This window comes from Verrucomicrobium sp. BvORR034, assembly GCF_000739635.1.
Classification (GTDB): domain Bacteria; phylum Verrucomicrobiota; class Verrucomicrobiia; order Verrucomicrobiales; family Verrucomicrobiaceae; genus Verrucomicrobium.
The window spans coordinates 1-115,343 of sequence record NZ_BATQ01000171.1; the positions used below are offsets into that span (position 1 = coordinate 1).

At 61.8% G+C, this 115,343-nt stretch carries 88 protein-coding genes and 1 tRNA gene (1 of these 89 running past the window's edge); 58 read left to right on the top strand and 31 right to left on the bottom strand.

Annotation, left to right across the window (positions count from 1 at the left end; translation table 11 throughout):
• The 4 genes from BV034_RS29840 to BV034_RS36560 form a co-directional block, all read left to right on the top strand.
• Positions 1-483 (top strand): hypothetical protein (locus BV034_RS29840; protein ID WP_265593620.1); only part of this gene is annotated, 483 nt, incomplete at its 5' end.
• A 41-nt stretch (positions 484-524) separates the two neighbouring features.
• A complete protein-coding gene (locus BV034_RS29845) occupies positions 525-1,781 on the top strand; it encodes a hypothetical protein (protein WP_050030601.1) in 1,257 nt (418 codons plus the stop codon).
• A gap of 59 nt (positions 1,782-1,840) precedes the next feature.
• Entirely contained in the window at positions 1,841-2,221 is a 381-nt protein-coding gene (locus BV034_RS29850) for a hypothetical protein (protein ID WP_050030602.1), read from the top strand.
• A gap of 139 nt (positions 2,222-2,360) precedes the next feature.
• Positions 2,361-3,305: a hypothetical protein gene (locus BV034_RS36560; protein WP_265593621.1), complete on the top strand. Its 945-nt coding sequence runs from the start codon at positions 2,361-2,363 to the stop codon at positions 3,303-3,305.
• A 987-nt stretch (positions 3,306-4,292) separates the two neighbouring features.
• Here the strand turns inward: BV034_RS36560 and BV034_RS36565 are convergent.
• Together BV034_RS36565 and BV034_RS29865 are read right to left on the bottom strand one after the other, a co-directional pair.
• Positions 4,293-4,433 (bottom strand): hypothetical protein, encoded by a 141-nt coding sequence (locus tag BV034_RS36565; RefSeq protein WP_265593622.1) that lies wholly within the window; start codon positions 4,431-4,433, stop codon positions 4,293-4,295.
• 278 nt (positions 4,434-4,711) lie between these two features.
• Entirely contained in the window at positions 4,712-5,662 is a 951-nt protein-coding gene (locus BV034_RS29865; RefSeq protein WP_265593638.1) for a glycosyl hydrolase family 18 protein, read from the bottom strand.
• Positions 5,663-5,952: 290 nt separating this feature from the next.
• On the opposite strand from BV034_RS29865, the gene BV034_RS29870 reads away from it, so the two are divergent.
• From BV034_RS29870 to BV034_RS29880, 3 genes are read left to right on the top strand one after another with little or no spacing between them, the layout of a single operon-like run.
• Positions 5,953-8,466 carry a DUF1592 domain-containing protein gene (locus BV034_RS29870; protein ID WP_081888227.1) on the top strand — a complete coding sequence of 838 codons (2,514 nt, stop codon included), beginning with the start codon at positions 5,953-5,955 and terminating at the stop codon, positions 8,464-8,466.
• Positions 8,467-8,515: 49 nt separating this feature from the next.
• A complete protein-coding gene (locus BV034_RS29875; RefSeq protein ID WP_050030607.1) occupies positions 8,516-9,769 on the top strand; it encodes a DUF1552 domain-containing protein in 1,254 nt (417 codons plus the stop codon).
• A gap of 37 nt (positions 9,770-9,806) precedes the next feature.
• Entirely contained in the window at positions 9,807-11,045 is a 1,239-nt protein-coding gene (locus BV034_RS29880; protein ID WP_050030608.1) for a polysaccharide pyruvyl transferase family protein, read from the top strand.
• 524 nt (positions 11,046-11,569) lie between these two features.
• On the opposite strand, the gene BV034_RS29885 is transcribed toward BV034_RS29880, so the two are convergent.
• Together BV034_RS29885 and BV034_RS29890 are read right to left on the bottom strand one after the other, a co-directional pair.
• Entirely contained in the window at positions 11,570-13,237 is a 1,668-nt protein-coding gene (locus BV034_RS29885; protein WP_050030609.1) for a sulfatase-like hydrolase/transferase, read from the bottom strand.
• A 40-nt stretch (positions 13,238-13,277) separates the two neighbouring features.
• Positions 13,278-14,753, bottom strand: a complete 1,476-nt coding sequence (locus tag BV034_RS29890) for a sulfatase-like hydrolase/transferase (protein WP_265593623.1) — start codon at positions 14,751-14,753, stop codon at positions 13,278-13,280.
• A gap of 372 nt (positions 14,754-15,125) precedes the next feature.
• Between BV034_RS29890 and BV034_RS29895 the strand changes: the two genes are divergently transcribed.
• Together BV034_RS29895 and BV034_RS29900 are read left to right on the top strand one after the other, a co-directional pair.
• Positions 15,126-15,890, top strand: a complete 765-nt coding sequence (locus BV034_RS29895) for a hypothetical protein (RefSeq protein WP_265593624.1) — start codon at positions 15,126-15,128, stop codon at positions 15,888-15,890.
• Positions 15,857-16,861, top strand: a complete 1,005-nt coding sequence (locus BV034_RS29900; RefSeq protein ID WP_265593625.1) for an autotransporter-associated beta strand repeat-containing protein — start codon at positions 15,857-15,859, stop codon at positions 16,859-16,861. The genes BV034_RS29895 and BV034_RS29900 overlap by 34 nt, the downstream gene beginning before the upstream one ends.
• 53 nt (positions 16,862-16,914) lie before the next feature.
• Here BV034_RS29900 and BV034_RS29905 read toward each other — a convergent pair whose 3' ends face one another.
• Positions 16,915-17,268, bottom strand: a complete 354-nt coding sequence (locus BV034_RS29905; protein ID WP_050030701.1) for a cupin domain-containing protein — start codon at positions 17,266-17,268, stop codon at positions 16,915-16,917.
• A 67-nt stretch (positions 17,269-17,335) separates the two neighbouring features.
• Here BV034_RS29905 and BV034_RS29910 point away from each other — a divergent pair, with 67 nt between their 5' ends.
• Positions 17,336-18,226: an SDR family NAD(P)-dependent oxidoreductase gene (locus BV034_RS29910; RefSeq protein ID WP_050030613.1), complete on the top strand. Its 891-nt coding sequence runs from the start codon at positions 17,336-17,338 to the stop codon at positions 18,224-18,226.
• Between the two features lie 39 nt (positions 18,227-18,265).
• Positions 18,266-19,930 carry a glycoside hydrolase family 75 protein gene (locus BV034_RS29915; RefSeq protein ID WP_050030614.1) on the top strand — a complete coding sequence of 555 codons (1,665 nt, stop codon included), beginning with the start codon at positions 18,266-18,268 and terminating at the stop codon, positions 19,928-19,930.
• 706 nt (positions 19,931-20,636) lie between these two features.
• Here the strand turns inward: BV034_RS29915 and BV034_RS29920 are convergent.
• From BV034_RS29920 to BV034_RS29945, 6 genes are all read right to left on the bottom strand, one after another.
• Positions 20,637-21,425, bottom strand: coding sequence for a 4'-phosphopantetheinyl transferase superfamily protein (locus BV034_RS29920; protein ID WP_050030615.1), 789 nt, complete (start codon positions 21,423-21,425; stop codon positions 20,637-20,639).
• A 291-nt stretch (positions 21,426-21,716) separates the two neighbouring features.
• Positions 21,717-22,877 carry an ROK family transcriptional regulator gene (locus BV034_RS29925; protein ID WP_081888217.1) on the bottom strand — a complete coding sequence of 387 codons (1,161 nt, stop codon included), beginning with the start codon at positions 22,875-22,877 and terminating at the stop codon, positions 21,717-21,719.
• A gap of 7 nt (positions 22,878-22,884) precedes the next feature.
• Positions 22,885-24,180: an MFS transporter gene (locus BV034_RS29930; protein ID WP_050030617.1), complete on the bottom strand. Its 1,296-nt coding sequence runs from the start codon at positions 24,178-24,180 to the stop codon at positions 22,885-22,887.
• Positions 24,164-24,484, bottom strand: a complete 321-nt coding sequence (locus BV034_RS29935; RefSeq protein ID WP_050030618.1) for a hypothetical protein — start codon at positions 24,482-24,484, stop codon at positions 24,164-24,166. Before BV034_RS29935 ends, BV034_RS29930 begins: the two co-directional genes overlap by 17 nt.
• A 43-nt stretch (positions 24,485-24,527) precedes the next feature.
• Entirely contained in the window at positions 24,528-25,736 is a 1,209-nt protein-coding gene (locus tag BV034_RS29940; protein WP_050030619.1) for a molybdopterin-dependent oxidoreductase, read from the bottom strand.
• A 46-nt stretch (positions 25,737-25,782) separates the two neighbouring features.
• Positions 25,783-26,856: a Gfo/Idh/MocA family oxidoreductase gene (locus BV034_RS29945; protein WP_050030620.1), complete on the bottom strand. Its 1,074-nt coding sequence runs from the start codon at positions 26,854-26,856 to the stop codon at positions 25,783-25,785.
• A 94-nt stretch (positions 26,857-26,950) separates the two neighbouring features.
• Between BV034_RS29945 and BV034_RS29950 the strand changes: the two genes are divergently transcribed.
• Positions 26,951-28,123, top strand: coding sequence for an LLM class flavin-dependent oxidoreductase (locus BV034_RS29950; protein WP_343123302.1), 1,173 nt, complete (start codon positions 26,951-26,953; stop codon positions 28,121-28,123).
• Between the two features lie 730 nt (positions 28,124-28,853).
• Here the strand turns inward: BV034_RS29950 and BV034_RS29955 are convergent.
• The 4 genes from BV034_RS29955 to BV034_RS29970 all read right to left on the bottom strand — a co-directional run bounded on the left by BV034_RS29955 (position 28,854) and on the right by BV034_RS29970 (position 34,590).
• Positions 28,854-30,578, bottom strand: coding sequence for a DUF4407 domain-containing protein (locus BV034_RS29955; protein WP_050030621.1), 1,725 nt, complete (start codon positions 30,576-30,578; stop codon positions 28,854-28,856).
• Positions 30,579-30,751: 173 nt separating this feature from the next.
• Positions 30,752-31,945 (bottom strand): ABC transporter permease, encoded by a 1,194-nt coding sequence (locus BV034_RS29960; protein ID WP_050030622.1) that lies wholly within the window; start codon positions 31,943-31,945, stop codon positions 30,752-30,754.
• On the bottom strand, positions 31,927-32,562 hold the full coding sequence (locus BV034_RS29965) for an ATP-binding cassette domain-containing protein (RefSeq protein WP_050030623.1): 636 nt from the start codon (positions 32,560-32,562) through the stop codon (positions 31,927-31,929). The genes BV034_RS29960 and BV034_RS29965 overlap by 19 nt, the downstream gene beginning before the upstream one ends.
• 33 nt (positions 32,563-32,595) lie before the next feature.
• Positions 32,596-34,590 (bottom strand): ABC-F family ATP-binding cassette domain-containing protein, encoded by a 1,995-nt coding sequence (locus tag BV034_RS29970; protein ID WP_050030624.1) that lies wholly within the window; start codon positions 34,588-34,590, stop codon positions 32,596-32,598.
• A gap of 502 nt (positions 34,591-35,092) precedes the next feature.
• On the opposite strand from BV034_RS29970, the gene BV034_RS29975 reads away from it, so the two are divergent.
• The 4 genes from BV034_RS29975 to BV034_RS29990 all read left to right on the top strand — a co-directional run bounded on the left by BV034_RS29975 (position 35,093) and on the right by BV034_RS29990 (position 39,825).
• Complete coding sequence (locus BV034_RS29975) at positions 35,093-37,153, top strand: SUMF1/EgtB/PvdO family nonheme iron enzyme (RefSeq protein ID WP_050030625.1); 2,061 nt, start codon at positions 35,093-35,095, stop codon at positions 37,151-37,153.
• 164 nt (positions 37,154-37,317) lie between these two features.
• Positions 37,318-37,788 carry an ester cyclase gene (locus BV034_RS29980; protein ID WP_081888218.1) on the top strand — a complete coding sequence of 157 codons (471 nt, stop codon included), beginning with the start codon at positions 37,318-37,320 and terminating at the stop codon, positions 37,786-37,788.
• 122 nt (positions 37,789-37,910) lie between these two features.
• Positions 37,911-38,813: a methylenetetrahydrofolate reductase [NAD(P)H] gene (metF, locus tag BV034_RS29985; RefSeq protein ID WP_038164144.1), complete on the top strand. Its 903-nt coding sequence runs from the start codon at positions 37,911-37,913 to the stop codon at positions 38,811-38,813.
• 109 nt (positions 38,814-38,922) lie between these two features.
• The gene (locus BV034_RS29990) at positions 38,923-39,825 is read left to right on the top strand and encodes an ROK family protein (protein WP_038164142.1); all 903 of its coding nucleotides are present in this window, start codon (positions 38,923-38,925) and stop codon (positions 39,823-39,825) included.
• Between the two features lie 738 nt (positions 39,826-40,563).
• Here BV034_RS29990 and BV034_RS29995 read toward each other — a convergent pair.
• The 5 genes from BV034_RS29995 to recO form a co-directional block, all read right to left on the bottom strand.
• The gene (locus tag BV034_RS29995) at positions 40,564-41,409 is read right to left on the bottom strand and encodes a UDP-2,3-diacylglucosamine diphosphatase (RefSeq protein ID WP_050030627.1); all 846 of its coding nucleotides are present in this window, start codon (positions 41,407-41,409) and stop codon (positions 40,564-40,566) included.
• A gap of 80 nt (positions 41,410-41,489) precedes the next feature.
• A complete protein-coding gene (locus BV034_RS30000; RefSeq protein WP_265593627.1) occupies positions 41,490-42,635 on the bottom strand; it encodes a glycosyltransferase family 1 protein in 1,146 nt (381 codons plus the stop codon).
• Positions 42,636-42,765: 130 nt separating this feature from the next.
• Positions 42,766-43,545, bottom strand: a complete 780-nt coding sequence (locus BV034_RS30005) for a phosphodiester glycosidase family protein (protein ID WP_265593628.1) — start codon at positions 43,543-43,545, stop codon at positions 42,766-42,768.
• A 37-nt stretch (positions 43,546-43,582) separates the two neighbouring features.
• Positions 43,583-44,467, bottom strand: coding sequence for a tetratricopeptide repeat protein (locus BV034_RS30010; protein WP_050030630.1), 885 nt, complete (start codon positions 44,465-44,467; stop codon positions 43,583-43,585).
• A gap of 61 nt (positions 44,468-44,528) precedes the next feature.
• Positions 44,529-45,107, bottom strand: a complete 579-nt coding sequence (recO, locus tag BV034_RS30015) for a DNA repair protein RecO (protein WP_050030631.1) — start codon at positions 45,105-45,107, stop codon at positions 44,529-44,531.
• 161 nt (positions 45,108-45,268) lie between these two features.
• Here recO and BV034_RS30020 point away from each other — a divergent pair, with 161 nt between their 5' ends.
• From BV034_RS30020 to BV034_RS30055, 8 genes are all read left to right on the top strand, one after another.
• Positions 45,269-45,679 carry a cupin domain-containing protein gene (locus tag BV034_RS30020; protein ID WP_265593629.1) on the top strand — a complete coding sequence of 137 codons (411 nt, stop codon included), beginning with the start codon at positions 45,269-45,271 and terminating at the stop codon, positions 45,677-45,679.
• A 70-nt stretch (positions 45,680-45,749) separates the two neighbouring features.
• A protein-coding gene (gene prfB, locus BV034_RS30025; RefSeq protein ID WP_265593639.1) for a peptide chain release factor 2 occupies positions 45,750-46,875 on the top strand; the annotation gives its coding sequence in 2 pieces (ribosomal slippage) (positions 45,750-45,812 and positions 45,814-46,875; 1,125 coding nt in all).
• Positions 46,876-47,025: 150 nt separating this feature from the next.
• On the top strand, positions 47,026-47,655 hold the full coding sequence (locus BV034_RS30030; RefSeq protein WP_050030633.1) for a hypothetical protein: 630 nt from the start codon (positions 47,026-47,028) through the stop codon (positions 47,653-47,655).
• A gap of 332 nt (positions 47,656-47,987) precedes the next feature.
• A complete protein-coding gene (trmD, locus tag BV034_RS30035; protein ID WP_050030634.1) occupies positions 47,988-48,674 on the top strand; it encodes a tRNA (guanosine(37)-N1)-methyltransferase TrmD in 687 nt (228 codons plus the stop codon).
• A 28-nt stretch (positions 48,675-48,702) separates the two neighbouring features.
• Positions 48,703-48,957 (top strand): hypothetical protein, encoded by a 255-nt coding sequence (locus tag BV034_RS30040; protein ID WP_050030635.1) that lies wholly within the window; start codon positions 48,703-48,705, stop codon positions 48,955-48,957.
• A gap of 14 nt (positions 48,958-48,971) precedes the next feature.
• Complete coding sequence (locus BV034_RS30045; protein WP_050030636.1) at positions 48,972-49,352, top strand: VOC family protein; 381 nt, start codon at positions 48,972-48,974, stop codon at positions 49,350-49,352.
• 64 nt (positions 49,353-49,416) lie between these two features.
• On the top strand, positions 49,417-49,974 hold the full coding sequence (locus BV034_RS30050) for a hypothetical protein (RefSeq protein WP_050030637.1): 558 nt from the start codon (positions 49,417-49,419) through the stop codon (positions 49,972-49,974).
• Between the two features lie 76 nt (positions 49,975-50,050).
• Positions 50,051-51,301 carry a glycoside hydrolase family 71/99-like protein gene (locus tag BV034_RS30055; protein ID WP_050030638.1) on the top strand — a complete coding sequence of 417 codons (1,251 nt, stop codon included), beginning with the start codon at positions 50,051-50,053 and terminating at the stop codon, positions 51,299-51,301.
• Between the two features lie 789 nt (positions 51,302-52,090).
• On the opposite strand, the gene BV034_RS30060 is transcribed toward BV034_RS30055, so the two are convergent.
• A tRNA-Tyr gene (locus tag BV034_RS30060) sits at positions 52,091-52,176 on the bottom strand.
• Positions 52,177-52,541: 365 nt separating this feature from the next.
• Between BV034_RS30060 and gltB the strand changes: the two genes are divergently transcribed.
• From gltB to arr, 7 genes are all read left to right on the top strand, one after another.
• The gene (gene gltB / locus BV034_RS30065; protein ID WP_050030639.1) at positions 52,542-57,134 is read left to right on the top strand and encodes a glutamate synthase large subunit; all 4,593 of its coding nucleotides are present in this window, start codon (positions 52,542-52,544) and stop codon (positions 57,132-57,134) included.
• 138 nt (positions 57,135-57,272) lie between these two features.
• The gene (locus BV034_RS30070) at positions 57,273-62,735 is read left to right on the top strand and encodes a tetratricopeptide repeat protein (RefSeq protein WP_050030640.1); all 5,463 of its coding nucleotides are present in this window, start codon (positions 57,273-57,275) and stop codon (positions 62,733-62,735) included.
• A 75-nt stretch (positions 62,736-62,810) separates the two neighbouring features.
• Complete coding sequence (gene glgX / locus BV034_RS30075; protein ID WP_265593630.1) at positions 62,811-64,964, top strand: glycogen debranching protein GlgX; 2,154 nt, start codon at positions 62,811-62,813, stop codon at positions 64,962-64,964.
• A gap of 44 nt (positions 64,965-65,008) precedes the next feature.
• Complete coding sequence (gene pyk / locus BV034_RS30080; RefSeq protein ID WP_063768949.1) at positions 65,009-66,418, top strand: pyruvate kinase; 1,410 nt, start codon at positions 65,009-65,011, stop codon at positions 66,416-66,418.
• Positions 66,419-66,872: 454 nt separating this feature from the next.
• Positions 66,873-68,102, top strand: a complete 1,230-nt coding sequence (locus tag BV034_RS30085) for an alpha/beta fold hydrolase (RefSeq protein WP_050030642.1) — start codon at positions 66,873-66,875, stop codon at positions 68,100-68,102.
• A 147-nt stretch (positions 68,103-68,249) separates the two neighbouring features.
• Entirely contained in the window at positions 68,250-68,957 is a 708-nt protein-coding gene (locus tag BV034_RS30090; protein ID WP_050030643.1) for a hypothetical protein, read from the top strand.
• A gap of 8 nt (positions 68,958-68,965) precedes the next feature.
• Positions 68,966-69,382 (top strand): NAD(+)--rifampin ADP-ribosyltransferase, encoded by a 417-nt coding sequence (gene arr / locus BV034_RS30095; protein WP_050030644.1) that lies wholly within the window; start codon positions 68,966-68,968, stop codon positions 69,380-69,382.
• Between the two features lie 789 nt (positions 69,383-70,171).
• Here the strand turns inward: arr and BV034_RS30100 are convergent.
• Complete coding sequence (locus tag BV034_RS30100; RefSeq protein WP_050030645.1) at positions 70,172-71,659, bottom strand: PLP-dependent aminotransferase family protein; 1,488 nt, start codon at positions 71,657-71,659, stop codon at positions 70,172-70,174.
• Between the two features lie 122 nt (positions 71,660-71,781).
• Here BV034_RS30100 and BV034_RS30105 point away from each other — a divergent pair, with 122 nt between their 5' ends.
• From BV034_RS30105 to BV034_RS36570, 4 genes are all read left to right on the top strand, one after another.
• The gene (locus BV034_RS30105; protein ID WP_050030646.1) at positions 71,782-72,258 is read left to right on the top strand and encodes a carboxymuconolactone decarboxylase family protein; all 477 of its coding nucleotides are present in this window, start codon (positions 71,782-71,784) and stop codon (positions 72,256-72,258) included.
• A 34-nt stretch (positions 72,259-72,292) separates the two neighbouring features.
• Positions 72,293-72,736 (top strand): cupin domain-containing protein, encoded by a 444-nt coding sequence (locus BV034_RS30110; RefSeq protein WP_063768946.1) that lies wholly within the window; start codon positions 72,293-72,295, stop codon positions 72,734-72,736.
• 40 nt (positions 72,737-72,776) lie between these two features.
• Entirely contained in the window at positions 72,777-73,202 is a 426-nt protein-coding gene (locus BV034_RS30115; RefSeq protein ID WP_050030647.1) for a MauE/DoxX family redox-associated membrane protein, read from the top strand.
• Positions 73,203-73,332: 130 nt separating this feature from the next.
• Positions 73,333-73,506, top strand: coding sequence for a hypothetical protein (locus tag BV034_RS36570; RefSeq protein ID WP_265593631.1), 174 nt, complete (start codon positions 73,333-73,335; stop codon positions 73,504-73,506).
• 546 nt (positions 73,507-74,052) lie between these two features.
• Here the strand turns inward: BV034_RS36570 and BV034_RS30120 are convergent.
• Entirely contained in the window at positions 74,053-74,880 is an 828-nt protein-coding gene (locus tag BV034_RS30120) for a TIGR00282 family metallophosphoesterase (RefSeq protein ID WP_050030648.1), read from the bottom strand.
• 79 nt (positions 74,881-74,959) lie between these two features.
• On the opposite strand from BV034_RS30120, the gene BV034_RS30125 reads away from it, so the two are divergent.
• The 11 genes from BV034_RS30125 to BV034_RS30175 all read left to right on the top strand — a co-directional run bounded on the left by BV034_RS30125 (position 74,960) and on the right by BV034_RS30175 (position 89,547).
• The gene (locus BV034_RS30125; protein ID WP_050030649.1) at positions 74,960-76,399 is read left to right on the top strand and encodes an N-acetylmuramoyl-L-alanine amidase; all 1,440 of its coding nucleotides are present in this window, start codon (positions 74,960-74,962) and stop codon (positions 76,397-76,399) included.
• Between the two features lie 2 nt (positions 76,400-76,401).
• A complete protein-coding gene (locus BV034_RS35295) occupies positions 76,402-77,820 on the top strand; it encodes a shikimate kinase (protein WP_050030650.1) in 1,419 nt (472 codons plus the stop codon).
• A gap of 119 nt (positions 77,821-77,939) precedes the next feature.
• A complete protein-coding gene (gene queG / locus BV034_RS30135) occupies positions 77,940-79,007 on the top strand; it encodes a tRNA epoxyqueuosine(34) reductase QueG (protein ID WP_050030651.1) in 1,068 nt (355 codons plus the stop codon).
• 259 nt (positions 79,008-79,266) lie between these two features.
• A complete protein-coding gene (locus tag BV034_RS30140) occupies positions 79,267-80,388 on the top strand; it encodes a DegT/DnrJ/EryC1/StrS family aminotransferase (RefSeq protein ID WP_081888222.1) in 1,122 nt (373 codons plus the stop codon).
• On the top strand, positions 80,385-80,861 hold the full coding sequence (locus tag BV034_RS30145) for a GNAT family N-acetyltransferase (protein WP_050030653.1): 477 nt from the start codon (positions 80,385-80,387) through the stop codon (positions 80,859-80,861). The genes BV034_RS30140 and BV034_RS30145 overlap by 4 nt, the downstream gene beginning before the upstream one ends.
• Before the next feature lie 14 nt (positions 80,862-80,875).
• The gene (locus tag BV034_RS30150) at positions 80,876-81,982 is read left to right on the top strand and encodes a hypothetical protein (protein ID WP_050030654.1); all 1,107 of its coding nucleotides are present in this window, start codon (positions 80,876-80,878) and stop codon (positions 81,980-81,982) included.
• Between the two features lie 1,981 nt (positions 81,983-83,963).
• Entirely contained in the window at positions 83,964-84,617 is a 654-nt protein-coding gene (locus tag BV034_RS30155) for a PIN domain-containing protein (protein WP_265593641.1), read from the top strand.
• Positions 84,618-84,695: 78 nt separating this feature from the next.
• Positions 84,696-85,685 (top strand): PmoA family protein, encoded by a 990-nt coding sequence (locus BV034_RS30160; RefSeq protein ID WP_050030656.1) that lies wholly within the window; start codon positions 84,696-84,698, stop codon positions 85,683-85,685.
• 78 nt (positions 85,686-85,763) lie between these two features.
• Entirely contained in the window at positions 85,764-87,881 is a 2,118-nt protein-coding gene (locus BV034_RS30165; RefSeq protein WP_050030657.1) for a protein kinase, read from the top strand.
• Between the two features lie 250 nt (positions 87,882-88,131).
• Positions 88,132-88,857: a uracil-DNA glycosylase family protein gene (locus BV034_RS30170; protein WP_050030658.1), complete on the top strand. Its 726-nt coding sequence runs from the start codon at positions 88,132-88,134 to the stop codon at positions 88,855-88,857.
• A 102-nt stretch (positions 88,858-88,959) separates the two neighbouring features.
• A complete protein-coding gene (locus BV034_RS30175; RefSeq protein WP_050030659.1) occupies positions 88,960-89,547 on the top strand; it encodes a hypothetical protein in 588 nt (195 codons plus the stop codon).
• A gap of 127 nt (positions 89,548-89,674) precedes the next feature.
• Here BV034_RS30175 and BV034_RS30180 read toward each other — a convergent pair whose 3' ends face one another.
• Genes BV034_RS30180 through BV034_RS30190 form a run of 3 tightly spaced genes read right to left on the bottom strand, consistent with a single transcriptional unit; the run spans position 89,675 to position 92,412 of the window.
• On the bottom strand, positions 89,675-90,340 hold the full coding sequence (locus BV034_RS30180; protein ID WP_265593632.1) for a phytanoyl-CoA dioxygenase family protein: 666 nt from the start codon (positions 90,338-90,340) through the stop codon (positions 89,675-89,677).
• A gap of 21 nt (positions 90,341-90,361) precedes the next feature.
• Entirely contained in the window at positions 90,362-91,780 is a 1,419-nt protein-coding gene (locus tag BV034_RS30185; RefSeq protein WP_050030661.1) for an efflux transporter outer membrane subunit, read from the bottom strand.
• Between the two features lie 47 nt (positions 91,781-91,827).
• Entirely contained in the window at positions 91,828-92,412 is a 585-nt protein-coding gene (locus tag BV034_RS30190; protein WP_050030662.1) for a hypothetical protein, read from the bottom strand.
• A gap of 138 nt (positions 92,413-92,550) precedes the next feature.
• On the opposite strand from BV034_RS30190, the gene BV034_RS30195 reads away from it, so the two are divergent.
• Positions 92,551-93,027 (top strand): hypothetical protein, encoded by a 477-nt coding sequence (locus tag BV034_RS30195; protein ID WP_050030663.1) that lies wholly within the window; start codon positions 92,551-92,553, stop codon positions 93,025-93,027.
• Positions 93,028-93,213: 186 nt separating this feature from the next.
• The gene (locus BV034_RS30200; RefSeq protein ID WP_081888223.1) at positions 93,214-93,711 is read left to right on the top strand and encodes an RNA-binding protein; all 498 of its coding nucleotides are present in this window, start codon (positions 93,214-93,216) and stop codon (positions 93,709-93,711) included.
• A 321-nt stretch (positions 93,712-94,032) separates the two neighbouring features.
• Here the strand turns inward: BV034_RS30200 and BV034_RS30205 are convergent, their stop codons facing one another.
• Positions 94,033-95,205 (bottom strand): serine hydrolase domain-containing protein, encoded by a 1,173-nt coding sequence (locus tag BV034_RS30205; RefSeq protein ID WP_050030665.1) that lies wholly within the window; start codon positions 95,203-95,205, stop codon positions 94,033-94,035.
• 3 nt (positions 95,206-95,208) lie between these two features.
• Positions 95,209-95,679 carry a hypothetical protein gene (locus BV034_RS30210; protein WP_050030666.1) on the bottom strand — a complete coding sequence of 157 codons (471 nt, stop codon included), beginning with the start codon at positions 95,677-95,679 and terminating at the stop codon, positions 95,209-95,211.
• Positions 95,680-95,757: 78 nt separating this feature from the next.
• On the opposite strand from BV034_RS30210, the gene BV034_RS30215 reads away from it, so the two are divergent.
• The 5 genes from BV034_RS30215 (at position 95,758) to BV034_RS30235 (ending at position 102,578) form a co-directional block, all read left to right on the top strand.
• Positions 95,758-96,714, top strand: coding sequence for a sugar phosphate nucleotidyltransferase (locus BV034_RS30215; RefSeq protein ID WP_050030667.1), 957 nt, complete (start codon positions 95,758-95,760; stop codon positions 96,712-96,714).
• 73 nt (positions 96,715-96,787) lie between these two features.
• Positions 96,788-97,780 carry a phosphotransferase gene (locus BV034_RS30220; RefSeq protein ID WP_050030668.1) on the top strand — a complete coding sequence of 331 codons (993 nt, stop codon included), beginning with the start codon at positions 96,788-96,790 and terminating at the stop codon, positions 97,778-97,780.
• A 104-nt stretch (positions 97,781-97,884) separates the two neighbouring features.
• Positions 97,885-99,846: an alpha-1,4-glucan--maltose-1-phosphate maltosyltransferase gene (locus BV034_RS30225; protein ID WP_050030669.1), complete on the top strand. Its 1,962-nt coding sequence runs from the start codon at positions 97,885-97,887 to the stop codon at positions 99,844-99,846.
• 26 nt (positions 99,847-99,872) lie between these two features.
• Positions 99,873-101,123, top strand: coding sequence for a hypothetical protein (locus BV034_RS30230; RefSeq protein ID WP_050030670.1), 1,251 nt, complete (start codon positions 99,873-99,875; stop codon positions 101,121-101,123).
• Positions 101,124-101,222: 99 nt separating this feature from the next.
• Entirely contained in the window at positions 101,223-102,578 is a 1,356-nt protein-coding gene (locus BV034_RS30235) for an MBL fold metallo-hydrolase (RefSeq protein ID WP_050030671.1), read from the top strand.
• A gap of 717 nt (positions 102,579-103,295) precedes the next feature.
• Here the strand turns inward: BV034_RS30235 and BV034_RS30240 are convergent.
• Positions 103,296-105,641: an Amuc_1098 family type IV pilus outer membrane protein gene (locus BV034_RS30240; protein WP_265593633.1), complete on the bottom strand. Its 2,346-nt coding sequence runs from the start codon at positions 105,639-105,641 to the stop codon at positions 103,296-103,298.
• 249 nt (positions 105,642-105,890) lie between these two features.
• Between BV034_RS30240 and BV034_RS30245 the strand changes: the two genes are divergently transcribed.
• Entirely contained in the window at positions 105,891-107,120 is a 1,230-nt protein-coding gene (locus BV034_RS30245) for a hypothetical protein (protein WP_050030673.1), read from the top strand.
• A 5-nt stretch (positions 107,121-107,125) separates the two neighbouring features.
• Here BV034_RS30245 and BV034_RS30250 read toward each other — a convergent pair whose 3' ends face one another.
• Positions 107,126-108,898: a hypothetical protein gene (locus tag BV034_RS30250; protein ID WP_265593634.1), complete on the bottom strand. Its 1,773-nt coding sequence runs from the start codon at positions 108,896-108,898 to the stop codon at positions 107,126-107,128.
• A gap of 177 nt (positions 108,899-109,075) precedes the next feature.
• Here BV034_RS30250 and BV034_RS30255 point away from each other — a divergent pair, with 177 nt between their 5' ends.
• A complete protein-coding gene (locus tag BV034_RS30255; RefSeq protein ID WP_050030675.1) occupies positions 109,076-110,149 on the top strand; it encodes an NAD-dependent epimerase/dehydratase family protein in 1,074 nt (357 codons plus the stop codon).
• A gap of 116 nt (positions 110,150-110,265) precedes the next feature.
• On the opposite strand, the gene BV034_RS30260 is transcribed toward BV034_RS30255, so the two are convergent.
• Positions 110,266-111,324, bottom strand: coding sequence for an NAD-dependent epimerase/dehydratase family protein (locus BV034_RS30260; RefSeq protein WP_050030676.1), 1,059 nt, complete (start codon positions 111,322-111,324; stop codon positions 110,266-110,268).
• Positions 111,325-111,433: 109 nt separating this feature from the next.
• Here BV034_RS30260 and BV034_RS30265 point away from each other — a divergent pair, with 109 nt between their 5' ends.
• The 3 genes from BV034_RS30265 to BV034_RS30275 form a co-directional block, all read left to right on the top strand.
• Complete coding sequence (locus BV034_RS30265; RefSeq protein ID WP_050030677.1) at positions 111,434-112,219, top strand: glycosyltransferase family 2 protein; 786 nt, start codon at positions 111,434-111,436, stop codon at positions 112,217-112,219.
• A gap of 32 nt (positions 112,220-112,251) precedes the next feature.
• The gene (locus tag BV034_RS30270) at positions 112,252-113,187 is read left to right on the top strand and encodes an SGNH/GDSL hydrolase family protein (RefSeq protein ID WP_050030678.1); all 936 of its coding nucleotides are present in this window, start codon (positions 112,252-112,254) and stop codon (positions 113,185-113,187) included.
• A gap of 101 nt (positions 113,188-113,288) precedes the next feature.
• Positions 113,289-115,343, top strand: the 5' portion of a protein-coding gene (locus tag BV034_RS30275) for a PVC-type heme-binding CxxCH protein (RefSeq protein ID WP_050030679.1). It continues 1,383 nt past the right edge of the window; the window shows 2,055 of its 3,438 coding nt (coding positions 1-2,055); it begins with the start codon at positions 113,289-113,291; the stop codon falls past the right edge of the window.

The window sequence follows — 115,343 nt, forward strand, 5'->3', positions numbered from 1 at the left end:
GTGGGCATCTTGGGATTCTCCGCCGGCACCGCCGAGGCGGTCTTTGCGCTGGAGGCTCTGCCTGAGTCCATGCAGGTGGAGCACGTCGTGCTGCTGGGTGCATCCATCAGCCGGGACTACGACATGACGCAGGCGCTCAAGCGCGTGAAGCACCTCTACATCATCACCTCCACGCACGACCGCATGCTCAAGATCCTCATGCCCCTCTCCGGCACAGCGGACCGCAAGTTCCACGATCCCGGTGCCGGCATCAAAGGGTTCGTACTGCCAACCGGAGCCTCGCCCGCCACTCGTCGCCTGTATGCGGAAAAGATCGTCACCATCCACTACAGCAAGGAGTTCCGGAAGGACGAGGACAAGGGCCACCACTTCGACAACGTGAAGGAGGACTTCATTCGCGACCAGGTGGCCCCGCTCTTCATGGGGCATCCTGCGCCCAAACCCGGTGCTCAGAACGCATCCACGCCGCCACCCGCACCTTAACGTTGATCGCGCCTCCCTCCCGCAACTCCTGCCTCATGCTTATGCAGACTTCCCTCCACTCTATTGCGCTTCTGCTGGCCCTTCCCCTGTTGAGCTCCTGCTCCCTGCTCGGCCTGCGTAAACAGGTCGAAGCCCTGGAGGCCCAGGGTGGCGTGACCATTGAGGTGACCAATATGCCCGATGGCACCCGCCCCACCTACGCTTTGGCGTGGCGGATGGAGAACGGATTGCGCAAGGATTCCGCGGGCTTCCAGAAAGTCCGGCCCGACGGCATCGCCTCCTTCAACCTCAACCTCGACAGCACCTATCGCGTCGGGGCTTTCACGGATGAGAACGACAACCATCACTATGATGCCGGCGAACCGCTCGACTTCGTCAAGGACGTGCAACCCCTGTCCCTCAGCGATCCGAAGGCACGGGTGAAAATCTGGAAACTCACCCTGCACCGCAACCATGACCTGGCACCCGGCACGGTCATCGAGATGCCTGTGGAAAACAAGGCGCTCGGAGGCGTCACCCAGGTGGCACTGGGAGATGTTGCCTCATTGGATGAGCCACGTTTCGCCCCGGAGGTGGGCGGCAGCGGCCTCTGGCGGCCGCTCGACTTCCTCAGCACCAACACCCTCGGCCTCTACTTCACCGAGCCCTACGATCCGAGCCGCATCCCGGTGGTGTTTGTTTACGGCATCGGCGGCAGCCCACAGGACTGGCGTTATTTCATCGATCACTTTGACCGCAAACGCTACCAGCTCTGGTTTTACCACTACCCCAGTGGCATGCGGTTGGATCGCGTCTCCAGCGTGCTTGCCACGGGCCTCCGCGCGCTGCGTCAGCGACACCACTTCCCCGTCTGCTACGTGGTGGCGCACAGCATGGGCGGCCTGGTCTCCCGCACCGCCATCACCGAGGCCGTGAAGGATGAAGGCGTGAACTTTATCCCCAAGTTCGTCAGCATCTCCACGCCCTGGGGTGGCCATCAGGCCGCGGAGTCCGGCATCCGTCATCTGAAGAAGCCCGTCCCCTCCTGGCTGGACGTGCGTCCGGGCAGTGACTTCCTCCTGAACATCTACGCCACACCGCTGCCCAAGGGCACCGTGCATCACCTGATCTATGGTTCCATTGAAGGAGGGCCGTTCTACCTGAAGGGAGACAATGACGGCGTGGTCACCGTCGTCAGCGAGACCGACCTCCGGGTGAAAGAAGGCACCACCTCCTTCCGGCACCTGCTTCACGAGCATACCGAGATTCTCCAGAAGCAGGAGACGTTGGAATGGGTCATGGCATTATTGAAAAAATAGTGAATGGTATAAGCGACTCCAGCATCCACGCGCCCCATTCAACCCCAGCCCTCGCAGACATGCCCACCCTGTCCAACAGCTACGATCACTGCCAGCTTCTGAATCTGGGCGTCGGCCCCCAGGGACGCGGCCCCTTCCTCATCCGGCAGCAGGGTTCCGCCCCCGGCAGCACGACGCTGGATCAGATGCGCTACTTCCTGCGCAAGGATGGCACCTGGGTCCTGGGCCTGGCCGTCTATGTTCTGAGCGACGCCGAGCAGGAGGAGAACTTCCTCTATCCCACCAGCGCAGACGCCACCAATCTGCTCAGCTCCCTGACGGGTGATCCCGTGGTGGATGACAAGCTCCCTCCGGACAAAAGCGCAGAGGAACTCATCCTCGCCGCCAAGAAGACCATCACCGGACTCTGGGGCCATCTGAACCGTCTGAACGAGGTTTAGCCCTCTCCAGATCCAAGACGAGAACCCGGGTTCCTGAAATAACCTATACCCTCCTCCTCCTCACCGTTCATGCAAACGGTGAAAGAGGTTGCTTCAGAAATTTTGCAACCATTGCACGGGTGCGGTTTTCAACTCGTACATGAAGACACCACGCATCGTCTCGCTTCTCGCCGCCCTCAGTTTCACCACCGCCGCGTTCTCCCAGAGCCCTGGGCCCGGCCCCGATCAACCACCCGGCCCGCCTCCTCAACCCAGGAATAATGAAGGCCCGCGTGAGCGTGGAGACCAGGGCTCCGGCCCCCGTCACGACCAGGGTTTCCATCGCAACCCGCAGCAGCGCCCCGGTGATTCCCCGGAAAAACGCGAGCACATTGAAGAAGCGCTCAAACACCTCCGTGCCGCCGGTCTTGGCCACATGGCCGAGCGTATCCAGCAAGCCCTGAAGGACAACCCGCAAGGTCCGCAGGACCAGCAGAATCGCCGGGACTTCCGCCGCGGCCCGCGCAACCATGACCGCCGCCGTGAGGCCCCCTGGCAGTCCAATGCTGGCCCGCGCCGCTTCCACCACCCCCACCTTCCTTACGGCCCCGGCTTCGGATTCGGCTCAGGCCGCGACGGCCAGCCCGGCCCCTTCGGCCGGCCAAATTTCCAGGGTCGCGGTGAGCGCCGCCGCCACGGGTTCGAGGCACAACGCGCCGCCCGCCCCGGCAATCCTGGCACTCCCGGTGATGCCGATCTCCGCGCCGAGGTACAGCAGCTCAAGCGCGCCGTGGAAGAACTGCGCCGTGCCCTCCCCAACCGCGACAACCGCGCCGACGGACCTGGCCCCGACCGCCAGCGCCGCCCAGAATTTGACCGCCAGGACCAGCAGCGCCGCGAACAACCCCGTGGCAATGATCGCCGTGATGACGGCCCTCGTGCCGATGGCCCGCGCCATGAAGGCCCCCGCGGTGACGACCGCCGCCCCGAAGGCGCTCCCCAGTTTGGACCTCGCAATGAAGGACCTCGTCACGAAGGTCCCCGCCAGGACGGACCTCGCGGTGACAGCCCTCGTCATGAAGGCCCTCCCGGCGAGCGTCTGTGATTCAGGCATTCAGGACTGAGAAATAACTTCATCTCTTCACCAGACCCAAGGTCGACCAGCCGCGAACCGCGCGCGAGTCCACCTTGGGTTTGTCATTTTCGCGCCTCGTCCTCAGACGAAGCCACAAAGGGCTGTAACCCTCGCGGCCATGGGGCAGCCTTGGGCACGCGGATGTTTCCCACAGGTCAGACCTCGCATACGAGGAAACAAGTGCCTCCTCACGTCGACAACTACGACCGATGCGGCTGGCCAACCGGCAGAAGGCATTCTCAATTTCCCTCCGCATCCGCACACCCCCAGATGGCTCACGCCCCAACACTCACCCACCGGTCTTTGATCACCATCAACCCAGCGCCCCTGTAGTTGTCGACGTGAGGAGAATGAACCAATCGCGCGCGTTTTGGGGTGGCCGCCAAGGAACCACCTGGAGGTGCCCTTCTCAGTTCGAAGTTGATCCCCAGCGGGGATCTCTAACACAGCCCAACGTTGGACGAGCCCTAAGCGAGTCAACGTTGGGTGCCTCCGCAGAGGATGATCAGGTGGGGAGGCCGACAGCATCCGCTTTCTCTCCTCTGCCATCAACGCCTCCACGTCAGGCGGATGCGATGTCATGCACTGCCTGACATTCGCGGCAAGATGCCGCGAACAGCACGCAGGGATGCGTGCGCTCCCCGAGCTTCCCAGGCAAAGGCCACTTTGAGAAACGGCCAGACCACGTTTCACCACCCCAGGTTCCTTGGCAGGCACTAACTGAAGCGTCTGCAGTGTCGCCCTTGTATCATGTCACCAAGCGCCCCGGACGCCCCTGTGGGCTATGCCGACTCAGCAACCATAGCCGTCGCCCTACAACCCGGGGCATCCCCTCCTCCAACTCGGAGGCCTGCCAACATCCTCCCACCCCACATCCCCCAACGTCTGGCGGCGGTGCCGCTGTGGAGTGCGTGCGTGAAGCGCCGCTTTCGTGGATCGTCCGAGTTTTCTAGAACCTCAAAAGCTAAACAGGGTGCCAATCGCCCGCACGATCACCATCCCCCGCCGCCCCGGCGTTTCCTTCATCTCCTGGCCCCATCCGTCCGGCAGGACAAAGCGGCGCTTCACGCCGCACTCCATCCCGACACGTCGGGACACACGGGGCCATGCGTTGGATGCTCAATCAAAGCAGATCATCTACTGGCCAGCCATCTCGAGTGGCCATGCAACTGACATGCCCGGCAGGATGTCGGCAACAGCACGCAGGATTCGCAAGCTTCCCTATCATGACGCTCCAAGGTCAGTGGGGACCGCACGCTTCCAGCGTGCCACCTTCTGCATCCTGCAGAAGGTTCAGGCTCACCGCACCCCAACATTCCCCTGCCACCCCCATCTCCCGCCTCACCCATCACCTCAAGTCTTGCGTCTTGTGTCTTCTAGTCTTGAGTCTTTTTGATCTCTCCATCAATCGCGCGCAACAACGACTCCGGCCCCGGCACATCCAGATCCAGAGACCAGATCATCACACCTGCCAGACCTTTCTCCAGCGCCAGGCGCGTCTTGGCCTGGATCGTGGGAATGCCATTGTACCAGATGGTGCTGCCCACTTGATCCTTTGACGCAGCATCCGGGTGCTGCGCCAGAATCGTCGCATACGGATAGTCGCGTTTCTTGAACGCTTCACCAAAGCCGTAGCCATAGAACGGCACCCCCAGCACGGCCTTGGCAGGCGGCAGCCCGCGCTTCAGCCAGTAGTCCACGCTCTCCCTGGCAAACTCCAGGGACGAATGCTGTCCCGGCCGGTCTGGCGACCAGTAGCCCGCGCCGTCATAGGCCATGATGTGGATGTAGTCCATCTGCGCCAGCACAGCATCCGGCACCCGGTCACCGCCATACCCTTTGGAAAGCGCCGCAGTCAGCAGATAGCCCTTCGCCTTCATGAGCGGAGCCAGTGCGGCAATGAAGGGTCCATAATCCTCGGTGATGGAAGGCCCTTCGATATCCACGTCCAGTCCATCGAATCCGTGGCGCTCCACATAGGCCACCAGGCGTTGCGCGAACGCCTCGCGCTGGCCCTCCCCCAGCAGCCGCCCATAGCGCGCTTTCAGCACCTTGTCTCCGGACGCCGATCCGCCTCCGATGGACACACACACTTTCACACCATGGCGCTTTGCCTCGCGCAGCAGCGCGGCGTTCGCCTCATAAAAGGAAAGCTCTCCCTCATCGTTCACCGGATTCTCAAACGCCACATTCAGATGCGTCACCCGCTCATACGGGATCTGGGTGGCGAAGGTCTTCAGATCGATCCAGTTCGGCACATAGGCCACCACCATCTTCCGCCCCGGGGTCCCGACCTCGCCCATCAAGCCTGGCAGCGCCAATAACATCGCCACCGTCGCCCAAGCACAGCTCAGACAAAGGGATCGGGCACGGGATCGCAGTGATGCAGGGAGACACATCCCCGCAGCATGAGGGAAGCCGCCCGCCTCGACAAGCCTTCTGACCTCCCTCTCGGATTTCACTTCCGCATGAGTTTCCCGACTGCATCCCCTGGAGAAAGCAACTTTCCTCATGCTCATTCCCCGGCCTGCCTCGAATGGTGCAACACCGGGCAAAATCCCTCCGTTCAGGTGACAGCACCGCCGGGCCTGCCCCGTGCATCGCATTCCTCTGTCCCATGTCCTCGCCTCGTTTGCCAGCTCTCTGCCTGCTCGCGCTTGCCCCCGCCACCACTTACGCGGCCCCAGCCCCCATGCCTCCGGCTGCATTCAACACCCAGGTGAGACCCCTGCTCGAAGCCCATTGCACAGACTGCCATGGGGAGGACGTGCAGAAAGGCGGACTCCGGCTCGACAACCTCGCGACAGATTTTCAGGACGAAAAGCTGGCCGCCAAGTGGACCCACATACTGGACAAAATCACCTCAGGCGAGATGCCGCCCAAGAAACAGGAGCGGCCACCCCAGCCCGTCGCGGCCGCGGCCACCACTTACTTGCGGAGCCAGCTCCACGCCGTCTCGCTCACCCGGCAGCAGAAGTACGGTCGTGTCACACTGCGCCGGCTCAACGGTCGGGAGTATGAGAACACCCTCAACGACTTGCTGGGCACGAAGCTGTCCTTGAAGGACATGCTTCCCGAAGACGCCACCACGGCGGGCTTCGACAACGTGAGCAGCGGGCTGGACCTCTCCGCCACGCACTTCCTCCTTTTTCAGGAAGCCGCTGCCAAGGCCGTTGCCGCGGTCATCCCGCCTCATCCACCCATGCCCTTCAGCAACACCCGGACGGGGCTCGAGATGACCCAGAAGGGTCCCAACTTCAAACAAGGCCTGGGCCGCAACTCCAGGCTTCAGGGTGACGCGCTCCTCATCTACAGCAAGCTCCCCCGCTACGGCCTCTGTTCCACCGCCCCCGTCCCGGCCGCGGGACGCTACCGCATCCAGATGAAAGCCTGCGCCGTGGGCGCGGAGGGCAAGCCCATCCCCGTCGGCTTCATGACCGTGATGAACAGCGGTCGCGAAGGCCCCATGTTGCGTGAAGTACGCGACATCCCGCAGGGAGAGCCGCAGGTCATCGCATTCGAGTTTGACCTCGAACGCAACCAGTCCTTCGTCGCCAATCTTCTCACCAGTTGGGACATCCGCGGCTTCAAGAAACCCATCGAAGAATACACCGGTCCCGGCCTGCTGGTGGAGTGGCTCAAGATTGAAGGGCCGCTCGATGCCTTCCCCTCCCCTGCCTACAACACCCTCTTTGCAGGCGTGCTGCTCAAGCCCCGCTCTGTGGCCAAGGCGGAAAGCACCGGTGCCAAAGTGCCCAAGATCCCGGAGAACCGCAGCGAGTTCCAGTGGAACAACGACCCCCTGGTTCCTGTTTCCTCAAACCTCAAGGAGGATGCCACCCGGCTCATCCGTGCGTTCCTCCCCAGGGCTTTCCGCCGCCCCGTGGACGACGCCACCGCCCAGCACTATGTGCAGAAGGTGCGCCGCCGGCTGGATGAGGGCGCGTCCTTCCTCGATGCCATGAGCTACGGGTACAAGCTCATCCTCTCCTCGCCCGACTTCCTCTTCCTGGACAGCGCTCCGGCCGCCGCCCCTGCGCCAGATGGCACCCTGCCCAGCACCCGGCTGGATGACTACGCCCTCGCCGAGCGGCTCTCCTATTTTCTCTGGTCCAGCCTGCCCGATGAAGAGATGCTCACCCTCGCCGCCAGCAGGAAGCTCAGCAACCCCGATGTGCTCCATGCCCAGGTGGAGCGCCTGCTGAACTCGCCCAAGGCCGCACGGTTCACGGAAAACTTCGCCGGCCAGTGGCTGGACCTGCGCAAGATCGACTTCACCATCCCCGATCCCCAGCTCTACAGCGACTTCGACAACCTCCTCCTCTGGGCCATGCCCCTGGAGACCCAGGCGTTCTTTGATGAAGTCCTGCGCCACAATCTGAGCCTGCTCAATTTCGTGGACTCTGACTGGAGCATGCTCAACGAACGTCTCGCCGCGCTCTACGGGATTCCAGGAGTCAACGGCAGCACGCTCCGCAAGGTGAAGCTCCCCGCAGAGAGCCGCCGCGGCGGCGTGATGACCCAGGCTTCCGTGCTCAAGGTCACCGCAGACGGCACCCGCACCTCCCCCATCCTGCGGGGCAAATGGGTGCTGGAGCGCATCATTGGCAAGCCCCCCTCTCCCCCGCCGCCAGACATCCCCGCCATCGAGCCCGACATTCGCGGTGCCACCACCATTCGTCAGCAGCTCGATCTGCACCGGAACTCCACCGCCTGCGCCTCCTGCCATGTGCACATCGATCCACCCGGCTTCGCCCTGGAAAACTACGATCCCATTGGCAACTGGCGCGACTTCTACCGCGTGACCACCCGCACCAAGGCAGGTGCAGTAAACCTGCCCTACACCAGCCGCGCCGTCTATCGAGGTCCCGATGTGGAGAAAGGCAGCGTCACCCATGAAGGGCGGGCTTTCAACGACATCACCGACTACAAGAAGATCCTGCTCGAGGACAAAGACCAACTCGCCCGCAGCCTCACCCAGAAGCTCATCATCTACGCCACCGGGGCCGACATCCAGTTCGCCGACCGCGAAGTCGTTGAAGCCATCATCACCAAGATCCGCCCCACCCACTACGGCCTCCGCGATCTGGTTCATGAAATCACCCAAAGCCGCGTCTTCTTGAACAAGTAGCTCCCGGTTCCCTCTTCCCGCCTCCCTTACCCCTTTTCCCTCTCCCCCTATGCTCGACCGCCGCACCTTCCTCCGCGCCTCGGGAGTCGCCATTGGCCTGCCCTTCCTCGAAGCCATGCTGCCCTCCCGTGCCAGTGCCAGTGCCAGCGCCGCTGCGGCAGGCCAGCCGCAGCGGATGGTCCTGGTGGGCCAGCCGCTCGGCATGTACGGGCCCAACTTCTTTCCGGAAAAGGCGGGCCGGGACTATGTGCCCAGCCGCTATCTCAAGAACATCGAGGCCTGTCGCGAGCAATTCACCGTCTTCTCCGGCATGTCTCACCGCTATGCCGCGGGGCACTTTGCGGAGGTGGGCCTGTTCACCGGCGTGGCCCCGGAGCTCATCCGGGACAAGGACATCAAGAACGGCATCTCGCTGGACCAGGAGGCCGCCTCCCACATCGGCAACCAGACGCGCTTCCGCTCGCTCATCCTCGGTGGCGGCGATGTTTCATGGAACCGCCGCGGCGTCCGCCTCCCGGCCGAGAGCCGTGCCACCCAGGTCTTCCGGAAGCTCTTCATCGCCGGCACACCGGAGGAGGAGACCCGGGAGCTGCAGCGCATCAAGGACGGCCAGAGCATCCTCGATGACGTGGGCGACCAGATCCGCGCCCTCAATCGCAAGGTGGGCCACCCTGACCGGGAGCGATTGGACCTCTTCCTCACCTCCGTGAGAGAGGCAGAACAATCCCTCCAGCAAGATGAGCACTGGAGCACCAGCCCCAAGCCCAAGGTGGAGCTCAAGCAGCCCACCACCGACTTCGGCGGCCCCCAACTGATCGAGCGCTCCCGCCAGTGGTATGACATCGTCCACCTCGCCCTGCAGACCGATTCCACCCGCGTGATCTCCCTATGGCTCGGCACCCAGGAGCGTCCTGAGATCGATGGCGTGAACCTCGGCCACCACGACGCCTCCCACCATGGGCTGGATCCCGCCAAGCTCGAGCAACTGGCCCTCATCGAGGAGGCGGAGATCAAGGTCTTCGGCGAGTTCCTCGCCAAGCTCAAGGCCACCACTGACGGAGATCGATCGCTCTTTGACCGCACCGCCGTGCTCTACGCCAGCAACCTTGGCAACTCCTCGAACCACGACAATAACAACCTCCCCATCCTCCTCGCCGGCGGCTCCTTCAAGCACCAGGGCCACCTCGCCTTCGACACGAAGAACAACACCCTCATGTCGAATCTCTACGTGCGCATGCTCCACCACATGGGCATCGAGACCTCCACCTTCGGCGCGAGCAACGGCATCATCAGCGAGGTGTAGGCTGGACAAGCCCCCCTCCTTCTTCCACAAATAGCACATGAACCGCCGGCGCTTCCTTCACACCACTCTCGCATCCGCCACTCTGCCGTCCTTCGTTTCCGCCCAGGAGACCAAGGCAACAAAGCGCATCCTCCTCCGCTCCTCCTGGCAGACTGTGAACATCGGCGACATCGCCCACACCCCGGGCATGCTGCACCTGCTGGAGAAGCACCTGCCTGACTACGAGGTCACCCTCTGGCCCAGCAGTGTGGAAAACGGTGTGGCCGAGATGCTGACCAAGCGCTTCCCCAAGCTCAAGATCCTCGCCGCCACTGCGGAGGCCAAGAAGGAGGCCTTCGCCACCCACGACTTCCTGCTGCATGGCTCCGGGCCCGGCATTGTCGGGCAGAAATCCATTGTTGAGTGGACGGAAAAGACCGGCAAACCCTACGGCATCGGCGGGGTCACCTGGAGCGGCGGCAAGGACAACGGCGAAGCCATCAAGGTCATCAGCGGCGGCAAGTTCGCCTTCTTTCGCGACTCCGTCTCCCTGGAGCTGGCCAAGTCAAAAGGTGCCACCTGCCCCATCATGGAGTTCGGCCCGGACGCCACCTTCGCCTGTGATCTGGTGAACGATGAACCCGCCGCCGCCTGGCTCAAGGAAGTCGGCCTGGAGGACGGCAAGTTCGTCTGCTGCATCCCCAAACTGCGCAACACTCCCTACTGGGAGATCAAAAAGGGCGTGAAGTTTGACGAGAAGAAAAACGCCCGCAACGAGGAGATGAAAGAGCACGACATCGCCCCGCTGCGCAATGCCGTGATTGCCGTGGTTCAACAGACGTCCATGAAGGTGCTCCTCTGCCCGGAGGACGCCAGCCAGATGAAGCTCAACAAGGAGATGATCTACGACAAGCTTCCGGAAGACGTGAAGAAGAAAGTCGTCTGGCGGCAGGACTACTGGCTCACCGACTTCGCCCAGAGCGTGTACAACCGCAGCGCAGGCCTCTTTGGCAACGAGCAACACAGCCCCATCATGTGCATCGGCCACGGCATTCCCGCCATCGTCTGCCGGTACAAGGAACAGACGAGCAAGGGTTTCATGTGGAAGGACATCGGCCTCAGCGAGTGGTTGTTCGACCACGACTTTGATGAAGCCGAAAAAGGCCTCACCACCGCTGTGCTCGCGATTGTGAACGATCCCGCCACCGCCAAGGCCAAGGCGCTGAAAGGCAAGGCCGTGGCAGATGACCGCATGAAACGCATGATGGATGTGCTGCGGGCCAGCTTGGAAGGGTGAATGGTAAGCGGTTAGGGGTAAGTGGTGGGTGATGTTTAACCACAGAGAGCACAGAGGGTTTTGGAATGGGATTGGTGGGGTGTCGAAGGGCAAGCGACATCGCAAGCAATAGAACACCCCCCTCCTATCACCCCCAAACACCTGCTCCCACTTGTCCCGACGCGTCGGGATGGAGTGCGTGCACGACGCGCCGCTTTCGCGGCTCCCACCCGTTTCCTCGAACTTTGGATAGACGAGCAGGACGAGAGACATCCGCCCCCTCGCAGTCCAAAGCCTCCCTCCCACAACATCCCAGAGTCATTGGGAAGCGCAGTCGGCTCGACTGCCGTTCTCGGCGGCCCGCCGGGAACTCAGCATCGGAGAGACAGAGTTCGCTCAATGTCCAGGTGCCACCTGAACTGAGCTTCGGGCGCCCCCCCTTGCAGCAGTCGAGCCGACTGCTCTCTCCCCCGACCTCACCCCTGCCAACACCTGGCGGCGTCCCGATGCATCACCGCACTTATAGTCGGCTCGACTACTCCCCCTCACCGTACCGAACCAGCCACGCCAGCTTTCACAAACTCCTCCAGGCTCAGGACGCCATCATGATCGGTGTCAAATCGCTCAAACCGTTTCGGTGCCTCCTCAGGATCGCGCTGATTGCGCAGAAACTCTTCCTTGGTAAGTTTCGCATCGCCATCCTTGTCCTTGCCCTTGAACATCTCTTCACGCGTCATCTTCCCGGCTGCGGTGGGGGCTGGCACTTGAGCGGGTTTCGCCTTGCCTTTGATCTGCGGTCGGGGCTCAGGCTGTGACGCCAGCAGGGCCTTCAATCTGCCCAGTACTTCCGGCCGCTCGGGAGCGAGGTTCTTGTGCTCCTGCGGGTCAGCCTCATAGTCAAAAAGCTCGTACACAGCCTTCTCCGGCGCACCACCAATCTTGTTCCACTCCACGAGGCGATAGCGGTCATCACGCACGGCCCTTCCGAGGAGCTCGTTGCGGGGATAGACATGCGTCACGTGATCGCGAAACTTCGAACCCGGATCGTCCAGGAGCGGGACGAAGCTTCTGCCATCAAGCCCCTGCGGCGCAGGCAGTCCGGCCAGGGCGGCAAGCGTGGGATAGATGTCCACCGTCTCCACCAGTGCTGAGGTAACACCGCCCTTTTTGCCGGGCATCGCAATCATCAAAGGAATGCGCGCGGCGAGTTCGAAGTTGGTGTGCTTCCCCCAAATGCCGTGGTCGCCCAGATGGTAGCCATGATCACCCCACACAACCACGATGGTGCTGTCGGCAAGCCCTGAGGCATCCAGTGCCTCCAGCACCCGGCCTACGCAGGCGTCCACATAGCTGGTCGCCGCATAGTAGCCGTGTATGAGGTGCCGTTTCATCTCCGCGTCCAGCACCTGCCCGCCCTGGGGGATTTGTTTGTACTTCCGGAGTTCATCGGTGCCCGGCGCGGCAGCCGTCGGCGAACCTTCCGGCAGAGCATCCGTCTCAAAGAGGGGCAGCTTGGTCGCATCAATGCCATCCCAATATTTCTTCGGCGCCACGAAGGGAAGATGCGGACAGCGAAAACCGGTGGCGAGGAAAAACGGCTTGCCCGCAGACTTGAGAGCCGCCATGCGCTTCACCGCCTCTGCCGCCGTGATCCCGTCGTCATAGGTGTCATCCGGCACGTCCGCACTCTCCGTGGCCGCACCGAACACGCCTGCTCCCCGGGATCCGCCTTCAACCTTCGACGGGCGGTTCTCCTCCCGGGCATAGTAGTCCGCCTTGGGATGGAAGGGCTTCTCAGACCAGGAGGCCGGATCGTCGTGGTTGCCATGGCCCGTGTGCAGGATCTTGCCCACGGCGGAGGTCTGGTAACCGTGGTCGCGGAAGTACTGCGCCAGGGTGACCGCCTCAGGCCGGGCGTCGCGAAAGTTCGTGGAAAGATCATAGATGCCAAGTGTCTGCGGACGCAGCCCGGTCATGAGCGCATTGCGCGATGGCGCACACACGGCCTGGTTGCAATAGGCGCGATCCAGCCGGAGCGACCGCGCCGCCAGCCGGTCCAGGTTCGGAGTTCGGGCATGGACATCCCCATAGCACCCCAGCGCGGGCTTGAGGTCATCGATGGCGATGAAGAGCACATTCGGGCGGGACGGGGCGGCTGCCTGGCCGAGGGTCGCCAGGATCAATGAAACAATCGTGAGCAGAAAAGACCTCATGGGTGGTGGGTAATGACAGTGAAGTTGGTCTGACAACGTCTCAACGGTTCTCCTGTGCGCGAAGCAGGGGAAAGAAGTCGATGTAATGCCCGCCATCGAATCCGGACTGCGTCTTGCGCAGCTCCGCGGCGGCTTTCTTCCGCAGCTCATTCAGCAGGGGCTTGTGCTCCGGGCTGGCGGCCAGGTTGACCAGCTCCTCAGGATCCGTCTTCAGATCATACACCTCCTCTTCGCGATCTTCTCCGGCGTAGGCCACATACTTGTACCGGCCGCTGCGGATCATGGTCCAGTCGTACATGGCATCCAGACCCTTCCCACCTTTCTGGATGAAGCGCCGGGTCCTCTCCATCATTCGTGGGATGTCCCCACCCATGGTGTTCTGCACGTTGGTCAGCAGCATGGCGTCGCGCGGCAGGACTGCCGTCGGAGTTTTGAGCAGGGGCACCAGACTCATGCCGTCCATGGTCTCCAGCGGCTTCAGTCCCGTGATCTCGTGCAAGGTGCGGACCACATCGGTCTGGTTCACCGGCTCGTAGCTGACAGCATTCTCTGCATAGTGGCCGGGCCAGCGGAAGATCAGCGGGCCGCGCAGCGCGGCATCGTACGGCGCATCCTTTTTCCCTATCAGTGCGTGCTGGCCGTAGGCGATGCCTTGATCCGCCGCAAAGACCACCACCGTGTTCTCCAGTTGTCCCGACTCCTCCAGCGTGCGCATGAGACGACCCACGTTCTCGTCGATGGCCATCACACACTCATGGTACTGGCGGATCTGCGACTCCACCCTGTCCCACCGGGGCGTGGGCAGATCACGGATGTAGGCAGGCTTGCCTTCCCGGTGGGTCAGGCTGGTGGGTTGCGGAATGGGCCCTACAGCGGCCAGCGCCCCCTGATGACGTTCCGCCGGCTCGACCGGTTTGTGCACGCCGCAATAACACAGCCACAGCAACCACGGTTTGTCTCCTGCCGCCTTGTCCTTGATGAAATCCACCGCCAGATCGGTGTGGCGGTCCACGCTGTAGCCGCCCAGATCTACGGGTGTAGCCCCGTTGATGCTGACCTTCTGGCCGTGGTAGTAACCTCCAAAGGTCTCCGCGTCGCTCGTCCAGTGAATGGCAGTGTCCCAGTCAAGCCCCACCGCGGGTGGGCGTGGGTTGACGTGCCATTTGCCTATGATGCCCGTGCGGTACCCGTTCTCCCTCAGACGCCGTGGCCACAGCGGATGTTCCTTTTCCTCCTGCGCCAGCGCCGCCGTGTCGAGCTTCGCCCCTGTGAAAGCGCCCCGGGCCGCATGGGGAAGGTTTCCCGTCAGGAAGCTCACGCGGGAAGGGACACAGTAAGCCGCCATGTACACATTGTGAAAGCGCACCCCTTTGGCCGCCAGCGCATCAATGTTCGGCGTCTTCACCCACGGATAGGCGTCGGGGTAGCAACCCACTGTCCGCACACTCTGATCATCGGTGAAGATGTAGAGGACATTGGGCGGCGTACTGGCGGCGCTGACCATGCCTGCGGACATGATTAGAAGGAAGGCTGCCAAGATGGCTTGCATAAGGAAACAGCAGATGAGGGGAAGGTTGCGGTGTGCACAAGCCTGAAGATCCAGTCTGAAGCGTCTCATAGAGGGTGGTCAGTGTCCCGAAATGTCCTGCAGCGCGAAACGGTTGCACTTTTTCGCCAGGATTCAGGAAGTTGCCACCCGTGGCGCGATGGGAACCCAGCAGTGGCACGTTCGGGGGTCTGCCTGACTCGGGCGGCAGAAAATAATTCGCACCTTTTTCGCAACCCTGTTCCCCACGTGAACATGCAGTGCGGTTGAGTGCCATCCTTTGACTCGAACGCCAGCGACTGGACCGACAGGGGATGGACGAATCCTCTCTCGTCCTTGTCCATGAACCTACGTACCGAAAGAAAAGTTCTCCCAGCCATCTCCGCCCCGCTCATTCATGCCTGCATGGCCCTTTTGCTGGGCTCGGGCCTGGGCATCACCAGTGCCCATGCTGACAACCTCTATTGGGACTTCGCGCCTGGCACGGCCAACGGAGCGTCGAATGGAGGTGGCGCCACCGCAACCCCTGGGGATTGGTTTGCTACCAACACCTGGGACCGGGGTACCGGACTTGGCTACCAGAGCTGGACTGATGGAAATGACGCCTTTCTCGCGGGCGCCTCTGCCCTGCAACTCACTGGCAACGTCACCGCCAATACGCTGAACATCACGTCGGGCAAAGTCATCATTCAATCGGATGCAGCGGCAAACAATCACCTTCTCACCCTGACCAACGGTGGCACCATCGCCTCTTCTGCCTCCGTGACCTTTGGTGGTGAACTGGCCAATGGAGCAGGCAACGAACGGTCCCTGGAGGTCCGTCTGGGTGGCGACATCAACACCAGCGACACCTTCGGAGGCAACCTTGATTTGTTTGGTGGCAGCATACTTTCCTCAAACTCGACCACCAGCCGCAACATCTATGCAAACGTGCGCATCGGGACCCCTCAGGCAACGCCGCAGCAGCCGCCTTTGGAGACAGTTCACGAACAGGCAGCCTTCTCATCCAGGGCAACCTCTCCACTTTCGGAGGCAACAGAACCATCGAGATCGTCACCGGGACCACGGTGGAGGTGGCTGGCACCTTCAATCTGCTGGGAGGCATGACGGTGGTTGGCAACGGCACTCTCAAAGTGGCCGCCATCACCACGAACAGCTCCGCCAACGGGTTCACCCTGGGCTCAGGATCCCAGACCGCCACCCTGGAACTCGGCAGGGGCGGGGTCATGAGCTCCACCGGCAGCCCCGCTGGCACGTTTGCAAACAACATCTCCCTCAGCTCGGCCAATACAACCCTCAGGCTCAATTCCTCCTTCGCCACCTCCGCGAGCCCGGGTGTGCAGACCCTCAGCGGCATCATTTCCGGCACGGGCAAGCTGGTGCAGCAAGGCACTGGCAGGATCGACCTGACCAATGCCAACAGCTACACGGGCACCACCACCGTGAGCAGCGGCACGCTCGCGCTAAGCGGCAGCGGCACCACCGGCACCGGCGCGGTCACAGTCCAGAACTCTGGCACACTGCTGGGTACGGGCCTGGTGCGTGGCAGCACCTTCACCGCCCAGAGCGGCTCCGTCATCCATGCGGGCGAGGGCAGCCTGCAGACCAGCTACGGCACTCTCAACTTCACTCCCACCTCCGGCAGTGGCAGCTTCGACTTTCAAAGCGGCAGCAAGATCATTCTAGGTATCAACCCTGGCGGGAGCGGAGACCTGCTCAACTTCGACGGGCTCGCCAGTGGCACGTTGCTCTTCAACGGCAACTTGCAAGTCACTGCGCCTGCGGGCTATGTGCCGACATCCCCCCAGACTTTCAATCTGATCGACTGGGCGAACGTGGGCACCCTTTCGTTCGCCAGCCATTTCACCAGCAACCTGCTTCGGGATGGGTCGCTTGATGACGCATCGGGTTTTGATCTCCCAGACATCAGCGGCAGCGGCTACCAGTGGGACCTCAGCCAGTTCACCACCAACGGCACGATCAGTGTTGCCTTGATCCCCGAACCTGGACGCCCTCTGCTGCTGCTTGCTGCCATCGCGGGACTGACCCTGCGCCGTAGGCGCACGCGTCCCTCCTGAGTGCCTCACAGAACTTCGGCGCGGCAGCTGGGATCTTTGAAACAACCTTCCCCTCACGCAAAATACGTATCCTCATGCGCATACGGCGGCGCACAGCAACACAGGAACCGCAGCTCCTTGCCCGCCGTGATTTGATGCCAAGCACCTGCGGGGATCAGGATCGCGTCGCCGGGTCTCACCTCACGGGTTTCGCCATCGATCTCCATGCTGCCTGAGCCTTCCAGGATGAAGTAAAACTCCTCGCTCAGCTTGTGATAGTGCCGGTCCGTGGCCCGCCCCACCGGCAGGGAGGCCTCTGCCAGGCTCTGGTTCTGCACTGGCGCATTGGTCCGGTCCAGGATGCTGCGGATCGTGGAACCGTCTTTTGTGGTGAAAGGCGGCTGGTCGGAAAGGCGGTTGATTGTCATGGGCGGGTGCGCCATCCTTTCGCCTACCGCGCCCTGCTGCAAGCCGGATCCACCTCAATTCTCCCACATGGACACCGCCCCTCCCTCCACCAGCCCGGCGACCCCAGCCCCGCCCCTGTTGAGCGACGAAGCCCTGCAATTCTATCAAGGGGGCACCGCCATCATCACCGGAGCTTCCTCCGGTCTGGGCGTGGAGTTTGCCCGGCAGCTCTACCGGCACGTCTCCGTGCTGGTGCTGGCCGCCCGCCGGTTCGAGGCCATGCAGGCCCTGGCGGAGGAACTCAACGCCATTCACCCCGGCGTGCGCATCATCCCCTGCGCCTGCGACCTCTCCACCGATGCCGGCCGCGTGGCCCTGTGGGAAAAGGTGGACGGCCTGGGCCTCCAGCCCACCCTGCTCATCAACAACGCCGGCCTGGGCGACTACGGTGCCTTTGCCGATGCCGATGAACCGCGTATCCGCCAGCAGATCGAGGTCAACATCACCGGCCTCACCCTGCTGACACGTGACTTTGCCTATCGCGCCAAGGCCACTGCGGACAAACCCGCCGCCGTGCTCAACGTGAGCTCCCTGGCCAGCACCGTGCCTGTCCCAGATCTGGCCGTGTACGCCGCCACCAAGTCCTATGTCTCCAGCTTGAGCGAGGCCCTGGCCATCGAGTTCGCCTCCAAGCACATCCGCGTGCTCTACGTCTGCCCTGGGCCCACGCCCACCAACTTCGGCCAAAACGCCCGCCGCCTGGACGACCGCGATATCGACCGCAGCGGCCAGAACCTCCTGGTGGTCACGCCCGATCGCGTGGTCGCAGCCGCACTGGGCGGCCTGGCTGAGAACAAAATCCGCGTCTTCCCCGGCAAACGCGTGCGTCTGGCCGCGTTGGTATTTGAACTCCTGCCCAAGCTTCTCGTCCGATTCATTCTGACACGTCGCTATCGTCGAGCCCAGCACCAGCCCTGATGGGGCCTTCCCTGCTCATCCTTTTCTCTGCTTCCCCCAATGGCCGAAAAAAACACCCCCAAGTCCCCCAAGCGTTCCGGTCGTGGCTCCGACCTCCCGCCCCCTGATGACGAACAAAACCTGCCTGAGCGCTGGCACCCGCGTCGTCGTGGCTTCTGGGGCAATCTGACCCGCTTCGTTTTCTTCACGACCCTTCTGCTGGCTCTCGTCCTGCCCTTCACGCCCTACGCTGGCAAGATCAAGCGCTCCCTCATCGAGATCGTGGAGAAGGCCCGCAGCGGCAAGGTCGTCGTACGTGACGTCACCAAGGAAGTGCCCGTGTACAAGGAGAAGACGGTGGAGAAGATCGTGGAGGTGGAAGTGCCCGCCCCACCACCGCCACTCCCGTCCAAGTTCGTCGCACGCAAAGAGGTGGATGCCGCCACCCTCTTCAACGGCCTCACCATCCAGACCACCCTCCAGACGGAGGAGGGCAAGTATGCCAGCATCGAGCGCACGGACAAGGACGCGTACACCGTGGACTTCCAGCTCAAGATCCGCATCCCCAAGCCCAACGAGTCACTGGATGAGCTGGCCCGGATCAACCCGGAACTGCCCAAGGCCTTGCCCGGACTGAAGTCCATGCTGGACAACAACGCCAAGGTCTCCGGCTTCTACCACAAGCTCTATGAACGCAAGGCCAGCATGGTGCAGCAGAACCTGACCCGGCTGAACAAGATCCTCGACCGGCACAACTTCTTCGACTGCGAGACGATCCTCGAACTCACCCACCCGGTCTCAAAGCGCAACGTCCTCCTCATCCAGAGCGAGATGGACGTGGTGGCCGACGGCTCCGACGGCGACCGCATGCCGGTGATGAGCGCAGACATCTACAACAGCGACTACTACCAGCCCTTCACCACCTACGAATGGGCCAAGAAAAGTTCTACCACGAACCCCCTCCTCCCCCGCTGGCAGGGCCGGTTCGAGTCTGCCAAGGCCGAGTATGGCAAGAAAGGCATCTCCAACGCCAAGAAAGCCGAATTCAAGTCCGAGATGGATGAGGCCGACCGCATCGTCAAAGCGCTCAAGAGCCGCAGCAGCCTCATTGCAGAGAAGGATCCCTTCATCGTGATTTCCCTGCTCTTCCGGGACTATCCCAAGGTCCACCCCCATGCCCCCAGCATTGGCGACTATGCCGCGATCATTCACGGCAACCAGATCCTGCCCGCCATCTGCGGAGACTATGGCCCCACCATGAAAATGGGTGAGGCCTCCCTGATGGTGGCCAAGAAGATCAATGACAAGTCCACCCCCTACAACCGTCCGGAGAGTGATCTGAAGGTCACCTACCTCATCTTTCCCGGTACCGCCGAGCGTCCCTTCGGCCCACCGGATCTCCAGAAGTGGAGGGAGAAGGTGAACGCCTACCTCACCGATGTGGGCGGCGTGGGCGATGGCTACGTGCTGCACACTTGGGAGAACCCCTTCCCGCCCCCCGCCACGGTCACCCCACCTCCCCCGGCAACCACCTTGCCCGCCACCCCTCCCCTGGCGACCACACCTCCCGGCACCACGCCACCCGCTGCGACCTCGTCCCCGGTTCCGGTGTCGCCCGCCTCCAGCACCCCCACTCCAGTGAGCCCACCTGCTTCTCCGGTCTCCGCACCTTTGAAGCCTGCCGAGACAGTCATCCCCGCTACGAAGTCAACGCCAGCGTCGTAGGGAGCGAGGGAGGATAGTTTGGGCAAATTGGCCGTGCCTCCCCGCGGCGACTGAGCCGACGGGGACCGTCGGACTACTCCCGCAGCGTTGCCTCGGGCGTAGTGCGGATGTGCCATCCGGCTCAGTCGCAGCCCCCTGAGATTCTTTCGCCTACAACCAACGCTCCTTCCCTCCCTGACTGATCCCAACACGACCTCATGGGACGTTTGGGGCAGATTGGGACAGGAATGCCCCTCCTTCTACTGACCGCTCAGTTGGTCGTCTCATGGTGGGCGCAAGTTCATCAAGTCTCGCTTGTTGAGGAGTCAGCTCGTTCAGTGTGATTGCCATCACCCCCTCCGCGACTGCTACCGACGGGGAAACAGGCTCAGTTGAAGCCTTTCCTCGAAGAGGATCTGGCCACAAGCCCAACGTTGGCGAGCCTCAAGCGAGCCTACGTTGGGGACACGATAAGAGCCTTCTACTCCGAAGGAGTTGCGGCGGTCCCCTGTCGCAAGCGCCCAAGCACCCGCTGAAATGGCATGTGAATATTCCCTCGATCCCCATCCTCCGCTCACCTCTGCTCCTGCTCGAACCGGCTCTGGAAGCTGTTCGCAGTTCAAACTTTAGATTGCTCAGTCGGTCTGTCGCAAACTGAGGCAGACTAAAGTTCGCCATTACTTTACCACCGCATCACGCTACTCTGCTCGCCCCCGAGTCTTGCGTTTTAAAGTCTTCTGTCTCCCGCGTAGCGGGCCGAGGTCGGCGTCAGCATCGCGACAAAGCTCGCCACATGGCGCGGGCAAAACCGGATCCGCTCAAAGGCCCACCCGGGGCCCGGGAAAATGGGCCAGGCATTGCCCGCCGCATCGAAGTGCACCTGGATCTCATGCGGTGAACCGTCCAGCCCGACGCCCAGGGCTTTCAGCGACGCTTCCTTGATGGTCCAGGCCTCCGCAAAGGCGCGTCGTCGTAACTCCGCTGGCAGGCAGGACCAGGCCAGAAACTCGTCCTCAGTGAAAGCGATCTCCAAATGCTCATCAGAAGGCTCATGCTCGTCTATTTCCTCGACATCCACCCCAATGCCCGCCGCCTCTCCCAGAATGATCAGCGAACATTCGTCTGAGTGGGCCACGCTGAAGTCCAGATCACTCGCCAGGGGATGCATGCAGCGAGGCTTCCCATGCACATCCATCCTCAGCGGCACCATGTTCGGCGGCACGCCGATCTCACGGCCCAGCATCCGCCGCAGCTCCGCCCGAGTGCGAACCGCCAGCGCGCAGGTCCGGCGATCTCGCAGCGTGGCGTGGTAGTGGGCCCGCTCTTCCAGGGTCAGCATGGCGGAGTCGATCGGGCAGACCTCATCCAGGTCCCGTCCATCAAGGATCCGGCAGAGCACAGATCGCTCCTCCATGGCGGAGGAAGTGGACCGCCTGCCGAGGGCGAAGTGGGCGAGCATCATGCCAAAGCGCCCGTTGGCTGTTTCCGAGGTCTCGTGAGTGGTCGTGGACGTCATGCGGAAGTTCCCCTTTGCGGGTTTGAGGAGCCATTTTCATGCCAGACGGCGGATCATGGAGAAACCCATTTTCAGCCAGCTCTAACAGGTATCGAGCCTTGGACATCCTTTGGCCGACAAATCCTCAAAAATATTTCAAAAAAACTTCACTTATTTGGTGCACCTCTCCATACCCCACATGAATGCCTGGGCATCCTCTTGTTCACTGGGATTGTTATTATAAAAAAAGAACCAGGTCGCATAGGGCAACCTGGTTCTTTTTATCTAAATTTGCAAATAACGGGCAGGCGATCAGCCCACATCGGCAGGGCGCCATTTCTCCAACGCCAGAGCTGCTGCACCTACTGCGCCAGCGAACTCTCCGAGCTCCGAGATCAGGATCGGCACACTGGGATGGTAGTCGCTCTCGAACTGCAGGGCGAAGTTGCGCACGGAGTCCAGGTAGAGATCGCCGAGCGCCGTCAATGGGCCGGCCACCACCACGATTTCAGGGTCAATGAGCTGCACCATTTGGGCAATCGCCCAGCCGTGCACCGCCGCCACTTCACGCACAGCGGTCAGCGCGTGCGAGTCTCCCTGCTGGGCCTTCTCCAGAAAACCCTCCAGTTCCAGATCGGATCCACTCAGCGTGTTGTAGCGGGTCAGAGCCGCCGTCACGGAGGCGTACTTTTCAAACGTGCCGCCGGAGCGCCACTCCCACTTCTCCTCCAGCGCGTTGTACACCGGGCAGTTCCAGCCGCGGATCTCTCCGCCCAGCTCCTGGTGACCGGTAGCCAGTTGGCCATCACGGATCACTCCAGCGGCGATCCCATAGCGAACACCGAGACAGACCAGATCCTGGCAGCCGCGGCCTTCGCCGAACCACCGCTCCGCGAGGGACATCGTGCGGATGTTGTTCTCGATGTACACCGGCGCGTTCACCGCGTCACTGATGATCGAGGACAGGGGCACATTCTCCCAGCCCGGTACATGCACATACTTCAGACCCACACCGCGGCGGGTATCCACGCGCCCCGGGACGGCCAGCCCCACGGCCAGCAGCGGCAGGTGGGTTTCTCTGGCCAGTTCCGCCAGAGCGGCCGTGATCTCACGCAACACCGACTCCACGCCCATCTGGCCCTGCAGGGGCACCTTTCGCTGCGCGATGGTTTCCTGTGCGAAGTTCACGGCCGTGGCGAACATCATGTCTGCATAGAAATCCACGCCAAGGAAACATCCTCGCGCCGGATTCGGTCGCAGTCGGGTCGGCGGGCGTCCCGCCTCCTTCGTCGGTTCCACACTTTCTGTGAAATATCCCGTGGCCACCAGAGCATCCACATGCCGTCCGATGGTCGATGCGGCAACGCCAATGACACGTGCGAGTTCTACTCGCGACAGGCCACTGTGTTCCCTCACCCTCCGAATAATTTCGGCACCAAAATCCGCGTTGTCCTGAACTTTCAATCCCAGCATAACCTTATTAATCCGGTAGTTCTTCCCCTTTGGTCTCAGGAAGAAATACCAGAATCAATAATCCGACCAGAAAAAATCCAGATAAGATTGAAATAGCGGTCGAAAGAGCGAATGCCGCTTTGAGTCCGCCAGACAGCCAAAACAGCACTGGCGCGGCCAAAACTCTTCCCGTGTTGAAGCAAAAACCCGCTCCTGTGGCGCGCAGATGCGTAGGGAACAGCTCTGGGAAATACACGGCATAACCAGAGTGCATGCCCAGTGCAAAGAAGCCAAAAACAGGCAGCAGACACAGCAGCAGCGGATAGCTGTTGTACATCTGAGGCAGCCAGCACACGGCAGGTGTGATGATGATCGCGCCAATATGCATTAGCGCAAATGCTCCTCTCCGACCGAGCCTCACACTCAATGGGCCGAACGAAAGCATGCCCAATGCTGCTCCCAGAGTTTGAATAAATCCATACGCAAACTTTGCCTCAGTCGCAGCTTCGCCAGATGAATGACCTTGAGCAAGCAGGAGTTCCCTTGCCAGATCCTGCCCCGCAATGACCACACCCCAGAAAGTGGCCAGTCCGACCATCGCCAGAAAGGCACCCAGGACAGCCCGCTTTCTGGAGAAGGGATCCATCAAGAGCTCCTTGAAGCTGCCCAGACGCCCCTGGCGCTGAATGCGGGCCTGCTGCCAAGGCTCTGGCTCTCGAATGCCGGCGCGCACCCAGATCACCAACAGCGCAGGCAGGATCCCCACCAGGTAAGCCAGACGCCAATCCGTCCCCACCACGATCCCCACCACGGCGGCGAGCCACAGACCGATGACGCTGGAGGAATGGTAGATGCCCGCCGCCCGGGCACGGGACTCTTGCGGGAACACCTCTGCCACCAGCGCGGCCCCCACCGCCCACTCCCCGGCCACGCCCATGGCCACCAGGAATCGCAGCACTCCCACCTGCCAGAGCTCAGTGGCAAAGGACATCAACCCCGAGAAGAGGGAGTAAAACAGAATGGTCAGGATCATCACCGGCCGCCGCCCCCAGCGGTCCGCCAGTGAGCCAAAGAGCCAGCCACCCACGGTACCCCCGATGAGGAAGATACCCAGGAACCGCTCTCCCCAGAGCTTGATCGCCTCCGGCTCCCCCGTTCCCAGGATCGCCGGCAGCATGTCAGCCCGGGTCACGTTGAAGAGCTGACCTTCAAACGCATCAAACACCCATCCCGCCGAGGCGATGAGGAGCACCATCCATTGGTAGCGGGTCACTCCGTGCCACCAATGGTGCGGGACATTCAGGGCATCACTTGCCTGAGCCATAGGTCGTGGTCAGATAATCCACCAGCGCGGTGGTCTCATCCGGCAGCGGAGCGCCATATTTGTCTTTCATCTTCTTCACCACCCCGTCCCAGAACTTCCGGGGGAGCGGCGGCTGGGTGGAGACATACTCCACCGAGTGGCAGGTGATGCAGAGGGACTGGGCCAGCTCCACGCCCGGTCCGGATTTGTAGGTGCCGGTCTCGGCGGGCCAGTCCTCTTCCTTCGGCAGCGGCGCAGCGGAGCCGGGGACGAGAAAAGCGGTGCCAAGCAGGGCAAAGGGAAGTGCAAGAAGGGAAAGTCTCATGGGAAGGGGGAAATGAGGTTGGAGGAAATAACGGATCATCAGCTTAGGCCGCGGAGACCTTCACGGTCTCCACCACATTGCGCAGGTAGCCTGCCGGGTTCCACAGCGGCTCCATCGGCTGGGTCTGACCCACGCGGTTCGTGGCGCGACAGCGCAGCTCCCACGCGCCCTTCTTCGACGGCGTCCACGCAAAGCTCCACGGGCGGAAGGAGTACTTTCCATGATCCTTGCCCAGTTCCGCGCCCCGCCAGGTGCGGCCGCCATCATCAGAGAAGGTCACCTCCGTGATGCCCTCACCACCATCAAACGCGATGCCTTGCACGACGGTGGCCTGCCCGGCCGTCACCGTGGCCCCATCCCCCAGACTCGTGATGAAGGAGCGGATCGTAAACTTGTTGATAGGGATCGTGCTGGCGGGTGTGGTCCCGGGCTCCACGCAGCCGCCAGGTGTGGCAGGGATGCGGTAACCCGTGGCCATGAAGAAGCCGTCGAAGGCATCCTTCACCACCGTGAGCTCATTCAGGTGCTTGATCCAGTACGTACCGTAGTAGCCCGGCACCACGAGACGCAGGGGGTAGCCGTTCAGCAGCGGCAGCGGCTCGCCATTCATCTCCCAGGCCAGCAGGATCTCGCCGTCCAGCGCGTGGTCCATCTCCAGCGCCTTGATGAAATCCGGAGTCTGCGGCACCGGCGGTGTGTCCAGCCCGTTGCACACCACCTGCTTCGCCCCGGCCTGCACACCCGCCTTCTGCAGCACATCCTTCAGCCGCACGCCTTTCCAGCGCGCATTGCCCATTGCTCCATGGCCCAGCTGACCACCACCCACGCGGGGTTTGAAGAATCCCCGGCTGTTCCCGGAACACTGGTTCACGGCAATAACTTCCACCTGCTCAAAGTCCTTCTTGAGCTCGTCGAGGGACAGCTTCAAGGGCGCATTGACCAGCCCTTTCACCTCCAGCCGGAACGCTTTCTCATCCACCGTCCTGGGGATGTTGGAGAGGTGATACCGCACAAAGAATGCATCATTCGGAGTGATTACATCCTTGAACACCTCAAACGGGGTCTCCAGTTGCGGAGGACGGTGCGTAAGCAGAATGAGAGGCCGCTTTTGGGGGAATTTCACCAGACGGCGCTCACCATTCTCAAACGGCAGCACCACGCTGTCGGCAGCACCGAGAGTACCGGCGAGACCAAGGGTGGCCAGACCTGCTTTTTGGAGAAAGTGACGTCGGGAGGGGGCGTGGGAGGGCATAAGATGGGAACGCACAATCACCGGCTAGTTTTAGGGATTTCCCTCCTCATTGATGGATAGGGGTACCACCATGGAGGAAGCCATCCAGTTCGATAATTCCCCTCGATTGGGTGGAGGCCCCTGCCGCCAGGCAAAGAGCCACCCCCCACAGCCCATCGTTCGCATTCACCGCAGGTGGGATTCCCTCCTTCACCATCCGGATGCAGTGGGCGATTTCCTGCCGGAGTTCGATCAGTTCCCCGGAGGGAATATGCAGCTCCAGGTCCTCCACCGACTGACCATCGTAAACCCGCAGGGTGCAGACAGGGTCTGGCACCCGATCCGTCGCCCCGCTCCAGCTGGCCCAGATGGCCCCCTTGCTGCCCGTCACCTTCACCGTCTGATGATGGCCAAAGGCCGCCAGCGTCTGGCAGATGGTCGCCTGGGCTCCAGACGCATGCCGCACGATGGCGGTCACATTGTCGTGCAGGGTGGGGCGGAGTGGGTCTACCGCATTGGCTGAGGCATACACCGTCGCTGGCTCTCCATGCTGCTCCAGGTACCAGCGGGCCAGGTCAAAGAAATGCACCGGCTCCTCCAACATCCAGTCCCCCACCCGCTCCGGGTCATACCGCCAACCGTCTGAGCCCAGGCGGTAGGGCCGACGGGACAGCTCCACCAGCACATTCCAAGGCACCCCGATCACGCCCTGATCAATGATCTCCTTGATGCGCCCCCACTGGGAGGACAACCGCAGTTCATGCCCCACCAGGATCTGCCGGCCCTCCTGCTTTGCCAGCGCAATGAGCGCGTGGCAGTCCGGCAGCGTGGTCGCCATTGGCTTCTCCAGCAGCACGTGACATCCCGCCTTCAGGGCTGCCGCCGCGATGGGGAAATGCACATGATTGGGGGCTGCTACGTCCACCACCTCCACCGCAAGCGTTTCCAGCATCTGTTGGGCCGTCGCAAACACCTCCACCCCAGGAAAGTGCTCCCGCGCCAGCTCTCGTGAGGTCTCCGAAGGTGCCACCACCGCCGTCAGCTCCGCTTCCGGGTGGGCAGCGATGACCCGTGCGTGGTGCCTGCCCCACGCTCCATATCCAACCAGGCCAAATCTCACTTTATGTGGTGTCGATGGCATCTCACCCAGCCTAACCAATCGGATAGCTGAAAGGAAAATTCTTTGTGAAGGGAATAAATTGGGTTATTTTATGAAAAACCATAATTCCGTCGCCATGGTGCCCCCTTCCACACCTGTCGATCCCGCGCAAGGAATCCGGATTCGAACTCGCCGCCGTCAGGCCGAGATTGCGTGGTTTGGAGCGTTGTGCTCCGATGACTGCGAGTTCCTGGGCGACCCGGCCCCGCATCACCGCAGCAGTTTTGAGCACTGCTCAGAGATCGTCCGCCGGGCCGATGAGCATGGTTATCAAAACGTTCTCCTGTCCTCCGGCTGGACAGAGGGGCAGGACGCCCTTGGGTTCGCCTTCTCCATGGCCGTGCTCACCCGGCAGATCCACCAGCTCGTGGCCCTGCGCATGGGAGAGGTGCACCCGCCCATGCTGGCCCGTGCCATTGCCACCCTGGACCACATCGCCCGCGGTCGTCTGGCGTTGAACATCATCTCCTCCAACCTCCCGGGCATGGACCAGGACAACGAGGCCCGCTACGCCCGCAGCGCGGAGGTGCTGCAGATCCTCAAGCAATGCTGGACTCAGGACGAGCTGGCCTTCAAAGGCGACTTCTACGATATCGCCCGCATCCGCACCGATGCCGCCCGCCCCTTCCAGCAGAACGGCGGCCCCTTGCTCTATTTTGGTGGCATCTCCCCGCGCGCCCAGGAGCTCTGCGCCCGCTTCTGTGATGTCTTCCTGATGTGGCCGGAGACACTGCCTCAACTGGCCGACACCATGCGTTCCCTCTCCCGGCAAGCGTCTGGCTTCGGCCGAACCATCGACTTTGGGCTCCGGATTCATGTGATCGTTCGTGAGACAGAGTCCCAAGCGCGGGATGCCGCCCGCAAGCTCATCTCCCGCCTGGACGATGCCCGGGCCTGCGAGATGAAATGCCGGTCGCTGGACCACCAGTCCGCCGGCGTCCTCCGCCAGGATGCCCTCCGCGCCCATGCCGATGACGAAGGCTACATCGAAGACCACCTCTGGAGCGGCATTGGCCGCGGTCGTAGCGGCTGCGGCAGCGCCATCGTCGGCGATCCCGACCAGGTCTATGCCAAGCTCCAGCAATACATGGATCTGGGCATGCGCTCCTTCATCCTCAGCGGGTACCCCCACCTGCACGAGTGCGACCTCTTCGCCAAATACGTCCTCCCCCGCCTCCAGACCTGCCGTCTGAATGAGGTGAACGGCCGCCTGCCCCGCGTGCCCGTGGAGCAGTTCGCAATGGCTTGAGGTCGGAGGGTCAGTTGGCAGTTGGCAGTTGGCAGTGAAGGTGTTGAAGCCGTCATTGGTCGGAGCACGGGCCTCAGCTTGCGGACGTTGGATGCTTGAAGCTTCTTTCGATGGCAGCACATCAATGCATTGGGGAGCGCAGTCGGCTCGACTGCCGTTCCCGGCGGCTCGCCGGGAAATTCATGAGCGGAGCGAAGTCGCGCCTCCTTCGTATGCGCCCTGAACTGAGCTGCGGGCGAGCCGCCCTTGCAGCAGGCGGGCCGCCTGCGCTCCCCCAAGTTTTCTTAGCAGCGTCCCATCCCCCTGCTACTCTCCCAAGGTTCAAGGCAACAATCTCGATCCACAAAAGCGGCGCTTCACGCACGCACTCCATCCCGACGCGTCGGGACAAGCGGGGCCAGGTGTTGGCCAACTCCAGTCATCAGGCTCCTCGCACAGCTTGCACCATCCCTTGCACGTTCGCCTCGATCATCAAACCTTCGTGCCTTTGTGCCTTCGTGTGAGAATATCAGACTCCCGCTCCACCGGACACCGCCGATTGCCAATCTGCGGTGTCTGGTGGAGCGGGACTCTTGGCACGGACCGGGACAAGAATGCCCCTCCCTCCTTTTACTGATCACTCCGCTGGGCTCGTCCTCCGTTGCGTCCGCTCAAGTCTGGCATCTGATGTCTGGCAGTCTGGCGTCTCCGCGAAGCGGTCAAGTCTTCTGTCTCCCGAGCAACGCGCGGGTCACACCGAACTCGCGGGCTTGGTCGTCCCCTGGTCAAAGAACTGCTCCATGCGACCGCGCAGGTCGCCGTAGAACGTGTCTGCCATGTGCCGCAGCATTGCCTGACGTTCCGCGCTGGAGAAATGCGCACTGGCCCCGGCCAGAGTCTCCTCCTGCGAGCGCATGCGCTCCTGAAAGGTCTTCTCCAGGTCCATGAGAGTTTCCAGGAATTCCTTGGCTGCCTTGGAGCGATCCACGCCTTCAATCAGTGCCTGCTCGAGCGGCTTGTTGCGCGTCAGGTGCAGGAGCCGGCCGTTGGCCAGCTCATCCATATACCGATGGTAGCTTTTCAAGAAGGCCTCACGCTCCTTGTCGAACCGCACCTCATCACAATCCACCAGCGTGTCATACGGCCCCGGCTTGGCGAAGAATTTCACCATCAGAGGAATCGTGTCCACCAGCATGAACAGCAGTGAAAGCACCACATACGCCGTAAGGGCGAACTGGCCACCTTCGGATCCTTCGCGAAACACCCGGTGCAGCGCCAGCGTCTGCTTGAGGATGTCGCGCCGCGGTTCATCGCGGATCTTGTCCATGCGCGCTCGTTCATCCTCGCCGATCTTCGCCAGCTCCTTTTGCATCTGTTCCATCTGCTCCAGCCGGGTGTCGATCTGGGTCTTGAGCGTGGCGCGCATTTGGTTCTGCTGATCCACAAACTGATCCGCCTGCTGCTGCTGCACCTGCTGGCGGAGGCCTTCGATCCGGGCCTGCTCCTGCTTCACCTTCACTGCCTGCTCCGTGGCCTTTACCTCGGCGGCTGCGGTCAGGGTCTGCTCGATGCTCAGCGACTCCGCCTGCAACTGGGTGCGCTCCAGCGTGCGAGCCTCCAACATGCCTGCCACACGCTTGCTTTCATCCCGACGCCAGGCCAGCTGATCACTCTGGATGCTCTTGGCTCGCGGCCCCAGGCCGATGATGCCGCTCCGCTGCCCGTTCAGCTCGCGCTCGAACTCCTTCTGCCAGAAATCCAGCTCCGACTGCAAACGGACAGACTGCGTGGTGAGATCCATTATTTCCTTTTCCGCCGCCTTCAGTTTTTCCACCGTGGGGGCCTTGGCTTCGGCGATCTGCTTTTCGAGCTCCGCCTTGGCGCGTCTTTCCTCGTCGGTGAGCGGCTTCTTGTCCCCGTGGCTTTCGTCACCCACCAGGAACTTGGCGTTGAAGCTCTCGTCCCATTTCTGCCGCGCCTTGGCGATCTCCCCATCCAGGGCGGTGATCTTCTCCTCCACCACCTTCTTCTGCTCCACCGCTGTGGTCCGCACGGCGTTAAGTTCGATCTCCCGATCTTTCTCGATCACCGACGAAATGGTGTCCTTGAAGAGCAGCAAGGTCAGCGGGTGGGAGATGGTGATGCCCATGAGCCCTGCCACCACGAGACGGAGGAAAAACTGGCTGACCTTCCGGAAGAACGACTGATAGGCGCGATACGTGGCCAGCAGCGCCCGGTCCACGGTGAGGATGATAAAGGCCCAGACCGTGGCCACGCCGAAGATGACATTCCAGTCCGTGGTGAGCGTGGAGATGGCGTAAGCCGCCGCGATGAAGGCGAACACGCAAGGCACCAGCACCGTCGCGCCAAAGGCCACATACTTGCGCACCTCCCACGGCGGGCACTCGCGCAGATTCACATCACTGGCGCCGGAAAGCCAGACGAAGACACGGGCGAAGAAACCAGGCTGGTTCATGGTAGGAGACGACAAGAGGTCAAAAAGGCACGCAGGCGGGATGTTATCAATCGAGGAGGCTGTGCCGGGGTTCCTCCGCCCGCGGGCAAAGTTTTGCGCAGGCCAGTTATACTCGTCCGAAAGGTCCCCTGCAAGAAGTAGCGAAACCTCAGACTCCCGGGCAGCCGGGAAATTCAATTCAAACTCATCCGGACCAGCCCTGCCCCCAGCTCCCAAACCAGCGCGGTGATGCCCCCGGCCAATCCTGCCGCCAGCACCCCCACCATCACCACTTCTGCCGCCTTTACCGTCGCAATGCGCCAGCGGCTGATGCCCAGATCCTCCAGCGTGGCGAACTCACGCCGCCGCATCTTGAAGGACAGGGCAAACACCAGTGAGGAGATCAGAATGACCACGACGCCCAGCACCCCCAGCAAGACCACGGTGAACCGCTCCGCCTGCACGAGGGTGGCCAGCAGCGCATCCATCTCCACGACCGGCTGCACCAACTGGTGGGCCATCTCCGGCTTTTGATAGCGCCCCAGCAGGATGGCCTGCGCCTTCTCATCCTTCGGCACCACGAGGATGGCGGTGAGCGGGAAATCATCCGGATTCCCGTGAAAGTGAAACGACTTCAGATTCTCGGCCGTGACCTCGTTGTACATCCGCACGGCCTTGCTCCCCACCACATTTTGATCCGTGCGCGACAGCACTGCATTGGGATCTTCCGCCGTCACCAGATCCTCATGCCCATGCGCTTTCCCCTCGATCAACCAGGCGGTTTTGACGTCCACAAAGATCGCGTGGTCATCGGCCGTTCCCGACTCCGCAAGCACTCCGGTGACGGTCATCCGCAGCGGGTAGATCCCCGCCAGATCAAACACCTGCTCAGGTGAGGAGCTCACCTTGCCCCCCACCTGCCAGCCCCGCTCCCGCGCCACTCTCGCGCCCACCACACAATCTCCCAACCGGCCCAGCGTGCGCCCCTGGGCGATGGGCAGACCGCGGTAGGCAAAGTACTCCAGACTCGTTCCCACGATCGGGGCCTGCTGGGCATGGTAACGCACGTACAAAGGAATGGCCGTTGCCAGACCGCTGGACCGGATCGCCTGCACCTGTTTCTGCGGAATCTCCCCCGCGCCCCGTCGGCGGAAATAGAGGGCATTGAGCACCAGTTCCAGCGGACTGCCCTTTGCCCCCAGGACCAGCGGGGTAGCAGCTGCCCGGGATCGCATTTCCGCCTGGGCGATCTGCACCAGCCCCCGCACGGCCAGCGGCAACGCGAGCGTCAACCCGAGTGCGAGGATCAACAGAAGCGTGCGCACGCGGTAGTGCGCGACGTACTGCCAGGCGAGTTGCAACGGCCCTTTCACGACGGCTGGCTCCACGCCTCCACGCTGAGTTTCTGCTGGGCCTGCTCGTGCAACTCCAGGTCATGCGTCACCAGCACCAGCATCGTGCCGTGCTCGTGCAGCTCCTTTTGCAGCAGATCCGCCACCATGTTGCGCCGCCGGGTGTCCAGCGCAGAGGTTGGCTCATCCGCCAGCAGCAACGCCGGACGATGCAGCAAAGCCCGCACCACCGCGATGCGCTGACGCTCGCCTTGAGACAGCTGGGAGACCAAGTGCTCCCGGTGCCCCGCCATCTCCACCGCTTCCAACAGCGATTCCGCGCGCGTCTCGTGATCCTTTTGCAGACGCCCCGTGAGACGCAGTGGCAGCAGCACGTTGTCCCAGGCCGTCAGGTATTCGATCAGGGCGAAGTCCTGAAACACGAGTCCCGTGCGGGCCAGACGCACCGCCCGGTCCGGCACCGCACCCTCGATCTGGACGCAGCCGCCCTGCGCCGCCAGGATGCCGGAGAAAAGCTTGAGCACCGTCGTCTTCCCGGCGCCGCTCGGCCCGCCCAACCCCAGACTCTGTCCCGGCCTCAGGATCAGCTCCGGGATGTGCAGGGAAAAGCCGCCCCCGCCATAGGCAAAACGGAGGTCGCGGACTTCGAGCATGGGGAATTCAGGTTCGAGGTTCCTACATCCGCGTCAGGCGAACTCCTTCTCAGCACTCTCAATGGCCTCGCTCACTTCCGACCATTGAGAGAAGGCCTTTTCCAGGGAGCTTTCGATGGTGGAGAAGCGGCTTGTCGTCTCCATCACCTCCCCGGCATCCGTGCCAAAGGAGGCGCTGTTCATCTTCTTCACCAGCTCGGTCTTGTCCTGCTCCAGGCTCGCGATCTGCCCCTCCACCGCCTCCAGCTTCTCCTGCAGCGGCTTCAGGATGTGCGCCCGTTGCTGGCGCTTCTGCGCCTCGATCCGCCGGCGCTCCTTGGAGTTGTTGTCGATCTCCACCGGCATGGCCGTGGGTTTGACGACTGCGGCGGGGCTGCTGAAACTGATGCTGCTGGTCGCGGCCAGCTTTGCCTTCTCCTCCGCCTTCTTCTCCAGATAGTAGCTCAGGTTGCCATGGTAGAGCCGGGGGGACTCGCCCACACGGAACTCCAGCGTCTTCGTCACCACGGGATCAAGAAAATCACGATTGTGGGAGACGATGGCGTAGCTGCCGGAGTAGTCCAGCAGCGCCTGCTGCAGCACCGACTGGGAGCGCATGTCCAGGTGGTTGGTCGGTTCGTCCAGCACCAGGAAGTTGGAGGGAGTGAGCAGCATGTTGGCCAGGGCCAGACGTCCCCGCTCCCCGCCGCTCAGCACCTTCACCAGCTTGAAGACGTCATCCCCGCGGAAGAGGAAACATCCCAGCAGGGTGCGGAGCTGCGCCTCGGACATTCCCTTTGCGGATTTCTCAATCGTTTCCAGCACCGTTTTGGCGCCGTCCAGCGCATCGGCGTGGTCCTGCGAGTAGTAGCCCACCCGCACGTTGTGCCCCAGCTCCCGGGTGCCACCTGTGGCCTTTTCCACCCCGGCCAGGATCTTGCTGAACGTGGTCTTGCCTGCGCCGTTCACACCCACAATCGCCAGCCGGTCGCCCTTGTTGATTTCGAAGTCGAAGGGCTTCAGGACATAACGCACGCCATCATAGCTCTTGGCGACCCCCTCCATGCGCATCACCGTGTGACCGCTCGCCGGAGGCTGCGGGAACTTGAAGCCGATTTCGTCACCCTCCACTTCCAGCTCGATCCGCTCCACCTTGTCGAGCGCCTTGATGCGGCTCTGGACCATGGACGCCTTGTTGGCCTGGGCGCGGAAACGGTCGATGAACTGCTGCGTCTTGGCGATCTCGCGGTCCTGGTTCTTCTTGGCGCGCTCCAGCTGCTCGCGACGCGCCGCACTCTCCCGGACAAAGAAGGAGTAGTTCCCCTGGTACTGGGTGGCCCGGGCACCAGGCTCGAAGGCCAGAGTGCGGTTCGTCAGGTTGTCGAGGAGACGCCGGTCGTGGCTGATCAGGATGATCGCACCGGGGTAGTTCTTCAAATAGTCTTCCAGCCAGACCACCGTCTCGATGTCCAGGTGGTTCGTCGGTTCATCCAGCAGCAGCACGCTGGGCTCTGCGAGGAGCAGCTTGGCCAGGGCGATGCGCATCTGCCAGCCGCCGCTGAATTCATCCGTGAGCCGGTCCAGATCCTTGTGGGCGAAACCCAGGCCCATCAGCACTCGCTCGATGCGCGGCTTCATTTTCGACAGGTCGTGGTGCTCCAGGCGGATCTGCAGGTCCCCAAAGACCTCCAGGGCGTCGATGTACTCGCTGGAAGACGTGTCGTAGGTCCCCAGAGCCTCGCTGGCCTCGTCAAACTGGCGCTGCAGTTCCATCGCGTCCTCAAACGCCGTTTCCGCCTCCGCCATGAGGGTACGCCCCTTCACCTCCACCCCTTCCTGGGGCAGGTACCCGACCGTCACAGACTTGGCCTTGATGATCTTCCCCTCGTCCTGCTGCTCGATCCCGGCGATGATCTTCATCAAGGTGGACTTGCCCGCCCCGTTGGGCCCGGCCAGGGAAAAGCGCTCCCCGGCGCGGATGGTGAAGTTCAATTCTCCAAACAGACGGCGGGGGCCATATGAGATACCAAGGTTTTCTGCGGCAAGCATGGGAGAGCACCCATGCCATGAGGTGGAGGGGGATGCAAAGGGTGGAGGGACAAAAGTAGTGCTGGGTTTTGGCCTGGCTTCCCCGCGCTGGGCCAAAAGGCAACCCCACGCCAACGGCGTCAGACAAAATACCCTCGCGTGGAGCGAGACGGAGGCCTAGCAACGCCTCCCCGCGCAACACGGATGTTGGGGAGCGCACGCATCCTGCGTGCTGTTCTCGGCATCTTGCCGAGGACGACGATTTTGCAAAGTCTCTGAAGGGTCTCCAGCCAAAGCCCCCCAACACCTGGCCCCGCTTGTCCCGACGCGTCGGGATGGAGTGCGTGCGTGAAGCACCGCTTTCGCGCCCCCATGACATCCTCACATCCTGCATCTTGAACAGGGCGATTCCATCCTTCTCCGATCCCCCGCCCCCAAATCCAGCAAAGACCCCAGTTGTCTCCACGTACTCCCCAAGCCCGCAAAACCGCCCCCACCGCCTTCGCCCCTCGCTCTTTTTGCCATGCTCTCTTCCCGCGCCCTCCCCTGGCTCTTCGCCCCGCTCCTCACAGCGATCCCACTCCACTCCGCGAGCGCACAGGACACCGCCCCTGCCCCCACCCTCACCAACTCCGTCGGCATGACGCTCGTGCGCATCCAACCGGGCACCCTCACCATGGGCCAGGACGGACCGCCCTCCGACTACCGGCTCTCCAAACACCCGGAGAAGTTTGACGATGCGGATTGGGACGAAAAGCCGGCCCATCAGGTCACGCTCACCCAGCCCTTCTCCATGGGGGCCACGGAGGTCACGATCGGCCAGTACCGGCAAAGCAATCCGGACTTCCGTAAGAGCCAGCCAGACGATGACGCCGTGACCGCCATCACCTGGCACCAGGCGGTGAAGTACTGCGAATGGCTGTCCCAGAAGGAGGGGCGCACCTACCGCCTGCCCACCGAGGCGGAGTGGGAATACGCCTGCCGCGCAGGCACCACCACCTTGTTTTCCACAGGCAACGCCCTGCCGGACAACTTCCAGCCCTGGACCGGAACCACCGGGCACGTTCCCCTGGCACGCCCCAACGGCACCCTTCCTCCCCCTTACCGTCAGGAGGCCAAGGTCAGCCTCCGCGTGGCGCAGTCTCCCGCCAATGCCTGGGGCCTGTATGACATGCACAGCAATGTGGCCGAGTGGTGCAGCGACTGGTACGGCCCCTATGAAGCCGGTGCCCAGACCGATCCCATCGGCCGGTCTGACGGCGACTTCCGCATCATTCGGGGCGGATATCACTCCAACTTCGCCCGCTATCTCCGCAGTGCCAACCGTGCGGCCTGGCTCCCAGAGTCGCGCCACAGCCGTACCGGGTTCCGTGTCGTGCTCGCCGACGCGCCAAAGAGTCAACCACTGCCACCTGCCCCCGCCCCGCTGCACGCCCGGGAGGTGAAGCACGGGTCCATGAAAATCGAAAAGGGCCCCCAGCACCTCCCCCATTTCTCCGGTCCCAAGCCCTACGTGAAGATCGAGCCCAGCTCCGTCGGCCCCCTTTTCTTCACGCACAATCACAGCCCCTCCATCACCGAGTGCCCCAATGGCGATCTGCTGGCCGTGTGGTACTCCTGCGCGGAGGAACCCGGCGCGGAACTCAGCAACCTGGCCAGCCGTCTGCGCCACGGTGCCACGGAGTGGGAACCCGCTTCGCCCTTCTGGGATGGCCCGGACATCAACGACCACGCGCCCAAGGTCTGGTGGGACGGCCAGTCCACGCTCTACCATTTTGTGAAAGGTCGCGATGAAAACCTGTTCCGCACCTCCACCGACAACGGCGCGACCTGGACCAAGGCCCGCCTCATCCAGCCTGCGGGCGAGTACGGCAATCAGGTGCTGCGCCTTGCCGACGGCACCCTGGTTCTTGGAAATGACACGCGCCAGTGCAGCCTCGTGTACAGCCGCGACCACGGGGCCACCTGGAGCTACAACGACGTGAAGCAGCGGGCCAGCGACTTCCGGCCCGGAGGCCAGGGCTTCCGCTACCCCGGTATCCACGCCCCCATGGTGCAGCTCAAGGACGGCCGCATCATGGCCGTGAGCCGCAACGACCAGGAGGCGGACCATGCAAAGTTTGACCACAAGACCCCGGCCAGCTTCACCAGTGACCTTGGCAAGACCTGGACCTATGAAACTACCGAATTCCCCGCCATCAGCACCGTGCAGCGCGCCGCCATGATCCGGCTTCAGGAGGGCGGCATCCTGCTGTGCAGCTTCACCGACCAGTGGCGCGACTGGAAGAACCGCAAGGGGATGAAGTTCCATACCGCCGACGGCAGGGAATTCACCGGCTACGGGATGTTTGCCGCCGTGTCTTATGACGAGGGTAAAACCTGGCCGGTGAAGCGATTGGTCACGCCCGGCGGCGCGACACGGTCCATCAACGCCATTGATCGTGTCATGGTGGAGGTCAGCGACACCCTGGCCGAGCCCTGCGGCTACCTGGCGGTGACCCAGACGCGGGACGGGAACATCCAGCTCCTCACCAGCAAGAATCACTACGCGTTCAACCTGGCGTGGCTGGAGGGGCGGAAGTAGAGCCACCGGCCCAAGTTCAATGCCGGCTAGTCCCCCGCTCAGGAGGCCCCAACATCCAGCCTCCTCCCCCCTGCCCATGAGGTCCCTCCCTGAACAACGGCAGGCCACGTTTGGCAGATCCCATCAGACAAAAAGGCTTGGTTTATTCCAAGGAATGCCCTAGCATGCCCCCCATGTCACCGCGAGACCTTGCCCTTCGCTGGTTCCACGAAGTGTGGAATGAACGCAGACCCGACGCTATTCGGGAGATGCTGGCCCCGGATGCCATCGGCCATACCGAAGGGGGCGAGATGGTGGGGCCTGAGGCCTTCATTGAACTTTTCCACCGCCCCTTCCTCACGGCGTTTCCGGACGTCGAGGTGAAGGTGAATGCCGTGATCGAGTCTGGCGCCGAAGTGGCCGTACGCTGGACAGCCCGCTGCACCCATACGGGCGACGCCTTCGGGATCGGTGCCACCGGGCGCAAACTGACCTTCAACGGCGTCAGCTGGTTCACGGTCCAGGATGATCTCTTTGTCGAAGGCTGGGATCACTGGAACTTCAGCGGGTTCATGCAGGCCCTCTCCAGCGGCACTGGCACGGCCAGCATTTTGGTGGAGAATGCCCCTGACTCCGAGCCCAGCAACGTGGCCTGAGTTCCGATTGCCCCGATCCAGGCTTCTCAGGTCAATTTGTGTTCACACCCTGAGGCGTGATTCTCCTGAAGCCAGGGTTGCAACTTCCTCTGGGGCGGAGTTGAGTGCCCTTCTCAAGCATCATGCATATTCGCGACATCTTCGCCCAACGCCGCCCGACGTTCTCGTTTGAGTTCTTCCCGCCCAAGACCGCCGAGACCTCTCAGGCGCTCTACGAAACCATCAGTGAGTTGGAAGCTTTCAAGCCGGACTTCGTGAGCGTGACCTACGGCGCGGGCGGAACCACGCGCGAGTTGACCCATGATCTGGTGGTGCGCATCAAGCAGACCACCTCCCTCGACCCCATCCCTCACCTCACATGTGTGTGTCACAGTGAGGAGGACATCGGCAGCATCCTGCAGCGCTATGCCGAAGCCGGCGTGAGCAACATCCTCGCCCTCGGCGGGGATCCTCCGCGCGGTCTGGCCAACTACGAAAAATCCAAGGACGCCTTCCAGCAGGCCTCCGATCTGGTGCGCTTCATCCGCAACTTCTCCGGCCATCCTGACAATCGCGGCTTTGGCATCGGTGTGGCCGGCTTCCCTGAGGGCCACCCCACTACGCCGAACCGCCTTCTCGAGATGGATTACCTCAAGGCCAAGGTGGATGCCGGCGCAGACTACATCTGCACCCAGCTCTTTTTCGACAATCGCGATTTCCTCGATTTCCGCGATCGCTGCCACCTCGCAGGCATCAATGTCCCTATCATCGCGGGCATCATGCCCATCAGCAGCGCCTCCGGCATGAAGCGCATGGCCGAGCTGGCCGCGGGAGCCCGGTTCCCCGCCAAGCTGCTGAAGGCCATCTCCCGATGCAATGGCGATGAAGCCGCTGTGGAGCGCGTGGGCATTCACTACGCCACCGAGCAGTGCGCTGACCTTCTGGACCATCAGGTTGACGGCTTCCACTTCTACACGCTCAACAAGAGCCGTGCGACGCGGGAGATCTACGCCAGCCTGGGCCTGAAAGACTCCCGGTCGCTCTGAATCGGTCTGAATCGAAAGATTCAAACCGATCCGGACCGGCGTTCCGATCTCCTGCAAGTCACCGGCTTGCCTCGAACCCTACTGCAACTCCCCTGCCCCCAAGTCCCGCATGAAGTCTGATCTGATCGCCGCCATCGAAGCCGGAGGAACCAAGTTCAATTGTGCCGTAGGAACGGGGCCCGACGACATCCGCATGCGCACGCGCATCGAGACGACGGACCCGACGGAAACGCTGCGTGAGGTCTTCGCGTTCCTGGACCAGGCCTCCAAGCAGGTGGGGAAGTTCAGCGCCATTGGCGTGGGGTCGTTTGGCCCCGTGGACCTCAATCGCAGCAGTGACACCTACGGCTACATCACCACCACACCCAAGCCCGGCTGGAAGTACACCGATCTCCTGGGCTCACTGGGAGAGATCTTCCACGTCCCCGTCGGCTTCGACACCGATGTGAACGCCGCTGCGCTGGGCGAGTACACCTGGGGCCATGGCCGCGCCTGCGAGCCCCTCATCTACATCACCGTCGGCACCGGGATCGGCGGCGGCGTGCTCATCAACGGCAAGCCGCTGCACGGCGCGTTGCACCCGGAGATCGGCCACCTCCTCATTCCCGCCATCATGTCGGATGCGCCCGAGCCCGACGGCATCTGCCCCTATCATGGGAGCTGCCTCGAAGGCCTCATCAGCGGCCCCGCCATCGCTGCCCGCTGGGGATTCCCGGCCGAGACGTATGCCCCCGATCATGCCTGCTGGGGCGAGTTCTCCACCCTCATGGCTCTGGGCCTCTCCAATCTCATCCTCACCCTCTCACCGCAACGCATCATCCTCGGCGGCGGCGTCATGCACCAGTACCACCTCTTCCCCATGATCCGGGAGGAAGTGCAGCGCCTGCTGAATGGTTACATCCAGACCCGCGAGTTGATCGAGGATATCGAAAGCTACATCACCTCCCCTGGTTTGGGCGACGATTCAGGATTGCTCGGTGCCATGGCATTGGGGATCGGGGCGCTGAAGTAGCGGGTCGGGGGTGGCCACTTGCCACGTAAATTGTTTCCACCAACCCGACTCTCGACTTCGGAGGCCGGGCAGTGTCCACCAACTGGAGCACCTCCAACACCTGGCGGCGCAGCCGCTGTGGAGTGCGTGCGTGAAGCGCCGCTTTCAGGACACCTTGTGAGGTTCGAACCCCTCACAGGTGACAGCGGAGCCCACTCCTCCGCTTCTGCCACATCGTAAACAGCCCGACACAGGACTCCCCAAAGCGGCAATCCTTGCCGCACTCCCAAAATCCCGCAAGCGGGATCAGGTGGAGGACGTCGATGGGAATGACACGTCCCATCGGCCTGAGAAGCCGCCAAAACGTGCGACTGAAGTTCCCGGCATCCACGCCACAACACTTCACAGTCATTGAGGACCGCACGCTTCCAGCGTGCCCCCGATACCGAAGGCATCACAGAAGGTAGCCGGGGGTCGAAGGAGCGTAGCGACTGACACCCCCGGCTACCTCCAAGAGTCTCCCGACCCTGAAGGGGTCGCAGAATCGTCCGCTCCACCTCACACTCCCACGCCACCTCATCAGACGCTCGACTGAGCGGAGCTAGGAACCCCCGCCTCCTTTACCGGCTCAGACTCTTCCTCACCAAACCTTCGTGCCTTCGTGTGAGAAAAATTCCCCCGCCCCAGACCCCAGACCCCAGACCTCAGGTCTTGAGTCTTGTGTCTTCCAGTCTTCTGTCTCCCGCCGAAGGCGGGCTCTCACACCGCCGTCCCGGACAACGACAACTCCGCATCCTCCTCCAACTCCGGCGCGGTCGGGGTGTTCAGCAGCAGGCCCTTCGGCTCGCGGTTGGCCCTACGGCACCAGTCTTCATAGGTGATCACCTCGAACGTCCTGTCCAAGTGCTCCACTACGGCAGTCATGGATTCTACCCAGTCCCCGGAGTTCAAATAGTGCACGTCCCCCACCTGCTTGTCCGCAGGGGTGTGGATGTGGCCGCAGATGATGCCCTTGCAGCCTTTGCTGTGGGCCAGCTGCTGGAGTTGTTCCTCGTACTTGCCCACGAAGCTCACCGCACCCTTCACCTTGGCCTTCACCCACTTGGCGAACGAGAACGGCTCCTTGCCACGCCAGTGGCGGTAGGCGTTGTAGGCCCGGTTCAGCTTGAGCAGCGTGTTATACCCCACCGCACCCACCTCGGCCATCCACTTGTGGTTCGTGGTCACGTGGTCAAAGCCATCCCCGTGCACCACCAGGTACTTCCCGTGCGGCGACTCGTGCACGTGATCAAACACGATGCTGAAGTTGTCCAGCGAGATGGGCAGGAAGCGCTCCAGCACATCGTCATGGTTGCCGCGAGTGTAGATGACTTCCACGTTCTCCTTCTCCATCTTCCGCAGCACGGTGCGGACGAAGTGCGTGTGCGCCTTGGTCCACTTGCCATCGCGTTGCAGCGCCCAGGCGTCGATGATGTCGCCGTTGAGCACCAGTTTCTCGCAGATCGAGTTCCTCAGAAAATGACTCACCTGGGCTGCCTTGCACTCCTGAACCCCCAAGTGGACATCTGAGATAAAGATGGTCTTGAAGCGTAGTTTTCGTTTCATGATGGGTCGGCCGAAGCCTGTTGCGTAATGTGTCGGGTGTTGTGTGGTGGGGGCTTGGGGGGGGAAAGAGGAAACAAATGTCAAACACGCACCTCAGCGCCGTTCAAGGCCGCCGCCGGTATCGTGCCGAGCAGCTCCTGCTCGAACTGCTCGATGATGGAGTTCCAGGAAAGTCTCAAGGCGGTGGCGTGGGCCGCGGTGCGCACATCGGAATCACGCCAGTGCTGCAGGGCCAGCTCTGTCGCTGCCAGAAAAGCCGCCTCATCCTTCTCCGGTGCCACATAGCCATTCACGCCATGACGCACAAACTGACGCGCAGCCGCATAGTCGTAGCTCACCGTCACCAGGCGGCTCGCCAGAGCCTCCGTCAGCACGTTGCCAAAGGTCTCTGACAGGCTGGGAAAGACAAACAGATCCGCACTGGCGTAGTGCCGGGCCAGGTCCTCACCCGTGCGTGCCCCGGCGTGGATGAACTCCGGGTGCTGCTGCTTCAGCCACGCGGCCTTGGGCCCATCCCCCACGAACACCGCCCGCGCCTTGGGCTGGAGTTGCTGAATCCTCTGAAATGCCCTCACCGCCAGCGGCAGGTTCTTCTCCGCCGCGATGCGCCCTACAAACAGGGCTACCGGAGTGTCTTCCTCCGCCCCCCAGGAGCGACGCAGTTCGGCATCTCGACGTTCTGGATTGAAAAGATCCGTATCCACCCCTCGTCCCAGCACACCGACGTTCTTGATGCCCAGACCGCGCAACTGCTCGGCGGTGCTTTCGGAGGGGGTCAAGGTCCGCGCCGTGCGGTTGTGGATCCACTGGAGGTACCACATGGCCGCCCGCTTGAAGAAGGGCAGACGATAGTCGTCAGAGTAGCTGTGAAAGTTCGTGTGGAACCCGGAAACCACCCGCTTGGCACAATGATGGGCAGCACGAATGGCATTGCACCCCATGAGCGTCTCCACGGCCACGTAGATCCCGTCGGGCTTGAAGTCGCCGATCCTCCGGCTGAAAAACCGCCGCGTGGCCAGCCCCATGCGGATGCCAGCGTAGCCGGGCACCGGCAGGGAATTGATCGCCTTTACCTCCACCCCGTGGCTCAGATTCTCACCGCCCGCCCCTTCCGTGGTCGTCAGCACAGAGACCTGATGACCGCGTCGGGCAAGACCGCGGGCCAAGGTTTGGAGCGTCCGCGCCACACCGTTGATGTCCGGTGGGAACGTGTCTGAGATGATCATGAATTTCATCCGGCAGGGCCTTCCTCAGAGTATTCCTGAATTGCCGCGGCAAAATCCGCAGGTGGTGACTTTTCCGTCACCCACACCATCCTTCACTTTCCAGACATCACATGGGGAAACTTCCGTGCCCTCACTTCTTCCAGAGCACAAACATGCCCGCGAAGGTGTTGGGCGTGACCGTGGCTCCAGCGGGCGGATTGACCAGGACATCGGAAATGTCGCCGTCCAGAAACAGGGCATCCTGACAGCCCAGATGCAGGAAGAAGAGAGACAGTTGGTGAAAGGTCACCCGCCCCTTGACCCGGTCTTCGCGGTCAGACATGACAAACACGACCTGCCCATCTGAGGCTCGTACCCCCACCGCATTGCGCAGGCGCCGGTTGGGTGAATTGACGTTGAAGGCCGGATGGATCTTCCCCTGACGCAGGAGGATGGGACCGCTCTGCGTGGCCAGACGCGGCTGCAGCCCGCTCTTCCCATACTCCTCCCCGGTCATCACCCCCGCGCCCCGCTTGTCATCCAGAAAGAACACCCCATTCGGGTGCAGGTAGAAGTTCCCCTCCCCCTTGGCCAGATTCAGCGGCACCAGCTCCTTGCCGTCGGTAATCGTCAGCCCGCAGGGCTTGGGCCCCCGCTCGTAGATCCCCGCATTGGTCGCAAATTCGATCTGTCGCCCTTCCTTGGCCGCTTCCTGCAGGAGCGGGCCAAAACTGCCCAGCGGCTTGCCATCCTGCCCCAGCCACCGCAGATCCAGGCGGGGAAAGTCTGCCCGGTCCACCCGCAGCACGTGATAGATCGCCCCCTCAAACTCGATGCGTTCCAGGTTCGCGGCGTGCCCCACATGGCTGAACGAAACCCCCAAGACTGAGGCAAACCACCCCAGCACACGACCTCTGGAAAGACGGAACATCCCCTTCATACGGTGAATGAATGGGAAAAATCACCGGTCAATTGCGACCCAGCACCTTCTCCATGCGCTTGCGCAGGGAGGCCGCCTTCTTGGGCTCACCCAGATTCTCCAGCACGGCGATGTAGTCCTCCCCAGTCTGCTCATAGGAGTCACTGTGAGTGTCCAGATGCTGCTCCAGGATCCGCAGGCTCTTTTCGTAGTTCTCCTGCACCCCGGCATCATCCTCCAGATCGTAGCAGGCGGTGGCCAGGTTCGTGTAGCTCTGGGCGACCTCTGCATGCTCCGCTCCCAGTACCTGCTGGCGGATGTCCAACGCCTCCACATGCATCTCCTTGGCCTGCTCCGGGAACCCGGCCGTGTAGTAGAGGCTGCCCAGATTGTTGAAGACGGCGGCAACGCGCTCGCTATCGCGGCCATAGAGGCGCTCCAGAGACTCCAGCGACATCAGATAATGCTGCTCTGCCAGGGCATAGCGGCCCAGGCTCTTGTAGATCATGGCCAGATTGTTCCGCAACTCGGCGGACTCCTTGGACTTGGGCGGCGTCACCGACTCATAGTCCAGAATGGCCTGATCATAGAGAGGAATGGCAGCCTCCTCACGCTGGCTGAAGTCATACAGCATGGCCAGCCCGCTGCGCAGCCGTGCCAGCTGCTCCTGCTGTACCCGGCACTTGGCGGCTGTTTCCAGCGCTTCCTGGTAGAGGGACTCAGACTTGGCAAAGTCCCCCCCTTGACGGTTGAGGTTGGCCAGAATCTCCAGTGCATTCACCAACACGGGATAGTTGGCCTCATCATCCTCCACGGCCTGCCGCGCATTGCGCAAGGCCGTCCCCGCCACCCGCAGCGCGTCGTCCAGCTTGCCAGCCTCGTACAGGCTGGCCACATGCCCTTCCAGCAGCGTGTTGAGATTCTCTGAAGACATACGATAAAAGCAACCAGCAGTGCCCGAGGGCTCGACATAACAAGGCAGGACCTCGCCCGCATCAAGTAAAATCGTGGCGAGGAACAGCAGCATCTGCACCATCCGCCTCTTCCAGCACCTCCAGAAGTTGTGCCCGCTGTAGTGGAAGCGGGCGGTGAAAGGTCTCGTGCAACAACCCCGCAGCCCCGGCCGACACTTGGCCCAGGCCGAGTTCCTCGCAGAGTTTGTTCTCAAACCGATGGACCAGCCGGGTGCTGGGCTCGTGCCCTTCCAGGTAGTCCAGACTTTTTTGTAACAACTCGTACACACTTCCCAGCGGCGTCTCCCGCTCCACCACGAGTTCCACGAGTTTTGAGAAATAAGTGCCCGCCAGCACCCTGGCGTAGCTGTTCCGCATCTGCAGTCGCGGCTGCACCAGATGCACCTCCTTCAGGGAGTGCAGATCACTCTTCGTGCTGGGCAGGAAGACTACCTCACAGGTGACAAACAAGTCGAGCCGCCCAGCAAAAGCAGATTGCGGGCGCAGCGCCCCTTTGGCCACCGTCTTGAAGAGACCTAGGTCAGGAGCACACCAGTGCACAATGAGGCTGCTCTCCGTCAGGCGATGACGGTTGATCAGGATCGCAGTTGTACTGTCCACCGGGGTTTCAAGAGCTCTGTGTTGCGGCTGAGCCGGTTGTTCAATACACGCCCCCTCTCCATCTGCCACCGGAACCTCCACCTGCCATGGATGATGCGGCGGAAAAGGGAGGCAGGATGTTTTTTTCTCAGCACAATGTCGGGCCGTCCCTCTTTCCCACCATGTCCCAGCCGCTCCAGATCCTCCACCATCACGCTGGCACCCCCTCCATTCGCGCCAAGCTGGGGCCCTATGAGATTGAGTCCCTCATCCCCGTGGCGGACGAGGGAGCTGGCACCGCCTACCGCGTCCGCATCGAGCCCCATCAGACCACCAGCGTGAGTTATCACAAGATCGCGGAGGAGTACTATTACGTCCTGTCCGGTCGCGGCACCGCCATCCTCAACGGCACCTCGTATCCGCTGGAGACAGGTGATTTCCTCCGACTGCCCCCCGGCACCACCCACGGCTTCATCACGGGGGATGAGCCCCTCGTCATGCTGGACATCCACGCCCCCGGCTCCCGGCCGGACCGGGATGTGTACTTCGTAGGCGATACCCCCTCTGGCTTCACCGTTCCCCCTGCTTCATGATCGCTTGAGTTTCGCTTGCCTCCCCGGCCCGCGGGTTTATTAAACCTTCATGGACAAGGCCAAAACCGTCATCACCGATCTGCAAGCGTTCGACACGGAGAGCCTCAAGGGCCGCCTTGGCGGGCTCCGGAGGTATCTTTGACGTCGGGAAACTAAAATCCGACCTCGAAACGCTGGAAGACGAGCTGGCCCGCCCTGAGTTCTGGGACAACCAGGAACGTGCGCGCAAGACGATCGACACCGTCAACAACCTCAAGAACAGGATCCTCCCTCTCGAAGAACTCGAGCGGCGTCTGGAGGACTTCTTTGTCTTGGGTGAGATTGCCCAGCATGAAAACGACCTCGCCTCCTGGACGGAGGTCGAGAAGGAGTATCACGCCATGGAGAAGGCGCTCAGCGACTTTGAGCTGGCCATGCTCCTGACCGGTGAGCTGGACAAGAAGGGCGCCTTCGTCACCATCCACTGCGGTGCCGGTGGCACGGAGTCCTGCGACTGGGCCGACATGCTCCTGCGCATGTACCAGCGCTGGTGCGAGCGCAGCGGCTACAAGACCGAGATGGTGGACTTCGCCCCTGGTGAAGAAGTAGGCGTGCGCAGCGCCGTCTTCCGCGTCACGGGTGACTACGCCTTTGGCAAGCTCAACTGCGAACGCGGTGTGCATCGCCTCGTGCGCATCTCCCCCTTCGACTCCGCCAAGCGTCGCCACACCAGCTTCGCCAGCGTGGACGTCACTCCGGAAGTCGATGAGGACATCGGCATCGAGCTCAACGAAGCCGACATCAAGTTCGAGACCTATCGTTCCGGCGGCAAAGGCGGCCAGAACGTGAACAAGGTGGAAACCGCCGTCCGGCTCATTCACGAACCCACCGGCATCATCGTGAACTGCCAGGTGCAGCGCTCCCAGGGCAAAAACCGGGAGATGGCCATGAACATGCTCAAGGCCAAGCTGTACCAGCTCGAGCAGGACAAGAAGAAGACGGAAATGGAACGCCAGTACGGCGAGAAGGGCGACGTCGCCTGGGGCAGCCAGATCCGATCCTACGTCTTCCAGCCCTACCAGATGGTCAAAGACCACCGCACCGGGGAAAAGACCGGCAACGTGGGCAATGTCATGGACGGCGATCTGGATCCCTTCATCGAAGCCAAGCTCCGCGGCCGCAAGGCAGGCGACGGCGATGACGACGAGGACGTGTAGACCATTTCGGAATTTGGAATTTTGATTTGTGATTGAGAGGGTTCGCTGAAAGGCGGACCCTCTTTTTTTGCTTCGGAACATCGAATAGAGATTGGCCGTTTACGTCTTTGGTGTTGTCATTCGAATCACCATCTCGCCTCAGATAAACCCATGAAAACTCTCTTCGCCCTCCTTGGCGGTGCCGTCCTCGGTGCCGCAGCCGTGTACTTCGGGTTCACCCAGCAGTTGGTGAAGCAGGGGATCGGAAGCGGGAACCAACGTCTCGTGCAGATCAACCGCTTCACTGGCGAAGCCAGAGAGGTTTTCGTCTCGTCTTTCGATGCGAATCGCCTGTCCGAAGCAGAGGATGCCAAAGATAGCGCTGCCTCTGAAGCATTCGAAGGCGCCCAACTGGCCAAGCAACCGCCCGCCCCATCGACACAGGCAACCCCAGAGTCCACCTCATGGAAAGAGCTTCCCAAGGAGGAGATCGACAAGCTGGGCATCCGTTTTCAGTTCTCGCAAGGCCGCTACTACGCGCGCTGGCACAACCATCTCGACAAACCGATCCGCATTGAGACGATCCGCGCGGAGGTCCCCGCCGCCGAGGGAAGAGAAGCCGTGAACCGCACCTACCGGGTGGACTGGGAAACCCGCGGTCTGACTGATGATGGTCGCAATCTGGAAGCGAGCTTGAGCGACTATCCAGAAGGCACCGTGAAGCTCACGCCCGTGAAGGTGTCGGTGCTTGAGAAAAACACCAAGACCGCCGACTCCCCCAGTCCCTTCGCTCCTCAGTGACTTAGGACCAGCCTCCAACATTGGAAGCGCGGGGTCCCCAATGCCCCCCCAAGCCGAAGCTGCGAAGGAAGCTTGGGGAGCGCACGCATCCTTCGTGCTCGGACGCCAGCCAGACACGTCGTCCCCACTCGCAGCCGAACCTCCGGGTTCAACTCCATCTGCTTCGAAGTCACCCCTTCCCTCCACTCCATCTCCATCGTTCCTCCCCTTTGTGCCTTCGTGTGAGAACCAATCATCGAACACCCCACCACTACTCCACTACTCCACTACTCCACTACTCCACCACTCCCCGCCCCTTGCACCGCGCTCCTGCCTCCCTACTTTGAGCCGCCATGCAAGTCGATGTCATCACGCTGTTCCCCGAAGTCGTCACGGTGCCGCTGGGCGCGAGCATCATGGGACGTGCCCGGGAGAAGGGTGTGCTGGACCTCCGGGTGCATGACCTGCGGAAGCACGGCATGGGCAAGTACCGTCAGGTGGATGATGCCCCCTTTGGCGGCGGTCCGGGCATGGTGATGCGGCCAGAGCCCATCGCGGCCATGCTCGACGAAGTCCGCACCCCGCAGAGCAAGGTCATCTTCATGACCCCGCAGGGCAAACCCTTCGATCAAGCCACCGCCCGCCGACTCAGCACCGAGCCCCATCTCATCTTCCTCTGCGGCCACTACGAAGGCGTGGACCAACGCATCGTGGACACTTGTGTGGACGAGGAAATCAGCCTCGGCGACTACGTCCTCACCAACGGGGCCATCGCCGCCGCCGTGGTGGTGGACGCCATCGTGCGCCTCGTGCCCGGTGTGCTGGGCGATGACGAATCCGCCATCCAGGAAAGCTTCACCGAATCCGGTCTGCTGGACCATCCCCACTACACCCGCCCCGCTGAGTGGCAGGGGCAAAAGGTGCCGGATATCCTTCTCTCCGGTGACCACGGCAAGGTCGCCAAATGGCGGAAGGAGCAGGCCAAAGAGCGGACCCGGAAGAACCGTCCGGACCTCCTGCCGCCCAATCAGAAGGCTTAGCGAAAAGCCACCGCCCGCCTCCAATCTCATGGACATCACTTCCCCGAAGATCCTGAAGCTCAAGGGGGCGTTGTTCCTCTTCCTTGGCGTCTTGTCCGGAGCTCTTCTTCTGTTTCCAGACTACGACCCACGAAGGCTTGTCCTCTTTGCGATCACCCTCTGGGCGTTCTGCCGAGCCTACTACTTTTGCTTCTATGTGCTGCACCACTATGCCGATCCCAGCTTCCGCTACGCCGGTCTGTGGTCGATCGTGCAGTACCTCTTCAAAAAACGGAAACCCTGAACCCCGCACACGTCATGCTGCATCACCTCTCCTTTGCCGTGGAGGATCTGGCCCGTTCCGCCAAATTCTATGATGCCGCCCTGGCACCGTTGGGCTATGGCAGGGTCTGGAGCGATGACACCGCCGTAGGCTACGGCACCATCGAGGGTCAGGACAAGTTTGCCATCCGCCTCCGCCCGGATCGTCAGCCCCCTCCCAGAGATGGGTTTCATGTGGCCTTCAGCGCCCCCAGCCAGGAGGCGGCCGCCGCCTTCTACAAAGCCGCGCTGGCCCATGGAGGTCAGGACAATGGAGCCCCCAGTCTGTGCCCGGAATACGGACCCGGCTACTACGCCGCGTTTGTCATCGATCCCGATGGCTACCGCATCGAGGCGGTGATCATCGGAGCAGCATGATGGGATTCGCGAGCTATCGCTTGCACAAGATTGTTCCACGCGCCTTCATTGCGACCACATCCCCATGGTCACCCTCTCCAGCCCCCCGTACACCATCCAGTTGCGCGAAGGCTTTCCCCGGGCAATTGCCCCCTCCAGGCCGGATGCAGAGCTCATTCTTCTGGATGACATCCCGGCTGAGCCCACCTCCTGCCACCGGATTGAGGTCCTTCAGGAATCCCAGCTCGTGGCCCAGGTCCAACTGCAAACCTCCAAAGGGGAAACCGGAGTTCACGACCAGTCCGCCGTTGTGGCCGACGACACCCTCTTCATTGCTTGTGGTGCCTCGGTTACCGCGCTTCAGCTCCCGGATTTGCAGTTGATGTGGACGACCCAAGTGGACGAACTGACCTGCTTCGGCGTACATCACAATCCCATCCACCACTGCCTCATCACCCACGGAGAGCTGGCCATTGCACGCATCAATTTCGACGGATCCCTTGTGTGGCAGGCCGTCGGCGAGTCCCCCTTTACCGGCCCGCTCGAAGCCCAAGGTGAATCCGTCATCGTCACCGACGACGCCGGCCAGGAACATGTCTTTGAAGTGTCCACGGGTGCCACAGCTACCCGGGCACCCGTCTGAAGCAGACCATTCGGACTACTCCCGCAAGATTGACGGAGGCAGGCGGGTTGGTGAATGGACTAACGCGCGCCCTCTCATGAAATCTGCCCTGCTCCTCCTCTTCTGCACCCTGGTCTTCGCCACCACTTCCTCCTGGGCCGAAGGCTTGGACGGCAAAATCATGTGCGGCTACCAGGGCTGGTTTCGCACGCCCGATGACGGCACCAACACCGGCTGGCATCACTACGGCGGCCGGAACTTCGGCCCCGGCAATTGCAGCATCGACCTCTGGCCGGACGTGCGCGAGATCTCCGCGGCCGACCGCACCCCCACCCCGTTCAAATTCGCCGACGGCACCACTGCGGACGTGTACAGCTCGGTAAAACCCTCCGTCGTCAACCTCCATCACCAGTGGATGAAGGAGTACGGTGTCGATGGCGTGTTCCTCCAGCGCTTCGTCGTCTCCACCAAGGACCCGCGTCATGCCAAAGCGCAGGATCTGGTTCTGGAAACAACCCGCACCGCCGCCCGCGACCACGGTCGTGAGTGGGTGCTCATGTATGACCTCTCCGGCCTCAAACCCGGCGAGACCCAGCTTCTGATCAACGACTGGAAGCGTCTCGTGGACACCTACCACTTCGCCGATGCCAAAGAAAACCCCGCCTACCTCCGGCACCGCGGCAAACCCCTCGTCGCCCTCTGGGGTCTCGGCTTCTCCGACCGCGCCCCCATGCTGGATGAGTGGAAACAACTCATCGATTTCTTCAAAAGCGATCCGCAATACGGCAACGTCTCCCTCATGCTGGGCGTTCCCGCCTACTGGCGGACGCTGACCCGCGACAGCATCGCCGATCCCGAGCTGCACACCCTCATTGCCAAAGCAGACGTCGTCAGCCCCTGGACCATCGGCCGATTCAACAACCCCAAGAACGCGACTTCACACTTTGAAAAGACTGCCGCGCCAGACCTGGCCTGGTGCAAGGAAAGAAACCTCGACTACCTGCCCGTGGCCTTCCCCGGATTCAGCTGGCACAACCTGCAAAAAGGCCGCGGCAAAGAAGCCCCGGTCAACGCCATCCCACGGTTGGGCGGCGAGTTCATCTGGTCCCAGTTTGCCCAGACCAAGAAGCTCGGCGTGCGGATGCAGTACGTGGCCATGTTTGACGAACTCGACGAAGGCACCGCCATCTTCAAGACTCGCCAGGACCCACCCGTCGGCGAAAGCCCCTTCGCCACCGAGCCCGGCGTGCCGGAGGACCACTACCTGTGGCTCACCGGCCAGGCTGGCAAGATGCTGCGCGGGGAACTGCCAGAAGATAGCGTAGCGATGCCCGTGCGAGCGAAGTAAAGAAAGCTCGTCCACGCCGCGAGCTGCCCGCGGATGTAGCGCAGATTGTCAATCTGCTGTGCCGCCGATTGGCAATCGGCACCATCCGCCCTCGCTGAAAACAAGCCATTCTCCTGTAAGCGACAGAGAAGGCCGGGGTTTCCAACCCCGCTCAGTCGCACGTCCCAACAACAGCTTCGCCGCTTGAACGCGAAACTCCAACCCTCTCCGGCCCCGCCGGCAGGGTTGGAGTTCCGTCCCGCATGCGGGACAGATCAGGAGCCACATACCCAGCGTTCCCCAACCACAAGCGACTTCAATGTTGGAGCACTGACTTCAGTCGGCCGAAGTTCCTCCCCGCCTTTCTCACCTCGCCTCTCTACCAACACACCCGGCGCACGCCTGAACGGCGATTGGAACCCTCACCTCTATTACCGGCCATCATCCCTTGGGTTAACCACGTCCCCACCTTCGATGACCGTCTGCATTCCCTGTTTCCGATGCCGGAGGCATCCCAGCCATTAGACGGAAGGTTGAAGGAGCGTAGCGACTGATACCTCCGGTTTCGTCAAATAGTCTCCCCGACCCCGGAGGGGTCGCAGCGTCGGCCCATCCCCCGATTCACCCTACCCGCCCTTTGGCCGCACTGGGCCTACCGCTCTGCGGTAGAAATCCCCACCCCATGGATAGTCCTCGCTCCGCTCGGCCGACCTATGGCTACGCATGGTGAACCCTCCGGGTTCAAGGCATAACTCACCCAAGTGAACCAAGAACCCTTGTTCTGAAATCTCCATTCCTCTCCTGAGGAAATGGTGGGCAGGGATGGGTTCGAACCATCGTAGGCGTAAGCCAGTGGATTTACAGTCCACCCCGTTTGACCGCTCCGGCACCTACCCGTCGTTCCGCGTGAGACACGCTAGAAGCGAGCCCTTAAATTGCTCGTGACGGCAAAACATGCAAGCGGATTTTGAAGGGTTTCCGCAAGTTTTTTGAGGCCCCGGCATTTGTCCTGCGCTTCTTAAAGAGCTGGCGCTCATCCAGATGCCAAAATCGTCAGAACTCACTGGATGACCGGGCCAAACACCGGCGCATCTTGCCCCCGCCCCGGGGGCGTTTCTCTGGGGGAACAGGGTGTCGGTTTTATGCAGTGAGCCGCCCTCGGCACACTCCCTGCTTGCTAACTTGCCTGTTCTTGACTAGTTTGGCTCCCCCCTTTTCCCGAGCGGGCAAAGGGGCGAACCTCGCATCCCCTTGTGGCCACATGACCAAGCATCCCTATTACGACGAACCAATTCCGAATGAAGGCACGCTCCATAACATGGATATGGAACGCGACGCCTGCGGTGTGGGCTTTGTAGCGCAGGTGGATGGTAAACGTAGTCGTAAAATTCTTGATTACGCCTTGGGTGGCTGTTGTGCCGTGGTGCACCGCGGGGCCATGGAGGCTGACATGAAGACCGGTGACGGCGCTGGTGTCCTCACCCAGATCCCCCACAAGCTCCTCCTCCCTGAGGTCGAAAAATTTGGCGTAAAGCTGGAGCATGAGCTCGACCTCGGTGTCGGCATGTTCTTCCTTCCGCAGGACGAGACCGCCCGCCTGCGCATCCAGCTCGTGGCTGAGAGCGTTGTCGACAAGCGCGACGTCACCGTCATCGGCTGGCGCAAGGTGCCGGTCAACGAGCGCGAGTTGGGCGAAAAAGCCCGCCGCACCATGCCCTTCATCACCCAGCTGCTGGTTCGGCGGCCGGAAGACATGGATGACGCCGCTTTCGAGCGCGCCCTCTTCCTCGCCCGGCGCGAGATCGAGCTGAAAGGCAAGCAACAGGGCTTGGCGGACTTCTATGTCCCCTCCATGTCCCACCGCACGGTCATCTACAAGGCCCTCGTCGTCGCGACCGCCCTGGAGAAGTTCTACTACGACCTGCAGGACGAGAACTACGAGACAGCTCTGGCGGTGTTCCACCAGCGCTTCTCCACGAACACGTTCCCGACCTGGGCGCTGTCCCACCCCTTCCGCATGCTGGCCCACAACGGTGAGATCAACACCGTGCGTGGCAACCGCAACTGGATGGCCTCCCGCGCCAGCGACTTCGAGCACCCCTGGTGGGAGGGCGATGAGCACCTCCTCAAAGGGCTGTGCGATCCCAAGCAGAGTGACTCTGCGTCTCTCGACGCTGCTCTGGAACTGCTCGTCCTTTCCGGCCGCAGCGTGACGGAGTCCATGTCCATGCTGGTTCCCCCGGCGTACGGCATCGATCCCACCACCACGGAGGAAGAGAAGTCCTATTACGAGTACCACTCCTGCTTCAGCGAGCCCTGGGACGGCCCCGCCGGCCTCATCTACACGGATGGCCGCGTCATCGCCGCCACTCTGGACCGCAATGGTCTGCGCCCCTCCCGCTACAAGCTCACCGAAGACGGCGTCTTCGCCCTCGGTTCTGAAGTCGGCATCGTGCCGCTGGATGATGCCAAGGTCATCAAGAAAGGCCGCCTCTCCCCCGGAGAGATGATCAGCGTGGACATCGCAAAAGGCGTGGTGACCTACAACGAGGAGATCAAGCAGCAGCTCGTGTCCCGCCAGCCCTATGGCGAGTGGCTCAAGGAGCAGCGCGTGGAACTCACCGCACAAGCCCCGCACGCCCCCAAGGAAGATCTCGACATCCTCAGCCTGTCTCAAAAGCAGGTCACCTTCGGCTGGAACAAAGAAGAGGTCGAAATGGCCTTCGCCCCCATGCTCGCTCGTGGTGAGGAAGCCGTCTACTCCATGGGTGACGACGCGGCCCTGTCGATCCTTTCCAAGCAGCCCAAGCTGCTCTTCACCTACTTCAAGCAGCTCTTCGCGCAGGTCACCAACCCGCCGATCGACCCCATCCGCGAACGCGGCGTGATGTCGCTCGACGTCGTGCTCGGCTGGCAGCGCAACTGGCTCGCCGAGACGCCGGAGCATGCCCACGTGGTGCACCTGACCTCGCCGTTCCTCTTTGAGAACGAGCTCGAGACCCTGAAGGGGCTCAAGGACTTCCCCTGCCGCGTGCTCGACATCACCTTCCCGGTGAGCGAAGGCCCCGAGGGTCTGAAGAAGGCAGTCGATCGCCTCTGCAGCGAGGCCGAACAGGCCGTCAATGACGATATCCGCATCCTCATCCTGAGCGACCGCGCCGTCGATCACACCCGCGTGCCCGTGCCTTCGCTCATGGCCACCGGTGCCGTGCACCATCACCTGAACCGCAAGCAGGTGCGCATGCGCCTCAGCATCGTGGTGGATTCCGGCGAAGCCCGCGACACCCACCAGATGGCCCTGCTGTTTGGCTTCGGTGCCTCCGCCGTGTGCCCCTACCTTGCCTTTGAGACCGTCCAGGAAGTGCTGGAGAAGGACAAGACCGCCCGCAAGCCCATCCTCGAAGGCTTTGACTTCGCCAAGGCCCTCACCTACTACCGCAAGGGGCTGGAGAAGGGCGTGCTGAAGATCATGTCCAAGATGGGCATCAGCGTGCTCAGCAGCTACACGGGAGCCCAGATCTTCGAGGCCGTTGGTCTCGGCAAGGAGCTCATGGACAAGTGCTTCACCGGCTCCCCATCCCAGATCGCCGGCATTGGCTTCAATGAGGTGGCTGAGGAAAGCTTCGCCCGTCACGCGGCTGGCTACGGCACCGCCGTGCCGGAAGCAGGCGCAATCGAACTCGCTGACCCGGGCTTCTACCGCCCGCGTCGTGAAGGCGAAGTGCACGCCGTCACCGGCCCAGTGATCAAGAATTTTCACACCTTCGTGAAGTCCGGCAAGTCCGAGGACTACGAGACCTACGTGAAGGCCCAGCTTGAGAACACCCCGGTGGCTCTCAAGGACCTGATGGAATTCGTGCCGTCCTCCGATGGCCCGATCCCGCTGGATGAGGTGGAGCCTATCGAAGACATCCGCGTCCGGTTCACCACCGCCGCCATGTCACTCGGTGCGATTTCGCCTGAGGCTCACGAAGCCCTCGCCATTGCCATGAACAGCATCGGCGGCAAGTCAGACTCCGGTGAAGGCGGTGAAGACCCGCGCCGGTTCAAACCGTTTGAAAACGGCGACTGGGCCATGAGCAAGATCAAGCAGGTGGCCTCCGGCCGCTTTGGCGTGACCGCAGAGTACCTGGCCAATGCCTGGGAACTCGAGATCAAGATGGCTCAGGGTGCCAAGCCCGGCGAAGGCGGCCAGCTCCCGGCCATGAAGGTGAACCGGCTCATCGCCCGCCTGCGTAACACGCAGCCCGGCGTGACCCTCATCAGCCCGCCCCCGCACCACGACATCTACTCCATCGAAGACCTTGCCCAGCTCATTCACGACCTGAAGGAAGTGAACCCACGCGCCCGTGTGTGCGTGAAGCTGGTGGCAGAGTCTGGCGTGGGTACGGTGGCCGCCGGTGTGGCCAAGGCCAACGCGGACATCATTCTCATCTCCGGCCACGACGGTGGTACGGGCGCCTCCCCGTTGAGCAGCATCAAGCACGCCGGCCTCCCCTGGGAACTCGGCCTGGCTGAAGCTCAGCAGGTGCTCATGCTCAACGGTCTGCGTGACCGTGTGACTCTGCGCACCGACGGCGGTCTCCGCAACGGTCGCGACATCGCCATGGCCGCCATCCTGGGTGCGGAAGAGTTCAACTTCGGCACCATCGCCCTCATCGCACTCGGCTGTGTGTACGTGCGCCAGTGCCACTTGAACAACTGCCCGGTCGGCGTCGCCACCACGGATCCGAAGTTCCGCCAGAAGTTCAAAGGCAAGCCAGAGCATGTGGTGAACTTCTTCAATTCCGTGGCTCACGAAGTGCGCCAGATCATGGCCCAGCTCGGCATCGCGAAGATGAACGACCTCATCGGTCGTCCGGAATTCCTCCGCCAGCGCCATGTGCCGGATCACAAGAAGGCCAACCTGCTGGATCTCTCCCGCATCCTCCGCGACGTGGGCAAGGAGGCGGATGAAGATCTGCCGCGCATCTGCCGCGTGAACAGCAACGAGCGCATCAACAACCACCCGCTGGACGACAAAATCCTCCAGGCGGCCCAGGTGGCGATCAGCGACAAGCGCAAGATCAAGCCCCTCTCCTACAAGGTCGTTAACACGAACCGCAACATCGGCACCGGTCTCTCCGGCGAGATCGCCTTCCACCATGGCAACCACGGTCTGCCCGACGGCACGATCGAGGTGAACCTGGAAGGCAGCGCTGGCCAGAGCTTCGGCACCTTCCTGTGTGGCGGCGTGAAGCTGAACCTCACCGGGGAAGCGAACGACTACGTCGGCAAGGGCCTCTGCGGTGGCGAGATCGTCATCCGAACCCCCAACAAGACGCACCCGAGCTTCAAGTCCTGGGAAAACTCCATCCTCGGCAACACCGTCATGTACGGAGCCACCAGCGGCAGCCTCTATGCTGCTGGTCGCGCTGGCGAACGCTTCTGCGTCCGTAACTCCGGCGGTACCGCCGTCGTGGAAGGCATCGGTGACCATGGTTGCGAGTACATGACCAACGGTCTCGTGGCGGTTCTCGGCAGCTTCGGCAAGAACTTCGGTGCCGGCATGAGCGGAGGCATCGCCTACCTGCTGGATGAAGCAGGCATGTTCGACAAGCTCCACAACCCGGAGATGATCCGCGGCGTGCAGGTGTCCGAGCCCGAAGACATCAAACAGCTTCAGCAGCTCATCTACAGCCACCTCGAGAAGACGGACAGCGCCCGCGCCAAGGACCTCCTTGACCGCTGGGATCACTTCCGCCCGCTCTTCGTCAAGGTGACGCCCAAAGTCGAGCCTGTGGCCCTGCCGCCGGAAGACGAAGGTGAGGCCGCTCCTGCCAGCCCTGACAACAAGGCTGCGGCCAAGGTGTAGCCCCTCGGTTCTCCAGCTTGAACCCTATTCAAAGAGCGGACCCTGCCAGGGTCCGCTCTTTTTTGTGTTTCCCATCCAAGGATTGACACTGCCGCAAAAAGCTGTGCGTTGTAGTGCCCCAACTCCGCAACCCCCGGCGTGGAAAAAAACTACAAACTCAAGGATGGCTTCACCACGGACCGACGCGTATCGGTGCCCGGTGAAGTGGTGCAGCAGGTTCGAGCCGCCTATGACAGCGGCCGCTACATGGATGCCTATGCGCTCGCCATGGCCGAAGCAGGTCCCTTGCAGGCCTGGCGCGGACATGAGGCCCAGGTCATTGCCGCCCGGCTCAGCAACAACCTGGGTGCCGACCGCCTGAGCAGCCTTCTCCTGACCCGCGCCCACCGGGAGCGCCCGCAAGATGCCGAGACGCGGCTTCACTACGGCTACCATGTGTTGCACCGGCGCGGTCCCATGTCCGCCTGGTCCCTTGCCGCGAAACCGGAATCTTGTGAGAATCTCACCCCGGAGCTTCATGCCGACCTGATCGCCCTGCGGGCCGCCGTGGCCGTGCTCTACCGGGACTTCAACGTCGCCGAATCCCTGCTCGCCTCCGCGCTGAAGCTGGATCCGGAATCTGCCTGGCTGGCCACCGAGCAGGCCCGCTTCCTCCAGGCGCAGGAGAAGCGTGGAGAAGCACTGTGCCGGCTCGACGAAGCGCTCCAATTCCGGCCGTGGTTTCGGCCCGCCGTCCAACATCGCGCCCGCCTGCTTCACCTGCTGAACCGGCATGGCGAGGCCGTTGAATACCTGACGGAGGCCCTGAATCATCTGCAAAGCGGTGCGGTGGCGATGCAACTGGCCGTGCTCAAGCGCGAGATCGATGACGACGCAGGCATGCTGGAGCTGCTGGATCTGTGCGAGCAATGGACTCCCATGCCCTCCCTGCAGCATCGGGAGTGGCTGGCCGCCTGCCGCAGTGACGCCTACTACATGCGCGGCGACTTGGCCGCCGCCGCAGAGCAGGCGGAGAAACTGGGAGGCGAGTACTACGAGGCCCTGGCGAACCGCTACCGCAACACCACCTCGTCCGGCCCCCGCGTGCGCCTGCCTGTCAGCTTCGTGCTTCAGGGTCACCGCACCTGCGGTCCTGCCACCCTGGCGCTCATCGCTCAATTCTGGCACCATCCTGCGACCCAGGAACAGATTGCACAGGCCATCTGCTACGACGGCACCTACGACTACTCCGAACGCCAGTGGTGCGAGGAAAACGGGTTTGCCGCCCGCGAGTTTCACGTCACGTGGGACAGCCTGCGGCTCCTGCTGAACGCCGGGGTGCCCTTTGCCCTCGCCACGGTGGAGGTTGGCTCCGCGCACCTCCAGACCGTCATCGGGTACGATGAAATAAGAAAGACGCTGCTCATCCAGGATCCCGGTGAGCCCCACTACCGGGAGGTCGTGGCGGAGGAGTTTCTGGGCCGCTACAAGCTCACCGGACCGCGGGGCATGGCCGTCGTTCCCGCAGACCGCCGGGCCTGGGTCAATTCCCTTCCCCTGCCGGACGCAGATTTCTACGATCTGAACTTCGCCTTCAACCGTGCCCTGGCCCGCCACTCGCGCGATGAAGCATGCGGCATTCTGGAGAGGATGACTGCCCTGGATCCTCTCCACCGGCTCACCCTTTTCGCAAGGCTCAGCCTCGCCGGGTTTGATCGCAACACCCAGGAGCACCACCAGGTGCTGCTGGACATGCTTACCCAGTATCCAGACGACATGCGGCTCTTGCATTGGCATGTGCAGTCCCTGCGGGAACTCGGCCGGCCTGAGGAGCGGTTGCGCCTGCTGCGCCGGATCATCACCCTGGAGCAAGCCCATCCCAGCTTCCTTCGGGAACTGGCGGTGGAGCTGTCTGAAGACTACCGGCACCGCCACGAAACCCGGCGGCTCCTCTGGTGGGCTCATCGTTGCAGCCCGGTGGACTCGGCCGTGCTCTCAGCCCTGGCTGTGTGGCACTGGCGGGAACCCCGGCGCCAGGAGGCCCTCGACTTCTTCCGGTTTGCAGCCGCGCTTTCTGACAAGGTGGAGGCCTGGTCCGTCCAGTGGTTCAACGCCTGCGTGGCCCTCAACCGCTCAGAGGAGGCGCTGGCATGGCTTCGCCAGCGTAATCAAGCCTACGGCGATCAGTCCTCCGGCCCGGCCCTGACGCTGGCCGTGTGTCTGGAGCGCCTCTGCCTTACCGAGGAAAGCCTGGCAGTGGTAGAGGAAGCGGTGCGCCGCCGTCCGGATGACGGGGAACTCCTGGTGCATGCCTCGCGTCTGGCCGCGCGGTTTGGCAAGATGTACGAAGCCCAGCTCCGCCTCCAGCGCGCCCGGCAGAAATGTTCCCACGGCCAATGGCTGCGTGCGGATGCCGCCCTGGCCGGCCGGGAGGGCGACCATGCGCGCCAGCTTGCGATCTGGCGGGAGATCCTGCAGACCGAGCCGCTGGCCATGGATGCCCATCAGTCCATGGTGGCCCTCCTTGAGTTGGTTCAAGGAACCGCGGCCGCAGGCGCACATCTGCAGGAGGCATGCACCCGCTTCCCGCAGCACTACGAGCTCAACCAGACCTACATCACCTGGCTCAGGGAGCACGCTCCGGAGGAGGCCCGCCCCCCGGCCCTCGCCATGCTGGACCACTTCCCGGACGATGCCTGGCTGCACCGCGAAATCGCCCACATCTGCCAGGCCACCGGCGGGTTCGAGGAAGCCATGACCCATGCGACGGCGGCGCTCAATCTCGCTCCCCGCGCACCGCAGAGCCTGGCAACCATGGCCATGGTCCTCCAGGCCATGAGCCGCACGGCCGAGGCAGAGGAGCACTGCCGCAAGGCCTTGCAGGAGGACATCAATTTCGGCACCGCGCTCATCCAGCTGCTGGAGTGCACCAACGGTTCGACGCAGCGGGACGGCGCGCTCGATTTCATCCGGCATGAAATGATCGTCCAGGTGCTCAACGGCGAGACCCTGCACATTTACCGTGTCCTTGCCTATGGCCTGATCGAGCCCCGCGAACTGATGGCTCATCTTCGGGAAGTATGGCAGGCACGCCCCGACCTGTGGGAGGCGTGGTCCGTGCTCATCTCCCAAGCCCAGGACGCAGGCGAGCTGGAAGAAGCCGCCCGGCTGGCGGAGGAGGCCAGCCGCCGCTTTCCCCTGCTGCCCGGTGCCTGGCGTGATCTGGGGCAGATCATGCGGCTGCAGGGGCGCAATGAGGAGTCCCTGCGGGCCTACCGTCGCACCACCGAGCTCAACCCTGACTGGGACCAGGCCTGGCAGGATCTCGCCCAGCTTCAGGAAGACCTGGGGCAGGCGGAGGACGCCCTCCACACCGTACGCACCGCCCTGAAGCGCATGCCGCGGGAGAACAACCTGCGTATGCTGCTGGCGATCTTCCTCTGGCGCGCTGGCGAGCGGCAGGAGCCCTGGGAACTGGTGGAATCCTGCCTGCGGGATGATCCCACTCTGCAGAGAGCCTGGGGCATCCTCTCCGCCTGGGCACCCCTCCTGCACCGCCAGCAGTCGCTCGAAGATCTGGCACGCTCCGTCACCCGCGAGCACCCCGCCCAGGCCCGCCTCTGGATGATGCTGGCCCGCATTCTCGGACCTGAGGCTGTGGAAGAACGTCTTCAGGCGGTGGACCGCGCCCTGGCCATCCGACCGCGCCTCGCGGAGGCCTACGACTTCAAAGCCATCCTCCTGTCGGAGCAGGGCAAGTTCGAGGAAGCACGCAAGGCCCTGTGGTCCGGCCCCTGGGGCACTGACCGCCCCGCCCAGCTGGCGGGCCGCGAGGCCTGGCTGCTCGTCCTTGAGGGCAAGCCTCAGGAGGGCATGATCGTCCTGCGCAAGGTGCTGAAAAAACACCGCGACTTCCACTGGGGCTGGGAGCGGCTCTATGAACTGGCTGAACACGTGGAGCAGCCCCTGGCGATGCGCGAAGCCGCACGTGAGCTGCTGCGACTGAGCCCGCGCGATCCTGATGCGTGCAGCCGCGCCGCCCTGGTGGAGCTGGGCGCCGGCGGCAATGAAGCCCGTGCCGTGCAGCACCTGGAGCGCGCATTGCACCTCGAACCCGCCCACGACTTCTCCGCCCGGCAGCTGCTCGATCTCTACTGGCGGCGCAAGGATCTGGCCGGGCTGGAAAAAGCCTCCACCCTGATGCTGGCCACCGGCCCCACAGGCTGGGTGCGGAAGGCTTACTCCGTGCTGGCCCACTGCCATCGCCGGAACCTGGAAGGTGCACGTGCGGGACTGAAGGAGCTCGTGGAGTGCCAGGACGACATCTTCGATCTGCTGGGCCTCTTTGACACCACCGTGCTCAACGATACCCGGTACAAGAAGGCCCTCGTGGAGGTGATGGACGCCGCTGTCGCCGCGGACACCATTGGGCCCGCCTTCGCCCTGCTCTGGATCCGCGAGCAGGCCCGGCAGGGCAAGTGGCAGTGCTGGCGGCATTTCGGCACGTGGATCCCGCGCATGCAGCAGCGAGCGGTGCCTGCCATCCACCAGCTCATCGATCTGGCGGCAGATACGTCAAAGGCGGGTGCCTTCCTGCCCGAGCTCCTGAGAGAGCACCGTGATTTCATCCATCCCAACACCGAGCTTTGGGCCGCGGCCGGCCGCGCTCTGGCCACCTCCAACCTCGAAGTGGAAGCCGTGAACTGGATGAAGGGGGCCGAGACCCGCCCCGACATCCGCGGCTGGATGCTCGCCATCTACGAGATCGCTCTGAACCAGTTGAACCGCGGCCCGGAGGCCACGGAAATCAGCCTCGCCGCCGTGAGGCTGGGAGTGCGGGACGACACTTGGCCCCTGCACGTGAGTCAAGCTGGCTTTGGCACTGCTCTGGCTGGCGATCATGACCAGGCCCAGTCCCTGCTCAAGCTGGTCCCACCGGGGGATGTGCCGCCCCAATGGCGTCTGCTGCACACCCTGGGGGATGCACTGACCAAAGTGATGCCTCTGCCACCCCACGAAGCCAAGGCGGCCTACAAGGTGCAGATCAACCGGCTCCGCGGTCTGGCCAAATCCCTCCCTGCACCTACTCCCATCCTGTCAGGACAGTACACCCAGGCCGTTGAAGCGATGGCCGGCCACGCTGGGGTCGGGCTCTGGTCCTGGCAGAGGAAGTCACCCAAACCCAAGCGACAGACCGAAGGCGCGGGCAGCTCCCTGGCCAGCATCGGCCCCTTTCCCATTATCGCGATTGTGGTGCTGCTGTTCCAGGTGCTGCGGCACTGTGACCCAGTCCGCACCGGGTCAAGCTACGCCCCGATGCCGTCCCACGAAGAAAAAGATCGCAGCGCACGGAGGCTCCGTGAACTCCGTCAGGCGGTGGAGCAGCAGAAACTCCAGGACAGGCTTCTCACGCCTTCGCCTCTTCCTCAGGTCTTGCCAGTGATTCCGCCAGGGCTGAATGGCAGGGACACCGCCCCACCCGCCCCTCTGCAGGGGACACCAGTGCCGGTCTCTCCGTCTCAGGCGGACTTCGAGCGCTGGCTGGATCAAAAGCCCCACCAGCGCGGTGACACCCTGACTCCGCCGCCCCTTCCCCTGGTGCCTTCCCTGCAAGGAGATTGAAATCCAACCTTTTTGTCAGTGGCCAGCTTCCTGCTAGCAGGCAAAGTGGTGCCATTCACAGAGGATGAACTGGGTATGAGAGGACTGTTTTCCAAACTATCAACACTGTGTCTGGGGGATGACGCTCTGGTCGCGGCGCGACAGATGGCCGTCTCCCGGCAGACACCCGACCACCTGGGTGCCACCATCGTCGAAGGCGGCGTCCATTTCAGCATCTACTCCCGGGCGGCAGATGGGGTGGACCTCTGCCTGTTCGACCCGGCGGAGCCCTCGGAGGAGACCGGCCGGGTGCGCATGACGCGGGACGATGATGATGTCTGGCACGCCTTCGTGCCTGGGCTCACCGCTGGAGCCGTGTACGGCTACCGCGCCCGCGGCCCTTGGTCGCCAACGCAGGGCAAGTGGTTCAACCCCCACAAACTCCTGCTGGACCCCTACGCCAAGGCCCTCCTGGGAGAGCCCATCTGGCAGGAGACCTACCAGAATGTCAGCGAAAAAACCGTCCGCGATTTCCATGACAGCGGTCCGGCCGCGTTGAAATCCGTCGTGATCTCAGATGAGTTCGACTGGGAGGGAGATGCCCTGCCCGCAGTCCCCTGGCAGAACACCGTGATCTATGAGCTGCACGTCAAAGGGATGACCATGCAGCACCCGGATGTGCCCCCGGACAAGCGGGGCACGTACGCCGGGCTGGCAGATCCGGCCATCATCACCTACCTCAAGTCCATCGGCGTCACCTCCGTGCAGCTGCTGCCCGTGCACCAGCACCTGGACGATGGATTCCTCCTTGCCAAAGGTCTGACGAATTACTGGGGCTACAACACGATCGGCTTCTTTGCCCCGCACAGTGAATACGCCGGCACCCGCGACCCCCAGGCCCAGGTGGCGGAGTTCAAGACGATGGTTCGAGAACTTCACAAGGCAGGAATCGAGGTCATCCTTGACGTGGTGTACAACCACACCGCGGAGGGGGATGAGAACGGGCCCATGCTCTTCCTCCGCGGCCTGGACAATGCCGGGTACTACCTCCTGAACAACGACCACAAGGTGGTGAACTACACCGGCTGCGGCAACACGCTGAACGCGGCCAGCCCGCCCGCCTTGCGCCTGGTCATGGACAGCCTGCGGTACTGGGTTCAGGAAATGCACATCGACGGCTTCCGCTTCGACCTGGGGGCCACCATGGGACGTCGCGGTGAGCTATTCGACATCGGCTGCTCCTTCTTCCAGGGGCTCGCACAGGACCCCGTGCTGCGCCGCGTGAAGATGATCGCCGAACCCTGGGACCTGGGACCGAATGGCTATCAGGTCGGCGGCTTCCCCAAGCCCTGGCATGAACTCAACGGACGCTTCCGCGACAACGTCCGCTGCTTTTGGAAAGGCGACGAGGGACGCATGGCAGATTTTGCCAAGCGCCTCTGCGGCAGCCAGGACATCTATGGCCCCGGCGGTCGCCCGCCCTCGGCCAGTGTGAACTTTCTCACCTCGCACGATGGCTTCACGCTGCGGGATCTCTGGAGCTACAACAACAAGCACAACGAAGACAACGGCGAGGAGAACCGGGACGGCGACAGCCACAACAACGGCTGGAACTGCGGCATCGAGGGCGACACCCGCGACGCGATTGCACTGAGCCTGCGGCGGCGGCTCTCCCGCTCCTGCCTGGCCACGCTCTTCCTTTCCCAGGGGGTCCCCTTCCTCACCATGGGGGACGAACGCTGGCGCACCCAGCGGGGCAACAACAACGGCTACTGCCAGGACAACCCCATCAGCTGGATGGACTGGACGACCAACCGGGAGTCCACCCGCATGCTGGAGTTTGTGAAGCAGCTCGCCCGCTTCCGCCAGCTCCATCCCGTGGTGCGTCGCGCCAAGTTCTTTGACGGGCGCGTCAATCCCTACACGGGAAGACCGGACATCGGCTGGCTCTGCCGCGATGGCCTGACCATGAGCCGCGAGGTCTGGCACGCCGCAGAGACCCGCTTCATCGCCGCCGTGCTGGACGATACGCAAGGAGGCAAGCGTGACAAAGCCGCCCCCATCTTGCTGTTGTTCAACAGCTCACCAGAGGACATTGACTTCCCCATGCCGGACGGTACTTGGACTCTGGTCTTCGACACCTCCCGGGAGCCCTGTTTCCCCAAGGAGTCCGACCCGGCCAAGTCATATGAAGAATCCTTTGCCTCAGCCAGCCGGTCCGTGGCATGTCTTGTGCTGAAATTGACCTAATGGCATCGCCCGCCCGCGGGAGTGCCAGCACCAGAAAGATTTTCATGCGAAAAACGAAAATTCTCGTCACCCTCGGTCCGGCCACGGAAAGCGTTGAAAAGATCGAGGCCCTGATCCGAACGGGGGCCAACATTTTCCGGCTCAACATGAGCCATGCCTCCCATGAGTGGACGCGCAACGTGTACAACAGCATCCGGGACGCCGCCAAGCAGCTCAACTCGGACGTGGCCGTGCTCATGGACCTCACCGGCCCCTCCATCCGCACCGGCGATGTGGAGGCCCCCTGGCAGCTCAAAAAGGGCGACACGGTGGAATTCCGCACCGATGAAACACTCTCCCCCATCGGCACCTACTCCACCACCGTTAACTACCCCGGCCTCACCCATGATCTCAAGCCGGGCGACGCCATTGCCATCGACGGCGGCATGATCCAGATGCGGACCGTCTCCGCCATCGGCAAGCGAATCCAGGCCGAGGTGCTCACCGGCGGGGAGATGAAGTCCCGCCGTCACATCAACCTGCCCGGCGTGGATGTGAACCTCCCGCCGCTGACCAAGAAGGATTACCTGGACCTGGATCTGGGTGTCGAGCTGGGTGTGGACTATTTCGCCCTTAGCTTTGCCCGCGAGCCCGCGCACATCCAGCACCTGGAGTTGCTCCTGGAGCAGAAGAACTCCCACGCCCGGGTCATCGCCAAAATCGAAAACCAGCAGGCCCTCAACAATCTGGACGCCCTCGTGATCGCCTCCAAGGGCATCATGGTGGCCCGCGGCGACCTCGGCAGCGAGTGTCCCGTGGAGGACCTCCCCATCATCCAGCGCGACATCATTGAGCGCTGTTCCTACCATGGTCGCAAGGTCATCGTCGCCACGCAGATGCTGGAGAGCATGATCGAAAACCCTGTGCCCACCCGGGCGGAGGTGACCGACATCTTCAACGCCGTGACTGAGCAGGTGGACTGCGTGATGCTCAGTGGAGAGACCAGCGTGGGCAAGTACCCTGACCGCTGCGTGGACGTGCTCCACCGGGTGATCAGCCGTACGGAGAAGCGCTATCCCTCCGGTCGCTTCGCCTCCGATGCCCCCATCAAGACCAACAAACATCGCGCGGTGAAATCCGCCATCGGCCTGGCCAACAGCATCCCCAACTCCAAGCTGCTGGTCTTCACCAAAGGCGGCACCACCGCCCACCTCTGCGCCCATCAGCGCCCGGAGTTCGCGCCCATCTTTGCCTTCACCCCGAACCTCTACATCAGCCGCACGCTCATGTCTGCCCGCGGGGTGTTCCCGTTCGTGATGGAGTTCAACAGCAAGAACCCCAGCGCCACCATCGAGTCCGCCATCAAGACTCTCCGCGAACGCAGCCTCGTCCTCGCCGGCGATCCCATCGTCATCCTCAGCGACGTGCTGCACGATGACCTGATTGTGGATTCCATCCTGCTGAGGCAGGCATGAGCCAGGGGAATGAGGAATCAACCACAGAGACGCAGAGAACACAGAGGTCGGGTTTTTTAGACAGAATTGACGGAATTAACAGAATGGGATTTCAGGCTTCGGGGCGGGTATGGTCTCGTGAAACAACCTGACCAACTGGCCCCAACACCTCCCGAGGGCCAACGGCCCGGCATCATACCAGCCTGGGGCAACGCCCCAGGTTTCATGCAATAACGGGATCATTGAGAGCTGAAGGCCCGGCCTCATTCAGTTCCGCCACCACCCTGGCGGACTTCACTGTAGAAAAACCGTCTCGGTGCTTGTTCGTCATCCACCCACAACCCCAAGAGCCGGGACGGCTCTTCTACTTTCTCTGCGGCGACACCCCACGCTCCCTCCTCTCCCACCTCCTCAGGTCTTGCGTCTTGTGTCTTTTCGTCTTGTGTCTTTCTCCGATCTGGTTTGGGTTACACCCATGCGCACCCGGCTTCTCTTTCCTCTCTTACTCGGCATCGTCACCCTCGCCACAACCTCCCTGCGAGCCGAACCGGCATCATCCCCCTGGGACCTCGCCCAACTCTCCCAGGCTCCCGCCATCACTTGGCTCGTCAAAGAGGGCCCCATGCGCGCCCTCACCTACACGGGCCTCCCCTTCCAGGGTAAACCTTCCCAGGTCTTCGCCTACTACGCCTCCCCCGCCACGCTTTCCCCCGCCACCGACGCCCCCAAGAAATATCCCGGCGTCGTCCTCATCCACGGCGGCGGCGGCACCGCTTTCAAGGCCTGGGCGGAACTCTGGGCCAAGCGCGGCTACGCCGCCATCGCCATGGACCTCAGCGGCATGCGTCCCGAGGAGGCCGATCCCAACAAACGCACCCGCATTCCCGACGGCGGCCCCGACCAGGGCCATCCCGCCAAATTTGACACCATCCGCTCTGAAGACATCACCGATGACTGGCCGCTTCACGCCGTGGCCAACGGCATCCTGGCCCACTCCCTCCTCCTGAGCTTTCCTGAAGTGGACAAAGAACGCACCGCCGTTACCGGCATCAGTTGGGGCGGCTACACCACCTGCATCGTGGCCTCCGTGGACAGCCGGTTCAAGGCGGCCGTCCCGGTTTACGGTTGTGGTTTCCTGGACCAGAACAGCTGCTGGCTCGGTGAGTTCACTAAACTCGGTCCGGATCTCACCAAGAAATGGGTCGAGCGCTACGACCCCTCCAGCCACCTCGCCCGCTGCACGGTGCCCATCTTCTTCATGAACGGCACCAACGACTTCGCCTACCCGCTCGACAGCTACATGAAGAGCTACGATGCCGTGACCAAGACCGCCAAAAACATCCGCGTCCAAATCAAGATGCCGCACGGCCACGGCGTGGGCTGGGAACCCAAGGAGATCGGCCTCTGGGTGGACCAGCAGCTTGGCATCGGCGATGGCAAAGCGCTCCCCTCCTGCACCGCGCCCGTCCTCGCCGATGGCAGGGTGACGGCGAAAATCACTCACTCGCTCCCGGTGAAATCGGCTGCCTTCAACTACGCGCTGCCGGGCGAGGCGGTGAACAAGCGAGAGTGGAAGAGCGTCCCGGCGACCGTCGAAAATGACATCGTGACCGCCCCTGCCGCTGAGCCCGGATCAGATATGTGGTTCTTCACCGTCACCGATGAACGCGACGCCATGGTCTCTTCTCCGGTGGCGTTTAAGTAGCCCCCAACAGCCAAACCTGCGCGCAGCAGGCACTTTTGGCTCGCCCCGCGCCTGGCTGAGCCTTACTATTTGCGCCGACACCCTTTCGCGGTGCGGCTTGATCCAGGCATCAAGCCCTGAGACAACCTCAGCTCAGATCCAAACCCCATGAAATACGCCACTCCGTATCTTCTCACGGTCGCTTGCTTGATTTGCCTCTGTGGCAATGCCCAGCAGCCATCAGAAACGAAAGAAGTGCCGCGCAAGCTTCCTGGCTGGGGCACGGCTCTGGACCCGGACAACGACTGCAAGTTCTTTCTCGCCAAGGACTCCTTGCTCATCAGCGTCCCTGGAGCCCGCCCTCACGATCTGGCTGCCGACATTGGCGTCATCAATGCACCACGCGTTCTCCAAGAAGTTCATGGCGACTTCACCCTGCAGGTCAAGGTGGAGGGCCGCTTCACTCCTGGTGATGAATCCACCAAAGCCGGTCGCACCGGCTACAATGGCGCCGCCCTCATCGCCATGGCCGACTCGAACAACGTCGTCACCCTGGCCCGCGCCGTTTTGCAACACTCCGGCGAGGAAGCGCAGCCCTACGCAAACTTTGAAATCCGGGTGGGCGGCGAGCTTCAACGCCTTGGCATGACCGGAGACTACCCACTGCCCAAAGATGGCCCCGTATTCCTCCGCCTCGAACGCCGCGGCAACAAGTTCCTCGGAGCCGCAAGCACCGACGGCGTGAATTGGAATGTCCTAGAACCCAAAGAGATCCCCTCCAGCTGGCCTGCAAAACTGCAGGCTGGAGTCGCGGCCATCAGCACCTCCAAAGAAGAGTTCAATCCGCGATTCTCCAAGCTACAGACATTGAAGTAAGTGCCCCCATGGCCCTCCCCGAAGCTCCAAACACCCCGACCTACTACCACGGTACTCGGGCCGACTTGCAACCCGGCGACATCATCGCGCCCGGCTACAACTCCAACTACGGCAGCAGGAGAAAGGCAAACTTCGTCTATCTGACCGCCACGCTCGATGCAGCCACTTGGGGAGCCGAACTGGCCCAAGGCGAAGGACGCGGCCGAATCTACATCGTCGAACCCACAGGGCCGTTCGAAGATGACCCGAACCTGACCGACAAGAAATTCCCCGGCAATCCGACCAAGTCCTACCGCACCCGGGAACCATTGCGAGTCACCGGCGAGATCACCGACTGGCAAGGCCATCCACCCGAAGTCTTGCAGAAGATGAAGGATCATCTTGAGAAGCTCAAGCTGGCAGGCGTGGAAGCGATTGAGGAGTAACTGGCGGTCCAATTCAACCCATGGCCAAGTGATTTGGAGTTAGTACCTGAACCCATCGCCAGCCTCAGCCCGAAGTTGCGCCATTATCGGGAAGTGGATGTCTGGAGTGATTGATTCTGCCACGCCTCGCGGCCATGAAGCACCCCTTGGGCACTTGGCAGCACTCTACCGGAAGGCATCGCATACCAGGAAGTTAGAGCCTCCTCAAGTCGACAACTACGACCGGCTTTGGCGGTCGCACGGAAGAAGGAATCCTCAAACACCCTCTGTATCCGCACCCACCCCGATGACTCACACCTCAACTCCCACCCACTGGTGTTTGATCGCCAACCACTCAGCGACCCTGTAGTTGTCGACGTGAGGAGGCACTAGCTGAAGCGTCTGCAAGCTTTGCTTTCTCGCCGATGTCGCCAAGTTTCGACAGACCCTGGGGCGTCACGGGCAGGAGGCGGAAACGATACCAATTCCAATATCATTGCTCCGATTTCAATAGGCTATCGGCGCTGAAAGGGATCTTGTAGCACAGCCAAACGTTGGACGCGCATCAAGCGAGGCTGCGTCGGGTAGCTGCGATCGAGTTCGACTCCGCAGGAGTTACGGTGGTCTAACTCGCTGCTACCCCTGCCGGGGTGGAATACAATTTTCCTCTTATTTCGGAGGTGTCAGTCGCTTCACTCCTTCAACCTCCGGCCAATGGCTGGGATGCCTCCGGCACCCAATTGCATCTGAAGCCAATGACGCGTCCTCCCCACCACGGCACCCCCAACACCTTGACTACTGACGCACCGGCTACCTCCCCTCCAGCACCTTTGCGAGTTTCCTCGCACCTTCCCGGATCAATTCCGGCCGGTAACCGCCGAAGCCCAGCAGCAGGCCGTTCACATCCTTGCGTTGGATCTGGAACATGGAGAGCGTCATGCACCGCACCCCCTGGCGCGCCGCCGCCTCCGCGACCGCATGGTCATTCCTCGCGGGCGGCAGATGCCCCGCTGTCTGCATACCAGCATGAATCGGAGCAATCTCAATCAGCCCTGCCAGAGGCCCTGTCGCTACCATCTCCATGAGCGTGCCCAATCTCTCCGCATACGCCTCCCGCATGCGCCGGATGTGCTGGCCAAAGTGCCCCTCCGTGATGAAGTCACACAACACCGCCTGATCCAGCAGAGGCGGAAAACGATCACTCAGCGAGCGAGCCACGGCAAACGGCTCCACCAGACGCAGCGGAAGCACCACATAACCCAGCCGCAGATTAGGAAACAACATCTTGTTGAAGCTCCCCGCGAAGATGACACACCCACTGCCGTCCAGCCCCTGCATGGAGGGCAGCGGCCGTCCCCGGTAGCGGTACTCGCTATCATAGTCATCCTCAAAGATCCACGACCCCGCCTCCTGCGCCCACTGCAACAGGGCCAGGCGACGCTCCAGGCTCAGGCTTGTCCCCAGGGGAAACTCATGCGCCGGCGTCACGTACGCCAGCTTGGCATCCGCAGCCAGCTTCCGGCCTCGGGCCACATCCAGCCCATCTTCATCCACAGGGATGGCCACCAACTGTGCCCCTACGGACCGAAAGGCCCCCACTGCCCCGATATATCCCGGGTCCTCCATCCACACCTTGTCACCAGGGTCCAGCACCAGTCGCGCCGTGAGGTCAAGCGTCTGCTGGGTGCCGGACACGATCACTACCTGGTCCGCCGTGCAATGCACCGCCCGGGCCGATCCCAGATACGCCGCCACCGCCTCCCGGAGTGGCCGGTACCCGTGGGCCTCCGCCACCCCCAGCTGCAGTCCGGAGGCCTGTCGCAACCGACGCCCTGCCAGCCGGCTCCACAGGGTGGTGGGAAATAGATCCAGCGCGGGTTGGTTGGGCTCAAAAGCCACGCCTGTGGGGGCCACTCCGTGAAGGGGAAACAGGGGGCGCAGTGTCTGGGACCATGCCGAAAGTCTGGCCCGTGAAGGCATCACACTCGCCGGCACCGCCTGCAACGAGGGAGCCGGGGCAAAGAAACGCTCCGGCAGATTGCCCGCCACCCGCGTGCCAGATCCCACCTCACTTTCCACATACCCCTCGGCCTTGAGCTGTTCAAACGTGACCAGTACCGTGCCCCGTGCCACGCCGTACTGCGCCGCCAGCTCCCGGGTGGAAGGCAGGCGCATGCCGGGCTTGAGCCGCCCTTCGGCAATGGCCAATCGGAGCTCCTCATAAATCCAGCGGAACAGGGGCGTACCCTCTGGGGCTGGGCGCAGCGCCAGTTCCTGCAGAGATGCTTTCCGGGACATGAACGCGACTTGAGGGATCTGAAAGTGGTCCACTACATATCAGGTAAATGGACCTTCCAGCAAGACCATTCGAGAGCGATTCTTTCTTCAGTTCGAAACACCAAAATCAAACCAACATCCTTATGAGCGAGATCTCCGACACCCCAGAAGGCAAGCCCCGCATGGAATACCACCTGGCCAGCCCCGACGCCGTGAAGGCCATGTTTGCCCTGTCATTCGCCGTACAAAAGATGGGCATCGAGCCAGCCCTGCTGGACTTGGTGAACCTCCGTGCCTCCCTGATTAATGGCTGCGCTTACTGCATCGACCTCCACAATCGCGAGGCGCTCGCCCGCGGCGAGTCCGCCCGCCGCCTCAACCTCCTGCCCGTCTGGCATGAGGTGCCCCACCTCTACACCAGCCGGGAACGCGCCGCCCTCGCCTGGACCGAGGCCGTGACCCTCATCTCCCAAACCCACGTGCCCGACGAGGTGTACGCCCAGGCCCGCGAGGTGTTCTCAGAAACAGAACTGACCAACCTCAACCTCGCCGTCGTCGCCATCAACGGCTGGAACCGCTTCGCCATCAGCTTCCGCAAGATGCCCGAAGAGTTGAAATAATACCCTCGAACCCCATTCCTAATTCCTAATTCCCATGCCCTCCCTTTCCCGCCGCCAACTCATGACCCTGCTGACCGCCGCCTCCGGCGTGCCCGCGTTCGCAGCGGCAGCCTCCGCCGCCACCCACCCGGATGCTGCACAGACCGGCTCCAAGGTCACCTCCCTGTTCACCCGCGTCCTCGCTGGTCATCCCGAGAGCGAGGTCAACATGGTACTGGTGGAGTACGCCGGCGGGGCCAGCTCCCCAGCCCATCGCCACGCCGGCCCCGTCTTTGTGTATGTACTGGAGGGCACCGTGGAGATGCAGATCACTGACGGACCGCTCACCAAACTCACCAAGGGCGAGACCTACTACGAGCCCCCTGGTGGCGTGCATCTGGTCTCCCGCAACGCCAGTGCCACCGAGCCCGCCAAGCTGCTCGCCTTCGTGGTCGGGCCCAAGGGAACCCCGCCAACCGGCCCGGTGGACAAACACTGAGCCCTCCTCCACACTCGTCACCCCAGGCCCCACTTAGGTTATGACATTGAACCTCTTCACCGGCTGGACCCTTCGCATCAGCCTCGCCGCTGCCTTCCTCTCCGCCGTAGCGGACCGCTTCGGCCTTTGGGGTCCACCCGGCGCACCGAATGTAGCCTGGGGTGACTGGGCCAGTTTCGTCGCCTACACCGGAACCTTGAACGCCTTCCTGCCTGCCTCGCTCTACGCCCCCCTGGGCTGGATCGCTACCATTGCTGAAATCGTGCTGGCCGTCTGGCTGCTGGTGGGGGTGAAGCTGCGTTGGGCGGCCCTGGGCAGCGCTGCCCTGCTGCTCGTTTTTGCGCTCTCCATGACGGTTACCCTGGGCATCAAAGCTCCCCTCAATTACTCCGTCTTCACCGGGGTAGCCGCCGCCCTGTCCCTGGTCTGTTTGGCTGCTCGACCTGGAAACCTTCAAGCTCGGTAAACAAAAGTCAGAATAAAAACAGCAGCCTGCCCGTCACAAAGGCAGATCACCGGACATGCAGTCATTGAAAGGCAGGAGTGAACCCCCTCGCTCCTGCCGATCAAAAAACCCTCAAACCTCCCCTTTCACCATGAACCCCGATTCCACCGCTCGCATCGTCAGGATCCTCCTGTCCGCCTGTGTGGCCTTGGGCCTCCTCGCGGCGGCAGTTCGTCCGAACTTGGTTCATGGTGGGGCCCCCAACTTGAGCACCCCACTGGCGGCAGGCAAGACGCCGGTGGGGGCCAGTGGGTGGATTCGGTAACCAGCAGAAGTGGCGCTGTGAATCTAACCACAGAGGCGCAGAGAACACAGAGGGCTGAGTTAAGGATAGAGGTAAACAGTGGATAGGCGCCTCAGAGGCTGATTGCCTCCCTCCCTCCCCACCGCCTCCAACACCTGGCGACGAAGTCGCTGTGGAGTGCGCGCGTGAAGCGCCGCTTTCGTGGACCCGAGGCGCTTCCTCGAACCTCATGAGGCGAGCAGGGCAACAAGACACCCGCCCCACGTTCCCGGCAAGATGCCGAGAACCTTTCAGTCAACGTCCCTCCGGCACCTCAAGCCCCCGGATCCACTCAAATCCACCACCCCCAACACCTGGCGGCGTCCCGATTTATCGGGACTTTGGGACTGCGGTGAGCATCACCGCTTTCGGGACGGCTTGTGAGGTTCGATCCCCCTACTTGCAGCAACGGAGCCCATTCCCTCCGACTCTCTCTCTCTCAACCAGGTGCCGCCCTGGCGGCACCGTCTCAACCAGCAACGCGTCTCAATGTGCCGCTTGCGGCACATCTCAACTTCCCCCTCTCCCCTACGCCCCCTCCGTGCTGCCGTGCCACACACGCTGCAGACGCTCAATCTTCAGCGCCTTGCCCGTCGTCGCATCCACATCCACCACTGCGCCACACAGTTTCACCTGACCGCGAGCCACATGGCCCTTGCTGGGCAGCAGCTTGGTGAACCGCTCGATCGCCGTCTGCACTTCCATGCCGATGCACGAGTCCACCGGGCCGCACATGCCCGCATCGCAGAGAAATGCGGTGCCATTGGGCAGCACCCGCTCATCCGCCGTCTGCACATGCGTATGGGTTCCCACCACAGCGGAGACCCGGCCGTCCAGATACCAGCCCAGCGCCATCTTCTCGCTCGTGGTCTCGGAGTGCATGTCCACGAAGATGACCGGCGTTTCCTTGCGCATCTCTGCCACCACCTCATCCATGACGGTGAAAGGGTTCTCCAGCAGCATCTTCATGAAGGTGCGACCCTGCACGTTGATCACGCCCACCTTGCCCTTCTTCGTCTCCAGCACCAGCGTGCCTTCGCCCGGCGTGCCCGCGGGATAGTTCACCGGCCTCAGCAGCCGGGGTTCTTCAGAAAAGTACGGCACGATCTCCTTCTGGTCCCACACATGATCCCCCGTCGTGATGACCGCCGCCCCGGCTCGCATGAGCCCGATGGCGATCTTCGGCGTGATGCCTCGACCGCCGGCGCTATTCTCGCCGTTCACAATCGCGAAGTCGATGTGCAACTCCTCCTTAAGCCGCGGCAACATCTCCGCCACCGCTTTTCGTCCCGGGTCACCCATCACGTCACCTAAAAAAAGGATGCGAATCGTCTGGTCAGAGGGGGCGTCTGTCATGCAGTACGTATTTGAGGATGAATTGTCCATGAATCAAGTCTAGGCTGCCAGCATGTTGGACGGACGCTGCAGACCATGGATGACCGGAGTTGCCCTCCTGATGGGGCTGAACTGCGGCATGATGGCGCAGACTTCCCCGGCGCCAGCGCCCGCCCCCGCTCCCGCTTCCGGGACAGGACCGGCCGCCGCACCCGCCTCCAAACCCGCACCCACTGCGGCTCCCACATCCGCAGAGGCACCTGCAGTGGGCCCCCTGGCGGCAGACTCCCCTTCCGCCCCGCTCACCCCAGTCCCGCCGATCCTGGCCAAACCAAAACTCAGCCCGCTGGCGACCCCGCCTAAATGGGACGAGCTGAAGGCCTACGATGGCGTGCTCACCCGTGCGCAGTTTGAGAAAGCCATCTCTCATGTCTATGGCAATGGCTCGACCTTCCCGCCACCGTGGAAGCTGGACGACCAGGGTGTCATCGTGGACACCACGCCTGGCAAACTGCCCGTGCGCATTGCTTTTCGTCCCGCCACGGTCGAGCCCAAGCAGGTCCCCCACTACTGGCGCGCCGCCAAGGATCTGCGCCCGCTCGAGCCCGGTCAATCCCCGCTGAAGGGCGTGCACATCGCTCTGGACCCCGGCCACATCGGTGGCGGATACGCCCGCCTGGAGGAGCGCTGGCTGAGCATGAATCCGGGTGAGGAAATCATGGAGGGTCGGATCGTCCTACAGGTGGCCCAGCTCCTGAAACCCCGCCTGGAGGCCCTCGGCGCCCGCGTCAGCATGGTGCGGGAGTCGGAGAACCCCCTCACCAAGGACACCCCCCAGAGCCTTCAGGACGAAGCCCTCCGATTGCTCCACGAGGCCGGCATCGCCAGCCCGAAGGACTCCTACACCGACCCCCGCGACGAGGCCCGCATCCTCAGCGTGCAGTGGCAGTCGGAAAAACTGTTCTACCGCGTGAGCGAGATCCACGCCCGCGCCCGCCGCGTGAACGAAGAACTGCGACCCGACCTTGTCCTCTGCCTGCACCTGAACGCGGAGCCTTGGGGCGATCCCAAGCAGCCTTCGTTCGTGGAGGCCAACCACTTTCACCTGCTCATCAACGGCTGCTACAGCCCGGATGAATTGCAGTATGAGGACGTGCGCTTTGAGATGCTGCGCCGCCTTTTCTCCCGCACTGAGGAGCAGGAAATGGCCATGGCAGCCCCCGTTGCCTCCGCCATGGCCGCCGCCACCGGACTGCCGCCTTACCTCTACACCACCGCAAATGCTCGTCGGGTGTCAGGAAGCCCCTTCGTGTATGCACGGAACCTGCTGGCAAACCGGATGTATGAATGCCCGGTCCTCTACTTTGAGCCCTACGTCATGAATCACGGCGAAACCTACCGCCGCCTCCTGCTGGGCCACTTTCTGGGGCGCACGCTCCTGGATGGCAAGCTGGTCACCAGTCCGCTGGAGGACTATGCCCGCGGTGTGGAGCGCGGTCTGGTGGAATACTTCACTCAAGCCCGGAAAGGAGGCGCCTGATCATGCGCTGCCTCGTGGTGGGATGTGGCTACTCGGGTGAAAAGCTGGCGGACCTGCTGCATGAAGCAGGTCACGAGGTCACCGGCATCACCCATTCCCCGGAATCGGCGGAGCGGCTCACCGCCTCCAAGCCCTACCCGGTGTTGGCGGCAGATGTCAGTGACGAAGCCAGCCTCGCGCAGGCCACGGCAGACCTGAGCCCTCACCCGGACGTGGTCATACATTGTGCCTCCTCGAACCGGGGCGGTGCCGAGATGTACCGCAAGGTGTACCTGGAGGGCTGCACCCATCTCATCGCCCTCTTCCCCAAAGCGCACCTGCTCTTCACCAGCAGCACCAGCGTCTATCCGCAGGTGGACGGCTCGCTCGTAGACGAGGCCAGCCCAGCGGAGCCTGAGCGTGAAACCGGCCGACTCCTTCGTCAGACGGAAGATCTCGTCCTCTCTCACGGCGGCACCATCACCCGTCTGGCAGGCATCTACGGTCCCCACCGTTCGTTTGTGCTCAAGAACTTCCTCGAAGGCAAGGCCTCGATCGAAGGGGCAGAAGGCCAGGGCCGCGTCTTGAACCAGATCCATCGCGATGACGTGGCGCGCGCCATCATGCACCTGCTGCTGGGGGGGCACCGTGGAGTTTACAACGTGGCGGACGATCTCCCCATGACCCAGCGGGACTGTTTCAAGCACCTGGCCGCCCGCTTCGCCCGCCCTCTGCCGCCAGTGGCCCCGCCCAACAACGAGCGGAAACGCGCCTGGACCAACAAGCGCGTCTCCAATGCCACCCTGCGCGCCACTGGGTTCACGCTCACCTATCCCAGCTATTTCGACGCCCTGGACAATGACGCCGCCCTGGTGCCGTCCATCCTCACCGAGCTGGGCCTGCCTGTCACCAGCGCCCGCCGCGGACGCAACATCATCATCGTGGGCCTCATGGGTTCAGGGAAATCAACCGTGGGCCGCATGGCCGCCCACAGCCTCGGGTTTGGATTTGTGGACACGGACCAGATCATCATCGAAAAGGCCCGCAAGACCATCCCCGACATCTTCGCTGCCGAAGGCGAGGCCGGCTTCCGCCAGCGCGAGACTGAGGCCCTGAAATCCCTGCTCGGCAAGGAGGGTCTTGTCATCGCCACCGGTGGCGGCATCGTCACCCAGGCTGCCAACCTGCCCATCCTCAAACAACTGGGCTATGTGGTCTGGCTGAACGCCGATCCCAACACGCTCTACCAGCGCACGGTGCACAGCAACGACCGACCACTGCTGCGCAACCAGGACCCTGCCGCCACCCTGCGCCACCTGTACGAGACCCGGCGCCCCATGTACCAGAAGGCCAGCGATCTTCAAATTGGCACCGACGACCTGACTGCCCAGGATGTGGCCTATGGCCTGGCGGAAAGTGTGCGCGTGTATTTTAGAGGGTGAAGTGGGTGGATGGTAAATGTTAAGAGTTATGGGTTAGACGTTATGAAGCAGGCGTCGTAGTGCCTTTTGCCCTCGAATCGATTCCCCATCTCATAACCCTTAACTCTTCATTCCCCCCCATGCCCCCTGCCGTTCTCAAGTCAGAACTTCAGGAGCTGTCCCGCGAGCTCGGCTTCAGCGACTGCCGGGTCGCCCTCGCGCTGCCTGCGGCGCATCGGGAACTGTATGAGCAGTGGGTGGCCGATGGCAAATATGGCGACATGGCCTGGATGGCCCGCAACATGGAGCGGCGCATGGATCCCCGGCTGGTGCTACCCGGTGCGAAGTCGATCGTTGTCTTTGCGCTGAACTACTTTCAAGGCGCAGGCCCGCAGCCCGGTCAGCTGGAAGGCCGGATCGCGCGCTACGCGTGGAACAACGACTATCACGACCTCATCGACAAGATGCTCAAGGCCGTGAACATCTTCCTTGAGAGCAAGGGAGGCACCCAGCGCTTCTATGTGGACACCGGCCCGGTATTGGAACGCGACTTCGCCAGTGAGTCAGGACTGGGCTGGGGCGGGAAAAGCACCATGCAGATCCACCGCGCCCTCGGCACCTGGTTCTTTCTGGCCGAGATCCTCACCACCCTGGAGCTGGAGCCGGATTCCCCGGCTCACGATCTTTGCGGCAAGTGCACCCGCTGCATCACCGCCTGCCCCACCCAGGCCATCACCGCCCCACGGCGCATGGATGCCCGCCGATGCATCTCCTACCTCACCATCGAGAGCAAGAGCCCCATCCCGATTGAGTTCCGCCGCGCCATCGGCGACCGCCTCTACGGCTGTGACGAATGCCTGACCGCCTGCCCGTGGAACCGCTTCGCCCAGACCTCCCACGAAGCCTGGTTCCAGGCCCGCGATTCCGTCTTCAACCTGCACCTCCGCGACCTGCTCGCCCTTGATGATGAGGCCTTCCGCACCCTCTTCGCCAAGTCCCCCATCAAGCGCATCAAACGCCCCGCGTTCCTGCGAAACGTCTGTGTGGTTTTAGGAAACATCGGCACCGCGGACGACCTTCCCGCCCTGAAAATTGCCGCAACCGATGAGCATCCCCTGATCTCGGAGCATGCGCAGTGGGCGATTGAGGAGATCCAGTGGAGAATGAAGGGTGGCATGAGCGCCCCGACAGCAACGGCGAGCCTCTAAGCCATTAGTTGCCTTCTTCAAGCACCGGACCGCCAGACGATTGTCTAGACCGGCGCTTGGAGGTGAAATCGCCCCTACCACCGATCAACCCACCTTTGCGACCGTGCGGCACCCCAATTTTGCCTTTTGCACGTAATGCATTGCACTCTTGGGCACTGCCAATGAGATGACCGCGGATGTGTGAATACTTAAAATGAGTAATTTACATCTGACACATCTTGTAGTTCTTCCGCAAAAGTAGTAGTTTCGATGCCTTTTTATGGCTCCATCAATCCCGTTGTTCAGTGTCTTCATGTCTCCAGAGGCAATTGCGCGCAGCGCCGAAGTGCTCGGCTGCGGCTTCATTGGTCAGGGGCCCCAGGTAGAAGCGTTTGAATCGAAATTGAAAGATTGGGTGACGTCGCCACACGTCCTCACACTCAATTCCGGCACGTCCGCCCTCCACCTCGCGCTCCGCCTGGCGGGGGTTGAGCACGGTGATGAAGTGATCTCGACCGCCATGACCTGCATGGCAACGAACGTTCCCATCCTTGCCAATGGTGCGCGGATCGTGTGGGCGGACATCAATCCCAAGACTGGCAACCTCTGCCCTAAGAGTGTGGCGGAAAAGATCACGCCGAAAACCAAGGCGATCGTTTGCGTGGACTGGGGTGGCTATCCCTGCGACTTTACCGAGCTGCGTGCCATCGCGGATCAGCACAAGATCGCCCTCATTGAAGACGCTGCCCACGCCTTTGGTGCCACCTACAAGAACCAGAAGATGGCGGCACTCCCTGACTTTACCACTTTCTCCTTCCAGGCGATCAAACACGTCACGACCGTGGATGGGGGAGCCCTCATCTGCCGGTCGGAAGAGGACTACAAACGGGGCAAGCTATTGAGGTGGTACGGAATCGACCGCGACGTCCCCCGGAAGGACTTCCGCTGCGAAGAGGATGTCCTTGAATTCGGCTACAAATTCCACATGAACGACGTGGCCGCGAGCATCGGTGTTGCCCAGCTCGACCACGCGGCCCGCATCGTGGGTGCCCACCAGAAGAACGGCGAAACGTACCGGGCGGCTTTCGCCGGGCGCGAAGAGAGTGGACTGGAGTTGCTGGACTACAAGGACGACCGCAAATCCGCCTTCTGGCTCTTCACCATGCTGGTGGACAATCGCGAGGAGTTCATGAAGTTCATGGCGGAGCGCGGCATCACCGTCTCCCAGGTTCATGCCAGGAACGACCGCCACACTGTATTCCGCGATTTCCAGACGGAGCTCCCCGGTGTCGATGCCTTCTCCACCCGCCAGGTCAACCTCCCCGTGGGGTGGTGGCTCAAGGAGGATCAGGTCCAGCACATCATCAGCACGGTGGACGAGTTCTTTCCTAAATCCCGATGAACGACGTCCGTATTGAGGAAATGGCGTCCCTGGCTGACGCCCTGGCGGTGGCGCGGATCCGCAATGACTGCCGGGAGTGGTTGACCAACTTCACCGGCCACATCAGCCCCCTCACTCAGGCGCGCTGGTGGAAGAGGAAATACTCCCGGCAGGCCCCAAAGAACTACTTCGTCTGGCTGGCCAGAACTCCGGAGGGCATACCCTGTGCCTACGCCGCCCTGGCTTACGAGCCGGAGGGGGGCCTTCTCACCGTGTGCGTGTCCCCCGAGTTCCGCCGTCAGGGGCTCGGCGTGGATTTGCTCAACTTCCTCAGGCGTCAGGACTGGCCGCCGCTGGTGCCGCGAAAACTGGTGGCCGTGGTCCGCAACGACAACGAGAGATCCCTGAATCTGCACAAGAAGCTGGGATTTCAGTTTACCGGGAACGACTCTCCCACCCTTATGCGTTTTGAACTGGGTCTCGACGCCGCCTGACCTGCCGCTGCCAGATGAACATCCATCAGTACTTCGATGCCGTGGGCGAGGATGATCTCACGATCATTTCGGTCTCCTTTCGTTCCGCTTCCCTTCTGCGACAAAATCTGGCGTTGACCCGGAAGCTCAATCCGGACACGCGGGTTCACTGGATGGTGGTGCAAAACACGCCCGCCCCGGACAACGCATCAGACCTTCAGGAAGACGACCCGGACTTCTATGTCATTCCCGGCCCTCGCATCACAAAACGCGAGAAGTCGAACGTCGGCTACGGATCCTTCCACCACGGCAAGGCGCTCAACATGGCCCTGTCCTACGCCATCACCAGCCACATCCTCCTGCTCGATCCCGATTGCTTCATCGTAAAGGACCGATGGATCCGTGAGGTGCCCGCGCTGATGAGGCGCAAGCAATTCTGCTTCTGGGGCACCCCCTATCACCCCGAGCGGTTGAATGCGTACAATGTCTTTGGTCGGACCTACATGTATTTCCCCACGGCGATTTGCATGTTCATCGACCGGGCAAGGCTTCAGAAGAACCTGCACTTCGGCCTGGATTTCACTCCACCTGTGCGGGGCAAGATCAATTCCTTCACGTACCGGGACCGCATCCTGAACGCCGCCAAGAGCAGCCGCTCATCCGTTGGCAAAGCCATCGCCATCACGCGAGAAGCAGGCATCAGGGGGCTTGTTGACATGTTCCGGCTTACCAATCTCAAATGGGCTTGGGACAAGCGTCCAGACATTGGCCACCTCGTGTACGAGCAGTATCACAAGAAGGTCAAAGTCGGGTACACTGCCATGCACTACTCGCGCCCGTTCCCCGCCTGGTTCAAGCTGCTCAAGGCTCTGGTTCCCCAGCACTGCACCGCCTACCCCAAGCGCAACCACTACTGGACCAAGCAAACGTTCGCCATGCTCCCTCCTGAAGTTCACGAGCGTTGGGAACAGTTCTTCATACGGGATGAACCCTTTGCCTTCCACCTCGGCAAGGTCACTTACAATCCGCACAAATCGGATGCAGCCCTCCTCGCCGAGGTCTTGAGCAAACAGTTCGGCCTCGAATTTGAAGTCGCAAGCAAGCCAGAGGCCAATAAGCTTGAGTTGTCCAAAGTTGGGTAAGCAAGTCCGCTGCGGCGCGGGAATCTTCCGCCGACGTGGGATGGTGTGGCGGAGAGACGTGACACCATCTCCGTCGCTCTTGCCTCAACCGGACTCTGCGAGCGTGTTTCAGGCGTAGTCCGATTGTCCCAACCGGCTCAGTCGCCACAGGGACTTACGCCCAAAGCACCGATCCCATTTCCCGCAGTCAGCACGCCTCTGCCCCGCCCTCACGACACGGACGACATGAGATCACGGTCAGCCAATCCGCGGCCCAAAGCTGATCTCAGAATGGGATTTCTAACACAGCCCAATGTTGACGAGCCTCAAGCGAGTTTACATTGGGGTCTTGCTGTGACCAAAGGTCAGGTGTGAAGGCCAACAGTGTTTGCTCCAAAGATTCGCCCAAAAAAGAATCCATTTCGGCCGCAACAGATGCGCGCTCCGACGTTATGTCGCCATCGCCATCCACTTCACGCATTCACGGACTACAACACATTCATCTTCTCCCTTTTCACTGTTTCACCTTACAATCCTCACACCAAAATTCCTGATTCAAATCGCCTGCCCCGCGGAAATGATCCATTCCCCAAGCCCATGCGATCCCCTCCCACAATCATGCGTCGCAACTTCTCAACCTGGTATTCTCTGGCCTCCTTGTGCCTGACACTTTCAGCCACCTTGCTTCTTATCGCCTTCGCCATAAACCGATATGACTGCCCCAACACCTCTTTGGAAGTCCGCTACACAGGGATCTTGTTGATTCCCACGGCATACGCACTTTTCGCCCCGATTTTCCAACGAACCCCGGCTGCGCAGCCTGGCTTGTTCAGCTTGGTTGAGCTTGCTTCTCACCCTTGTAGTCGTGGACCGTTTCAATTTCATTGTGGAACGACTGGAGTGGCTTGCCCGGGGAGCACCGCCCTCGGGAACGCCCCCATGGAAGGTCCCATACAGAGAAGTCCAAGACCGTTGACTATTTTTCAGCAAACCTCGTAGTACCGCGAACCAACGCTAGCCACCACCATCGAGAAGCCTGCGAATCCCACGTTTCAGTTGTTGAACCAACGCGGCAGTCAATTGATGAGATAGGCTCAGATTCCCAGCAGCACAGCTCGATGTCGCATTCGCAATGTCTGAAACTGACCCGCATCAATGAGCACCGGACAGACCCCGCCTCCGGGGCTAATATATTCCTTGCAGCGTCAATAACCGATCAGAATCGGAGCAGACGCTTCAGCGAGTGCCTGCCAAGGAACCTCTGTAGCGAAACGCAGTCTGGCGATCTCTCAAAATGGCCTTTGCCTGAGAAGCTTGGGGAGCGCACGCATCCCTGCGTTCTGTTTCCGGCATCTTGCCGGGAACGTCAGTTATCGGGTGGCCTCGCGAGGTGCAACCAAACATTCATGCAACATCGCATTCGAGCGACGTGGAGGCGTTGAAGGTGGTGGAGGAAAAGCGCATGCTGTTGGCCTTCCCACCTGAGTATCATCGTTGGACAGCACCCAACGTAGACTCGCTGGAAGCTCGCCAACGTTGGGCTTGTAGCCCCATCCTCTTCGAGGAAGAACTTCGACTGAACCCGTGGAAGGCGTCGGTTCAGTCCGCAGTTTATCCTCGAAGGGGATATCTAGCACAGCCCAGTGGTTGGACGAGCCTTAAGCGAGTCAACCCTGGGTACCTCCGCAGAGTATGATCAGGTGGGGAGGCCTACAGCATCCACTTTCTCCCCACCGCCATCAACACCTCCACGCCAGGCGGATGCGATCTCATGTGTTGCCTGACGTTGGTGAGCCTCAAGCGAGCCTACGTCGGGAAAACATCACGAATTGCTACGCCGAAAGAGTTGCGGCAGTCTCGCTGCCGGGTGGAAACGGAACGGGGCACCAGAAAGCATTGGCACTTCTTGTTCGACCAGTAGATTTAGGAGACCTGCTCTTCCCATGATCGCCACCTACGTCCTGGTTGACTATGAAAACGCCAGCCAGCCCGGTTACCCGACCTGGCGAAGGCCCGGCACAAGGTCCTTGTCTTCCTGGGAAGGAACCAAGACACGGTGTCTCTGGAACTGGCAACCGCCCTTCAAATGCTTGGGGCGAACGGCGAGTACGTGCGCGCCCCAGGGGAGGGGCAACAGGCACTCGATCTTCACATCGCCTACTACTTGGGCAAGATCACGTGCGACAATCCTCATTCCCCTATCCATGTCGTCTCCAATGATTCGCGGTTCGATCCCCTGATCGAGCACCTGAGGAACAAACATCAAGCTGCCGTATCTCGCAGCGAAAGTCTCGATGCCGTAATCGCAGCACAGACACTCATCCCTCTCCCGCTTGAAAGGCTCCTCGAATCAGTCGAACATTGGTTGAGCAATCAATCACATCACGGCCCTCGCACCCTCCCCAGGCTGCACAACAGCCTGAAATCCTTTCTGCCCAAGCCCGTCACCAAAGCAGAGCGCCAGCTCATTATCACTGCACTGCGGGAGCGGGGGCATTTTTTCATCGAGGGGAACAAGCTTGTCTGGCCCAAGGCCGCTACCGTTCCATTGCAACGCCTCACCGATCCAACCACATGGCAACCGGACAACGAATCCGCTGAACCTCATGACGCCGATGCGGCACCGAGTTGGGATGACGACAATATTCCGTTTTGACACCTCCCAGAGAGACGGTTGCAGGATTAACCATCACACCGCTGAAAAGTCCCCTTCCACCTCGCGTATGTCTGCCTCATGCGCGCACCTCATTTTCTCTGGCTCGTCGTCGCTCTCGCCGCCAGCCTTCCCGTGCAGGGCTCTGCCCAGGAGCCCTCCCCAGTCCCTGACGCTAAGCCCATTCCGCTGGTGCAGGTGACGCCGCTGCCGGACTACCAGGCGTCTTTCACCTTTCGTGGTCATGAACTGACCCGCTTCCGTTTCGATCCGGCTGCGAAACGCCCCTTCTGGTATCCCGCCCAGACCTCCCTGGCTCCTTCTGTGATTCGCATGGGGCATCCGCATGATGCCCACGGCCACCGTCATCACTACGGCATCTGGATCACCCACAATGCCGTGAGCGGCGTCAACTTCTGGGCAGACGAGCACGGCAAGGGCAACGGCAGCATCCGACATCAAAAAGTGCTGGGTTGCTGGGACGGGGATGAATCTGCCATGATGATGACACTCAATCACTGGGTGAACGAGGAGGATGGAAAGGTCCTGCTCATAGAAAAGCGCCACATGGAGATCCGTCCGGCGCCCGATGCCAGCTCCTGGCTGCTCATTGTGGACAGTGAATTCCTCGCTCCCAAAGGACAAACCACCACGTTGGAAGGCAGCGGCTTCGGCCTCATGAGCGCCCGCATGGCCAAATCCATCGGTGTGCACGACGGCGGCGGGCGTATTCTCAACTCCGAAGGCCAGGTGAATGAGGAGCAGATTTTCCGCAAACCCGCCCGCTGGTGCGACTACAGCGGCCGCCTCACGGCAGACGGCTTCGCCGGCATCACCCTGATGAACCATCCGGGCAATCCAAATCATCCAACCGCCTACCACGTGAGGAACGATGGTTGGATGTGCAACGCCCTGTCCCTTGAAAAGCCCGTCGCTGTAGGAGATGCCTCTCCGCTGCACGTGCGGCATGGACTGTGGGTCCATGAGGGCGTGCCAGATCAGCGTCGCTGCGAGTCCATGTGGGCCGACTTTGTGAAATTGCCGCTCCCAGACATGGCCAAAAAGCCCTAAACCATTGAGATTGCTTGATTCGCACTTGGCAAGGTGGAGGTGCCACAGGTAGAGTTTTTCTTGATTTGATCCAATAGAATGGCAGGACGGTATAAATTCCTCGAAGAGCTCGGCAAAGGCGGGGCGGGTGCGGTGTTCAAAGCGTACGACACCCAGCTCGATCGCTATGTCGCCATCAAACGTCTCTTCACGAAGGCAGAGATGGAGCAGTCCGACGCCCATTCTGGCGGCCTGCGTAAGGAGGCGGGCTCCCTCGCCACCCTGCAACACCCCAACATCGTCTCCATCTTCGACCTCAGCAGTGATGACGAGGGGTTCTTCATGGTCATGGAGCTCGTGGAAGGCGAGACCCTGGCCGACTGGATTGCCAACGGGCCAATGAACTTGGGCGATTTCCAGGAACTGGCCTCCCAGACCATGGAGGCCGTGCTGGCGGCTCACAGCCTCAGCTTGCTGCACCGGGACCTCAAACCGGAGAACATCAAGGTGCAGCGCCTGCCCGGCGGTCGCATCCAGGTCAAGGTCTTAGACTTCGGCCTCGCCCGTCTTTCCTACGGTGCCAAGAAGATGACGGAGGACCAGCTGGGCAACATCATGGGGTCCATCTACTACATGGCTCCCGAGCAATTCCTGCGCAAGCCGCTGGACGGTCGTGCCGATCTGTACGCCCTGGGTTGCGTGTATTACCAGGCACTCTGCGGCCACCGCCCCTACACCGACGCTACCGTGCAGGGCATCATGAACATGCACCTGGAACATCGGGTGCATCCTCTAAAGACCCTGGCTCCACGCCTGCCCGACCCGATCTGTGACTGGGTGATGTGGCTGATCAATCTCGAACCCAACGACCGGCCGGCCAATGCCTCCGAGGCCCTCAGAACGTTGCGGGATCTCGCTTCCGCCGGTTGGTTCAGTGAAACTCCCGTCGCTGTCGCGGAGGCCATTCCCATGGCCGTCCCCGTGGGCGGCGGATCCGTAACTGGCCCGCTGCGAGGCTCCACCACGCAGAGCATGGCGCGCCCACCCACGGGCAGCGTTTCCCAGCGGCTGACCGCCAATGTGCCCAAGCGCACCACCGGCCTGCAACCCCGGCGTCCAGGTGTGAACCCTCCCGGTCCGGGTGCCCCGGGTTCACTGTCCAACGCCTCCACCATCGTTGCCGCCCGCAAGCCCAAGACGGATGACGAGGATGCAGGCGGCGGCGTGCCCAAGTGGGTGTACCCGCTTGCTGGTCTCGCGGTCATCGGCCTCATCTGGGGTGTCTGGCCAAAAGGCAAGCCTCAGAATCCGGCCAAGCCCCCGCCCAAGGTGCAGTCTGGCACCACCACCAGCGCCCCCTCCACTCCTGCGCCAACAGCCACCCTGCCTTCGCGTCCGGCAGATTTCATCGTTCCCGGGAGTATTCTCCAATATCGGGCCGGTGAGAAGATGGAAGCCATTGGCGCACCTGGGAAACCCGCCGCACTGAACTCTCAGATCAAGTCCTGGGGCGATCTGCAACCACAGAGCGGCGAGGGTGCCATGGAGACCTTTGATGGTCAGGCCGCCTACGCCCCCACCCTGGTCTTTGACAAACCCGCCGGACTGAAGGCTGGCCTGAACGTGCTGCGCTTCGCCACAGGCCAGGGCATGATGCATAGCATGCCCAAAGGGACGACCAACAGTCGCGACTATCCTTTTGGTGAGGGTAGCGCCAATAAAGGCGTCACCATCATCATGCTGGTGCGCCCCGCCATCTACGGCAAAGAGATCCGGTGCTTCCGCCTCCGTACCGAGGACAACAAGAACTACATCAACGTCCGGGCTTACCCCAACAATGAATGGCGTCTCGGGGTTCGTGCGGGCAACACCAGTCGCGAGGCCAAGGTAACCAACCGCAGCACGAAGCAATACAGCCTCGTGGGGGTTACTTGGGACACCGCAGTCAACAAAGCCGTCATCAATGTGAGGTCCGAAGATGGCACCAAGGGACGTGCCGAAGTGGACACTCCAAAGGAAACGGTAGGCGTTCTCAACGATCTGCGGATCGGAGACTTCACCACCGATGCCGCGAAGCCGGTGGCCCCGGAGGACAAATTCTCAGGGGATGTCGTCGAGTTGGTTGTGTGGCCCTTCGCCATGGGCTGGGAGGACCGCACCGCCCAGGAGATGAAGTTCATGCAGTATTACTTCGAGAACCCCGGTCCCCGGTATTGAGGGAGCAAGGGCCGCTGTTGCAGCCATAGGTGGAGCATCGGATGATGCGCGGCGCGTTTGTCCTGCAGTTCAATACCCCCCGCTTCCCTTCGACTCCCAGAGTAGAAGAACCGTCTCGGTTCTTGCTCCTCAAACCCCAGCGAACCCAAGAGCCAGGACGGATCTTCTACTTTGCCGCCCCCACCACCCCAGGTCTCGCATCTTTCTATCTTGAGTCTTCTCATTGGCTGGCCAGTGTGTCCCCAGCCCCATGTCCAGCCCAGCTCCCGCCCTCGTCAAAGCCGCCCAGGAACTCAGCCGTAAACTGGCCCCGCTCAAATTCGGCGAGCCCGTCACGCACGTTTACAATCCGCTGGAGTACGCCTCCGTCCCACACGAGCAGTACTTGAACCGCTACGGCCGCGCCGGACAGCAGATCATGTTCTTGGGCATGAACCCTGGCCCCTACGGAATGACCCAGACTGGCGTTCCTTTTGGCGAGATCCCTGCGGTGCGTGACTGGCTCGGCATCTCCAGCCCGGTTGGCAAGCCCATGCCCGAGCATCCCAAACGCCCCGTGGTGGGCTTCGACTGCCCGCAGAGTGAGGTCAGCGGCCGGCGCCTCTGGGGGCTGTTTGCAGCCAAGTTCGGCACCGCCGACACCTTCTTTGCCCGGCACTTCGTGGCCAACTACTGCCCACTGGTCTTCATGGAAGAGGGTGGCAAAAACCGCACGCCCGACAAACTCCCCGCCCCCGAAATGGCCACGCTCTACAAGGCCTGCGATGAACACCTCCGGAAGGTGGTGACTGCTCTCCAGCCAGAGTGGGTCATTGGCGTAGGCGGCTTCGCCGAAGGACGCGCTCAGCTGCTGAAGGCAGACTTCCCGAACCTCAAGATTGGGCGAATCCTTCACCCCAGCCCTGCCAGCCCCGCCGCCAACAAAGACTGGGCGGGAAATGTCACCCGGACCATGGAGAGCCTGGGGCTTTGGTGAGGGCTGCACACCAAAAAGGTACACATCCTCTGAATTTCCACGGTTGCCAAATAAGGGTTTCCCGACAATCGTGCCGAGACCAACAACTGGTCCGGCAACGACATGTTTCTCTCCCATCTCGACATCCTCATCAGCCGGATCAAGGATGCTGAGTATGCGCATCTTTTGCTCGAACCCGTACCCCTGTTCGGGCTGCTTTTCGGTTTGATCTTCTTCGCTGTCGGCCTCTGGGGCCGGGAGGACAAGACCCGGGTCATCGCCCTGCTGGTGATCGCTGGGGCCTGCGCCAGCGTCATTCCCTACACCACCTACCGTGAGCGGGCCCAGCCCCGGGTGCTGGAGATGATGCCTCTGAAGAAGTCCATCAAAGACCAGACCACTTTCCGGCGAGACACCCAGTGGGTTTACCTCACGGTGGCCGGCATTGCGATCCTTGCTCTCATCAGCAGCGGAAAAATTGGGCAACTCGCGGGATACGGCGTGCTGGTCACCGGCTTGGGCGCCCTCGTCTTCAGCATCTGGCTTCACATGAAGGAGGCGGAGATCTTCCACCCCAACATCCGAGGTGCCCCCACGAAGGTCATCCCGGCAGCACCCGTGACACCGGCAAAACCGGTGCATGCCCCAGTTCCCGCAGTAACGCCGCCTCCGACTACGGCCACCCCTCCGGCACCGGCGCGACAACCGTAGTCTTGCGGTAGCAGGAAATTGCAGGGCACACCGCTGCTCGATGTCCTTGGCTCGTTGCAGGCCAATCCCTTCGTGCCTTTGTGCCTTCGTGTGAGAATCTAGAACTCTCTACAGCCTCACCTCTCCCTCACTCGCTCCATTCAAGTCCGCCTGGCAAATCCACGCCGCAGAACTCGAGATGCAGAATGCGGCGATGCCGCTCCGAAGTGGACTTCCCTGAGGCATGCAACAGCAGCGGGCGCATCAGCAAGACGTCCCCGGCGTCCATCTCGCACAGCACCTCATTCACGCGGTTCCGGCAATCCTGAATCTGCTCTGCTCCGAGTCTTCCCACCCCGTGGGTACCCGGCAGAACTTTGAGCGCTCCGTTCTCCACGTCACAGGCATCCAGGTGAATCCTCATGGTCACGACCTCCTCCAGCAACGCCACTGGCGGCTGCACATGCGGGATCCCGTCCTTCATGCTCCAGGGGCCGAACCCCGGCACGTCCTTCCTCTCGCGCACGGCGAAGGTCAGATCTTGATGCCAGGGCACGAGCCAGTTGGCTCCGGGTGATTTGTCGAAGTAAATGACTCGAACCAACCGGGGAGCTCCCGCCAGATACGGTTGCAGGCAATCCTTCACCCGCCCTGAGTCCACGAGCTCCCGCACGGCGGGCACTTCCATCAGCCCCCGACGACCCGCACCGGCCACCGCGCCCAGCACCTGCGTCATATGCCCACACTCCGCGGCGGTAAAAACCGCCGGAAGCCGGGTGAATCCTGCGCACTCGAAACTGGGGTTCGATGCCATAAAGTTTCGGGTTCGTGGAGATTAAAACGAGCCACCCAGGGCCAGATGGAGATCAGCCCGGTTCCTCAAACGCAAGGCCTGCACGGCAAGCAGGGCACTGCGGGCATCGAAGGCCCGCTGACGCGAGTCCAGCACCGTGAGGGCATCACTCAGCCCCCGGCTGTAGCGGCCGATCGCCAGTTCCACCGCACGCTCCGCCTCAGCCGCCGCTGTGGTCAGCGCCGCCTCCTGCTCCTTGAGGTAAATCTCGGCCGCCAGGGCTCCCTCCACCTCCTTGAAAGCCTGGAGGGCCTGGCCCGAGTAGGTGGAGAGTATTTCATCGTACTTGGCCCGGGCTTCCTCGGCATTGGCCCGCAGCCTGCCACCCTGGAAGACCTGCTGGGCAACACTCCCTGCCAGGCTCCAGACCACGGCCTCACGCTGGAGCAGCAGGGACAGTTCGTCACTGCTCAGGCCACCAGAGCCAGTGAGACTGAAGCTGGGCAGGAAAGCTTTCTTTGCCACACTCTCCGAACGCAGTGCCGATTCCAGGCGGCGTTCCATGGCCCTCAGATCTGGACGGCGCAGCAGCATCTCCGAAGGCAGGCCCGCCGGCACGCTCTTGCGCATGCCAGGCAGATCCGCCACACCCCGCTCCTTGCCCGCCGGGTAAGCACCCAGCAGCAGTTCCAGGCTCCGCCGCGCCTCGTCCGCCTCCCGCTTCCGGGAGGCCAGGGTAGCTTCCGCACGGGCCAGGTCCGCCCGCGCCAGGCTCACATCCAGTGCCACCTGTTCGGTATCGATGCCCCGGTCGAGTTGTTTCTCCAGAACCCCGAGGTTGATGCGGCGGGTGGCAATGTTTTCTTCCGAGAGTTGAATCTGGGCCCGGGCCTCCGCCAGGGTGATCGCGGACTTCACCGTCGTCGCCGCCAGGGACAACTGGGCGGCATACAGATCCTCCTCCGCGGCCTCAGCGCCTGTCACCACCGCGCCGCGCTGATCTCGCAAGCGCCCCCAGAGGTCCAGCTCCCAACTGATGTCCGTCCCCAGCTCAAACCGGTTGCTCCGCACGCCCGAGCCGACGAATCGCTGTCCAGAGGCGCTCTGGTTGCGCCGCCCGCCAAAGTCCACACCCACCTGAGGCCAGAGATCCGCCCCTGCGGCCTTGGCTTGAGCCCTCGCCTGAGTGACTCTGGCAGCCGCCGCTTTCAGATCATGGTTGCGTTCCAGTGCCAGCCGCACCAAACGCTGGAGGTCGGGATCATCGAAATCCTTCAGCCACCCGGTGGCACTCGATGAAGAAACACTGGCCGCGGCAGTCCACTGACGTGGCGATCCAGATTTCACGACCTCCAAATCGCCCGACTTACGTTCAGTTCCCAAGGGGTCAGACGAAACACACCCCGCCGCAGTGAGCAGCAGGGTGAACCCAGAAGGCAGCAGAAAGCGGCTGGAGGCCATGCAAAATGAGCAGAAACCGCAGTTCCAGGTTGGATGAGGCGGCCCCTCTAGGGCTTCACCTCAGCGGCAGGAGCCGGCGCGGGAATTGGCACCGGGCCCGGAGCAGGTGCAGGTATCGCAGAGCCCGGTACTGGTTCATCCGGCTTCACATAGTTGCCCTCGATCCGCTGCAACAAAGTCGCTTCGTAGCCCTCCCCTTTCTTCTCCAGGCGGTACAGGCTGCGCTCGAAGAGTTTTTTATAGGCCCATCCCGCCACCACATCCCAGCGGTCAGTTCCAGAAGCCTTCATGGAAGTCATCTGCAGCGTCACGGGGGAGAGGCCGCTTCGCGGGTCCACAATGCTCTTGTCAGGATCACGCATGGTGAGCACTTCGCCGCTGACAAAGTTCAGGCGCAAGTCATCCATGCGGCCCACAAATTTCATGCTGGTGCTGTAAAGCCGGTCCCCCTTCACCACGGAGTACACCTTGGGCACCTGGGGATCCAGGGGAGGTAGCGTCTTTAGGAGGTGCCTTACCATCGCCTCACCCTCCGGACCTTCCATATCATCCAGAGACATGGCACCGGGTTCGCCCGACTCGCACCCGAGGAGGGCAAACAGACTGAACAGGAGGAGAAAACGGGAGATCATCTGGCGCACTATGTGCAATGTTCCCGGGCGGTGGTCAACCTCAGGCAGAGCCGGTCAGCCCCTTCTCCCCCAGTGCCTGTTGACGTTTTTGCAAATTCCCGCAACTTTCTCCCTCCCCTTAGGTTGATACAGGTAGCCATGGAGCCACTTTCTCCCAACGATCCGGTTTTTAAGCTGCTTGGTAAAACCAAGTCAGTGGAACCGCGTTCCAATTTCACGCAGAATGTCCTGCGCGCCGTGCGGCAGACGCCCCAGCGTGAGACATGGTGGGACCGTTGCCAAAGCTGGCTGGCCAATGGGTTCGGTGCCCGCAGCACTTGGGCGGGCTCCGGTCTGGCGGTCACCGCTGCGTTGGCCATCTGGTTGGGCGTCCGCGCCCCAGAGGTGGAAACACCCCACACCAGCCCAGCGGCTGTTGCCACTCATTCAACCAAGAGCACGACTCCGGATTGGGCGGTTGCCTCCCCGACGGTCGAAGAGGAAAACTTCACCGCTGTGGAAGAATCCACATCCGTGGCGTCCCAACTGGCCAGCATGGACCAGATGAGCCTTCTTCTGGCCCAGCAGGACACCAGCGCCCTCACCGACAACGAGATCGCGCTCCTACTTTATTAGCCCCAACCAATTAAGAGGATTGCCAGACTCGGCTGTCCAAATCGGTTGACTTTCCACGGCGGCGAACGATGTGTCACCGCCGTTTTCATTTTTTTTGGCCACGGCATGGCAGTGCATTCTGGTTTTCGCCATGACTCGAATCACTTTGTGCAAAAAACATGGCGGCCCTAGTCAAAGACAAACCAGATGAACCTCTACGTCAGTAATCTTTCATATAACATGACCGATAATGAGCTGCGCGAATCTTTTGAGCGCTACGGTCTTGTCTCCCACGCCCGGATCATCCTCGATCGTGAGACGGGGCGCTCGCGTGGATTTGCGTTCGTGGAAATGCCCAATGATGAAGAAGCTCGTGCTGCCATCAATGGCCTGAACAACGTTGAGCTGGCTGGGCGCCCTCTGAAAGTCGTGGAAGCTCGTCCGCGTGAAGAGCGTCCCTTCTCCCCGCGTCCCGCTGGTGGCGGCGCAGGTGGTGGTGGCGGTGGCTACAAAAGCGGCGGCGGCGCAGGTGGTGGCGGTGGCGGCGGCGGCTACAAAGGTGGCGGCGGCGGCGGTGGTGGCTACAAGGGCGGCGGCGGTGGCGGCGGCTACAAAGGCGGCGGCGGTGGTGGTTTCCGCGACAAAGACAAGGGCAACTGGGACCGTGGCAAGCGCGACGGCTTCGGCGGCGGCGACTGGGAATAAGCTTCCCGCCGTTTTACCGGCCTTTTCCAACTTTTGATTGAACCTTTCGAGGCCGCAGACGCTCCCGTCTGCGGCCTTTTTGTTTGTCGCGGAAGGCGAGCTGCAAAACAGACTCGACCGAAGCACTCCCTCTCCTCCTCACCGCCCCCACCATCGCGAAGCGTCTTGGAGTACGGTGGCTCGACACCGTTTTCTGACCGCGACAGCACGTGAACGACGACCGCATACCAGCGAAGCCCAAAACTCCCGCGAACGCCCGGCCCGTCCAACTGGGCGACAGCCCATGTCTTGCGTCGTCTGTCTTGCAGTCTTTTGTCTCCCCTACACCACCTCATCCAGCGCCTGCACCAGATCCAGACTCTTGGCATTGGGCAGCACGCCCAGTTCCATCTGGTTCATCACATAAGCAAAGGACAACTGCCGCCCCGGATCGCCAAAAGCCAGACTGCCGCCCGCCCCGGGATGCCCGAAGGCCAGGAGGCCCCGCCCAAACAATTGGCGCAATTTCGTCACGCCATCTTCCGCCACTGGATCACGCATCACCCCGGGTCCAAACGCCATCAGGGTGCACAGGACGGCATCCTCCTGCTGGGAAATCGTTTGAGAAAGCGAGCGCACCAGGGATTCGCTCACGATGCGACGCCCCTTCCACACCCCGCCTTCAGCCAGCATGGCATAAAACGCCGCCAGCGCCTGGGCGGAGCCTACCCCACCCATGCTCGGGTAGCTCCGCTGAAGCGTCTCCGGCTTGTTCAGATCCTGGACAGCATTCAATCCGCTGGGGGAAACAAACGTCCGCTGCGTCAGGGTCCCCTTGGTAGAGAACGCCTTTAAAAACGGCGTGGGAGCTTCACCCGCCTTGACCCGACCCGTATAGAGCGTAGCCACCCGCGAGAGCTCGGACTCAGGCAGGCCAATCCAGAAATCGAGCTCCATCGGTTCCCCGATCTTTTCCCGAAAGTAGTTGCCCAGCGTGAGGCCCCGTGTGGCGTGCTGGACGATCTCATCCAGCAGAAATCCAAACGTGCGGGCGTGATAACCCTGAGCCGTGCCAGGGGGAAAACTCGGCACCTGTGCCTCGAGGGCAGCGATCACGGCGGGAGCATCCTCAATCGGCACCACACCATCCAGCGCGGAAAGCCCTGCTGTATGACTCAGGAGTTGCCGGAAAGTGACCTCCCCCTTGCCTCCCCCGGCGAAGGCCGGCCAAAGTTCCACCACCCGTTTATCCAGAGACAGTCCCGCTTCCTCCAGGGCCAGCAGACAGGTCACGGCGGCCACCCCTTTGGTAGCGCTCCACACGGGGACCAGAGTGTCAGCCTCCCAGGCCCGGGCACCGCTTCGATCCAAGGTGCCGCCGCAGAGGTTCAATACTTCTTCCCCTTCGTGATACACAGAAATGGAGGCCCCAAGCTCGCCCCGTTCGGCGAAGTTCCGCTCGAACAACGGACGAAGCGTCTGCTCCAGACGAGAGGAGAGCTGGTGATCCCCCATGGCCTACAGCTCGTCCTTGATGTTGACCAGGTCTGGATCCCGTTTGGCAGTCTTCTTCAGGCTGGAATCCATCTCAAACGACTTTTCCAGCATGTTCAACGCCTCGTCACGATTCCCCAACCGGGCGTGGTAGCAGCCGATGTTGTAGAAATACACCGCCTTGGTTCGCAGGGAAGGAGGTCCCTTGAGCAGCACATTGAGCGCCCCCAGCGTATTTCCCAGTTCATGGAGGCAGTAAGCTTCATGAATGAAGCCGCCGGGCTCTTGCGGTGCTTCCTGGCAGAGACGCTGCGCCACGCGCAGGGCATCCTCCCAGCGGAGCTGGCCCATCAGGCTCAAGGTCAGGATCTCCAGCGCATCTGGCCGCGCCAGATACTCACCCGGAAGGTCTTGCAACTCGTGCCACACCGCTTGGAACATGCCCAACTCCAGGTAACCCTGTGCTGCGAGAATGCTCCGTTCGTACCCGTTCATGCCTCAATTTAGATACGAATTCTCTCCGCCACGTTCCATCCGTTTGCAAGCCCCTGCTTGAGATCGTAGTACGAATGCATGACTCAGGCCTTTGTCTTGGGTGCCGGGCTTGGTACGCGGTTGCGACCGCTGACCGACCAGCTCCCCAAGCCGCTCATCCCCGTTTGCCATCAACCTCTCATCGCCCACGCCTTTGAACACCTGAGGCGGGCAGGAGCGCGTGAGTTCATCGTGAACACGCACCATCTGGCCGGGGCCTACACCGAGGCGTTCCCGGACTCCCAATATGAGGGACTGCCCATCACCTTCCGCCACGAACCCGTCCTGCTCGAAACCGCCGGTGGCATTGCCAACATCGCAGACCTGATCCGGGAGGAGTCGTTCGTCGTGTACAACGGGGACATTCTGACGGACCTGCCCCTGGCACCCCTCTGGGAGCACCATCTGACCTCCGGAAACCTCGTCACCCTCGTGCTCCGCAGCGATGGGCCCGGCCAGCACATCGCACGAGATCGCGAGACGGGACGTCTCACGGATATCCGGAACATGCTCGGCACGGGACAAAACGGCACCCACCAGTTCACCGGCATCTACGCAGTGCACCCGGCGTTCTTGAAGCACCTCACACCCGGCAAGATCGAATCAGTCATCCCCATCTTCCTCTCGCTCATCCAGTCGGGCGCCCCGATCGGCAGCGTGGTCGTGAACGACGGCTCATGGTGGGACCTGGGGGATCGCACTCAGTATCTGGAGGCCCATCGCGCCATCTTTTCAGAGGGCGGCACCTTCCCCACCTATGCCTCAGAGGCTCGTGCTTCGTGGAGCCCGGTCCACCCAGAGGCGCAAGTTCACCCCTCCGCCACCCTTCGAGGGTTCAATCTGATCTCTAAGCACGCGCAGATTGGGGAACATGCCGAGCTGGAAGACTGCCTGCTCTGGTCCGATGCTCGCGTCGCCCCCGGCGCTGTGCTCCGACGCTGCATCGTCCGCAGCGGCATGGAAGCCAGCGGGGAATTGACCAACACCGATGTCTAAACTCTGAAGGGCGGCTCCGGGTGCAGACCGTACTTGCAATCCGCTCCAGACTGCCGAAAACTCCGCGCCCCTGATGCTCACGGACTCCCAACTTCTCGAACTGACCGCCACCCAGCTCCCCGGTTGGCCCAAGGCCGTTCGCCTGGATGCCATCCTCAAGGGCGGGTCCGACCGGCTGTTCTACCGCGTGCATTTTGAGAGCCCGGCCGAGTCAGGCGTGATCCTTATGGTTTACACCATGGCGCGCCCGGACAACCCCCGCTTTGTCCCGGCCACCCTTCGTCTGGAGAAACTGGGCATTCACGTCCCCCGCATCTTTGCCCACGATACCGAGAACCTCTGCGTGTGGCTGGAGGATCTAGGGCATGTGGATCTGCATTCCTTCCGGGAGCAGTCCTGGGAAACCCGACGCCCCCTCTACGAATCCACCCTGGAAGAAGCGGCCAAGCTCCACAATGTGAATGCCGGTGCCCTGAGCGCAGAGGACATCGCGGAGATGGAGCTGTGCTTCGATGACCGGCTCTATGAGTGGGAGCAGAACTATTTCCTCAACCACTACGTGCAGGGCCTGCTGGGCAAAGACCCCACCAGCGCCAGCTTGGAAGAGACCCACGAAGCACTCAAAGCGCTCCGGGACCACCTGGCAAGCCTCCCCCGCGGCCTGGTTCATCGCGATTTCCAAAGCCAAAACGTACTCATCCGGGAAGGCTCTGCCTGGTTGATCGACTATCAAGGCGTGCGTCCCGGCCTGGCCGAATATGACCTCGCCTCCCTCCTGCTGGATCCCTATGTGGACCTCGCGGAAAATGAGCGGGAAGACCTGCTTGCCTGGTATGCCCAGCACACAGGGCGGGATCTGGGAGAGCTCCGCGAGACCTACCAGCTCTGCGCCGCTCAAAGGCTCATGCAGGCCATCGGGGCCTACGCCAATCTCAGCCGCAACCTGGGCAAACCGCAGTTTGAGCAGCATATTCCCGTCGCGCTGGGTCGTCTGCGTGACATCTGCGACCGCCACCCGCTCCTCGCCCCCGTGGGTGCCCTGACGCGGCTCAATGGCGCACACTGACGGACTTCCGTTGAGCCCAAAAGGCGCACGAAGAGAGGCCACAAAGCCTTTGCTTTGCCACGTCTCATGTGTCCTTGTGAGGGGTCAGCCTCTGACCACTTCTCATGGAACCGAAGCATGCCCACGCTCCAACCGTCACGATTGAGAATTTCCACCCGTCACTGGGTGCCTCCAACTACCTGATCAAGCGGGTGATCAATGAGCCGTTGGACGTCTATGCCGATGCGTTTACCGACGGCCACATCATCATGTGCACCTTGTTGAAGTGGCACAAGATTGGTGACACGCGCTGGACGGAGGCCCCCATGCGCCCCCAGGAAAACGACCGCTGGCAGGGCCGCTGCAGCTTTCCCTCTGCCGGACGCTGGGAATACGCCGTGGAATCCTGGGCCGACTCCTGGCTGACTTGGCGGAAGCACTTCAAGGCCAAGTTTGACGCCAACGACCCAGAGCTTCGCATTGAGGCACGGGAAGGGGCCAAGCTGCTGGACCAGACCGCCCGCCGGGCCCGCACGGCCGGAGCCAGCTCCTCCTCTACGGAACTGCTGGAACTCGCTGACATGCTGCGCCGGCTGCCGCCAGGGGAGTTGATTGATGTGATCATGGGCGATGACCTCCAGCTCATCATGGAGCGCTTCCCCGACCGCTCACTCAGCACCACGTCCGAGGTGTTTCAGGTGGTGGTGGAGCGCGAGCGCGCCCGTTTCTCCGCATGGTATGAGTTTTTCCCGCGCAGCGCTGAGGGTCGTGCCGACCGCCACAGCACTTTCCGCGACTGTCTGGCCCGTCTTGATGATGCCAAATCGATGGGCTTCGATGTGATTTACTTCCCGCCGATTCATCCCATCGGCGTCACCCATCGCAAAGGGAAGAACAACACTCTCGTGGCCCTCCCGGGTGATGTGGGCTCGCCCTGGGCCATCGGCTCCTCGCATGGTGGCCATCGGGCGGTGGAGCCCGCTTTGGGCACGGTGGAGGACTTTGAATGGCTGGTCGGAGAAGCTCGTCAGCGCGGCATGGAGATCGCCCTGGACTTTGCCATCAACTGTTCTCCGGACCACCCGTATGTGAAAGAGCATCCAGGCTGGTTCCACCAGCGTGAAGACGGCTCGATCCGCTATGCCGAAAACCCGCCGAAGAAGTACCAGGACATTTACCCCATCAACTTCCACTGCGAAGATTGGAAGTCACTGTGGCGTGAACTGATCGATGTCGTGCTCTTCTGGGTGGAGCGAGGTGTGAAGATCTTCCGCGTGGACAATCCGCACACCAAGCCCGTGTCTTTTTGGGAGGTGCTGATTGCCGAGGTGCAGGCCAAGGATCCGGATGTGATCTTCCTGGCCGAGGCATTCACAAAACCCCGCATGATGCAGGGTCTGGGCAAGATCGGCTTCAGCCAGAGCTACACCTACTTCACCTGGCGTGAGAGCAAGCACGAGCTCACCGAGTACGCCAATGAGCTGACCCAGGGTGACATGCGCTGGTACTACCGGGGCAACTTCTGGCCCAACACCCCGGATATCCTGCCTCACCACCTGCAGAACGCCGGCGCCCCCAGCTTCAAACTCCGCGCCGCCCTGGCCGCCCTGCTGGTCCCCAGCTGGGGCATCTACAGCGGCTATGAACTCTGCGAAAACCAGCCGCTGCCAGGCCGTGAAGAGTACCTGGACTCCGAGAAATACGAGGTCAAAGGACGGGACTGGAACGCCCCTGGGAACATCAAAGGGTTTATCCGCGAACTCAACCGCGCGCGCCAGGACAACCGGGCTCTGCAGCTCTATGACAACCTGAAGTTCCACCACTGCGGGCACGACCAGATCATCGTGTTCAGCAAGGTGACGTCAGACTTCAGCAACCGCGTGCTCGCCATCATCAATCTCAGTCCGCACGACACGGCCTCAGCCATGGTGGAGCTGGACATGGGAGCCCTCGGCCTGTCGTACGATGCGACCTACCGGGTGCGCGATCTCATCCACGGTGGCGGCTACCAATGGCACGGCTCCTCGAACTTCGTCAGTCTGGATCCCCGGGGCACGTTCATGCATCTGTTTCTCATCGAACTCTGATCCCGGCCTCCCCAAGCCCCGATTTCATGAACCCTGTTCGCCTGATCCTGCTTCTCGCCGCCATCGGCGGCAGCCTTGCCTGGCTCTACGTCGGTGGCGGGCGGGGCCAGTTTCCGGAGGTGGACCCCTGGTACGTGGACTTCCTGGTGGCCAACACGCGGAGCAAGGACGCCGAAACCTCCCAGGCCCTCTCCAGCGATGTCGTGCTCGTCCAGTTCCGCGAAGATGAAAAGGCCGAGTACAGCGCCTGGCCGCCTGCCCCGCTGGATTACATCATGGCGATGAAGCGGATCGCACACCACGAGCCCGAGGTGGTGGCCTTTGCCGACAGTCTCCATTGGGACAACGAATCACCCGAGTTCGTCCTGCCGCTGCGGCAGACGCTGGTGGCGCAGCCTTCGGTCGTCTTTGGGTTTGAAGTATCGAGCTCAGACGCCGGAGCCGCGGCCCTGACGCCGGAGACCAAAGCCTTCCTCGAGACCGAGATGCCCTCCATGGGTGAAGCAGAGGATTCCATCGAAGCCATGCCATCCTTCAACCAGGTGGTGGGCATCCCGTCCAAGACGCTCCGCGTGGTAGGGCAGATGGGAGTCACCACCATTGCCGGCACCAGCAACACTCCGGAAGGCAGCGTCCCCCTCCTGGCCCGATACGAGTCCAAGATCGTCCCGACCGTCGCAGCCCAGGCCGTCACCCTGTACCGCCGCATCCCCTACTCCGTCATGCGACTCCGCCTCGGCGCAGGAGCCCGGCTCAGCCTGGGCGACCGCTATGTCATCCCCCTCGATCGCACCGCCGCCGTGCGGGTGCCAAAGGAGGTCGATGTGCCGGTCGTGAATGCCCTCGACCTGCTCACTCCTGAACTCGGGGTGCCGTCGGAAGCGGTGAACAAGGAGGCCCTGGGCAAAAAAAAGATCATCGTCATCTCCCACACCAAGGCTGGCGCAGAGGAAGCTCGCACCATTGCGGCCGCCCTCTCCGCCCCCGCCTACCACCAGGCTTCCCAGCGGTGGGAGTGGGTCGTGGCAGGTGTCACCGCTCTACTCGCCTTCTGGCAGGCCCGCCAGGGCCGCCTCGGTTCACTGGTCTTCGGTTTCGCTATGGTGGTACTTTGCGTGGGCGCAGGCATTCTGGTTTTCCAGACGAGCCTGATCTGGTGTTCTCCCCTCCCGGTGGTTGCGGTCATTGCCCCCAGCACCCTGTGGTGCTTCCTGTGGCCACACCGGAAGGCACCACGCCGGGAAGAAATTCAGCCAGCTGAACCGGAGCCCGCCTGATCGCCAGACAGGAATGCTCCTTGCCAAGCCCTGATTTTTCCGGTAGCGAGAACTGCACGGATCGATTTTCCCGCAGTACCTCAGTTTTTGCTTTATCACATGACCTTTCGCAGTCTGTTGCGCCGCAGGGAGATTGGCGCCAATTCGTATCTCATCGAGAACGGCCGCCAGCGCATTATTCTCGACGCCGGTGCCCACCCCAAGGAAAAAGGTCACGATTCGCTGCCCAATTTCAATTCGGTGCCCCATGACACCGTCAACTCCATCCTGGTCACGCACGCGCACCACGACCACATCGGTGCCCTGCCTGTGCTTCAACGCCGCCAGCCGCGCACGCCAGTCTACATGACGGAGCCCACGGGCGAAGTGGGCGCAGCCATGCTTCACAACTCCGTGAACGTGATGACCCGCCAGCGGGAGGAGCAGGGCATTCAAGAGTACCCGCTCTTCACCCACAAGGAGATCGACGGCATCAAAGGCCGCTGGAACTACCGCGATCTACGCCGTCCGTTCTTTCTGCCGGATTCCGAGGTGGAATGCACCTTCTTTGACGCTGGCCACATCATCGGCTCTGCCGGCATCATGATCCGGCACGAGGGCAAGACCGCATTTTACACAGGGGACGTGAACTTCGAACCCCAAACAATCGCCCGGGAGGCAGATTTCCCCACTACGGGCATTGATACCCTGATCATTGAAACCACCCGAGGCGACTTCCAGCGACCGGCCAACTTTTCCCGCAAAGCGGAAAAGGAGCGTCTCGCCCAGGTGATTCGTGAGACCTTTGACAAGGGTGGCGCCGTGATGATCCCCGTCTTTGCCCTCGGCAAATCCCAGGAACTCCTGGTGATGCTGCATGAGTTGCACCAGATGGACCTCATCCCTAACGCTCCAGTTTTCATCGGTGGCCTGAGCACCAAGATGACCGTTCTGTACGACAACTACGCCAGCAAAACCCGGCGCAGCTATGAGGGCTTCCGCATTCTGGAGGACATGGACACGCTGGTGGCCCCGCGCAAACGCCGCAAGGAGCTGCTCTACAATGTCCGGACCATCTATGCCCTCTCCAGCGGCATGATGAGTGAAGGCACGACGTCCAACCAGTTTGCCATGCGGTTCATGGACAATCCCAAGAACACGATCGCCTTCGTGGGTTACACAGATCCCGCCACTCCGGGCTACCGCATCCGGAACGCGAAGCAGGGTGAAAAGATCAAACTCGATCCTCAGCTTCCCGAGGTGCCCCTCCTCTGCCGGGTTGCCAGCTTTGACTTCAGCGCCCACGCGGTGCGGGAGGACATCGTCTCCTACGTGACCAAGGTCAGCCCCCGCAAGGTGCTCCTCGTTCATGGTGACGCGCCCGCCCAGGCCTGGTTCCACCAGACGCTTTCGACCGCGCTTCCTCAGAGCGAAATCATCTCCCCAGAGCCGGGTGAGACCATCAGTCTCTGGTAGTGTCGCTGGGTTGTCCTGTGGACGAAGCGCTGTGATGTGACAGCGAATGTCCACAAAGGAGGCCAACCAGAGCGGTCGCCCTCGTGCTTTCCTTTCTCGACGCATCGCTCCAGCTCAACCTGAGAGGGGCGATTTGTGCGAGCACAACCGCCGCAGCTGGCCGGAGGGAGGACGTTATTTCATCGGCGAACGACGCCCGCCAATTGCCTTTGCAGCCTGCACTCGGCACTTGGCAACTCCCCACTCCGCCCCTTACGGTGGTTGTGCCCGAGGCACAAACCGCCGCTCCTTGGACTGTCGCACCTTGAGCGCTGCTGGGTGACAGTGAACACGCAGAAATCAGGCAATCGGAGCGGTCGCCCTACAATACCCGTGTTTGCAGGGTGGTACCCTCATGAACCGGAAGGGTTCGCCCATGCGTAGCCATGGGTTGGGCGAGTGGAGCGAGGACTACCCATGGAAGCCTGGGCTGAAAGATCTACCGCGGAGCGGTAGGCCCATGGCAGCCAAGGGCTGGAATAGGTGAGATGTGTGCGGTTGGAGCAGGCATCACGGTCGTGCGAGCAGTTGTGGAACGCAAAGGACCCATATCACCACGATCTCGACATCGCCGCCGCTCCTTGGACTTTTGCGTTTTGGGTGACCTTGCGAGACTGCAAAGTAAAAAGGGCGGCCATCGGGCCGCCCTTTTGGTAATTTTGTTCTGTTCCGCTTAGGTCAGCGAACAGCTGTCGCCGCTGCGGAGGCTCCCACACTGTTGCCACCGGGGTCGATAACCCGCACGGTCACAAAGAAGAGCACGTTCTTGCGTTCCACATTGGAAACCTTGCTCTGGAAGGCGCGGCCCACGAGCGGGAGATCGCCCACCACTGGCACCTTGTCATCGATCTTGTGCCGCTTTTCAAACGTCACACCACCCAGTACCACCGTGTTGCCATCCCAAACGGAGACGGAAGTGGTGATCTTGTTGGTGCGGAAGATCGGCTGCAGAATGTCGTTGGGCACATTGTAGAACACATCTGCGCCGCCGATGCCGATGGGTGCTGTGTTCTGAATGTCCGTGCCGTAGTCGATGAAGCCCTCAAACTCCACTGAGGAAGGGACCAAGTTCAAATCCACGGTGCGATTGCCCGCGCCAACAACAGGCTCAACTTCCAGCGTGATGCCGACGTCGCGCTTTTCAAAGGCGGTGGGAGTGGACGGCGTGATGGGGGCAAAGCTGGCCGTGTAGTTCACACCGTTGGCCGTGGCGTTCAAGCTCTGGGGAATCTGCGGTGGGTCAAACTCTGTCGGATACCGGAATTCCTTCGCAACCGTCACGTTGGCCCGCTGGCCACTTTTCGCGATGACCGTCGGAGCAGCCAGAACATCGACTCCCTTGCTCTGCTTCAAGCCGCGCAGCACCACCTGGAACTGCGGGTCGGTGAACACTCCAGAAACTGCGAAGAAACCAGGAGACTTGGAGTTTGCCGCCGGCACGGTGGCGCGACCAATCAGGCCATCAATGCTGGGCACCCCCAGAATAGCGCCGGAACTGCGCAATCCGCTCGTGACGGATTGACCGGGAAACGGAGCGGGATCATTGGGATCCGCCGCACCTGCACCACCGGCAAAAACGCGATCCGAACCAGGAACGTTGAACTGACCCAGAAGCCAGTCGAAACCCAACTCCTTCAGCCGGGTCTCGTTGATCTCGATCATCCGGACCTGAATCTCCACCTGCTTGGGCGTGGCATTCACGGCCTGATCCACGTACTCATCCACCAAGGTCAGGTTTTCCGCGGTGTTGTTGACCAACAGAATGTTGGTACCCGGGTTATAGGAAGCACTGGCCCCTGGTGGGAAAAGAACACCGCGCTGTTCCAGGAACTCCTTCGCACCCAGACGACGCATCTGCAGACCGCCGCCACCCGCAGGGGGAGCCGCGCCAAAAGGATCAACCGGGACTGCCTGAGCTGCACCACCCGCTGGAGCGGTTTGCAGGAAATCAGGGGGCACGCGATACTGCCTGGAAATCAGCGTCTCAGACTTCTCTGCCCGGGACGTGACGGTCACTGCATATTCGTCCACACGGTACACCGAACCAGTCATTTCTGTGGCGTAACGAAGAATTTCCTCCAGCGGAACGGAGGTCATGCTCATGGAGACAGGCTTGGCCCGGGTCTCCTCAGAGGCCTTGATGACGAAGGCCACCCCCTTTTTCTTGGGATCCAGCTCACGACTGCGAATGCGGAGGAACTCGATCACTTCTTCCAGACTGGCGGACTGCAGATCCACCATTGGCACGATGATGGTCCGAAGCTTGATCTGAATGTTCTCTTTCGTGTTTTCCAGCGATCCCATGGCCACGCCACCGGAGCCGAAAAGCTGCGACACATCGATCACGGGAACATTGTCCTCCCAGAGGGAGTCCACACCATTCAGCATCTTGGCTCTTGTGTGGTCACGAGCGACATCATAATACTGGGCCTTGTGCTGCTCAGCCCGTTCCATGCCACGCCGGGCCGCACCATTGTACGGATCGAGGCGCAGCACATCGCGGAAACGCTCAGTGGCCGCGTCAAAGTCACCCAAGGACATCAGCCCTTGGCCAAGGCGGAGTTTTTCCTCCACCTGCTTCACCTTGGCGATGTGTTCCGGAGTGAGCGCAGGCTCATACCGGGCCGGATCATCAAGACGCTTCTGCAAGGTGAGAGCATCCGCGTAGTCAGGATTGAAGTCGTCCGCCAGGACAGAACTCAAAAGCGTGCGAGCCTCAGCGTATTTGGCCTGATCAGCCAGCTTGGCCGCCTGGGCCACAGCGGCACGGGAGTATCCGTCCCGGGCCTGAAGCTTCACTGCCGCTGAAAGCGGGGCGTCTGGGAGGAGATCCCACGCCTGGCGATACAGGCGCAGAGCGCTTTCGTAGTCACCTTTGTCGTAGGAAGAATTCGCCTCGACCAGAAGGGCTTGGGCCTCCGCCAGACGCGCATTGCGGCGCACCAGCTCTTGGTCAGCCAGGTTTCTCGCGTGGGGATTGCCCATCGGGCCCGCCAGAGCGGTCCCGGCGACGCACAGTCCCATGCACAAACCGAAGACCCCGTACTTGGCGAGGACCGGAGTTCCCCAGCTCGAGGATGTATTGATGTTTGGTTTGCCTGGCTGCATTTTCCCGATAAAGCACGTCATTAGAGCGTACCGGGCTGAAAAATACAATCTTCACGAACACGTTTTTGAACATTCTGGGGGCTTGATGCGTCCTGCACCCAAGTTTCTGATAACAAGCACGTTGAGAAAGTACAGATTCTCACCTTAGTGCGCGCGCCTTCCCCTATGTTCCCACGCTGTTCCCGACCGGTCACCTCCCTGCTGACATCCCTTTTGCTGCCTGTCTCCGCCCTGTTTGCGGTGCAGGCGATGCCAGCGCAGGAGACCGGAGCTGTTCCTGAGGTCAGCGGCAAGGTGTACGACTGCAAGCCTGGGCCTTGGGGTGAGCTCAAGTATTACTACATCTACCTGGAGGCTCCCGTCCATTTCACCGCCAAGTTCCCGATGCCCAACTCGGTCACCAAATGGTGCTTTGAGGGTCTGACCGAACCTGACCTGCGGGCGATTTTCACCCGCGCCGGCCTGCCTCATGCCCTTCAACAGTACTTGCTGGACCCCAAGCGGACCGTGGTGGAAAACGGTGTTCTCACAGTATTCCCCCCGCTTCCTGATCTAGAGGCGATGAGCGCCGGGCAGCGGCAGGTGATTTATGAGGAACTGGCCAAGTCCGACCTGAACGAGTATCACAAAAATCCGGTACTCATCACGGGCAACAGTGTGACCGAATGGCTCCAAGGCACCAAATTGAGCCCGGAACTGCTGGAGGTCATCCCCAAGTTCACCTACCGCCGGGGCAACATCCTGGCCTTCAGTGACTTGTCTGCCGTCCTCAATTACGCAAAAAGCGACAAGGAGGCCCAGGACTTTTTCAAAACCGTCACCCGGACCCGCACGATGATCCTGCGCCTGTCAGTGGACGCGAACACGGACATCCGGCAACTGGCCGCCTACTGGACCGGGCGCAATCGCTACAAGGACATCGAGCCCATCCTCCAGTCCGCCAAGGAGACGGAGAGCGTGGCCCTCATCGACATCATCCACCTGCTGCCCTCCATGGCACGGCGTTATCTATATACCTATCCACCGATGGAACTGGCCATCATGGGAAGGATGCCGGACTGCCACTGGACCTCTCTGAACTTCTTCAATCACTATGCCCGCCAGTACTTCCTCGACACCCGGTTGGCAGCTGACCATGTGCTGAACAGCTACGACCGCGTGGCCACCCCCTATGAGTTCGGGGACGTGCTCATGTTTCTGGATGCCCACGGGCAGGCCATCCACTCCTGCGTGTACATCGCGGATGACATCGTCTTCACCAAAAACGGTGAAAACCTCGTGTCCCCCTGGCTTCTCATGAAGCTGGATGACGTCAAAAGCATCTACTTCCCTGTCAACGAGGGCTCCGTCCAAGGATTCCGCATGAAAGCACCCGCTGGCGAAAGCGCCAAGTAGCTTGCTCAAGGAGCTGGGAGAAGAGCGTCGCCTTGCTGGGCGGCATGCTCTCCTGCCATGGGCCGCACCCGCCGGGTATGGGCATCGTAGCCGTAGGCCTTAATTTGCTGTGAGCCCTCCCGCGAGCGCAGCGGGAGCTGGATGACCACCTCCCACGCGAGGTAGTGCTCCGGAAACATCCTGCGCAAAAGCATGCGCTGATGAAAGTCCTCCGGCAGCACCGGGGCGGTCAGCGCGATGAATTGCTCCTCCCCGCCAGGGGCTACGGCGCTGATCAGGATCAGATCTGCCAGATTTACCCGGTCCTTCGTGAGACCGCAGGTGCCGCGAGCCAACCAACGCCCACCGCCAAGAGGGCTCAAGGAGCTGAAACTGGCGAATTTATCCGGAATGAGACTTCCCTGCCGCCACCGGCTGACGCGCACGTCCTCCGCGAATTTCACTCCCTTGAGCCGCTCCTGGGATCGCAAAAACTCCAACCAGCCAGCCAGTTGATGCTTCTTTGAATCCCACTGGACGAAGGGGTTGATGGGCAGCACTCGGACAAAATCTGTGGCGGCGGCTTCCGACACCATCCGCTGGTGGAAAAGCAAGAAGGAGTGATAACCCGCGGACCAGCCGGAGAAATGCCCCATCAACAATCCCGCGACGGCAAACCCCAGCACTCCCTCCGGCAGCCGGATCAAGCCGCGCAGATCAGGATGGAAACAAAACGCTGCCACCAGAAAGACCACGCCAAGCACCATGAAGAGCATGAAGGTGGCGTAACGCGGAGCCAGGGCAGTCTCGAAAAGCGATCCCATCCGGAGGTAACAGATCAAGGCCGCATTCCCACCCGCCCACGCCACGCAGATCAACCAGGGCAGCGCCGCCCGCCAGGCACCGCGCTGGCGAGCCTTCCACGCCAGCAGGAACGCGAGTGCCAAAACGATGGCAAGCAACACGCCTCCAGCGATCATGCTGACCTGAAAAGCCTCCACCACCGACCCCTGCCCCAAGGTGTGCCCCAGCAAAACCAGGACATACTGAAAGGCCATGACGGGCCGCGCCATGGCTTCATTCTCACCCGTACCCTTCACCACTTCCTCATTGACCCCAGGCAAAGCAAAATGAGCCAGCCAGGTGGCCAGCATGATCGTCACCGTCCAGATGGCCAGCACGGCCGCCTTCTCGCGAGAGGTCATTTCTGCCGGCAAGGCCACTCCCACCATGGGTAGCAGCAGGAAGCCCACGAGAAAACCCGACCCAAATGAGTTGGTCGCCACCACACTCAAACCCAAAGCCGCCACCCACCTCCAGGTCCGCCAGCTCTCTGCCGGGCGAAGCAACGCCAAACCTGCCATAAGGCAGGCCCCGGGGATGAAGTTCTGGAAGACAAAATCCCAGATCCACGTGTGCCCATGAGCCCCCGTAAAGATGCTGAGGTTAGCCAGCAACATCAGCACGGGACCGCGTGCCCCCGCACCCTTCCACATCGGCCGGGCCAGCAGCAGCACTGATAGAGAAATGAGGAGCGAGAACCCCCAGCTCAAAAGCGGCAGGACGGACACATCGCCCTTCAGCCCATGGAGCGCCGCGAAATAGAGCAACTTGCCCACCGTCGCGGGATGCCCGTTGTGAGGGCGGAAGATTTCCTGCCACGCCGCACGGCCTTCCAACCAGTCCTGGTATTGCTCCACGAACGCCCAGGAATCGTGATAGGGCAAACGCGAGGCGTGCGCGGCACACCAGTACAAAACAACCAGCGCAGGAGCCCAGGCTATCAGCCAGAGAAACACGTGCCAAAGCTTGGTCGAAAGGGAGCCGGGGAGTCGTGATGGAACGGTCACAATTCCCAAAATCGCATCTGAATGACTTGTGCAACGATGAAAAAACTATTCTGCTCAGGTTGACTGCCAGAGGGGATCGGCGGAGAGGCACCGTCTTTCTCCCTTTTATCTTTTTTCCTTACCGTCATGCGTATTCTCGTCACTGGAGCCTGTGGGTTTGTTGGCAGCCGCATTCTGCGCCAGTTGCGCGCCATGTCTGAGGATTGGACTCTGGTCGGACTGGACAATCTCTGCCGGGCGGGCAGTGAACAAAACCGCGCCGTTCTGAAAGAAATCGGGGTGAAGTTCTTCCACGGAGACGTGCGATCAGCGAGCGACTTTGAATCGCTGCCTCCCGTGGACTGGGTCATTGATGCGGCGGCGAACCCCAGCGTGCTGGCTGGCGTGGACGGCAAGTCCAGCAGCCGTCAAGTGATCGAGCATAACCTCCTGGGCACCGTAAACATGCTGGAGTACTGCCGCCGTCATGGCGCAGGCTTCATCCTGCTCAGCACCAGCCGGGTGTATGGGATCGAACCCCTCTGCCAGATTCCTTTGAAACAACAGGGCGATCGTTTCGTGGTGGATGAAGCTCAAACGCTCGCGCAGGGACTGTCCGCCCGTGGGGTGGATGAGAGTTTCTCCACCACCCCTCCGGTATCTCTCTATGGAGTGAGCAAGAAGATGTCTGAAGACTTGGCTTTGGAATACGGCTGCACCTTCAAGCTGCCAGTGTACATCAACCGCTGCGGTGTCATGGCCGGAGCCGGGCAGTTTGGCCGCGCTGATCAGGGCATCGTCGCCTTCTGGATCCACTCCTGGCGAGAGCGGCGCTCTCTGCGTTATCTCGGGTTCGGCGGCAACGGCTGGCAGGTGCGGGATGCGCTACATCCGGATGATCTCGCCCGGCTTCTGTTCAAGCAGGTGCAGGCGAGTGACGCCAAAGACAAACCGCGTCTCGTCAATGTCGCCGGCGGGGCGGAGAGCTCCTTTTCCCTGGCGGAGCTCAGCGCCTGGTGCGCCACCCGCTATGGTCGGGAGGTGCCGGTGGTGAAGGATGGCAGCGAACGGCCGTTCGACATCGCGTGGCTTTTGCTCGACGACGCAAAGGCCCGCCAGGTCTGGGACTGGCAGCCGGAGATCACAAGAGACCAGTTGTTTGAAGAGGTCGCCGCCTTTGCTGATGCCCAGCCATCCTGGATGGCGGTGTCGGCAGGCTGAGTTGAGCAGGAAGCGTCAAACTCAGGGAGAGAGAACCCCTGGGCCGCTTGAAGCGCCCCCAACTCAGGTCTTTCGTCTTCTGTCTTCAAGTCTTCTGTCTCCCCCGCGCAGCGGGCTCACAGCGACGCTATACAGGCAGCGTGGATCTCCTCCAGCGTGCGCCGCAAGTCGTACTTGTAGTGCCACTCCGGATAGTGCTGCTGGAACTTGCTGACATCGCTGACGTACCAGATGTGGTCGCCGATGCGGTTGTCCTCTTTGTAGCTCCAGTCCAGCTTCTTGCCGCTGATCTCTTCGCAAAGCTTGATGGCCTCCAGCATGGAGCAATTGGAGTGGCGGGAGCCGCCAATGTTGTACACCTCACCACTGCGGGGCGCTTTCAGGAAGTGCCAGAAGGCATCCACCAGATCATGGCTGTGGATGTTGTCCCGCACCTGCTTGCCCTTATAGCCAAAGATCGAATAGGGCTTGCCGGTCACTGTGCACTTCATGAGATAGGCCAGGAAACCGTGCAACTCCGCCCCGGCATGGGCAGGGCCGGTCAGACAGCCTCCGCGAAAGACACCGGTCTTCATGCCGAAATAGCGGCCGTACTCCTGCACCATCACATCCGCAGCCACCTTGCTGGCACCGAAGATGGAATGCTTGCTGTCATCGATGCTCATGCTTTCATCGATACCCTTGGTGAAATACGGATGATCTTCCGCGATCTCCCACCGCGTCTCGGTTTCCACGAGTGGCAGGCGGTTCGGGGTGTCGCCATACACTTTGTTGGTGCTGGTGAAGATGAAAACCGCATCCGGACAGTGCAATCGCGTGGCCTCCAGAAGATGCATGGTGCCTACTGCATTCACGCCGAAATCGGTCAGCGGTTCGCGCGCGGCCCAATCATGCGAAGGCTGGGCCGCCGTATGAATCACTGCCCCGGTGGCAAAACCGTATTTCTTGAACACCCGTGTCACTTCACCCCAGTCGCGAATGTCCACGGACTCATGCCGGTAAAGGGGAAGGGACTCCAGCGTGTCACGTGACTTGGAGGTGGAGGCCTCGGCACCAAAGAAATAGCTGCGCATGTCATTGTCGATCCCGATGACAGCAGTCCCTTCAGCATGAAGCCGCTTGCACGTCTCCGAGCCGATCAATCCACACGATCCAGTGACAATAGCCAATTTCATGAGTCCGCCATGCTACGGTTTTCCGTTGATGCCGCAAAGATTTTCTCTAATCTCGGCGCGCGCCCGGAGAGTCTCACCCTGAGCCCGTTGTCGCCAGAGCAATTCCGCCATGAATGCGTTAAATCCGGTCAAGTTGTTGAGCATCGTCATCCCCGCACGCGATGAGGTGGGAAGCGTGCCCTACACGGTGCGGCACCTGTATGAAAAACTGACGGCTAACGGCATCGGACATGAGATCGTGGTGGTGAATGATGGGAGCACGGATGGGACTTGGAACCTGCTTCAGGAATTGAAATCAGAGATCCCCACCCTGGCACCCGTGAATAACGAAGGTCCCAATGGTTTTGGCCGGGCCATTATTTGCGGATTAAACGCCATGCGTGGCGATGCCGTGGTGATCATGATGGCGGATGAGTCCGACAGCCCCGACCACGTGGTGGGCTACTACAACCTGCTCAACCAGGGCTACGAGTGCGTGTTTGGCAGCCGGTTCGTGCGCGGCGGTGAAGTTCAGGACTACCCGCCGCACAAACTCGTACTCAACCGACTGGTCAACTGGTGGATCAAGCTGGTCTTCAATATCGGCCTCAATGACACGACCAACGCCTTCAAGGCCTACCGTCGGGAGGTCATCGAAGGCTGCCGCCCCTTCATCGCACCGCATTTCAACCTGACCGTGGAGATCCCCCTCAAGGCCATCGTGCGGGGATACACGTGGGCTACGATGCCGATTTCATGGAAGAACCGCCGGGCGGGCGTGGCCAAGCTGAAGCTGAAGGAGATGGGGAGCCGCTACCTTTTCATCATTTTGTACGTCTGGCTGGAGAAGTACTTCAGCCGCGGGGACTACCGCCGCCAGATTCAAACGATAGAGAAAGAAATGATCGCAGGGTGAGAGGCGTTTGGTCTAGTCTCTTTGCCCAAACCATGAAACGTCTCCTCGCCGGAATCATTGCCCTTTTCTCCGGGCTGGCCTCTCTGAAGGCCGCCCCCACTTTTGAGTTTCAAGACCACGATCGCGTCATTCTCCTGGGAGGCACCCTCGTTGAGCGGGAGCAGAAGTACGGCTTCCTGGAGTCCGCCCTGACCCTTGCCGCTGGCGAAAGCAAGCACCTGAGCTTCCGCAACCTGGGCTGGAGCGGGGACACCGTCTTTGGCCATGCCCGGTCCTATTTTGGCCCGCCCAAGGAGGGGCTGGAACGGCTGAGCCGCCATGTGGAGCAGATCAAACCCACGGTTCTGATCGCCTGCTACGGGGCAGACCTCCCCTTTGAAGGCCTCATCAAGATGCCAGAGTTCATTTCCGGCTACCGGGAGATGCTGGACCTCGTGCGCGCCAAGAGCCCGAAGGTCCGCGTCATCATCATCGCCCCTCCGCCCCTGGAGAACCTGGGCGCTCCGTTGCCGGACCTCACCGCCGCCAACAAGAAGATGGAAGCGGTGCGCAATGCGCTGAAGGAGTTCGCAGGTAAACAGGCCGCCACCTTTGTGGACAGCTATGAACTCATGGGCGGTGCCAGCAAACAACGCCCTGAGCACCCGCTCACCGACAACGGCATCCATTATGGTGAGGCAGGCTACCGCGCCTGGGCCTCAAAGATCGTCGAGGGCCTCGGCTTGACCGCCCCCAAGCTGCCCCCGGCGGCCGTGGATCCGCTCCGCCAGACCGTCATCAAGAAGGACCAGCTCTTCTTCAACCGCTGGCGCCCGGCCAACGAGACCTACCTCTATGGATTCCGGAAACACGAACAAGGGCAGAACGCCGCTGAAATCGAGCGCTTTGACCCCCTGGTGACGGCGGAGGACGACAAGATCCACGAGCAAAAGGTGGCGGCACTGGAAGCCGCAAAACGACTTCCCTAACCCTCTGCTCCGGCAGCGCTCCCTGCGCCCTGCCGGCTGACTTCCGCGTCTGCGCCCTCATTTGGGCCCTTACCCTGTACTGACCGTTTTTTGATTCGACTATGAAGTATTCCGCATCGCTCCTGCTGGCCGCCTCCCTGGTCCAGCTGACTTATGCCTCGCAGCCCAAATCCATGGCTGACCTTCCTGACCCCTCCGTGGAGGCAGAGAAGGCCGCCTTTGTGGTGCCAGAGGGCTACGAAATCTCCCTCTGGGCAGGTGAACCCCTGGTCCGCAAGCCCGTGCAGATGAACTGGGATGCCCAGGGCCGTCTCTGGGTGGTGAGCAGCGTCACCTACCCGCAGATCAAGCCCGGCGATGACCCCATCGACCAGATCGTGGTGCTTGAAGACACGGACAAGGACGGCAAAGCGGACAAGAGCACCGTCTTCGCCAGCGATCTGCAGATCCCCACCGCCGTGATCCCGGCAGATGGTGGCTGCTATGTGGCCAACTCCACGGAAATTCTCTTTCTCAAGGACACCAATGGGGACCTGAAGGCCGACGAGCGGCAGGTGGTGCTGAGCGGCTTCGGCACCGAGGACACTCACCACCTCGTCCACACCTTCCGCCATGGTCCAGACGGGCAGATGCACTTTAACCAGAGCATCTACATCCACAGCCACATTGAGACCCCATGGGGCCTGCGCCGTCTCATGGGCGGCGGCGTCTGGGAGTTTCGTCCAGAGACCCGGAAACTGGAAATCATCGCCAAGGGCCTGATCAATCCCTGGGGTTATGAGTTCGACCGCTGGGGCCAGAGCTTTGCCACGGACGGCGCCGGCAGCGAGGGCATCAACTACATCTTCCCCGGAGCGGTGTTCGCCACCAGCCCGGGTGCCAAACGCATTGTTAAGGGTCTGAACCCCGGCCAGCCCAAACAGTGCGGTCTGGAGATCATCGAAGACTCCCACTTCCCGGATGACTGGCAGGGCACCCTGGTGACCTGCGACTTCCGCGGCAACCGCGTCAATCGCTTCCACCTCACCGAGAGTGGCAGCAGCTACGTCAGCAAGCAACTCCCCGATGTGCTCGCCAGCACCCATCGCGGCTTCCGCCCCATCGACGTGCGCACCGGTCCGGATGGCGCCCTCTACATCGCTGACTGGTTCAACCCCATCATCCAGCACGGTGAGGTGGATTTCCGCGATCCCCGTCGCGACCGTGTGAACGGCCGCATCTGGAAACTCACGGCCAAAGATCGCAAATTGAGCACCAGCCCGGATTTCGCGAAGGCAGAAACTCCCGCGCTGCTGGAAGAGCTGAAGAGCCCCCGCCGATGGAATCGCCTCTTCGCCAAGCGCGAACTCCGCACCCGTGAACCCCAGCTGACCCTGGCATCGATCGACGAATGGGCACTGGCGTTGAAGAAGGAAGATCCCAACTACTGGAACAACCTCCTGGAAGCCGCCTGGGCCCGGGAAACGCTCAACGCCTGCTCCCCTGCCCTCGTTCGTCAGCTCCTCGGCTCCCCGGATCATCGCATCCGCGCTGGTGCCCTTGGCATCCTGCGCCATCGCCTGACGGAGTTTCCTGATACCGATGCCCTCCTTGCCACCGCCATTGGCGATGACAACGCGCAGGTCCGTCTCTGGGCCGTGGCCATCGCTCGCGACATGTTCAAGCCCCAGGCCCTGGAAGTGGCGCTTCGGGCTCTGGACAAGCCGGTGGATGAGAGCATTGATTTTCTCCTCGAACTCACCGCGCGTGAACAGGCAGACATCTGGCTGCCCGTGTTCGTGAATGGCGGCATCAAGCTCGACGCCAATCCCAAGCATCTCGTGTACGCCCTGAAGGCCACCGGTCGTCCGGAGGCCCTGCCTCCGCTGATCAAGGCCCTCGGCAGTGGCAAGCTCGCCGAAGAAGACGCCGCGGCGGTGCTCGCCATGGTGGGTGACGTGGCCAGCCCTGAGGAGCTCAGCCAGCTCTTCCCCATCTTCAAAAGCGAGTCCGCGAAGACACGCCGCGTGGGCATTCTGGACGCCTTCATCAAGGCCGGACAACGCAAAGCCACGCCGGATGCCGCCGCCGCCCTGAAGGATCTCCTCACCGCTCTCATCAGCGGCACTCCTGACGACGCGGACCTCGCAGCGCGTGGCGCCTTGCTGGCAGGCCTC

Bases quoted from the DNA above. Each gene is read 5' to 3' on its own strand.
- BV034_RS30030 (WP_050030633.1), top strand. From the start codon at position 47,026: ATGAAAACTCTCTTCGCCCTCCTTGGCGGTGCCGTCCTCGGTGCCGCA.
- BV034_RS30055 (WP_050030638.1), top strand. From the start codon at position 50,051: ATGAAATCTGCCCTGCTCCTCCTCTTCTGCACCCTGGTCTTCGCCACC.
- BV034_RS30260 (WP_050030676.1), bottom strand. From the start codon at position 111,324: ATGAAATTGGCTATTGTCACTGGATCGTGTGGATTGATCGGCTCGGAG.
- BV034_RS30040 (WP_050030635.1), top strand. From the start codon at position 48,703: ATGGACATCACTTCCCCGAAGATCCTGAAGCTCAAGGGGGCGTTGTTC.
- BV034_RS30110 (WP_063768946.1), top strand. From the start codon at position 72,293: ATGCCCTCCCTTTCCCGCCGCCAACTCATGACCCTGCTGACCGCCGCC.
- BV034_RS30245 (WP_050030673.1), top strand. From the start codon at position 105,891: ATGTTCCCACGCTGTTCCCGACCGGTCACCTCCCTGCTGACATCCCTT.
- BV034_RS30215 (WP_050030667.1), top strand. From the start codon at position 95,758: ATGACTCAGGCCTTTGTCTTGGGTGCCGGGCTTGGTACGCGGTTGCGA.
- BV034_RS29850 (WP_050030602.1), top strand. From the start codon at position 1,841: ATGCCCACCCTGTCCAACAGCTACGATCACTGCCAGCTTCTGAATCTG.
- BV034_RS29910 (WP_050030613.1), top strand. From the start codon at position 17,336: ATGGACACCGCCCCTCCCTCCACCAGCCCGGCGACCCCAGCCCCGCCC.
- BV034_RS35295 (WP_050030650.1), top strand. From the start codon at position 76,402: ATGCGCTGCCTCGTGGTGGGATGTGGCTACTCGGGTGAAAAGCTGGCG.
- BV034_RS29885 (WP_050030609.1), bottom strand. From the start codon at position 13,237: ATGAGGTCTTTTCTGCTCACGATTGTTTCATTGATCCTGGCGACCCTC.
- BV034_RS30105 (WP_050030646.1), top strand. From the start codon at position 71,782: ATGAGCGAGATCTCCGACACCCCAGAAGGCAAGCCCCGCATGGAATAC.
- BV034_RS30235 (WP_050030671.1), top strand. From the start codon at position 101,223: ATGACCTTTCGCAGTCTGTTGCGCCGCAGGGAGATTGGCGCCAATTCG.
- BV034_RS30210 (WP_050030666.1), bottom strand. From the start codon at position 95,679: ATGAACGGGTACGAACGGAGCATTCTCGCAGCACAGGGTTACCTGGAG.
- BV034_RS30000 (WP_265593627.1), bottom strand. From the start codon at position 42,635: ATGATCATCTCAGACACGTTCCCACCGGACATCAACGGTGTGGCGCGG.
- BV034_RS36570 (WP_265593631.1), top strand. From the start codon at position 73,333: ATGAACCCCGATTCCACCGCTCGCATCGTCAGGATCCTCCTGTCCGCC.
- BV034_RS29980 (WP_081888218.1), top strand. From the start codon at position 37,318: ATGCCCCCCATGTCACCGCGAGACCTTGCCCTTCGCTGGTTCCACGAA.
- gltB (WP_050030639.1), top strand. From the start codon at position 52,542: ATGACCAAGCATCCCTATTACGACGAACCAATTCCGAATGAAGGCACG.
- BV034_RS30005 (WP_265593628.1), bottom strand. From the start codon at position 43,545: ATGTTCCGTCTTTCCAGAGGTCGTGTGCTGGGGTGGTTTGCCTCAGTC.
- arr (WP_050030644.1), top strand. From the start codon at position 68,966: ATGGCCCTCCCCGAAGCTCCAAACACCCCGACCTACTACCACGGTACT.
- BV034_RS30085 (WP_050030642.1), top strand. From the start codon at position 66,873: ATGCGCACCCGGCTTCTCTTTCCTCTCTTACTCGGCATCGTCACCCTC.
- BV034_RS29950 (WP_343123302.1), top strand. From the start codon at position 26,951: ATGGTGCCCCCTTCCACACCTGTCGATCCCGCGCAAGGAATCCGGATT.
- BV034_RS30120 (WP_050030648.1), bottom strand. From the start codon at position 74,880: ATGACAGACGCCCCCTCTGACCAGACGATTCGCATCCTTTTTTTAGGT.
- BV034_RS30205 (WP_050030665.1), bottom strand. From the start codon at position 95,205: ATGGGGGATCACCAGCTCTCCTCTCGTCTGGAGCAGACGCTTCGTCCG.
- BV034_RS30170 (WP_050030658.1), top strand. From the start codon at position 88,132: ATGTCCAGCCCAGCTCCCGCCCTCGTCAAAGCCGCCCAGGAACTCAGC.
- BV034_RS29875 (WP_050030607.1), top strand. From the start codon at position 8,516: ATGCTCGACCGCCGCACCTTCCTCCGCGCCTCGGGAGTCGCCATTGGC.
- BV034_RS30220 (WP_050030668.1), top strand. From the start codon at position 96,788: ATGCTCACGGACTCCCAACTTCTCGAACTGACCGCCACCCAGCTCCCC.
- queG (WP_050030651.1), top strand. From the start codon at position 77,940: ATGCCCCCTGCCGTTCTCAAGTCAGAACTTCAGGAGCTGTCCCGCGAG.
- BV034_RS30145 (WP_050030653.1), top strand. From the start codon at position 80,385: ATGAACGACGTCCGTATTGAGGAAATGGCGTCCCTGGCTGACGCCCTG.
- BV034_RS30165 (WP_050030657.1), top strand. From the start codon at position 85,764: ATGGCAGGACGGTATAAATTCCTCGAAGAGCTCGGCAAAGGCGGGGCG.
- metF (WP_038164144.1), top strand. From the start codon at position 37,911: ATGCATATTCGCGACATCTTCGCCCAACGCCGCCCGACGTTCTCGTTT.
- BV034_RS30175 (WP_050030659.1), top strand. From the start codon at position 88,960: ATGTTTCTCTCCCATCTCGACATCCTCATCAGCCGGATCAAGGATGCT.
- BV034_RS30125 (WP_050030649.1), top strand. From the start codon at position 74,960: ATGACCGGAGTTGCCCTCCTGATGGGGCTGAACTGCGGCATGATGGCG.
- BV034_RS30150 (WP_050030654.1), top strand. From the start codon at position 80,876: ATGAACATCCATCAGTACTTCGATGCCGTGGGCGAGGATGATCTCACG.
- BV034_RS30270 (WP_050030678.1), top strand. From the start codon at position 112,252: ATGAAACGTCTCCTCGCCGGAATCATTGCCCTTTTCTCCGGGCTGGCC.
- BV034_RS29870 (WP_081888227.1), top strand. From the start codon at position 5,953: ATGTCCTCGCCTCGTTTGCCAGCTCTCTGCCTGCTCGCGCTTGCCCCC.
- BV034_RS30230 (WP_050030670.1), top strand. From the start codon at position 99,873: ATGAACCCTGTTCGCCTGATCCTGCTTCTCGCCGCCATCGGCGGCAGC.
- BV034_RS29890 (WP_265593623.1), bottom strand. From the start codon at position 14,753: ATGTCCGCAGGCATGGTCAGCGCCGCCAGTACGCCGCCCAATGTCCTC.
- BV034_RS29930 (WP_050030617.1), bottom strand. From the start codon at position 24,180: ATGGCTCAGGCAAGTGATGCCCTGAATGTCCCGCACCATTGGTGGCAC.
- trmD (WP_050030634.1), top strand. From the start codon at position 47,988: ATGCAAGTCGATGTCATCACGCTGTTCCCCGAAGTCGTCACGGTGCCG.
- BV034_RS29880 (WP_050030608.1), top strand. From the start codon at position 9,807: ATGAACCGCCGGCGCTTCCTTCACACCACTCTCGCATCCGCCACTCTG.
- BV034_RS30200 (WP_081888223.1), top strand. From the start codon at position 93,214: ATGAACCTCTACGTCAGTAATCTTTCATATAACATGACCGATAATGAG.
- BV034_RS29945 (WP_050030620.1), bottom strand. From the start codon at position 26,856: ATGCCATCGACACCACATAAAGTGAGATTTGGCCTGGTTGGATATGGA.
- BV034_RS30050 (WP_050030637.1), top strand. From the start codon at position 49,417: ATGGTCACCCTCTCCAGCCCCCCGTACACCATCCAGTTGCGCGAAGGC.
- BV034_RS29935 (WP_050030618.1), bottom strand. From the start codon at position 24,484: ATGAGACTTTCCCTTCTTGCACTTCCCTTTGCCCTGCTTGGCACCGCT.
- BV034_RS30020 (WP_265593629.1), top strand. From the start codon at position 45,269: ATGTCCCAGCCGCTCCAGATCCTCCACCATCACGCTGGCACCCCCTCC.
- BV034_RS30010 (WP_050030630.1), bottom strand. From the start codon at position 44,467: ATGTCTTCAGAGAATCTCAACACGCTGCTGGAAGGGCATGTGGCCAGC.
- BV034_RS29940 (WP_050030619.1), bottom strand. From the start codon at position 25,736: ATGCCCTCCCACGCCCCCTCCCGACGTCACTTTCTCCAAAAAGCAGGT.
- BV034_RS30045 (WP_050030636.1), top strand. From the start codon at position 48,972: ATGCTGCATCACCTCTCCTTTGCCGTGGAGGATCTGGCCCGTTCCGCC.
- BV034_RS29955 (WP_050030621.1), bottom strand. From the start codon at position 30,578: ATGAACCAGCCTGGTTTCTTCGCCCGTGTCTTCGTCTGGCTTTCCGGC.
- BV034_RS29925 (WP_081888217.1), bottom strand. From the start codon at position 22,877: ATGCTGGGATTGAAAGTTCAGGACAACGCGGATTTTGGTGCCGAAATT.
- BV034_RS30225 (WP_050030669.1), top strand. From the start codon at position 97,885: ATGGAACCGAAGCATGCCCACGCTCCAACCGTCACGATTGAGAATTTC.
- BV034_RS30195 (WP_050030663.1), top strand. From the start codon at position 92,551: ATGGAGCCACTTTCTCCCAACGATCCGGTTTTTAAGCTGCTTGGTAAA.
- BV034_RS30090 (WP_050030643.1), top strand. From the start codon at position 68,250: ATGAAATACGCCACTCCGTATCTTCTCACGGTCGCTTGCTTGATTTGC.
- BV034_RS29845 (WP_050030601.1), top strand. From the start codon at position 525: ATGCAGACTTCCCTCCACTCTATTGCGCTTCTGCTGGCCCTTCCCCTG.
- pyk (WP_063768949.1), top strand. From the start codon at position 65,009: ATGCGAAAAACGAAAATTCTCGTCACCCTCGGTCCGGCCACGGAAAGC.
- BV034_RS30255 (WP_050030675.1), top strand. From the start codon at position 109,076: ATGCGTATTCTCGTCACTGGAGCCTGTGGGTTTGTTGGCAGCCGCATT.
- BV034_RS29905 (WP_050030701.1), bottom strand. From the start codon at position 17,268: ATGACAATCAACCGCCTTTCCGACCAGCCGCCTTTCACCACAAAAGAC.
- BV034_RS30190 (WP_050030662.1), bottom strand. From the start codon at position 92,412: ATGATCTCCCGTTTTCTCCTCCTGTTCAGTCTGTTTGCCCTCCTCGGG.
- BV034_RS29975 (WP_050030625.1), top strand. From the start codon at position 35,093: ATGCTCTCTTCCCGCGCCCTCCCCTGGCTCTTCGCCCCGCTCCTCACA.
- BV034_RS29965 (WP_050030623.1), bottom strand. From the start codon at position 32,562: ATGCTCGAAGTCCGCGACCTCCGTTTTGCCTATGGCGGGGGCGGCTTT.
- BV034_RS30140 (WP_081888222.1), top strand. From the start codon at position 79,267: ATGGCTCCATCAATCCCGTTGTTCAGTGTCTTCATGTCTCCAGAGGCA.
- BV034_RS30265 (WP_050030677.1), top strand. From the start codon at position 111,434: ATGAATGCGTTAAATCCGGTCAAGTTGTTGAGCATCGTCATCCCCGCA.
- BV034_RS30240 (WP_265593633.1), bottom strand. From the start codon at position 105,641: ATGGGACTGTGCGTCGCCGGGACCGCTCTGGCGGGCCCGATGGGCAAT.
- BV034_RS29895 (WP_265593624.1), top strand. From the start codon at position 15,126: ATGAACCTACGTACCGAAAGAAAAGTTCTCCCAGCCATCTCCGCCCCG.
- BV034_RS30160 (WP_050030656.1), top strand. From the start codon at position 84,696: ATGCGCGCACCTCATTTTCTCTGGCTCGTCGTCGCTCTCGCCGCCAGC.
- glgX (WP_265593630.1), top strand. From the start codon at position 62,811: ATGAGAGGACTGTTTTCCAAACTATCAACACTGTGTCTGGGGGATGAC.
- BV034_RS29995 (WP_050030627.1), bottom strand. From the start codon at position 41,409: ATGAAACGAAAACTACGCTTCAAGACCATCTTTATCTCAGATGTCCAC.
- BV034_RS29920 (WP_050030615.1), bottom strand. From the start codon at position 21,425: ATGACGTCCACGACCACTCACGAGACCTCGGAAACAGCCAACGGGCGC.
- BV034_RS30115 (WP_050030647.1), top strand. From the start codon at position 72,777: ATGACATTGAACCTCTTCACCGGCTGGACCCTTCGCATCAGCCTCGCC.
- BV034_RS29990 (WP_038164142.1), top strand. From the start codon at position 38,923: ATGAAGTCTGATCTGATCGCCGCCATCGAAGCCGGAGGAACCAAGTTC.
- BV034_RS29865 (WP_265593638.1), bottom strand. From the start codon at position 5,662: ATGTTATTGGCGCTGCCAGGCTTGATGGGCGAGGTCGGGACCCCGGGG.
- BV034_RS29970 (WP_050030624.1), bottom strand. From the start codon at position 34,590: ATGCTTGCCGCAGAAAACCTTGGTATCTCATATGGCCCCCGCCGTCTG.
- BV034_RS30185 (WP_050030661.1), bottom strand. From the start codon at position 91,780: ATGGCCTCCAGCCGCTTTCTGCTGCCTTCTGGGTTCACCCTGCTGCTC.
- BV034_RS36560 (WP_265593621.1), top strand. From the start codon at position 2,361: ATGAAGACACCACGCATCGTCTCGCTTCTCGCCGCCCTCAGTTTCACC.
- BV034_RS30180 (WP_265593632.1), bottom strand. From the start codon at position 90,340: ATGGCATCGAACCCCAGTTTCGAGTGCGCAGGATTCACCCGGCTTCCG.
- BV034_RS30100 (WP_050030645.1), bottom strand. From the start codon at position 71,659: ATGTCCCGGAAAGCATCTCTGCAGGAACTGGCGCTGCGCCCAGCCCCA.
- BV034_RS29915 (WP_050030614.1), top strand. From the start codon at position 18,266: ATGGCCGAAAAAAACACCCCCAAGTCCCCCAAGCGTTCCGGTCGTGGC.